This window comes from Brevibacterium atlanticum, from assembly GCF_011617245.1.
GTDB classification, from domain to species: Bacteria; Actinomycetota; Actinomycetes; order Actinomycetales; family Brevibacteriaceae; genus Brevibacterium; species Brevibacterium atlanticum.
In genome coordinates this window covers 3221605-3336947 of sequence record NZ_CP050152.1, presented here as the reverse complement: position 1 = coordinate 3336947, position 115343 = coordinate 3221605, and the positions used below count along the sequence as shown (strand labels likewise).

Below are 115343 nucleotides of genomic sequence, written 5' to 3'. Positions count from 1 at the left end.
ATTCCCGTCAGGTGGGTCGCTGGCGGTTCGGGAATGCCATCACCGAGGTGGCGCCGGGTTCGCGTGGAGCCGTCACCGAGGTGGCGCCGCAGGGTGCTGCCTCAGAACTACCTGACGGCGGCTCAGCAACCTCGCGCCAGGTTGCTGAGCCGCCGTCAGGTAGTAGTTTGGGTGCGGTCTCAGGTGAGGAGGAGCGCCCCGCCGAGGCCGATGATCCCGACGATGATCGTTACCGCGGCGGCCAAGGCGAGGGGGCGGGCGCCGAGGTTCTTCAGCGCCCGCCACTGCACGCCGCGGCCGAGGGCGAACATGGCCATAGCCAGGCACACGGTCTGGATCCAGCCGAGTCCCGTCACCGCGAACTCCGGGATCAGGCCGAAGGTGCGCAGCGCGGCCATGGCGAGGAAGCCGAGAACGAACAGCGGCACGATCGGCGGCCGTGGAGTCTTCGCAGATGCCGTGGCGGTGCGGGCCGGACCCGATCCGGTGCCAGCTGAATCGGCAGCGCCCGTTCCGACACCAGCCGAGCCGGCCGCACCCGACCCCGCGCCATCTGAGCCTGTCGAATCCGACCGGGCACTCCCCTCGGCGGCGGGACCCGACCATGCACCCGCCTCGGCGAGGGTGGACTGTGCATGCGTGTGCGCCTTGGCCTCGCTGCGGCGCACCGCATAGCTGAACACGGCGACGGTGGGGGCGAGCATGATGACGCGGGCGAGCTTGACGAGGACGGCGACCTCGAGGCCGGCGGGCCCGATGATGCCGCCGATCGCAACGACCTGGGCCACCTCGTGGGTCGACGCCCCGCCCCACGTGCCAGCGGTGGCCGGTGCGAGTCCGAAGGCGGTCGCCAGGGAGGGGATGATCGCGATCATCAGGGTGCCGAACAGGACGACGAGACCGATCGCTGCGGCCACATCCTCCTTCTTCGAGCGCAGGGTCGACTCGACACCGGCGACAGCCGCGGCGCCGCAGATGCCGAACCCGCAGCCGATGAGCACTGCGAGGTCACGATCGACCCGGAACGGCCGCGCGAGAGCCAGCGCGGAGCAGATTCCTGCGGCGACGATGACGGCGGCCAGCACGAGGACGAGCCAGCCGAGGTCGAGGATGTCACCGAGCACGACCTGCGCGCCGAGGGCGACGATGCCCACGCGCAGCAGCGGTTTCGCCGCGAAGTTGAGGCCGGGCAGAACCGTCTCGGGCAGGTTGGGTGCGAGGTTGCCCAGAGCGATGCCGAGCACGATCGCCACGAGGAGAGGGGAGAGGACCGGCAGCAGCATGGAGATCGGCCAGGCGATCGCCGTCGCGAGAGCCGCGACGGCGAGTCCGGGGAGGAGAGAGGTGATGCGGTGCATGACCCCAGTCTGGCAACGGCGGGAACCCTGCGGTAGACGGCAATTCCGCGCCGACCCATACTCATCTGATATGCCATGATGGGCATATGCATGACCTCACGGACATGAAGGAGTGGCCCGAACTGCAGGCGCTCGGGCTGCTCGTGGCCCTCAGCGGCAATGCGCGCTCGATCGGCCAGGCCGCGGCGAAGCTCGACCTCGCCCAGCCGAACGCCTCGCGCAGCCTGCGCAATCTCGAGCGTGACCTCAAGGTGCCGCTGCTCAGACGCTCGCCGCGCGGCACCGAACTCACCGTCGAAGGTCAGGCCGTCGCTGAATGGGCGTCGACGGTCATCGAAGCCTATGACACCCTCAACGCCGGCGTCCGCGCGATCCAGGACGCCCGCGCCGGCACCGTCAAGGTCAGCGCCTCGCTCACGGTCGCCGAATACCTCATGCCCCGCCACCTCACGACCTTCCGCGCCGCCCACCCGGAGATCGGCATCGGCCTGTCCGTGGAGAACTCCGCCACCGTCATCGACCGGGTGCGCCGGCAGAGCTGCGACCTCGGGCTCATCGAATCCGTGTCCGTGCCCTCCGACCTCACCGCCGAGGTGGTCGGTCGTGACCGACTCATGATCGCCTGTGCCCCGAGCTTCGCCGAGGCATGGTCGAAGCCCATCACCGCCGAGGCGCTCGCCGAGGTTCCGCTCTTAGTCAGGGAGATCGGCTCGGGCACTCGGGAAGCCATCGACTCCGCCCTCTCAAGAGCCGGGGGAGTCCGCGTGGCCGGGGAATACGGGTCGAACTCCGCCCTGCGCATCGCCGCGGCCACCGCCGTCGCCCCCGTTGTGCTCTCCGAGCTCGCGCTGCGTGATGACTTCCGGTCCGGGCGACTGCTGCCGCTGCCCGTCGACGACTCCGTCGACCTCTCCCGCGAACTCCACGCCGTCTGGTCACCCGGCCGTCGCCAGACGCCCGGGGCCCGCCTGCTGCTCGAGCACATGGTCCGCAGCCTCGGGTGATGTGGTGTGCAGTGCCGCCCGCAGAATGGAACTCGCCTGCATGTGAGGGCCTGCACCTCTATATTGGGGACCATGACATCGCCTGAGTCCACACCCCGCCGCACTGAACTGGCCCCGGACACCATCGTCGTCGAAACCGGACGGCCGGTCCGCGTCGACGGCGCCTCGGTGAATCCGCCGATCGACCTGTCCTCGACGTTCATCAGCGCCGGCGACATCGAGAACTCTCCCTATGGGTACGCCCGCTTCGACACTCCCGCATGGACGCCGTTCGAAGAGGCGCTGGGACAGCTCGAACATGCGGCGCTGCCGGGGCTGGTCTTCGGCTCCGGCCTGGCGGCGATCTCTGCGGTCAGCAGCCTCGTCCCGGCCGGTGGCACCCTCGTCATCCCGAAGCACAGCTATCAGGGGGCGCTCGCCTCGGCAGAGCAGATCGCGCAGCGGCAGGGCTTCGACCTCGTCACCGTCGACATCGCCGACACCGAGGCTGTCATCGCCGCCCTCGACGGTGCGGCCGCCTCGGCGGGGGATGACGCATCCGTGTCCGGGCCGGGGATGCTGTGGATCGAATCGCCGACCAACCCGATGCTCGAGGTCGCCGACGTTCCCGCGCTGATCACGGCCGGACAGGACCGCGGCTTCCTCGTCTCCGTGGACAACACCTTCGCCACCCCGCTGCTGCAGACCCCGCTCGACCTCGGCGCCGACATCGTCGTCCACTCGGTGACGAAGTACCTCGCCGGACATTCCGACGTCGTGCTCGGGGCGGTGCTGACCAGCGACGACGAGCTGCGGGAGGCGCTGCACACCGAGCGCTCGATGCGCGGCGGAATCGCCGGTCCCTTCGAGGTCTGGCTCGCCCTGCGCGGGCTGCGCACGCTGGCCGTGCGCCTCGACCGCGCCCAGTCCAACGCACAGGCGATCGCCGAACGCCTCGCCGCCCACCCCGCCGTCGTCGAGACCCGTTACCCGGGCCTGCCGAACGACCCCGGCCATGCCCGCGCAAGCGCGCAGATGAAGGGCTTCGGTGCGATCATCGCCTTCACCGTCGACACGGCGGAGAGGGCCACCGCCATCGCCGAGGCGGTCCGACTGTGGACCCCGGCGACCTCCCTGGGCGGGGTGGAATCCCTCATCGAACGCCGACGTCGGCACGCCGCCGAACCGGAGACGGTGCCCGAGGGGCTCATCCGACTGAGCGTCGGGATCGAGAACCTCGACGACCTGTGGGCCGACCTCGAGGCGGCGCTGGGCTGATGGAGCACCCTCCGGGCCGGCGGGACGATGGCGATCAGGCGGGCGACCAGGGCCAGCCGGGCGGCCACGTGCGTTCGGACGGCCACGAGGTTCCGGGCGGCCACGTGCGTTCGGACGACCCGAGCTACGTGCTCGACCGGCCGAGCGCGGAGGACGTCGAGGAGCTCTTCGCCATCGACTCCGACCCGCGAGTGTGGACGCATCTGCCCAGCGGACGGATGACGGGCAGGGGTGAGGCGAAGGCGATCCTCGCGCGACTGACTCAGCAATGGGAACTCGACGGCCTCGGGCCGTGGATGGTGCGCGACGTTGCCGGCGGTGACCTCCTCGGCCATTGCGGCTGCTCGCTGCGCGGGGTGCCCGAACCCGGTGCGTCCCGGAGCGTGCCGGGCGCGTTCTGGAATCTCGGCTACCGGTTCCGCCCCGAGGCACAGGGGAGGGGACTGGCGACCGCGGTCTCCCGCGACGCCATCGACGACGCCGCCCTCATCGACGCCGAGCTACCGGTCGTGGCGTATCTGCTCGAGCACAACACCGCCTCGGCGCAGGTCGCCCGCAAGCTCGGCTTCGATCTCGTCCATCGGGCACCGGATGCCGGCAACCCGGACCCTGCGGCCATCCGACTCGTCTTCGCCGACCGCGAACTCACTTCCGTTCAGCTGGACGCGACCCTGCGCTGAGGCCGGCGCGGCATGCCTCCCGGAGGGGAGACCGGCGCGGGTGTCGTGACCCTGTCTCTCCGATTCGCAAGAATAGGTCGGTCCGGCGTCCAGGCGTGTGACGCAGATCAACTTAACGTACGTTAAAGTGGCGGTGGAAGCACGTGCGCCCGTGGGGTGCATGGAAGCAGAAGTGCCAACAGCCGCCCGCATCGACCACTCACACGGCCGCCGGGCTGCCACGTAAGGAGTCGCATTGTCCGACAGCGTTCTCGTCAGCGTCAGTGGTGGCGTCACCACGATTTCCATCAACCGGCCGGAGAGTCTCAACGCCCTCACGCAGGAGTCGGTGCTGGCCATCGGCGACGCCGTGAGAGAGGCGGAGGCGAACACTCAGGCCATCGTCCTCACCGGCAACGACCGCGCATTCAGCTCCGGGGCCGATCTGCAGGGCGGAGTCGCCGAGAGGCAGGGGATCGAACTCGACCAGGCGAATGCGATCATCCGCAGCCTCATCGACGCCTCCGTGCCCACGATCGCAGCGGTCTCCGGACCGGCCGCCGGCATCGGCTGTTCATTCGCCCTGGCCTGCGACTACCTCGTCATGAGCGAGAAATCCTATCTCATGCTCCCCTTCACGAAGATCGGCCTCATGCCCGACGGCGGTGCCACGGCACTCGTCGCCGCCTCGGCGGGTCGGCACCGTGCCCTGCGCCTGGCTCTGACCGGGGAGAAGCTGCCCGCCGCCGACGCCTTCGACTGGGGACTGGCCAGCGAAGTCGTGCCCGCCGGCGAACACCTCACCCGCGCGTCCGAGCTCGCTGCGGCGTGGGCCAAGGGAGCACCCCAGGCGATGGCCGCGGCCAAGGCCGCGATCAACGATGCCACCCTCACCGAACTCGACGGCGCCTTCTCTCGCGAGGTCGAGGGACAGGCACGGCTGCGAGCCTCGCAGGACTTCGTCGAGGGCGTCGCCGCCTTCCTCGAGAAGCGCACCCCGACGTTCACCGGCGAGTGATCCCCGCCCCCGCCTCGGCGAGTCATGGGGTCCGGCGCGGCCGGAGTGGAACCCCGCCCCGCCTCGGCGAAATCCCGCCCCCGCCCCGCCTCGGCGTCGGGTCTCTGATTGATAACACCTGCCCCACCGGATGTGATCGGCATCACTGGAGCCGATAGTCTGACGGCAATACCCACCCGTTGCAGGCGAACCCAGCGGTTTTCCTGCGGCTCAGCACGAACGAAGGAGTCTCATGCTCACTGGCATTCCATCCACCCTCGGCGACAGCTACCAACTCAACACCACCACCCTCATCAGGCATGCGGCCACGGTCTTCGGCCAGTCCGAAGTCGTCTACCGCCGCTCCGACGGCTCGTGGGGCCGATCGAACTACGCCGAGGAATTCAAGCGCATGGCCCAACTGGCGCACGGCCTCGACGAACTCGGCGTCGGCGCCGGCTCCATGGTCGGCGTCATCGACTGGAACTCCCGCCGCCACCTCGAGCTCTACTTCTCCGTCCCCGGCGTCGCCGCGACCATGCTCCAGCTCAACCTGCGCCTCGCGCCCGAAGACCTCGCCTACGTCGTCAGCCATTCGAAGTCCGACTGGATCTTCGTCGACGAATCGCTGCTCCACGTCGCCGAGGCACTCGCTCCGAAGCTCGACGTCAAAGGCTGGGTCGTCATGACCGACAAGCCCGCGTCCGAGATCGAGACGAGCCTGAACAACGTCGTCTTCTACGAGGACCTCATCGCCGACAAGCCCGAGACCTACGACTGGCCCGTCGTCGACGAGAAGACCGCCGCCTACGCCGGCTACACCACCGGCACCACCGGCCGACCGAAGGGCGTGTACTACTCGCACCGCTCGATCTACCTGCACACCATGGGCGGGCTCGCGGCACTCCACGCCGACTTCGACGACTGCGTCATGCCGATCACCCCGATGTTCCACGTCCTGTCCTGGGGCTTCCCGCAGAACGCCGTGGCCGCTGGTGCCAAGCTCGTACTGCCGGGCAAGTTCGCGGCCGAGGAATTCGGCGCGATCGGCCAGGCCTTCATCGAAGAGGGCGTCACCCTGGCCAACGGTGCACCGGCGATCTTCGCCCCGATGCTCGCGATGATGAAGAACATGCCGCAGCCGCCCGACCTCAGCGGAGTCCGCCTCGTGTCCGGATCCTCGGAGCCCCCGCTGTCGATGATGCGCGGGTTCAAGGAGATCACCGGCGCCGAGGTGATCCACGGTTACGGTGCCACCGAGACGACCCCGTTGGCCACGACGAACTGGAAGCTCAAGCCCGGCATGGACCTGGACGAGGAGGAGCGCTGGGACCTCAAGCGCTCGCAGGGCCTGCCGATCATCGGCGTCGACCTCAAGATCGTCGATCCCACCGGTGAGGAGCTGCCGCGCGATGGGAAGTCGATGGGCGAGATCCTCATGCGCGGACCCTGGATCACCGAGTCGTACTACCAGCTGCCGGACAACTCCGAGCGGTTCCTCGACGGCTGGTGGCGCTCGGGCGACGTCGGCGTCATCGACGAGAACGGCTACCTCAAGATCACCGACCGCCTCAAGGACGTCATCAAGTCCGGCGGCGAGTGGATCTCCTCGATCGACATGGAGAACGGCATCCTCGACAATCCGAACGTCAAGGAAGCCGCCGTCATCGGCGTCCCCGACGCGAAGTGGGATGAGCGCCCCGTGGCCTACGTCGTGGCGAATGACGGCGCCGAGGTGACCCGTGAGGACATCATCGAAACGCTTGGTGAGCGGTTCGCGAAGTGGCAGATGCCCGATGAGGTCAACGTCGTCGACGAACTCCCCCGCACCTCGGTGGGCAAGCTGGACAAGAAGCTGCTGCGCAAGGAGTGGGACGAGAAGTGAGCTGAGTTGATTCCTGCCTCGCTGGGCAGGGCAGGGCTGGGTTGCAACAAGCCCGTTATCCGGGCGATTCAGCCGAAACCACGGTGGAGCGCCGAGACAACGCTGTGTGCACAGTAGTCTCGGCGCTCCACCGTTGTCTCGAGGTTCATCAATGTTTGGGATCAGTGGTTTTCGTGTTCAAGGGCCTGGGTGATGGCCCATTTGATCTGCTCGAAGATCTTGGGTCTGAAGAGGTCGCCGAACGTGAGGTTGAAAACCTTGAACCCGGCATTGACGAGGTTCATATTGCGCTGGTGATTCTGGCGTGCGGCCGCGTTGGGGCCATCGGGATGCATGTAATACTTGCCGACCCCATGGACTTCCACGACGACGAGGGCCTTCTCATGGCGAAAGTCGTTCCGGCCGATGAATGCTCCTGTCGAGGAGTAGGCAGTGACCTGGGGCGTCATTCCGGTGATGCCGTGTCGGTGGAACTTGACCGCGCAGTACGCCTCCGCTCCTGATTCGTGGAGTTCACTTGCGAGCTCGAGTGCGAGGAGGGCGCGCTTCCGGCCGCGACGACCCGGAGCGAGCCTCGGCAGGAGTGACTCCCTGTTGATGTGGCGTTCTCTCAGCCCCTCCGAGATCAGGGGCACCGATACTTCGAGTGGGTGATCGAGAGCAATGTCAGCAAGAGTCCTGTCCAGCGTGGTCACTGGATAGCCGAGGGTGTGGTCGACATCGTCCTCAGCAAGGTCGCGAGCGTAGAACAAGAGGTCCGAGTATGCACGAGAGTAGGCAGGGCGGGTGACCTCCACCCTTTCCGTTCCGACCTCAACGGGGTCGAGACCATGCAGCAGGGCGGCTGACATGTGCGAAAAGGCGTCTTCGGGCAGTAAAGAGTCCCGCCGAGTGGCGATGCTCATGCGCAGCTTCTCTGCATCGTCTCTGATGTCGCCGCGGAATGTGGGAAATGTGATGCCAGGCTCTCTGAGCAAGTGGCGAATGGTGTCGACGTGAGAGTTCGGGCAGTTCGACTTGATGATGTAGTGGCCCTTGCGCACCTTCTTGAGGCAGCATTTCAAGGCCTCTGCAAGGTCAGCACGAGGCATATCGAGTTCGCTGAGTTCGACCCGCGTCACGGTCCGGAACATGAACCAAGTGTGGCGCAATGGATCATCAAATGCAACCAAATAGCATCAAATACTATTCTACGTCAGCAAAATATCAACTTTGTAGTCTGCGCGCTTAAGGTGAGTACCCGGTTGTTTCAAGCCCTTGGCCCGGGTGGTTCAGCCGAAACCACGGTGGAGCGCCGAGACCACTGTGTGTGCAGCGGTGTCTCGGCGCTGCACCGTTGTCTCGAGGAAGAGCAGGTGAAATGCTCAGGGGTGGTGGAGCAGGTAGGTCCCGCCCTTGAGGCACGTGTCGACGACCCAGCCGTCGCCGACGAGGCCCGTCAGCGAGGTCCGCAGCGCCATGCGCCAGCGGCCGGCCAGCTCCGCATCCTGACCGCGCAGGTCCTCGATGTCGAAGGGGAAGTCGAGCGAGACGACCTCGGTCTCCTTCGGGACTTCGCTGAGCAGGGGCTCGCCGTCATCATCGGCGCGCAGGCAGGAGAAGGCGGAACCGGCATCGGCGACCGAGGCCCGTGCCGGACGGTCGAGCGGCCAGGACACCATCATCCGATCGCTGGCCTGCCCGGAGTTCACCCCGTCGCGCATCTGACCGTAGAAGTCCTCGAGGTACTCGACCATCCCGACGCCGAGGCGCTGGAAGTTGAAGTAGGCGTTGCGGGCGACCAGCGGATCGAAGGTCCAGGTCATCTCCGTGATGCCGAGGTTGAGGCACCAGAGGCGCTGGTGCAGCTTCATCGCCGATCCGGCTCCGCGGCCGATGACCTGGTGGCGCACGCCGGCGATGTGCGAGTGCATGACGGTGCCCAAGGGCCGGCCGAAGAAGCCGATGGTCACGCCGATCATCTCTTCCGGGTCGTCGACGCTGTAGGCGGCGGAGACGTAGTTGCCCGCGTGGGCGAAGGCGATGATGAGGCTGGGTTCGAACACGGTCGAGCCGGTCTCGTCGACGCTCCAGACCTCATCGAGCAGCAGAGAGGCCCGGGCCGCCTCCTCGGCGGTGTGGATCTCGCGCACCTCGATGCCTGCGGTCTCGGCCGCGGCGGCGAATTCGTCCTCGGCCAGGGCGATGATCTCCGAGTCCACTGTTCGCAGTCCTGCATTCGCGCTCATGGTGTAATTGTGCCACCGACCCGGCTCCGTGGCCGGGTGCGGACGGCAACGATTCGACCACGGTCGACGGGAGACAGTGCCGATCATGGGGCGGACACACCTCAGCCGCCAAAGGTATCCGAGACCGTCGTCTCGGGCAGGTATAACCTGGATGCATGAGCTCTTCTGTCGCTGTCATCGGGGTCGGAACCATCGGCCGCTCGTTCGCCTTCCTCTTCGCGCGCAGCGGGTACACGGTGCAGGTCTTCGACCCTCGTGATGACCTCGCCGAGGTGGTCGCCGGCCTCCAGGCCGATGTCACGGCAGCCGCGTCGTCCCAGAATGAGTCGGCCACGCAGATCGGACGCATCGAGGCTGCCGATTCCGTTGCGACGGCCGTCGCCGGGGCGTCATTCGTGCAGGAATCCGGGCCGGAGGATCCGGACGCGAAGCCGGCGCTGTTCGCCCAGATCGCCGAGGCGGCTCCGGCCGATGCCGTGTTCGCGACGTCCTCGTCGACGATCCCGGCCTCGTTCATCGCCGAGCACCTCGACGCGGCTGCCGCGGCGCGGGTGATCGTCGGACACCCGTTCAATCCGCCGCATCTCATGCCGCTCGTCGAGGTGGTGCCGGCACCGGCGACCTCGTCTGCGGCCATCGACGCGGCGGTCTCGTTCTACCGCAGCTGCGGGCGCGAGCCGGTGGTGCTGAAGCAGGAGATCCGCGGATTCGTCGGCAACCGACTGCAGAATGCGCTGATGAAGGAGGCCATTGCGCTCGTGCAGAACGGCGTTGTCACTGCCGAGGGGCTCGACACGGTGATGAAGAATTCGCTGGGTCTGCGGTGGTCGGCCGTCGGCCAGTTCGAAGGCATGCACTTCGGCGGTGGACCGGCCGGCATCCGCGGGTTCATGGACCACATCGGTCCGGCCTTCGCCGCGATCGAGGATCTGCCCGTCGATGTCGACCCATCAGCGATGGGGGAGGTCTTCGAGCAGGTCGAGGAGGCCTACGGGCCGACCCCGACCCCGCAGGCCGCCGAGGTCCGTGATCGGATCCAGCGCGCGGTGCTCGAAGCCCGCGGCCACGACGTCTGAGGCTCAGGCGACCCGAATATAGGTCACTATCGGATACTTCTCGGGCTCAGAAATGTCCGTTTGCGACCCACGTTCGCCGACGGCCTGAGCCTCAGACCGCTGCTTGGTAGAAGTACGTCGTCCGTTCGGCGATGAGTCCCTCGGTGTCGAAGAGGAAGAAGTCGGCGAAGCCCACCGAGGTCTCCGACCCGTCCTTGAGACGACCGCTGAACACGCCTCGGCTGGAAGCGCGATCGCCTTCGACGAGGATCTCCTGGAGCGAGTGCGCACCGGATTCGATGATGCGCTCGCCGTGGTAGAAGTCGGTGATCTGCTGCCCGATCATCGTCGGGTAGCCAGGGCGGTCATAGCTGGCATCGGCGGCGAACAGCGCCGAGGTGGCATCGGCATCTCCGGCGTCGACGGTGGTGTAGTAGCGCTTCACGAGTTCAGTCACACTGGCCATAGGCTCACCGTAGCAGTCGTCACTGCTGTGTGAGTGCCTCTGAGTCGGGTTTCCGGTGCCGTGTGCGCACCTCGGCAACGGACCCGTGGTGCAGTCGGACCACCTGATCCGCGGAGTGGGCCTGTTCCTCGTCATGGGTGGCGAGGACGATCGTCGTCCCTTCGGAACGCACTCCCTCGATCGCTCGCCCGATGAGCGCGACGGCCTGGGAATCGACGCCGGCCAACGGCTCGTCGAGGAGAAGCAGGGGCGCTTCCTGGGCCAATCCTTGAGCGACGAGCGTGCGCTGCCGCTGCCCACCGGAGAGTCCGCCGAGGCGTCGGTCGGCAAGATCGGAGATGCTCAGCCGCTCGAGGCAGTCGTCGACGATCCCCCGATCTCTCCGGCTGAGGCGGCCGAAGAGGCCCGTGGCCCTCCAGCGGCCCATCTCGACCGTCTGCCTGACGGTGATCGGCAGATGGTCCGGAGCACTGCTGTGCTGGGTGACGAAGGCGATCTCGGCAGGGCGGCCCGTGATGGTCCCGGCGCTCGGGCGCAGCAGTCCTGCCAGCGCCATGAGCACTGTGGACTTGCCGGAGCCGTTGTGGCCGACGAGAGCGGTGATCGCTTCTGCCGGAATGTGCAGGTCGATGGCACCGACGGCGAGATGCCCTCCGTAGTGGCAGGTCACGCCCGTGACGTCGACAGCGAGCGGCGAAGTGTTCATTCGATAATGATAACGACTATCATCACAGGAATGGAATTCCTCCTCGAGCCATTCGGCGCCTCCTTCGTCCTCCGCGCGCTCATCGCCGGCGTTCTCGCGGCCGTTCTCTGCGGCTGCATCGGCACGTGGGTGGTGCTGCGCGGACTCGCATTCTTCGGGGATGCGATGTCCCACGGCATGCTCCCGGGGGTGGCGATCGCAGCCCTGCTCGGGGGGCATCTGATGATCGGTGCAGCGGTCAGTGCCCTGGTCATGGCCGCCGGCATCACCTGGGTTGCGCGCGAGTCGAAGTTGTCGCAGGACGTGAGCATCGGACTGCTGTTCGTCGGCATGCTCGCATTCGGCGTCGTCATCGTCTCCCATTCGCAGTCCTTCGCTGTCGACCTCACCGCCTTTCTGTTCGGGGATGTGCTCGGCGTCCGCTGGGTCGATCTCGTGATCCTCGGTGCGGCGACGTGCCTCGGGGTGCTGGCCTGCATTCTGCTGCGACGCCCCTTCCTCGCGCTGGCCTTCGATGAGCGCAAGGCGGCCACTCTGGGTATGCGGCCCGGTTGCGCGCATGCGGCGATGCTCATCCTCACGGCGCTGGCGGTGGTCGCGTCCTTCCAGGTCGTCGGCACACTGCTCGTCTTCGGTCTGCTCATCGGTCCGCCTGCCACGGCCTTCCTTCTGTTCAGGCGGGTGGGGGTGATGATGGTCGCCGCGGCCGTCCTCGGTGCGGTCGCGACCTTTGCGGGGTTGGTGGTCAGTTGGCATTCGGGGACCTCGGCCGGGGCGACGATCGCGCTGATCGCCGTCGGGGCGTTCTTTCTCGTTCTCGTCGCGAAGCGGCTTCGTGGTGCGCTAGTATCTCATTGGTAATGAGAATAAATATCAATAGAAAGTGGCTATGAAGAACCTGCCGACTCCCGCCGCCGCATCGATCGTCGCGGCCGCCGCACTGCTCGTCGGATGTCAGAATGCCTCCCCGCCGACAGACGGATCCGACACCGGCTCCGCGACCCCGCACGGCTATGTCGAAGGAGCCGAGGAGGCGAGCGAACCGCAGCTGCGCCTGAGCGTCAGCGATTCGGAGTCAGGGGCCGTGAGGATCCTCGATCTGCTCAGCGAGGAGACCGTGCTCGAGGTGCCCGCCTCCGCGAACACCTCACTCGCGGGCGCGGATGACCGCTACCTCTACCTCGCCGACCAGGAGGCCGGAACCGTGACGCCCGTCGACACGGGAGTCTGGACCGTCGACCACGGCGACCATAAGCACTACTATCGCGCCGAACCGACAGCGCTCGACGCGGTCACCGGAGCCGATCCCGCCCATATCGTCTCGGCCGGCACGGGGGTCGCCCTCTTCTTCGACGGGGAGGGGCGCGCGAAGCTGCTCGACCGCGGTGGGCTCGGCGATGGGAAGACCGAGCAGCTCGGCACCATCCGGCCAGGTCCCCACCACGGTGTCGCGGTGCCCTTCGAAGACCACCTGATCTCCACCGTTCCCGGCGAATCGTCGGAGGATCTGCCGTCCTCACTCGCCGTCTACGACGAGAAGGGCGCTGCCTCGCCCGTCGATGAGGACTGCGCGGAGATCCACGGCGCCGGGGTCACCAGAGAGGGTCCCGCCTTCGCCTGCGCCGAGGGACTGATGACATTCGACGAGGAGCTCAGCGCAGAGCTCGTGCCCTACCCTGATGAGGCCGACGGTTCCCGAGCGTGGTCGGTGGAGGTCGGCCGCGACCTCGCCGCCGCGCCTCTCGATGACCATGGAATCGGCCTGTTCGATGCGAAGTCCGGTGGCTGGACGTATGCCGACACCGGCGCCGAGGTGGTCGCCGCCTCGGTGGCCGGCGACGACTCCGCGGTGGTCGCCCTCGACGCCGACGGCACCGCATATTCGATCGATCCGGAGTCGGGAGAGGCGGAGAAGAAGAACCTCATCGACGTGCCGAATGCGCCTGCCGAGGGGCATGGTGCCGGTCCCGACGTCGTCGTCGACCGTGAGCGCACGTATGTCAGCGACCCGAGTTCCGGTGCCGTCCTCGAGCTCGACCAAGCTGACGGACTGCGCGAGGCGCGCAGCTTCGACGTCGGCGGAACCCCGGCCGCGCTCGCGGTCACCGGTCGATGAGCGGCCGGAGAGCGAGGCGCGGGAGCGCGTACCGCGGATACCTGCGTGGTCCGCGGGGATCCGGAGCGCACGCTCGGCCGATCGCTGCGACGCTCGTCCTCGGCCTCACTGCCGCGCTCTCGGCCTGCTCGACCGGGCAGGAGACCCCGCGCATCGTCGTGACGACGAACATCCTCGGCGATGTCGTGCGCAATGTCGTCGGTGAATCCGCCGAGGTGACGGTGCTGATGAAACCCAATGCCGATCCCCATTCCTTCGGGATCTCGGCGAAGGAAGCCGGGCAGATGGAGTCGGCGGATCTCATCGTGTCCAACGGCCTCGGGCTCGAGGAGGGACTGAACTCCAACCTCGACAATGCCCGCAGCGAGGGCGTCGAGGTGCTCGAGGTCGGCGAGCACGTCGATCCGCTCGACTACCGCAGCGGGGAGAACTCAGGCCAGGCGGATCCGCACTTCTGGACCGACCCGCAACGCATGCTCACCGCCGTCGATGCCATCGAGGACACCCTGGCAGAACAGGTCGAGAGTGACATCGCCGCGCAGGTCGCCGATTCCGCAGACACGTACCGGGACCAGCTGAGAGACCTCGATGCCGAGATCGCGGACATGACCGCGGCGATTCCGTCAGACCGTCGCAGGCTCGTGACCAACCACCACGTATTCGGCTATTTCGCCGATCGCTTCGACTTCGACGTCATCGGCGCGGTCCTGCCCAGCGGCACGACGCTGGCCTCACCCTCGGCGGCCGACCTCGAGGAGCTCGCCCGAACGATCGAGGAAGCAGGCGTGCCGACGATCTTCGCCGACTCCTCCCAACCGCAGAAGCTCGCCGAGGCGCTCTCCGGAGAGGTCGATACCGACGTCGAGGTGGTGGCTCTGTATTCGGAGTCGCTGACCGGGGCCGACGGTGACGCCGCGACCTACATCGACATGCAGAAAGCCAACGCCGAGGCCATCGCCGCGGGGCTGGCACCCGAAAGTTGAAATCCACAACAGAGAAGAAGAGAGAACAGAGGAAATGAGAACACCAATGATGAGGCCACACCGCACTGTCATCGGCTCCGCATCTGCGGCCCTCGCCGCGACCCTGCTGCTGGCCGGATGCGGCACCGGCGGGGAAGAGACCGACGACCTCAACCGGGCCGGTCACGACGAACACAGCGGTGAAAAAGCCGGGGCAGAGGACGCCGAGGAACTCGATGCGCCGGCCCCGCGCCTGGTGACCACCTATGACGGTGGAATCATGACGCTCGACGCGACGACACTCGAGGTCATCGACGATACGAAGCTCGAAGGCTTCAACAGGGTCAACCCCGTCGGCGACTCACGCCATGTGATGGTCTCAGTGGCCGAAGGATTCCGGCTCTTCGACGCCGGGGTCTGGACCGAGGAACACGGCGACCACACGCACAGCTACGCCGCAGCGCCTGCTCTGACCGACACTGTCTACGAGACCGACACTCCCGGGCACGTCGTCCGACACGGTGGGACGACAGTCCTCTTCGGCGACGGGGACGGCAAGATCCAGACCTTCGACACCGACGCCTTCGCCGAGGGCGCACCGGACCCGCAGGTCATCGAGGCCGAGGAACCGCACCACGGGGTCGCGGTCAGACTCGAGGACGGATCGACCCTGCACACCATCGGCACGGAAGAGGAACGCTCCGGGGCGAAGGTCGTCGACGCCGAAGGAAAGGAGACCGCCCGCAGCGAGGACTGCCCCGGCATCCACGGTGAGGCGGCGGCCCAGAACGAGGCCATCGCTCTCGGCTGTGAGGACGGAATACTGCTGTACAAGGACGGAGAATTCAGCAAAGTCGATGCGAAGGATGACTACGGGCGCATCGGCAACCAGCAGGGCAGCGACGAGTCTCCGGTCGTGCTCGGCGACTACAAGGTCGACGAGGACGCCGAACTCGAACGTCCTGAGCGCATCAGCCTCACCGACACCGAGGCGGGCACGATGAAGCTCGTCGACCTCGGCGCTTCGTACAGCTTCCGCTCGCTGGGTCGCGGTCCCGATGGTGAGGCCCTCGTCCTCGGCACGGATGGGAAGCTGCGGGTCATCGATCCGAAGTCCGGAGACATCGACGAGGAATACCCCGTCATCGACGATTGGAAGGAACCGGTCGACTGGCAGCAGGCCCGGCCGACCCTGTTCGTGCAGGGGGAGAAGGCGTACGTGTCCGATCCGGAGAAGTCGGAGATCCACATCGTCGACCTCGGCACCGGGAAGGTGGAGAAGACCGCCGAACTGCCGCATGCCACCGACGAGGTCACCGGCGTCACCGGGTGAGTCGGCCCGGCGCCCGCTGACAAGATGCTCAACAACTCACCCGGGAGGTGAGATGAGCATTGCCGACGCCGGGAATCGGTCATAGGTTTGATGGTGACCGAGGCACAACCCCGAATCGAAACGAGGACAGCCATGACCACCACCGCGTACCGTGTGACCAACCCGGCGACCGGCGAAGTCGCCGAAGAGTTCGCCACCGCCACCGATTCCGAGATCCTCGCCGCCCTCGATCGTTCGGCGACGACCTTCACCGAGTGGAGCCGGACCACCGTGGCCGAACGGGCGACGATCCTCGCCCGCGTCGCGGAGATCTACTCCGAACGCGCCGAAGAGCTCGCCGAGGTCATCCAGCTCGAAATGGGCAAAGCCGTGCCCGAAGGCAAGGGCGAGGTCGGCCTGTGCAGCCTCATCTACAAGTACTTCGCCGACAACGCCGAGGCGTTCATGGCCGATGAACCCCTGCGCGGACCCAAGGACGCCACCGCCATGATCCGCCGCAAGCCCGTCGGCTCGCTGCTGGGCATCATGCCGTGGAACTTCCCCTACTACCAGGTCGCGCGCTTCGCCGCACCGAACCTGGCACTGGGCAACACGATCCTGCTCAAGCACGCCCCGCAGTGCCCCCGCTCGGCCCAGATCATGGAGGAGATCTTCATCGAGGCCGGCTTGCCCGAGGGTGCGTACATCAACATCTACGCGAGCAACGAGCAGGTCGCCGACCTCATCCTGCCCGATCCGCGCAACCACGGCGTCTCGCTGACCGGCTCCGAACGGGCAGGTGCGGCCGTGGCCGCCGAGGCCGGCAAGAACCTCAAGAAGGTCGTCCTCGAGCTCGGCGGTTCCGACCCCTACATCCTCCTCGACTCCGCCGACGTCAAGGAGTCCGCGAAGACGTTCTTCAACACCCGCATGGGCAACACCGGCCAGGCCTGCAACTCGCCCAAGCGGATGATCGTCATGGACGACCTCTACGACGACTTCGTCTCCTCCATCACCGAGGAGGCCAAGAAGCGCACCCCTGCGACGCCGGGTGAGGAGGGTTCCCGCCTGTCCCCACTGTCCTCGGTGGCCGCGGCCGACCGCTTCATCGAACAGGTCCAGGACACCGTCAGCCAGGGCGCGACCCTGCTGGCGGGCGGCAAGAAGTACGACGGAGGCGGCGCCTACGTCGAACCCGTCGTGCTCACCGGAGTCGAGAAGGGCATGCGCGGGTATTACGAGGAGCTCTTCGGTCCCGCTGTCATCGTCTACAAGGTCGGCAGCGAAGAGGAAGCCGTCGAACTGGCCAATGACACCCCGTTCGGTCTCGGTGCCGCCGTGTTCTCCGGTGACGTCGAACGGGCCGAACGCGTCGGCTCGCAGATCGATTCGGGCATGGTGTTCCTCAACGCTCCCGAGGGAACGCGCGAGTTCCTGCCCTTCGGCGGAGTCAAGCGCTCCGGGGTCGGCCGTGAGCTCGGACCGCTGGCGATGGACGAGTTCGTCAACAAGCAGCTCGTGTACAAGCAGGACTGACACGGCCGCCTCGGCGATGAAGGTCGACCACCTCCTCGTCGGCTGATACCTGTGATGAGCGCCCGCACCCACCTCGGTGTGGGCGTTCGTCATGTCTGTGCCCTGAATTCTCGGCGCTCGCCCACGCGGTGGCCGCATATCTCAGTTCGGACGCAGTCTGACGCGAGCACCTCGGCACGGGTGTGCAGTGTGATAGCGTCCAAGACTGGCCGCACCCGGAGATTCCGTCCGGGTGGATCGCCCCATTCCGATGAAGCAGAAGTCCGTGTATGCGGAGGACGCCGCCGCGTCCGAAGAAGGAGCAGACAGATGACAGCGACAGTGGACAGTTCCACCGGAGAGCAGAAGTCAGGGGGGAAGATCTCACTGCCGCCGGTGAATTGGCGGGTGTTCATCGCCGCGGCGGTCGGCACCCTGGCCATCACCCTGTGGGCCTTCTTCGCCCCGACCAACGCCGAGACCGTCCTCGGCGCCGTGGTCGGCTGGACCTCCGATTGGTTCGGCTGGTTCTACGTCCTCCTCGTCGCGATCGTCCTCGTCTTCGTCATCTACCTCGCGGCCTCCCGCTACGGCTCGACGAAGCTCGGGCCCGAGCACTCGAAGCCCGAATACGGACTCCTCGCGTGGGCGTCGATGCTCTTCGCCGCCGGCATCAGCACCGACCTCATGTTCTTCGCGGTCGCCGAACCCGTCACCCAGTACCTCACCCCGCCGAGCACCGAACCCGAAACGGTCGATGCCGCACGAGAAGCCACAGTGTGGACCCTCTTCCACTACGGACTGAGCGGCTGGGGACTCTACGCCCTCATGGGTATCGCCCTGGCCTACTTCGCCTACCGGATGAACATGCCCCTGGCGATCCGGTCCGCGCTCGCCCCGATCTTCGGCAAGCGGGTACAGGGCACCCTCGGTGACACCGTCGACTTCGCCGCCCTGCTCGGTACGATCTTCGGCGTGGCCACCTCGTTGGGCATCGGCGTGGTCATGGTCAACGTCGGACTCAACCAGGTCTTCGGCCTGCCCGTCGGCACCGCTGCGCAGATCGGGATCGTCGTCGTCGGCGTCGGTGTGGCCACACTCTCCGCGGTCTCCGGTGTCGACAAGGGCATCAAGTTCCTCTCCATCCTCAACGTCTTCCTCGCGATCGCGCTGAGCATCTGGGTGCTCGTGGCAGGCAACACGAAGTTCCTGCTCAACGCCTTCGTCCTCAACGTCGCCGACTTCGTCCGCCTCTTCCCGGACATGGTCGGTCAGACCTTCGCCTTCGAGGACACCGGAACATGGATGACCGACTGGACCCTGTTCTTCTGGGCCTGGTGGATCGCCTGGGCATCGTTCGTCGGCCTCTTCCTCGCACGCATCTCGCGGGGTCGGACCATCCGCCAGTTCGTCATCGGCACGCTGACGATCCCGTTCATCTACATCTTCATGTGGATCTCGATCTACGGGAACTCGGCGCTCGACATCATCCGCAGCGGGAACAAGAAGTTCGGCGAGGACACGATCCTCTTCCCGGAAGGCGGCTTCTACCAGCTGCTCTCTCACTACCCGGCATTCGTCATCGTTGCCGCAGTTGCCACGCTGACCGCACTGCTCTTCTACGTCACCTCGGCAGACTCCGCTGCCTTGGTGATGGCGAATTTGTCCTCGCATCTGCCGAGCCCGCAGCACGACGGACGGGCCGGTCTGCGGATCTTCTGGGCGTTGCTGACCGGTGCCCTGACGATCGCGATGCTCATCGTCGGCGGCATCGGCGCACTGCAGAACGCGACGGTGATCATGGGGCTGCCGTTCGCCTTCGTCGTCATCCTCGTGATGATCGGCCTCTACCGAGCGCTGCGGATCGAAGCCCATCGCGTCGACATCATCGACCAGAGCCTGCCCGCCTCTCTGGCACGCCGCTCCGCCTCCGGCCAAGGGCACGAGTCCTGGCAGCGTCAGCTCGGCCGGGTGCTGTCGTTCCCGAACAAGTCCAAGGCCGAAGGCTTCGTCGAGAAGACTCTTGTCCCCACTCTCGGCGAGGTCGCCGCGGAACTCGAGGACCGAGGAATCTCCGCCCGCTGCGGTCGCGTCGATTCCGAGGGGCAGTTCGTCGACGACGGAGAGCTCATCGAACTCGAAGTCGACGGCGAGGGACAGTTCCCGTTCCGGTACCAGGTGTGGCCGCGGAAGGTCAGCGTCCCGTCCTTCGGCGGCCACGTGCCCCGCGGCACCGAGGACTACTATCGGATGGAGGTCTACCTCGACGGCGGTGTCGGCCAGGGCTACGACATCATGGGCTACACGAAGGACCAGCTCATCAACGACGTGCTCGACAAGTACGAACGCCACGTCGGATTCCTGCAGATGCAGGAGAACATCGCCCACGGTGAGGACTGATGGGCGAAGAACCGGATTCGAGTGAGCCCGGCGGGGTGGTCGTCGGCGACGACGGGCTGGCGCGGACACCGTGGGCCTACGGCGACCCAGCGCTGCTGAGCTACTACGACTGCGAATGGGGCATGCCCATCCACGATGAGGCAGGACTGTTCGAGCGGATGAGCCTCGAAGGGTTCCAGGCGGGACTGTCGTGGCTGACGATCCTGAAGAAACGCGATCGCTTCCGTGAGGTCTTCGCCGGCTTCGATCCTGAGGCCGTCGCCCGGTTCGGAGAACCGGAGATCGAGGCACTGCTGGCAGACGCCGGCATCATCCGGCACCGCGGCAAGATCGAAGCGTGCATCAACAACGCCGCCCGCGTGATCGAACTGCGCGAAGACGGCGGACTCGACGAGTTCCTCTGGTCGTTCCAGCCGGATGAGACTCCGCGTCCGCGCACCCTCGCCGAGATTCCGACCACCGGCCCCGAATCCGTGGCGCTGTCGAAGGCGTTGAAGAAGAGAGGGTTCCGGTTCGTCGGACCCACCACGATGTATGCGCTCATGGAGGCGATCGGCATGGTCGACACGCATCTGCTCGATTCCCACCGCCGAGGTGCTTCCGGGGTGTGGTCGGCATGAACGACATCCACGTCTCCGCCCTCGTCCTCCTCCACCCCGAACGGCCCGAACTGCTCATGGTCCGCAAGGCGGGAACCACATCGTTCATGCTTCCCGGAGGCAAACCCGAGCCAGGGGAGAGCGCCGAGGAGACGGTGATTCGCGAGATCGCCGAGGAACTCGGTCTGCGGCTCGACAGGCAGCGGCTGACATCCCTGGGTCGGTTCTCTGCCGCTGCCGCGAACGAGGCCGACCATCGGGTGATCGGCGATGTGTTCTGCTACGAGGGCCTGCCCGCTGAACTCGATGTCGACGACACGGCGCATCTGGCCGAGATCGCCGAGGTCGGCTGGTTCCCGATCGATCCGCTCCCGGCCGATGACGAGAACCGTCAGTTCGCGCCGCTGACCCGCAACGAGGTGATCCCCGCGCTCCAGGCAGGCTGGACCCTTACAGAGTGATGCAGGCCCGCCTCGGCGAGCTTCGAGTCTCTGGCCTCAGTCGCCTCGGCGTTGGAAGGCGAGTTCGATGACGAACAGATGGAGCGCGTGTGCCAGGGCCATGGCCGCGGTGACGAAGCTGAGGACGATGTCGGCGGCACCGACATCGGTCAATGACGGACGATGCTGCTGGATCTGGCCGCATGAGGCAGGCTCAGTCCTGCTGGCCCCGCGAATAGGCGATGAGGGCTCGGTAGAGGTCGAGCGGAGCGCAGCTGGCGCCCTTCGCCAGGGACTTCATGAGCTTGCGGTAGGTCTGATAGTCCATGGCGGTCGGGTTGTCCGTAGGCACGAGACCGTGGTCGTGCAGTACGGACAGCGACCGGGTGTCCATGATGGAGAACTTCTTCGGATTGACCACGGTCAGCAGCGTGCTGGCCAGTGGAACGCCCACCCCGGGCAGAATCTGCAGCAGGGACATCCGCAGGTGATTGGGTGTGTCGTCGTCGAGCGCGACACCGGTGACGAAGTCGATGTCCGCAGAATCGATGGACTCCAGCCGCGGCAGAACGCCGACGGCCTTCCACTCGGCGACCTTGAGGAAGTGCTTGCGCTTATACGACTCCCGAGTCTGCACCTTCGGTCCGATCGAGGAGAAGAGGTCCGCTTCGACGTCGCTGAGGACGTAGAGGGGTTCGTACTTGAGGACGAACGCCGTATCGATGGCGCCGCTGGGGGCGGTGCGGTTCAGTTTCGCAGAGTTCATGAGCCGATGGTAAACGGACAGTCTGGCCTGCAGATGAACACTGCCTTGCTCGCAGGCGCGGAACCGACGGGTACGCCAGCCGGGTCGGTCGCAATGTCGTAACCTCGGGATATGAGCCCCGAACCACACGATCAACGGACTTACACGCCTGCGCTGCTGGGGCTGGTCTGGACGGGGATGTTCGGTTTCTCCGCCTTCTTCTTCAGCTACTCGACGATGGTCTCCATCGCCGCGGCGGGCGGGCTCTCGGCCGTCACCGGCGGTTCCGTGCTCACGACGATGATGCTCGGAGTCATCGCCGCCCAACCGTTCGCCCCTTGGGCCGGCCGTGCTTTGGGGTTCAAGGGTGCCCTGCTCCTCGCCATCGTCCTGCAGTTCCTCGGTCAGCTCCTCGGGCTCTTCGTCACTCCCGTTCTGCTCGGACTCGTTCTCGCGGGTCTGTCCGGAGGTGTCGGATTCGGACTCTTCGTGGTCCTGGCCAATGCGGCGGTGCCCGGGACCACCATGCCCGGACGCATCGGCAAAGCACTTGGATTCTTCGGCGGAATCACCTCCTTGGCCTCGGCGGTCGGAGCTCCGCTGGGACTGTGGCTGGTCGAGACGATCCCTCTCTGGACCTTCCGTGTCATCGTCTGTGCCTGCCTTCTGCTCGCCGTCCCCACGGTCATCAGATTCGTACCCGGACGGCAGCCTCGGCGACGGAAAGACAAAGACGGCGCAACCGACGGCGAGGTCGACATCCGCTCGGGACGCAACGAGCGACGGACGCTGAGGTGGGCAGGTCGCAGGGCCGGGGAGGCGCTCGGACTCGTCCTCATGCTCTCGCCGTTCCTCGTCGGCATGATCGTCTTCGGGCTCATCATCGGATTCGGGCCCGGTCAGGACGTCGCCGGTGCGGCCCTGTTCATCGCGACCATGCAGGTCTCGGCGGTGATCGGACGGTTCGTGGCCGGGGCCATCGCCGACCGCCTCCCGCCGTTTGCGCTCAATGTCCTCGGTCTCGCACTGGCCGCGATCGGCCTGGTCTGCGCCGTCGTCCTCTACGGCGGATCGCTGTTCGCGGCGATGATCATCATCGGTCTGGGGCTGGGCACCATGCAGTCGGCGAGCCTCGTGATGGCCTTCGCCACGGTCAGCACGCCCAGCCGCGCCAGCGTCGCCTGGAACATGAACTTCGACGTCGGACTCGCCGTCGCCGGCGTGCTCGGCGGACTCGGCTTCACCTATCTCGGGTCGTCGTCGACGTTCTTACTCTGCGCTCTGCTCCTGCTGTTGGCCGGTGCGGTGTCGTGGATCGCGCGGACCCTGCAGGGTCGACGGGGATACGCGAACTGATCTGGGCTCCGTGGATGGCGACGAGGGCCGGCCGGGCATGGGACGAGGGCCTGCCGGCAGGGACGAGGGCCGGCCGGGCAGGGATCGTAGCCGGCAGACCCCCTGGAGGGAAATGTTTGGTCACTCCACCGTGATTTCGTCGCCGAAAACGCCGGGGATCGCCCAGGAAATCCTGCGGACCATACTTGTGAAGCTCGTGCAGTCGGCGGGTCGAGGGTTCCTTAGACCTGTGAGTGCTCGCTCGGTGCCGAAGCGCGGCGCTCTTCGGCGACCTTGGCCCGATGTGCCTCACGCAGCGCACGGTGTTCGGGGTTGCGGCGCACACGCAGGTAGAACAGACCGAGGACCGCGAACCACACCGGAGTCGCGAGCTCGGCGGCCATGGTGTCCGGTTGGGTGGTCAGCGCCCACAGCACGAACACGAAGAAGGCGAGGACGACGAAGGGCATGAACGCTCCGCCGGGCATCTTGAATGTGCTGCGCTGGTGGTCCTGGGGACGGCGGCGACGGTAGATGATGTAGCTGAGCAGGATGATCGTCCAGACGAACATGAAGCACAGCGAGGACACGGTGGTCACGAGTGTGAAGGCTGTCGAGACGCTGCCCTCGGCGTAGAGGAGGACGACGCCGGCGAGGAGGAACATGCAGGAGAACAGCAGCGCGTTCTGCGGCACCCGGCGGCTCGAGAGCCGGGAGAAGGCCTTCGGAGCGTCGCCCTGGAGCGAGAGTCCGTAGACCATTCGGGAGGTCGAGTAGATACCGGAGTTCGCGCTCGAGGTCGCCGAGGTGAGGACGACGAAGTTGACCACACCGGCCGCCCCGGCGAGACCGGCGAGGGCGAACATCGCGACGAAGGGGGACTCGTCTGCGCTGAAGCTGTCCCAGGGGCGCACCGAGATGAGGATGATGAGTGCGCCGACGTAGAAGAGCAGGATGCGAACCGGGATGGAGTTCACGGCCTTGGGCAGGGTGGTGTGCGGGTTCTTCGTCTCGGCTGCGGCGGTGCCGACGAGCTCGATGCCGACGAAGGCGAAGATGGCGATCTGGAAGCCGGCGACGAAGCCCATGAAGCCGTTGGGGAAGAAGCCGCCGTGGTCCCACAGGTGGGCGAAGGAGGCGCGGTCTCCGCCGTGTTCGAACCCGGTGAGGATGAAGACGAGGCCGACGATGATGAGGGCGAGGATCGCGACGATCTTGACCATGGCGAACCAGAATTCCGTCTCACCGAAGGACTTCACGGTGGGCAGGTTGAGGCCGACGAGGACGAGGATGCAGATGATCGCGGGGATCCACAGGGGCAGCTGCGGCCACCAGAAGGCGACGTAGTGGGCGATCGCGACGACGTCGGCGACACCGGTGACGACCCAGCAGAACCAGTAGGTCCAGCCGGTGAAGAAGGCGGCCCACGGTCCGAGCAGATCACCGGCGAAGTCGCTGAAGTTCTTGTATTCCAGGTTCGACAGGAGCAGTTCGCCCATCGCTCGCATGACGAAGAAGAGCATGAAGCCGATGACGAGGTAGACGAGGAGGACCGAGGGGCCCGCGACCGAGATCGTCTTTCCCGAACCCATGAACAGGCCGGTTCCGATCGCACCTCCGATCGCGATGAGCTGGATATGGCGATTCGACAGTGCGCGTTTGAGCTCGGTGGGGTTCTGGGAAGTCACAGTGGTGTTCTGCTCCTTGACGGTGGTCGGCTGACACGGGAGGGCCGAAACGATGGGGCGATCGTCGGAGACGAGATCGGCCTCACATCGAACAGGTCCGTCGGTCAGCATACACATGACTGTGACGCGGGACTCACAGGGGGTTCTCACGGCGTCGGCGAGTAGAGCTCATCGGTTGAGTCAAGTGTCGAGATCGGCGAGCAGGCCGACGGCTGCGCGCGTGTAGTCATCGATCCAGCGGTCGTGGATGCGTTTGATCGGCAGGGGAGCGAGAGCCAGCTGGCGGGTCCTGCCGATCTTGCGGCCGGTGAGGAGCTCGGCGCCTTCGAGGACGCGGATGTGTTGGAGGACCGTGGTGCGATCGAGGCCTGGGAACGCTTCGCAGACCTCGCCAGTCGAGAGCGGGCCCGTGCGGACGAGGTCGAGGATGCGACGGCGCGTGTGATTCGCCAAGGCTTTGAATACGGCATCGTCGCGCTCATCCGAATTCGGTATGAGCGGACCTGTTCCTTCCCGATCAGACATGTGGTAAAAATATCACATGAATGATGAGGCGAACGCCGAGGGTAAACCCCTCGAGGAGTTGTCCTTCACAGTGACTGGGTACGTGTCGAAGACGCCGCATGAGACCTATGAGGCCGTCGCCGATCCGGCGCAGCTCTCGCGCTACTTCGCCACCGGCGGTGCGCGCGGTCGACTGGAAGCAGGCGCCGAGGTGAGCTGGGACTTCGCGGACTTCCCAGGTCGTTTCCCGGTCGAAGTCGTTGAGACTGTGCAGGATGAGAAGATCGTCATCCGATGGGAGGGATCTGATCAGTCGGTCGAGCCGAGCACGACGACGACCTTCGAGTTCACGTCTGTCGATGACGGCACTCGCACTCTCGTGACGATCACCGAGAAGTCGTGGAAGCTCACCGAGGGCGGGGCGCAGGGAGCCTTCGGCAACTGCATGGGCTGGACCGGAATGCTCTCAGCACTCAAGGTCTGGATCGAGCACGGCATCAACCTCCGCGAGGGCTACTACAAGTAGACGCCGCCGGCAGCAGTCAGTGAGTCGCCTTCTTCTGCCCCGGTTCCAGCCCGTGAGAGTTCTTGATGAAGAACGCTCCGATGATGCCGAGGACGCCGACGCTGGCGGCGACGAAGAACGCGACGTTTGCACCATGGATCAGTCCGGCCACTCCATAGGTCTGCGGATCCCGTGCAGCTGAGACCATGACCGTCACCAGCGCCGCGGTGCCCACCGAGGCGGCGATCTGTCGCATCGTGTTGTTCAGTGCTGTGCCGTGGGGGATGAGGTGCGAGGGCAGCTGGTTCAGCGCCGCCGTGGTCACCGGCATCATCACCATGGCCACACCGAACATGCGGACGGTGTTGACCGCGGCGAGGTAGAAGAATGAGGTGTCCGGCTCCAGACGGGCGAACATGAAGGTCGTTCCCGTCAGCAGCGTGAAGCCGACGACGGCCAGCCACTTCGCACCGATCGCATCGAAGACTCGTCCGGTCACCGGCGACATCAGGCCCATGACCGCAGCACCAGGCAGCAGAGCCAGCCCGGATTCCATCGCGGAGAAGGTGTTCATGTTCTGCATATACAGCGGCAGGACCATCATGCCGCCGACCATGACGATGAACACGCACATGCCCAGCACGGTGTTGAGAGTGAACATCCGGTAGCGGAGGATGCGGAACTCGAGGATCGGCTGCTCGAGTTTGAATTGGCGCAGGATGAAGAACGTCAGCGATACTGCACCGACGACGAGAGGGATGAGCACCTCGGCGCTCACCCATCCGGCGTCGCCGGCGGTGCCGAAGCCGAAGAGCAGACCGCCGAAGCCGAGGGTGGAGAGAACGATCGAGAGCATGTCGAGGGGCGGATAGGTCCGCTCGGTGACGTTCTTGAGCAGGAAGTAGGCGATGGCGAGGTCGATGATCGCGATCGGCAGCATCATGTAGAACAGGACCTGCCACGGCAGGTGGTCGACGATCCAGCCCGAGAGGCTCGGCCCGATCGCCGGGGCGAACGCGATGACGAGGCCGAAGGTGCCCATCGCCGATCCGCGCTTCTCGACGGGGAAGATCGCGAACAGGATCGTCTGCATCAGCGGCATGATGATGCCGCCGGCCGAGGCCTGGATGACGCGGCCGATGAGCATCACGGGATAGACCGGTGCGATCGCACAGACAAGCGTGCCGATGATGAACAGGCCCATCGCCGTGAAGAACAGGCCCCGGGTGGTGAATTTCTGGATGAGGAACGCGGTCACCGGGATCATGATGCCGTTGACGAGCATGAAGCTCGTCGTCACCCACTGGGCGGCCCCAGAGGTGATGTCGAAATAGCTCATGAAGTGCGGCAGCGCGGTATTGAGCAGCGTCTGGTTGAGGATGATGACGAACGCCCCGGAAACGAGCACAGCGAGGACGAGATTCCGGTTGATCGGGGCGCCCTCTGTCGATTCCTGCTGGCTTGTGTCTCCGTTCGTCAATGCCATCCCTTCACCCGTGCGTCTGCTGAGGATCGTTGCTCAGCGGCGATCCGCCCCGCGGGCAGCGCGCTGCCGCAGCACACCGTTGCGCCGAGAACTTCGATTCCCTAGTTATATAACTTCATCATGCAGTTTAACGCACGCACCCCAGCCAGGTCGCTCCGGGAGGCTGTGATTTCATCAACCTGACCATGTGCAGACACCGGTCGTACAGACGGCGGTTGCACATACTGGTGTCGATCAGTCGACCGGTGAGACGCGGGTGAGGTTGCCGTCGGGGTCGGCGACGACGAAGGTGCGCCCGAAGACGGCGTCGTGCGGTTCGTCGATGACGGTAACGCCCTTCGCTGTCCACTCGTCGTAGACGGCATCGACCGCCTCGGCGGATCCGGGCACCATCAGCCCGACCTCGGACGTCCGCGCCGTTGCCGCGGCCACGGACTCCGCACCTCCGCTCCAGAGGGCGAACAGGACACCCTGTGCCACTGTGAATGGGACATATCGCGGTGTGACCATGTCGGGTTCCATGTCGAACAGATCGCGATAGAACGCGGTCGATGCTTCGACATCGGTGACGTAGATGAGGAAGAGATTCGGCGTGGGCATGATGTTCTCCTTTGTTGGATTCGTGGTCCTTCTTGTGGTGCTCTCCTAGACTGACAGCAATAAGTGACAGTTCATGTCACCTTTGGATGAGCGATCGGAAAGAAGTGCCGATGAGTGCCGAACCCGCGATGGGCAGACCGCAACGGCTGCTCTCGATCATCGTCACGCTGCAGGGGCATCGCCAGACGACAGCGGTCGAGCTGGCAGAACGCTTCGGTGTCTCGAGGCGGACGATTCTGCGCGACATCGTCGCCCTCGCCGAGGCGGACGTGCCCGTCGTCGCCGACCGCGGTCGGTACGGTGGGATCTCCCTCATGCCCGGTGCCGAGATCGACGTCAACCGCCTGACGAACAGTGAAGCGGACGTCCTCGCTCTGCTGGGTGTCGATGGGGAGAGGGCGCGGCAGCTCGGACTCGAGGACAGCGCCTACAGCGCCCGGGACAAGCTCTCCTCGCGACGGACCTGGCCGCCTCGGCGAGGGGAGGAGCCGTCTCTGCCGCTGTCCGAGGTCATCGTGGTCGACGGTTCGGACTGGTTTGCCCCGGACGAAACCGTCGACTTCTCGGACTTCCTCATCGATCTGCGGCGCGGCAGTCGTCTGCGCATCGACTATCGGTCGAGTGGGCAGACTCGATCAAAGTCATTCGTGGTCGATCCCTATGGTCTCTATTCCCGCGCCGGTCGCTGGTATCTCATCGCCGACGTCGATGACGAGCCGCGGATGTTCGCGATGGTGCGACTGCGTGGGTGGCATGTGCTCGCTGAGCCGCGGAGGCTGCGCCCGGACGTGACGCTGTCGTCGGTGGCTGAGGACCTGGCGCACCGGCTCGAGCGGCGGAATGACGTGGTCGTCACAGCACGACTCGACGCTCAGTCGGAAGACCTGGCGCGACGGATCCTCGGCAGTCGCCTGCTCACTGTCTCACCAGCCGAGGGAACCGACTCCGTCGTCATCACGGTCGGCTACGAAGAGCTCGGCGGAGTCCGGCAGCTCGTGCAGTTCACCGATCACATCGAGATCATCGCGCCGACAGAGGCGCGGGCGCTGGTGCGTGAGCTCGCGCAGAACCTGCTTGATCGGCACTAGGACGGAAGTCAAGACCGATTGCGGAATCCTCAGACCAGCCGGGTTTCCGGGGAGCGGGTCTTCGACGGGTCTGTCTCGGGCAGATCGCCGAGGACGTCATCGATGCGGGCGAGTACCTCGCTGTCGAGTCTGACCCCGGCGGCTTCGGCGTTCGAAGCGATCTGCTCGGGCCGTGAGGCACCGACGAGGGCGGTGGCGACGTTGTCGTTGGCGAGCACCCAGGCGACGGCGAGCTGCGCCATCGTCAGTCCGAGATCGGCAGCGATGGGCTCGAGACCGGTGATCGCGGTGAGCATATCGTCGTAGAGGTAGCGGTTCTTGATGGAGTCGGCACCGCCCTTCTCATCGGTCGCCCGTGATCCTGCCGGCACCGGTTGGCCGAGCTTGTACTTTCCGGTCAGTGCGCCCTGGGCGATCGGGGACCAGACGATCTGGGAGATCCCCAGTTCCTTCGACGTGGGCACGACCCGGGACTCGATGACTCGCCAGAGCATGTTGTACTGCGGCTGATTCGAGATCAGCTGGATGCCGAGGTCCTTCGCCAGGTGATGGGCGCCACGGAGCTGGTCGGCGTTCCATTCGCTGACCCCGATATAGAGAGCCTTGCCGGCGCGGACGATGTCCGCGAACGCCTGCATCGTCTCTTCGAGCGGAGTCTCGTAGTCGTACCGGTGCGCCTGGTAGAGGTCGACATAGTCGGTGCCCAGTCGCTTGAGCGAGCCGTTGATCGACTCCATCATGTGCTTGCGTGACAGACCGGTGTCGTTGTGACCCTTCGGTCCGGTGGGGAAGTAGACCTTGGTGAAGATCTCGAGCGACTCACGCCGCTGACCTTTCAACGCATCGCCGAGGACCTGTTCGGCCACAGTGTTTGCGTAGACATCGGCGGTGTCGAAGGTCGAGATGCCGGCGTCGAGTGCGGCGTGGACGCACTTCGTCGCCGTGTCGTTCTCCACCTGCGAACCGTGCGTGAGCCAGTTTCCGTAGGTGATTTCGGAGATCTTCATGCCGCTGTTTCCCAGATACCTGTGCTCCATGTCCCCAGCCTACGACCGCAGGTCAAGGGTCGTCTGAGAATCTCCGCACCCGTCGACGCGACCCTGCCGGATCAGGACGTGACCAGACTGTTTAGAAGCGCTTCGCGAGCTCCGGGGCTCCTGAATTCAGAATTAGTTCTGAATTACCATGTGAATATGACTGGTTCTGATTCGACACTGACATTTCAGTCTTCCGCGCTGAGTCGATCGTCTTCGGAAGTCTTTGAGGCTGCGTCTGACCGGCCTGTGCGAGTGACGAGACGCAACGGGGAACCGCTGGTGCTCATGACCGAAGCTGAGAATTCAGATCGCGATGCGTTGCTTGAGCTCGCGGCGCAGCTCATTGACTCTTCGAGCCAGATTGAAAGATCGCTGGCGGAAAATATGGCAGATCGTTTCCCGTGGATGCTTGCACTCAGTGCTGAAGACCGGGACCGATGTGCCGTCGATATCGTCTCCGCGGCAAGGGCCTCTTTCTCCACTCATCAGGCTCATCTGGCCATTGCGGAGATCAACTCATGGCGTGAGACGGCGGCGGCGGTGGCTGCGGGCCTGGGGACTCGCAGTCTCGACTGGCTGGCCGAAGAAGAAGCTGTCGAACGCCCCTGACCGATGGCTCGCCGGGAATAACTATCCACTGCGGGGCGAACTCGAATTCGTTGTGAGGGGTGGCGAGCGATTCACCCGGTGGCAACACAAGCCCACTCTCAAAGGGAGTGCGAGGATTTGGTTCTTCGTGGTGGGGAAGACGGTATTTCTTGAAGATGTACATACGCATCATCCCAATGAGACGAAGTAGATGTGATTTGTTGTCCGCTGACCAATGCTACGGAGCGGCCACCTCGGCGATGTGATCGCGCAGGGCCTGAGAGAAGGCCTCCGTATTTCCGCCGCGCAGGTGGTCGGTCAGTGCCACATGCTCGGTGATGATCTCTTCCCATCGGGCCAGCAGCCGGTCACCGGCGGTGAAGAGGATGAAGCGGTGCCGGTCGGACAGCTGCCCGTAGAGTTCGATGAGCACCGAATTGCCGCTGGATTCGACGAAGCCGCGATGGAACTCCAGCGTCAGGTCGATGAAGGTCGCGATATCTCCGGCGTCGAAGGCCTGGCGCTGCTTCTCGATGAGACCGTCGAGCCGGTCGGCCAACTGCCGACGCAGGGCCTCCGGAGCACGGTCGACGCCGGTGGTCTCGAGGACGAAGCGGGCATCGGCGAGTTCGACGATCGTCCGCTCGTCCACGCCTTGGACCAAGGCGCCGCGCTTGGGATAGATGGCGATCCACCCCTCGTCCTGCAGCCGCGCCAGCGCCACGCGGACCGGTGTCCGGCTGACCTCGAGTTCGGCCGCCAGCGCCGCCTCGCCGAGCATGGTCCCCGGCACATGTGTCCCGTTGAGGATCTGCCGGCGGATCTGCTGGTAGGCGTGCTCGGCCGCGCTGGTGCCGCCTTCGCGTGTGCTCATGTCCTCATTCTCCCTGGCGCGGTCGCCGAGGTTCCATTCGACGGTCGCACGGTGTCATGAGGGGACGTGCTCAGTTCGATGGTGATGATGGCTCCTCGACGGCCGCCTCGGCGAGGGTGGATCTCCGGCGGCCGGGCCAGGTCATGAGCGGGACGGCGCGGATCGCGAAGGCGAGGGTGATGAGCAGGACGAACGTGGCCATGAGGTTGATCCAGAGGAATCCGCCGGCCTCGAGCACGGTGCCGGCCATGGCCGCCATGAGCGCCCCGCCGAGGTTCATCGCCGAATCCGACGCCCCCTGCAGCGGCACCTTCGCATGGGCCGGTACCGAGGCGGTCAGCAGTGCCGATCCGCCGATGAGGAACATCGACCAGCCCACCCCGAGCAGGGACAGCGCAGCGCTCAGCAGCACCAGCGACGAGGTCGGGGCGAGGGCGTCGATGACGCCGAGGGTGATCGTGGCGGCGAAGATGATCGCGCCGCCGGCGATGACGATCCCTGCACCCCACCGGTCGGCCATCCACCCGAAGACGGGGGAGAGGGCGTACATGCCGGCGATGTGGATGCTCACGACGATGCCGATCGCGCCGAGGCTGAACTCCTGATGGTCCATGTGCACCGGGGTCATGACCATGACGTTGGTCATCATCATCTGCCCGGTGATGATCGTGATCATCGCGAACAGCGGCACCGGCCGCGCGAGCGCGAACCGCAGCGCCTGGCCGAGTCTCATCTGGGCCGGTGGTGATGCCGTTCCGGTCGGGGCGGGGGAGGGGCGGTGATCGGTCGCCGAGGTGGCCGCCTCGTTGACGTCGGACGTGACCGTCGGCTCGGCGTCGAGGTCCGAATCCTTGGGCGGCTGCTCCGTGCCGGCGGTGATCGACCGCGACAGGGTCGAGGCGAACAGCGTGGCCAGGGCGAACGCGGCCATCGAGATGAGGTAGGGCCCGGCCAGGCCGTTCATGCCCAGTGCCTTGCCGAGGTGGGCACCGGGGTCGGTGAAGTTCGGTCCGAGAACGGAGCCGACCGTCGTCGCCCACACGACGAGTGACATGGCGCGACCAGCGGCAGCGGGATCGGCAAGATCGACGGCGGCGTAGCGAGCCTGCAGCCCCGAGGCGGTCGACGAACCGCACATCATCATCCCGAGTATGAACACCGGCAGGAGCTGGAAGGCGACGCCGATGAGCACGACCACCGCGCCGAGTGTGCCGACTCCGAAGCCCAAGGTCAGCGCGGTGCGTCGACCGGAGCGTCCGGCGAGCATAGCGAGTGGGTAGGCGATGAGGCCGGCGCCGAGGATGACGCTCATCTGCGCGAGACCGGCCATCGAGGTCTTGCCGGTGATCTCCTCGGCGAGCAGTCCGCCGACGGCATAGCCAGAGGCTGTGCCGGCTCCGGCCAGCAGCTGGGCGGTGATCAGCTTCCCCTGCTCGCGAACGCGACTCGTCATCGATGCCTCGTCTTCCTGTGCCGTGGTGCTCAAGTACCTGCTCAACCTATCTTGGATCCATCTTGGATACAAGATGGTGATGCGTGGAATTGAGTGTCTGTTGCGGTGATGAGGAATTCAGTTGGCCGCCGGGCTTCGCGCGGTGGCTCAGGCGCGGTTCCCTCGCGACGGTTCAGAGCCGTGAGGTGCGCAGACCGATGACCGACTGAGTCGCGCCGACGAGCGCGAGGCCGAGCAGCGGAATGGTCGCGGACCCCGCGGTCTCCAGGCCGAGGCCGAAGGCGAAGGGTCCGAGTGCGGCGAGTGCCACACCGACAGCCGAGGTCACGGCCGAGACGGACGCGGTGTGGGCCGGCGACCGGCCGTATCGGATGATCTGGTCGTAAGAGGCCCCGAGGCACAGGCCTTGGGCGACGCCGAGGAGGACCGTGACGATGAGGGCGGTCTGAGAACCAGCGATGAGCAGGACCGCGAGCCCGATGACAGCGAGCAGAGGAGCCGCCGGGGCCAGGACTCGGGAGGTGCCTCTGCTGAGGAGGGTCGGGGCGATGAGGCCGAAGGGGATCGCAATGACGCTGATGAGGGAGACGAATCCACCGGCGGTCTGCGCGGACATTCCGTCTGCGATGAACACCGTCGGAAGCCATGCCGAGGTGGTGTAGAACATCAGCGAGGTGACTCCGAGGAAGAGCGCGAGGAGCCACACATCACCATCGCCGAGGACGGACTTCGCCCCGTGCCCGCCCCGCGGATCATCGTCGGAGTCGATCGACCCATCGGCGGTGGCTTCGGAGACGTCCGACGGGGAGGTGCGCGAGTAGAGCCACCACAGCACAAGTGCACCGGCAGAGACCACGATCCAGGTGAGCAGCGTGCCGCGCCAGTCGAGTCCGGTCAGCCGCCCGATCGGGATCGTCAGCGCCAGGGCGAGTGCCGGGCCGAGGCTCAGCGACATCGAATAGACGCCGGTGAGGCGAGATCGGACGGCGGGACGTTCGGCGGAGATGATCGAGGGGGCGAGCACCGTGACGATGGCGATCGAGAAGCCGAGGAGCCCGGTGCCGATGAGCAGAGGAGCATCGCCGGGCACCGAGCGGATGATCATTCCGACCACGATCGCGATCAGGGAGAGTCCGACGGTTCGGCTGCGTCCAACACGATTCGCCAGCATCGGGGCCACCGGCGCGGCCGCCAGAGTCAGAGCCAGCGGCACGCTGGTCAGCAGAGAAAGGAAGGTCTCCCCGTGCCCGGTCTCGTCCATCATGCTCGGCACCAGCGGGGACAGCGAGATCGTCGGGATCCGCAGACTCAGACCCACGACCATGATCGCCGCCATGGCGAGGGCGAGGGCCGCGAACGGGCGTGGAGGGCGACCCCGCGGCGATGAGTAATCGGGTGCGTCTGACATCCCTGACAACATTAGACGCGACGTCGCCTGAATCGACGGCCGGCCTCAGACTGAGACGGCGGCTCGTGGAAGGAGGACCGCAGGTTAACGATTGCCTGCCTGGGGTGCGGTGCGCTGTGATGGACTGGTGGAAATCATCGGCCTCATCCTCATCGGCTGCCTCGTCGGCCTGACGACCGTGCTCTTCGGCTTCGGCGGCGGATTCGTCACCGTCCCGATCATCACCCTCGTCGATGCGGATCTCGGATCAGACACGGCACGGGTGGCGGCGGCCACCTCGGCGCTGGTCATGCTCGTCAACGCCATCGTCGCCACAGTCTCGACGAAACGCGAGACTCTCGCCCACCTCAAGGGGCGATGGTGGCTGCTCGGACTGCTCGCCCTCGGCGGTGGGCTCGGGGCGTTCGCCGGGGGATCCGCTCCGGATGCGCTGCTGCAATGGGGATTCGTCCTCTACATCGCCGTCACCGCAGTCGACCTGCTGCTGCGCCCGGGCTTCTTCCGCCCCACCGCCCGCATCAGGGAGGAGACCAGCGAAGGAGGTCGCGGGATCTCGGCGATCTGGGGTGTGCCGATCGGCGGGCTGGCATCGTTCCTCGGCGTTGGTGGCTCGGTGATGACGGTGCCGATGATGCGCCGGTCGGGGGCGACGATGACCGTGGCCACGACCCTGGCCAACCCGCTGACCTTGGTGATCATGAGCCCGGCTGTGCTCGTGACGATCCTCGACCCGGCGGCGATCGACGCCCCGGGCATCGTCGGAGCCCTCGATGTCCATGCGGCACTGGCGCTGCTCATCGGCGGACTGCCGATCATCGTCTTCCTGCGCAGGCGGGTGCCGAAGATCCCTGAGATCCTCCACGCCTGGGGGTATTTCGTGCTGCTCATCGCCGCCGGAGTCGTCGTCGCGGTGGCGTGAGGGGTGGCAGTTCAGTGTCGAGACAACGGTTAAGCGCCGAGACCACTGTGTGTGCACCGTTGTCTCGGCGCTCGACAGTGGTTTCGAGGAAGGGGCTCAGCTCTCCCAGCGGCGTTTGCGCAGAATCGGCGGCAGGCCGAAGTAGATCGGCGGGCGTGCGGAAGCTGCGGGCACTGAGCCGGCAGTATATGCGAAGGCACCAGCCGCGTCATGGCCGGCAGCGGACGTCGAGTCGCTGGCACTGCTGGTGTCCGCGGCAGCGTCTGCACCCAGCGCCCACGCGCTCTCCCAGCTGATGAGCTCGCCGGCATGGCAGACTGGGTCGCCTCCGCTCGTGGGAGGCTCGGCCCACATCCACAGGTTGATCCCGTATTCCATGAGAACGAGCTTGCTGCCTGTCTCCCGCGTCGAGTTCTCCTTGACCAGGTCTGCCCTCACCCTCGCCGAGGCGGCCTCGAGCTCCGTCCACCCGTCCTGCCGGTGTGGCAGAAAGACCCACGTCCCTGCGGGGACGTCGGCGGCGACGAGGTCGTCGGGCGTGGTGATTGTGATGCGGGAGTCGTGAGGTGGGCTCGGTCCGCCGGGGGCCATGCCGGCAGGCGCGGCGGGTCCGCCCGCATTCGATGGTGGGCCGACCGCCGCGAACAGCTCCCCGAAGCACGCGCGGGCCACCTCGGGGGAGGGCGCGACGATGAGCAGGTGGGCCGCCTCGGTGCGCACCTCATCAGGCGAAAGATGAGTGAACGGATTCGCTCGCATCGACCCGAGCACCTGCGGCCAGTGCCCTGGTATCGTCCCGTCGGTCAGGAATCTGTTGGTGCGCGGGCGCTCCCCATCGTGTCGCATCGACAATCCTCCTCGCCGAGGCTGCTCACCGTCTCCCTCCATCATGCACCTTCACAATGGGTCAGGCATGCGCGCCGACGGCCGTCGAGCAGATCCGTAACGAATGGGACACGTTGCCGCCCGAACCCACCCAGAGAGCCGCCGGGCGATCTAGACTGTCCGCAGTGGATCGAGCTGCAGCGGCAACGCCGGCCCGGTCCACGACCACGTTTGAACCACCTCACTCAGCATCGAGCGCACACGTCCGAAAGACCCCACCCATGCCCACTTCCCCGAACAGCGCCCGCAGCTGGACCGGCAGGCTCCAGCCGACTCGCACCACTGACGGCCGGCAGATCATGCCCTTGACCTCTTCCTCACGTCGCGCACTTGGCGCGCTCGCCGCAGTCCTCACTCTCGGCCTCCTCACCGGGTGCGCCGAGGCTGCCGAGCCGACCATCGACACCGCAGCGGCCAGCACCGCCGACCCCAAGCCGAGTCAAGAGGCGCCCGAACCGAGCGACGGGGCCTCCGCGCCGGCGAAGAGCGACGACGGCGACGATGTGGAAGACGAAGGCCAGGCGGGAAGCTCGGCCGCGGGGACCGCCTCGGCGATGTTGGATGAACTCGACGTCAAAGGACGGGCACCGAAGACCGGTTACGACGGTGACCTCTTCAAGTGGCGCTCGGACACCGACCACAACGGCTGCGACACCCGCAATGATGTGCTCCGCCGCGACCTGAAGGACATCACACTCAAGGCCGGCACGCAGGGTTGCATCGTCCTGGCCGGCACGATCGCTGATCCGTATAAGGGCGAGACCTACGACTTCGACCGCAACGCCAACACCGTCGACATCGACCACGTGGTCGCCCGGTCGAACGCCTGGCAGACCGGTGCGGCGAAGTTCGACGAGGAGACGCTCAAGGAATTCGGCAATGATCCCCTCAACCTGCTCGCGGTGAGCTCGAGTCTCAACCGGCAGAAGGGCGACGGCGATGCGGCGACCTGGCTGCCGCCGAACAAGTCCTACCGCTGTGAGTACGTCGCCCGACAGATCGCGGTCAAGCACAAATACGACCTCTGGGTGGTCAAGCCGGAAAAGGCCGCGATGAAACGCGTGCTCGGCGACTGCGAGGACGAGCCCGCCTTCACCGAGGATGTCGACTGGCCGGGACCGGGTGAGGGTGACAACGTGACGACGAAGAGCGATCCGGGGCCGAAGAAATCGTCGGGAACGGACTCGTCGACGTCCGGATCGACAGGCTCGGGTGCCGGGTCAGGATCGGGCTCGTCGAACGACGGCTCGAAGAGGTCGTCGTCCGGATCGGGAGCGGGCTCCGGCTCGACACCGTTCGAGAACTGCACCGCCGCCCGTGAAGCCGGGGCCGCGCCCGTCCACCGCGGTGACCCCGGATACGGGCCTCATCTCGACCGCGACGGTGACGGGATCGCCTGCGAATAGCCGCCTCGGTGCTTGCGAATAGCCACCTCGGCGGGGTGGGTGTGCCGGGTCACAAAATCGGTGGGTAATCTGAGTACAGACCGATGTTCGACCACGGTGCATCTGCCGCGAACACCGACCCTGGTCACCGACGATGAGGAGCCCCACCATGTCCGGATTGGACACCGCCCTGACCCCGTTGCGCTTCCTCGAGCGCTCCCTCGAAGCCCACCCCGATCGCGAGGCGATCGTCGACGGGCCCCGTCGCTTCACCTACCGGGACATGGCCGACACCGTTCAGAACCTTGCCGAAGGGCTGGTCCGCCGCGGCCTGAAAGAGGGCGACACGGTGGCCGTCCTCGCGCCCAACAGCGCCGAGGCGCTCATCGCCCACTACGCGGTCCCGCTGGCCGGCGGGGTGCTCGTCATGCTCAACACCCGCCTGGCCCCACCGGAGGTCGAATACATCCTCGGCCACTGCGAGGCGAAGTTCCTCTTCGGCGACGCCGGCCTGCTGCAGCCCATCGTCGACGCCGACGCCGCGACATCCGTGGAGGCCATCGTCCTCCACCCCGAAGCCGACGGCACGCGCGGTGAACTCGGTACCACGGGCACCGAGGTGGAGCACTATGAGGACTGGGTCGCCTCGGCGCCGGAGACCCCACGGACGTGGGAGGTCGCCGACGAGACCGCGACGATCACGGTCAACTACACCTCGGGGACCACGGGCCGACCCAAGGGTGTGATGTACACGCACCGCGGGGCGTATCTGAACTCTCTCGGCGAGGTCGTCACGCAGGGCTTCGAACCGCTGACCCGCTACCTGTGGACCCTGCCGATGTTCCACTGCAACGGCTGGTGCACGACCTGGGCGCTGACCGCGGTATCCGGCACGCACGTCTGCCTGCGGGCCGTGCGCGGAACCGACGCATGGGCGCTCATCGACACCGAATCGATCACCCGCATGGCCGGCGCCCCGGTCGTGCTCAACACCATCGCCGGCGCCAAGGAAGCCCACGACATGGGCGGCGAACTGTCGATCACGACGGCCGGCGCCCCGCCGTCGCCGACGACGATCGCCCTGCTCGAACAGCTCGGCATCCAGATCATCCACGTCTACGGACTCACCGAGACCTACGGCCCCTACTCCTCATGCGAACCGCAGCCCGAATGGTCGGAGCTGCCGGTCGAGGAGCGTGCAGCCCTGAAGTCACGCCAAGGGATCGGCATGATCAGCGCCGAACGCGTCCGCGTCGTCGAACTGCGTGACGACGCCGAACTCAATGACGTGCCCGCCGACGGGGAGACGATGGGAGAGATCGTCATGCGCGGCAACAACGTCATGAAGGGCTATCTCAATTCGCCCGAGGATACCGAGGTGGCCTTCCGCGGCGGATGGTTCCACTCCGGTGACCTCGCGGTCATGCACCCCGACGGCTACGTGCAGATCCTCGACCGGGCGAAGGACATCGTCATCTCCGGCGGCGAGAACATCTCGACCATCGAGGTCGAGCAGGCGATCGTCGCCCACGAATCAGTCGCCGAGGCGGCCGTCGTCGGCATGCCCGACGAGAAGTGGGGTCAGCGACCGTTGGCCTACGTGGTGCTCAAGGACGGCGCCGAGGTGACTGCCGACGAGCTCATCGCCTTCGTCAAGACCCGCATCGCCGGGTACAAGGCCCCGGGCGGAGTCGAATTCGTCGACGCACTGCCGACGACCTCGACGGGCAAGATCCGCAAGAACGCCCTGCGGGAGATGGCGGCCGGCTGAGGGGATCTGGGGCGGCTGACAGTGCGTCAAGGGAACCGGCGGGGAACCGCCGGTTCCCGTCCCGTCAGCCGTCCTGCTTCGGCAGCGGCACATTCTGCAGACGGAGCTGACCGCGCGAGAGCTGTTTGCCCGTCGCCGAATCGGCGATGATGACCTCCCACAGCTGCTGCGTCCGACCCTGATAAAGAGCCGTGGCCTCAACAGCGACCCTGGCGCCCTGGCTGGGACGGAGGAAGTCCGTGGCGTTGTGGACGCCGACGGCGAACTCACCACGATCGGCGACCGCTGCGCTCGCCCCGATGCTGCCCGCGCTCTCGACGAGGGTGGTGTACACGCCGCCGTGGACGACGCCCCACGGGGTGTGGTGCTTCTCATCGAGGTCGGCATATCCTCGCACCGAGGTGGCCGTGACCTCCTCGACGACCAGTCCGGCGGCCGCGACGAATCGGCTCGCGCTCTCCAGCGAGACGTCAGGTGTGGGAGTTGAATCGGTGGTCATCGGTGTTCCTCCTGCAGTGCTGAATGAGCTGACTGGATGGTGATCGGACTGTCTATCTGGGCAACGGTCCGGCCACGATCTCCCGGATTCCCTCGACCGCCGAGGTGACTGCGAAGTCGGGGAACCGAGTCGTGAACTTCTCGGTGTCGAAGATGTTGTCCCCGCGGTACCGGGGGAGCAGCTCACCCACCTCGGCGAGGGCGGGAACGAACCGCCCGCCGAGGCGGAAGACCGCATTCGGCAGCACCGTGTAGCTGATCCGCCGGTCGAGGACGGTCGCGGCGATGCCGATCATCTCGGAATAGCTCGGCCTCGATCGGTCGATCGGCAGGTGCCAGGTCTGGTCGAAGGCATCGTCGGTGTTGCCGATGAGTGCCATCGCCTGCGAGGCATCGGGAGTCCAGATGAGTGAGCGACGCGTCGAGGCGCTGATCGGGACGAAGGGCCGTTTGCCGTCCCGGATCCGGTTGAAGACGAGCGAATTCGACAGGCTCTTCGTCGACCCGGGCCCATAGAACTCCGGGGCCCGGCAGATCACGGCGTTGACCCGGCCTGATTCCATCGCCTCGAGCAGCATCGTCGCGATCTGCGCACGGACGCGTCCCTTGCGGCCGTTGGGGACGAAGAGCGTCGACTCGGTCTGCGGCTCGGGCGTCCCCGGATACATGTAGGTGTTGTCGAAGAACACGAGCTTGACCCCGTGTTCGGCGCACGCGTCGATCGTGTTGGCCATCATCGTCGGGAACTTCGCCTCCCACAGGGCGGAGTCCATGGGCAATCCGACCGTGAGGAAGGCGATGTTGCTGCCGGCAACGGCTCGGCTCGTCGCCGCGGCGTCGGTGAGGTCGGCGGAGACGAGTTCGTCGTCGGGATGAACGGCCTTCGGATGCCGACTGACCAGACGGATGTCGCTTGTGAAGTTCCGTCGCAGCTCACGGGCGAGCTTATCGGCGATCGGTCCGCCGGATCCGAGAATCGTCTGCATGCGTCCTCCTGCCGTCCGTTGACACTCGCGCAGATCATTGACACCCGCGCAATGCATTGACACCCGCGCCGCCGTGGCCTAGCTTCGCAGGTGCAGACCCGACTCTACCAAGGCAGGAGAAGCCGATGGTCGATGTGCTCTTCGTCGTCACTGCCGCAACCGGCTGGACTCTCAAGGACGGGTCCGTCCACCCCACCGGCTACTGGGCCGAGGAGTTGGCCGAACCGCACCGCCTCTTCACCGAGGCCGGGTGGTCGATCACCGTTGCCACCCCCGGAGGGGTGCCGCCGACCCTCGACGAGCTCAGCCTCGGTGTGGCCGGCGGCCTGCCGAAGAAGCGAGCGGAGATCCGCCGCTACCTCGAATCGATCAGCGATGTGCTCGACCATCCCCGCACCCTCGCCGAGGTGGATGAGGCGGACTTCGATCTCGTGTTCTATCCCGGTGGTCACGGTCCGATGGAGGACCTCGCCCACGACGAGGTCTCCGGGAATCTGCTGCGCCGCAGGCTCGAGTCCGGGAAGCCGCTCGGGCTGCTCTGCCATGCCCCGGCCGCGATCCTGGCTGCGACGAACCCGGATGGCACGAGTGCCTTCGCCGGGCGGACGATGACCGGGCTGTCGAATGCCGAGGAGCGGCTCAACCCGTTCGCATGGAAGGCGAAATGGCTGCTCCAGGACGCAATGATCGAGGCCGGGGTCGACTACGACAAAGGCAAGATCCCGCTGCGCCCGCATGTCGTCGTCGACGGCGCGCTCTATTCGGGGCAGAACCCGCAGACCGCCGAGGCGCTGGCAACGAGGATCATCGCCGACCTCGAGGGCTGAGGCCCGCGAACTTGGGCCCCGCAACTGAGACCTCGGGGAGTGAACTCTCGGACAGTGCGCCGAGCCGATCACGCCCGATCCGTACGTCCGATCGTGACCGAAGCAGAGCCTAAGAGAACACGGAGATCCCGAAAGCCGCGAACACAACAAGATGCGCGGCCCCGTGCACGGCCGTGCCCCGCTTCGCCGCGAACGTCGCCACCGAGAGCAGCAGCATGAGACCGAGCAGCAGAAGATTCACCGGAGATTCGGCGAGCACGACGGGCTGATCGGTCAGCAGCCCGATGACGAGGACAGTCGGGATCGTCAGCCCCACCGTCGACACCTGCGCCCCATGGCAGAGGTTGCTCACCCGTTGAATCTCCCCGGCCCATGCCGCCCTGATCGAGGTGATCGACTCAGGCAGGAAGACGATCATCGCGATGACGATCCCCGACAGTGCCACCGGCGCGCCGAGGCGACCCAACCCGTCATCGAGCAACGTGGCCATGTCGTGGGAGAGGAGGACGATCGGCGTCACGGTGGCGATGAGCAGCGCCAGCCGAGTGACGATCTCGACCCGATGGGTCGACAGGATGTCCCGGATGCCCGGTGACGCATCAACGTCGGGAGCCGCCTCAACTTCGCGTGGCGCATCAACGCCGGGAGCCGCCTCGGTGATGGAACCCGTGTCCACGGCGGGAGCGGCCGCCTCGGCGATGGTGCGTGTCAATCGGGGATCGACCTCGACGAAATCGGCGGCTTGGGCACCCATCTGCTGGGTGAGGAAGAAGGTGTAGATGCCGATGGTCAACACGATGATCGGGATCTCCTGCCACGGCAGGTAGCTGCCGTCTGAGCCGATGACGGCGGGCAGCGCGAACGCGAGCGCGGCGAGGACGATGATCATCGACAGATACGTCGAGACACCGGTGCGGTTGTGCATGAGGTCCCCGTGTCGGAGCCCGCCGATGAGCAGGCACAGCCCGACTACGGCGCCGAGGATGATCATCGTCACCGCCATCACCGAATCGCGGGCGATCGTCGCATGGTCGCCGGGGCCGAGCAGGACCGCGGCGATGAGGACGACCTCGATGAGCACGATCGACAGAGTGAGGACGAGTGACCCATAGGGATCGCCGAGGCGGCCGGCCAGGTGCTCTGCCTCGTGGACGACGCCGAACGCGCAGACGAGGATGACCGCGACGATGACGATGAGTGCGGTGACCAGCAGAGGAGCCGGGACCGGCGGTTCGAGGAGGTGGCCTGCTGAGAGGAGTGCGACGTAGGCGCCCCAGCCGAGGAGGAGTCTGATGATCGCGGTGGGAGTGATGATGCTGCGCAGTGCGGCGGTCATGACGGTCTGATCCAGTTCTCTGAGGCCGTCCTCATCGCGGTGGGAAGCGAACGGGACGTCCCGCTCGTCACTGTGGTTTCAGGATATCGAACCTGGACAAGAAAGCAACGAAGCGGGCCGCCGCCGCACTACTGAGAACGATGTCCTCAACGCTCCTTGCTGCCATCTGCCCTATAGTGCAGGTGGGGTCTGCGGCGGACTCCACCTGCACAGCACATCAGTGCCTCGCGTCGAGAAAGTGGAGATGACATGCCTGAAGTGATCATTGTCGGTGCCGGATCATCAGGGCTGATGCTCGCCGCCGAGCTGGCCCTGGCGGGAGTCGGCAGCACGGTTTTCGAACGACGCCCGAATCAGGAGGTGACCGGGGCGCGTTCGCTCGCACTGCAGGCGCGGACACTTGAGCTCTTCGACCAGCGCGGTATCGTCGATCGCTTTCTCTCTGCCGGCCAGATCGATCAGGCGCTGGAGTTCGGCCGCGCACGCTTGGGAATCATCGACTTTCCCTCTCGACATCCGTACTGTCTGCGGCTGAGTCAACAGCGCACCGAACTCATCATGTCGGAGTGGGTCGCAGAGTTCGGGACGAGAATCGAATACGGCGTCGAAGTGACCGGATTCGACCAGGACCGCGGCGGAGTCGATGTCCGGTTGTCGGACGGTCGAGAGCTGCGGGCCGACTACATCATCGGGTGCGACGGAAGCCGCAGCCTGATCCGGCGGTCCGCGGGGATCGAGTTCCCCGGCTGCGATCCGACGATGAGCAGTCTCATTGCTGAGGTCGAGCTGGCGGAGGAGCCCGAATGGGGCGTCCACGAACACGAGTTCGGTACTCAGGCCTTCAGCCTGCTCGCCGATGGGCGGGCGAGCCTCGTGGTGTCCGAGAGACACCCGCAGGAGAATGTCGACCCTACTCTGGAGGACCTGCGCTCTGCGCTGATCGATGTGTGGGGAACTGACTTCGGCGCGCGCGGCCCGGGCACGATCTCACGATTCACGGACATGGCGCGTCAGGCCTCGGTCTATCGTTCCTCGCGGGTGCTGCTGGCCGGTGATTCTGCACATGTCCACTCGCCGGTCGGCGGCCACGGGATCAACACCGGGGTCCAAGACGCTGTCAACCTGGGGTGGAAGCTCGCCCAGGTGGTCAAGGGAACGTCGCCGGAGAGCCTGCTCAACACGTATCACTCTGAGCGTCACCCAGTCGGTGCGCAGGTCATCCACCTCGACCTGGCGGTGATGGCGTTGATGCGCCTGGACGACCGCTCCGTCGCCCTGAACGATGTCGTCACCGGCTGGCTCCGCATGGACGGGCCACGTAGATCGCTGGCCGGCACGCTGTCTGGTCTCGACACCCGTTACGGGGCCCAAGCCGATATCGCCGCAGCAGATGTGCACCCGCTCGTGGGGCGTCGCATTCCGAATCTGGATCTCCACACCTCGAAGGGAATTCTTCGCACTTACACGCTTCTGCACGGCGGTCGTCCTGTGCTGCTCAACCTCGGCGCACCGCGTGACATCGACATCACAGACTGGGGCGACCGAGTCGATCGGGTCGACGCTCGCTATTACGGCGGGTGGGACCTGCCGATGGTCGGTGAGGTGTCAGAACCGACTGCGGTGCTCATCCGCCCGGACGGCTACGTGGCCTGGGTCGGCGATTCCGGATCAGAGGGTCTGAACGAGGCGATTCGCTTCTGGTTCGGTTCCTGAGGGATCACGGCCTTCGGAGAGGCGCTGCAGTGGTGTCCGTGTCCCTGACGCTGAAGGGGACCCCGGACTGCAGCCCGCGCCAGCCGCACGTCATCGCCTCACCCAACAGGCTCAGACCGATGCTCAGCGTCACGGGTCGGACTGCCTCCTCGGCGCCGATGGCCTGGGCGCCGAAGTGCAGACAGGCGCTGGCTGCCAGGCTGAGCGCCCAGACGATGAGCGTCCTCACGGTGTACCGCTGATGAAGGGTTCCGTCCTTCTCGAAGAGCACGGTTGAGGCCCCGCGCAGCATGCCGAAGCCGATGCCGACGGCAACAGAGACGGCGAGGAAGATGATGTTCGCCGCAGTCCAGTGGTCGAAACCCCATAGATCCTTGATCGAGATGGCCAGCAGGATGAGCGGCGGCACGGCGAGATCCTTCGCGTCCACGGGCTCCCCGCGGAAGCGGCGAACGATGACGAACACGATGATGGCGATGACTGCGATGGCGATGAGTGCCGGATGCATGAGAAGCCTCCTTCAGCTTTGTAGCATGAACGTGCTAAAACGATAACACGATATGGCGCGACTATGCTATAAAGGACCTATGCCGAAGATCGTCGATCCCGTCCAGCGCCGTGAGGCCATCGCTGATGCCCTCTTCGCGATCGTCCTCAAGCAGGGCTTCGCCAAGGTCTCGCTGCGCGCGATCGCCGAGGAGGCCGGTCTGGCGATCGGCTCGATCCGGCACTACTTCACCACGGCTGAAGGCATTGTGCGCTTTGCGCTCGACACGCTCGTCGCGCGGGTCGGCGCTCGCCTCGAGGATCGCCTTGCTTCGCTGCTGCCGCGGCTCGATGCCGGCTCGCTCAGCGGAGATGCGGCCAAGGAGGCGACCGTCGATCTCCTGGCTGAGCTGCTGCCGCTCGATGAGGTGAGGCGACAGGAGTCAGTCGTGTGGTTGGCGTTTGAGGAGACCGCCCGGACGGATCCTGCGCTCACTGATGTCTTCGAGACCTCGGTCCGCGGTTCGCGGAAGCTGATGGCTCGAACGCTTGAGAGCATGTCGCGCCGAAAAGTACTACGGCGCGATCTCGACCTTGATCTTGAGGTCGATGCTCTGGCGGCGCTCGTCGATGGACTCACTCTTCGTTCGACTTTGCACCCCGAGGTACTTCCACCTGGGCGTGCCCGCGAAGTGCTCTCCACTCACCTGGAGGGGCTGCGGGGGTAGGGTTCCGTGGCCTCCGGCTGATCGTCCCCGTTCAGTTCACCGCCGGCGCGCGATGATGAGGCCGTCCCAGCCCTTGATGCCGACGGTCTGCAGCGCAGTGGCATCGAGGTCAGGGTTCTCAGAGATCATTCGCGTCACCGTCTGCACGCCGGACACGCGCGGATCATCCGAGTTCTCATCGGTGACCGCGCCGTTGCGCACGACGTTGTCGATGATGATCACCGCGCCGGGTTCGGTGAGCGACAGTGCCGCCTCGAGATACCTCGGATTGTTCGGTTTGTCGGCGTCGATGAACACGAGATCAAACGGCTCGGTGCCGGCGTCGATGAGGGCCCGAGCGGATTCTGCGGCAGGTCCGATATGGATCTCCACCCGGTCGTCCACCCCAGCACGGTCGAGGTTCGCACGCGCCGCCTCGGCGTTCTGTGGTTCGAGTTCGAAGGTGACGACGCGACCGTCGTCGCCGACGGCGCGGGCGAACCAGACCGTCGAATACCCGGCAAGAGTGCCGAACTCGAGGATCCTCTTCGCTCCTGCGACCTGGGCGATGAGGGCCAGGAACGCACCTTGGTTGGCGGCCACCTCGGCGTTGGGCATCGTCGTGTCCGCTCCAGACTCACGAGCCGCGATGAGCACGGCATCCTCCGGGGTGAGGTGCGCGATGAAGTAGTCATCGACCTCACGCCAAGCGGCGGTCGAGTCGTAGCGGTTGACCGAGGTCGCGTGTTCCTCGTTCATCGTCATAAAGAGATCGGCCGCTCAGGGCGTGCGCCGGAGCGAAGTCGGTCGACGTAGGTTTCTCCGTCTTCGGTTCGCGCGGACCACGAGCCGAATGCGGCTTTGACAGCGCTTAGGTCGGAACAGGTTTCACGCTTGCGCCCGTATACTTCGGTGACAGCATCCTGGATCAGTGCGGAGATCGAGCGTCCTGTTCGCTCCGCCTCAGCGTCGAGGAGCTGTCGCTCTGCTCTCGTAAGAGAGATCCGGGTCCGCGCCATGATGCAATTATCCACCATGGTGCGGACCCGTGCAGAGTGCTGGCTTCGATTGGGCCGTCGGTTCCGATTCCGCCGAGGCGGCTGTGGCTCAGGCGTCGGCCGCGACCGATTGTGCGCCCGAGCTCCGCTTGCGGCCCTTGCCCTGCTTTCCGGCGAAGAGGAACTGGTCGATGCTGAACCGGCCCGGGCCCGTGGCGGCGATGAGCAGGACACCGGCGGCCAGCGCAGCGACGAGCTCCCAGCCGCCCTGGTCGACGAACGGAGTCGGAGTGAGGTGGACGATCACGAGGGCACCGATGACGTTTGCGGCCAGAAGCACGCCGACCACCGGGGTCAGTGCGCCGAGGATGAGCAGTGCTCCGCCGATGAGTTCGACGAAGGTGGCGAAGGGCGCGGCGATCTCGGGCAGGGGCACTCCCATCTGCGCGAACGAGTCGGCAGTTCCGGCGACGGTCCATTCGTTGAACTTCTGCCAGCCGTGGGCGATGAAGATGACGCCGAGGATGATTCTGGCGATGGCGGTGATGATGTCGCGGGCGATGGTCGGAAATCCGGTCGTTGCATACATGCTGAACTCCAGGGTTGGTTGAAAGTGCAACCAACGCTATGGGGTGAACATGGCAGGACACTGAATGCGCATCTGCCCGCGATGGGGTAACGGCCCACCGCATCAGAACCCGTAGGCGGCTTCCTTCTCCTCACGGATGGCGGCGTAGGTCTGCGTCAGTACGATCGTGTCCTCGACGAGGCGGTCGAGGCGGGCGATGACATCCTCGCTGACGATCTGGCCCCGGTGCAGGTCGCGCTCCTCGACGAACACGTACGGAGAGACGACCTGCGCCTTCATGTACGTCAGGATCGGCAGGAGGTGCTGCTGCGGGATGAGGTAGTGCTTCGCCGATCCTGCCGTGGCAACCGCGGCCACGACCTTGTCGCGGAAAGCACCCACCGGCAGCAGGTCGAAGACGTTCTTCAGACTCGCGGGGATCGAGGCCTGGAAGATCGGCGTGCCGATGATGATCGCATCGGCGTCCATGAGAGCCGCGGTCACCCGCCCGGTGTCACCGGAGTATTCGGTGAAGTTCCGACCGTCGGCGAAGACCATGTCCGCCTCGGCGAGGTCGATGAGCGTGACCTCGATGTCGGGATCCTGCGCCATCACCGCCTGCGCGACGTAGTCCATTACGGTCCGCGTCTTCGTGCCGACGTTCGAGCCGGAGAGAACGACGATCTTCATCAGGCGGCGACCTCGGTGGCGGTGTACTTCTTCACGGCCGGAATGATCTCCGATCCGATGGTCTCGATCTGCTTCATCACCCGGTCATACGGCATCCCGCCGAAGTCGATCTGGCCGAGGTAGCGCTGATGACCGAAGACCTCGTGCTGGTGAAGGATCTTCTCGACGATCTGCTGCGGGCTGCCGATGTTGACGATGCTCGCCGGATCGACGCTCTGGGCGAAGAGCTGCTTGGGCATGCCCTGCCCGTTCGTGCGCTTCATCCCCTCATTGATGTGCGGGTAGAGCCCGCGCAGCGCCTCCTGCGAGGTCGGCGCCGTGTAGAGGAACCCGGCCGTGGCGATCGGCAGGGCGGCAGGATCGAAGCCGGCGTGGCGTGCCGCCTGACGGTAGGCGTCGACGGTGGGTTTGAACGACGAGGTGGTCCCGCCGAGGTGGGCCATCACCATGGGAACGCCCGCCAGTCCTGCTTTGACCGCGCTCGCCGGCGCGCCGCCGACCGCGCGCCAGATCGGCAGCGGGCTCTGCTCGGGGCGGGGGAGGACCTCGGCGTTGTTGAGCGGGGCGCGGAACTGGCCCGACCACGACACCGATTCCTCACGGCGGATCTTCATCAGCAGGTCGAACTTCTCCTCGAAGAGCTCCTCGTAATCGCGCAGATCGTAACCGAGGAGTTCGAACAACCCGATCCGCGAAGCGCGACCGGCGACGAGTTCGGCCCGGCCTCCGGAGAGGTGGTCGAGCGTCGCGAAGTTCTCGAACACGCGCACCGGATCCGAGGTGCTCAGGATCGTCGAGGTGCTGCCGATGCGGATCGTCGAGGTCGCCTGGGCGATCGCGCCGAGGATGACCGCGTGCGCCTGCGAGGCGAAGAACTCCTGATGGCTCTCGCCGACGCTGAAGAAGTCGAAGCCGGCCTCCTCGGCCGCCTTGGCGTAGCCGACGAATTCGCGGATGCGCTCGCCCGCACTCACCCGGGAGCCGTCGGCGGGATTCGGCAGATGATCGCCGAGGCTGTACATCCCGAACTGCAGCCCCTGAGTAGGGTCGAAGCCGACGGGATCCAGGGTGGTCGTGTTCTCGCTCAAGGTCTCTCCCATGCGTTTGAGACCGTCCCGCAGGGCCGATCTCGATTGATCATTTGCCCTATCAACTGATACGTGCGGAAATCTATTCCTCACCCCGCCGAAGTGGTGCACAGGTCCTCGCCGAGGCGGCTCAGCCGAGTCCTTCGAAGCTGCCCGCCGAGGTGGTCAGTCGTTCTCTTCTGCCGCGGTCCGTTCGGCGATGCTGTGGTCGTAGAGCTTCTTCATCAGCGCGTGCAGTGTCCGCTGCTCGTCCTCGTCGAGGACGTCGTCGAAGAGGGCGGACTGCTGGTGCAGCTGGGAGGGGAACGCGCGTTCGAGGGTCTCAAGCCCCGCCTCGGTGAGGGAGATGTGCTTGGTCTTCCATGTCTGCTCGCGGGCGATGAGCCCTTCGCGTTCGAGGCGGGCGAGCATCCGGGAGATGCCGCCGCCGCTGACGGTGAGCCCCTTGGCGAGGTCGGTCTGGGTGACGGGCTGGAAGTTGCGGATGTGAGCGAGGGCCTCGAATTGGGCGACGGTGAGGCCGAACTGGCGCAGGTGATCGTTCGAGAGCTGGTTGCTGTTCTGGACGAAGCGGACCATCCGCAGCCAGATGAGCGTGCTCAGCGACAGATCCTCCACCGCGCCTTCTCCTGTCGACTTCGTTTTCGCGTTTCGTCCTCACACTACCCGGGTCGGGGCGCAGCGAGGCGTTGCTCACCCGTACCGGGGGCGCAGCTGGGCGGTGAGCTGAGCGCTTAGGAGGGCGAAATGGTCCACTCAGGACCGGGTCGGCCCGACCATTTCGCCCACCCAAGGCCTCGAGATGCGACCACTTTGCCCACCCAAGAGTGCGTCTCGCGAGGTGCTGGCGCCCAAAGCGCAACGTGGGAGAATTGGGGCTGACGACGCGGCCAGCCACACCGGCCGCGGCGCTCGACGCAACGCACGATCCGCAGGACTGACATGGGAAGAGGTAATGCAGGTGAGTGAGACGAACACCGGCCTCCTCGGCGCCGGACGCAAGGCGGCGGTCATCATCGCCTCCACCTCGGCGGCCAGGGGAGAGGCTCCGGACACGACCGGCCCGATCCTCGTCGAATGGCTGCGCGGCCGCGGCTACGCAACCCCGGATGCCATCGTCGTCCGCGACGGCGAACCCGTCGGCGACGCACTCAGACAACTCCTCGTCGACACCCCTGAGGGAGACCGCCCACGCATCATCGTCACCAGCGGCGGCACCGGACTCGCCCCCGATGACAGGACGCCCGAGTTCACCGCCGAACTCCTCGAGCGCCAGTCCCCGGGCCTCGTCTACGCAATGTGGCGCAAGGGGCTCGAATCGACCACCTCGGCGGTGATGAGCCGCGGAGTCGCCGGCGTGCGCGGCCGTTCCTTCGTCATCAACTTCCCCGGCTCGAAGGGCGGGGTCAAGGACGGAATCACCGTCATCGACGACCTCCTCGAGCACATCCAGACCTCGGTCGAGGACACCACCGACCACGGACCCCGGGTCTGATCCGATGGCACAGCGCAAGGCCGTCCGCGCGCGGGTCCACAGATTCGACGCCACCGGTGAGATCTCCGCGGGCCCGGATTCCCTGGCCGGGGAGGAGCCGCTGGAGATCAACCTCGACGGCGAGCAGTTCTCCGTGACCATGCGCACCCCCGGCAGCGACGTCGAGCTCGTCGCCGGGTACCTCCTTTCCGAGGCGGTCGTGACCTCGATGGACGACATCGTCGAGATCGACTTCTCCGCCGGGCTCGCCCCCGACGGGTCCCGTAACTACAACGTCGCGAAGGTGCGGCTGCGGCCCGGAACCTGGAGCGCCGAGGCGGCTCCCGCCCGATCCGTCTACACCTCGTCCTCGTGTGGGATCTGTGGGACGGCGGCTATCGACGCGGTGACGAAGACGTCCGCCTACCCGCTCATCCCCGCCGCCTGCCACGTCGACGAAGACGGGGAGTACGAGTTCCCACCCATGCTCTCGGCCGCTCGCACCGGTGAGCTGCCCGACCGTCTGCGTTCCCAGCAGGCCGTCTTCGACAAGACCGGGGGAGTCCATGCCGCGGCTCTCTTTGCCGTCGGCGATGACCCGAGCGCCGAACCCGAGCTGCTCGTCTGCCGTGAGGACGTCGGTCGCCACAATGCGGTGGACAAGGTCATCGGCTGGGCCATGGCCAACAAGGGCCTGCCGCTCAGTCGCACCGTCCTGCAGGTCTCGGCCAGAGCCTCGTTCGAGCTCGTGCAGAAGTCCGCGATGGCCGGGATCCCGATGATGTCGGCGGTCAGCGCCCCCTCGTCGATGGCTGTCGAGCACGGCCGCAGCGTCGGCGTCACCGTGATCGGCTTCAACCGCCGTGGCCGGTTCAACGCCTACTCGTACCCCGAACGCGTGGCGTAGCGCCGGCGCTCGAGCTCACAGAGACGTGAGGATGCTCTTGAGCCTGCTCGCGGTCTCCTCGAGCTCTCGGGCCTGGTCGATCAGCCTCGCGTGCTCGCGCTCGAGCGTGGCCACGGTATCGGCGCTCGCGGCTCCATTCATGCACGGCAGGAGCTCACGGATCACCTCGGTCCCGAGGCCGGCATCGATGAGTCGTCTGTAGAGCAGTACCCGCTCCACATCATCGGCCCGGTAGCGGCGTTGGCCGCCGGAGGTTCGAATCGGGGCAAGGAGGCCCTGTTCCTCGTAGTAACGCAGGGCACGCGGGGTGCAGCCGGCCTGTCGCGCCGTCTCTCCGATGGAGAGGAGGGGCAGACGCGTTACCGGATGTGAATTCTGTGACATTCGCCTCACTCGCTTGAAGTTGACGCTGACGTCAGATTTTAGCATCGAATCACCCGCCGCACCTGGTGGGCGAACGAACGCCCGTTGCAATCAGTCGTCAGGAAGAGACTGCGCGGGCAGAGTTCGACCTCGCGGAGATCAGAAAGAGGAAAGCAGACATGAACATCGACAAGAGCATTGCCGTCGTCACAGGAGCCAACCGCGGTCTGGGTCGGCAGTTCGCCGCCCAGCTGCTCGAGCGAGGCGCATCGAAGGTCTACGCGGCCGCACGTCGACCGGAGGCCGTCGACCTGCCGGGAGTCGAGGCGATCCGTTTGGACGTCACGGACCAGGATCAGGTCGACGTTGTCGCCCGCAGGGTGGGCGAAGCGGACATCATCGTCAACAATGCCGGCTTTTCGTCCTTCGCCCGACTCGTGGACGGAGACATCGGCGACATCCGCCAGGAGATCGAAGTCAACTACTTCGGTGCCCTGCGCATGGTCAGAGCGTTCGCGCCGATCATGCGGAAACGCGGCCACGGCGGCTTCCTCAACGTCTCATCCGTCATGGCATGGCTGGGCTACGAGCATTCGAATTCCTACGGGGCATCCAAGGCCGCCAACTGGGCGATGTCGAATGGACTGCGAGAGGAGCTGGCCGGAACAGGGATCCAGATCAGCTCCCTCTTCCTCGGAAGCACCGACACCGACATGATGGCAGGCATCGATGTCCCGAAGAATCGCCCCGAGGAACTTGTCGCCACCGCCCTCGATCAGTTCGAAAGCGGGGTGAACGAGATCATCGCCGATGACGCCGCCGCAACGCTCAAGGCGGGACTGTCGGATGATCGCGGCCGGTTCACCACCTCCTCGTATCCCGAGCACGTGGCGTAGCCTGGAAGGGCAGGCCCGGGTGTGACCGACCATGAGCCAGGAAAGGCCGAACCGATGACACCACGACCATCGCTGACCCTCGATGAAGCCCGCACCGAATGGGACATCGACCGCACCTTCCTCGACTCATGCTCCTACGGTCCGCCGCCTCGGCGCGGGTGGGACGCCCTCCAGTCGTCCCTCGACGAATACCGGCGCGGAGCCCGACCGTGGCAGGGCTGGACCGGATCAGTCCAGACCTCCCGCGAACGCTTCGCCGAGCTCGTCGGCGTCCCCGCCGACTGGGTGGCCACCGGTGCCGCCGTGTCCCAGCTGCTCGCCCCCATCGCCGCCGCGCTGCCCGACGGCGCCGAGGTCCTCGTCCCCGACATCGAGTTCACCTCCGGGGTCTACCCCTTCGCCGTCCACGCCCACCGCAGCGTGCATGTGCGCACTGCGCCGCTCGAATCCCTCGCCGAGGCGGTCGACGACTCGACAGCGCTCGTGTCCTTCTCCGCCGCGCAGTCCGCGACAGGTGAGGTCGCGGACATCCCCACGGTCGTCGATCGCGCCGCCGAGGTGGGAGCGCTCACCGTCCTCGACGGCACCCAGGCCGCCGGCTGGCTGCCCCTCGACGGGGCCGGCGTCGACTTCCTCGCCGTCGCCGGATACAAATGGCTCTGCGCTCCACGAGGCACCGCACTGTTGACGATGCGACCGTTGACCAGCACATTCACCCCCGAGGCTGTGCGCGAGAGACAGGCAGAGTTCGCCTCCCGACTCACCCCGCTCGCGGCCGGATGGTTCGCCGCCGGAGGTGCCGCGAGCTACGGCATGCCCCTACAGCTCGCCGACTCCGCCCGAGCCTTCGACATCTCTCCTGCATGGCATTCGTGGGTGGGAATGGCTCCGGCTCTCGAACTCCTCCTCGGCATCGGCGTCGACGCGATCCATGACCACAACATCGGCCTGGCCAACGCCTTCCGCACAGGCCTGGGACTGGACGAATCGGACTCGGCGATCGTCTCCGTCGAGGTGCCGGAGGCAGGGTTGGCGCGACTCGACGAGGCCGGCGTCCAGTTCTCCGTCGCCGACGGGCGAGCACGCTTCGGCTTCCACCTCTACAACGATGACGACGACGTCGCGGCGGCCCTCGACGCCCTCCGCGGGAGGCTGTGAAGCGAGCTGTCCTCGACGCCGTCACTCCACCTCGGCGTCACTGCTCCTCGAGCACCTCGGCGCCGCTTTCCACGCCATCGGCATCGACCTCCCCGTCGCCCTCAGCGCTGTCCTCGCCGTCTCCGGCGGCCGTGTGGGTGTGCATGCGCATGCCTTCGGCGTTGAAGATGCTCAGCACCTGCGCAGACTGACCACCTGCGGCGGAGATGCTGTGCGGAACGCGCGTGTCGAACTCGGCGGCCTCACCGCGAGTGAGGATGAGGTCCTGATCACCGAGGCGGAGCCGGACCTTCCCCGAGAGCACATAGAACCATTCGAAACCGTCATGGATCCGCGGCTCCGGAGCCGCGGCGACCGGCGGATAGACGATCTTGAACGTCTCGACAGGCGAACCCTCCGGGGCGAGCGGGGTGATGACCATCCCGTTCCTGCGCACCGAGCGACGCCGGACCCGGGGATCCGGCGGGTTCGGCGTGACGAGGTCGTCGAGTCCGACGCCGAGGTGCCGAGTGAGCGGGATGAGCAGTTCGAGGCTCGCCTGCCGTTTGCCCGACTCAAGGCGCGACAGGGTGCTCGTCGACATCTCGACACGTGAGGCCAGCTGGTCGAGGGTCCACCCCTTGCTGGTGCGCAGAGCGCGCAGGCGCGGCCCGATCTGCTTGAGCTCGTCGGTCATGTCCGTCCCTCCGTCGTCCCTTCGCCCCGAATCCGAACGCCGAATGCGGCCGCCAGCCGTTCGGCGAATGCGCGTCCGCTGCGTCGAACGCCGAATCCCGCACCGGCCGAGGCAATGTCTTGCTGATTCTGCAAGAGAATTTGCAATAGCGCAAGTTCTGCGGTGAACTTGGAGGCATGAACGACAACGAGCACGTCAGCCCTACAGGCCACGAATCCTCACCCGAGGAGTACTGGGAGGGCGAATACTCCGGCAGCGAAGCGCGCTGGTCGGGCGAGGTCAACGGCACCATGGCCGAGGTCGTCTCCGAACTGCCCGCCGGGCCGGGGCGCTCGGCCCTCGACCTCGGATGCGGCGAGGGCGGCGACGCCGTGTGGCTGGCCTGTCAAGGATGGCGGGTGACCGCGATCGATATCTCCGCAACCGCCACCGGACGCGGTGCCGAACTCGCCCGGACGGCCGGCGTCAGCGAAGCGATCACCTGGGTCACTCGCGATCTGGCGACCTGGGAGACGACGGAGACCTTCGACCTCGTCACCGCCTCGTTCTTCCACTCCACGGTCGAACTGCCCAGGGAGCAGATCCTTCGCCGGGCGGCCGGACAGATTCGTTCCGGCGGTCACCTGCTCCTCGTCACCCACGTCTTTGAGGGACCGGATGACATCCCCGAGTGGTCGCTGCGCTACCACGGCACCGACGACCCGAACGACCCCGAGCTGCAGAACCACTTCAGCGTGCTCAAGACCCCGAGCGAGGAAGTGGCTGCGCTCGACCTCGACGATGCCGACTGGACTCTTGAGAAGCAGGAGATTCGCCTCCGCGAAGCGACCGGCCCCGACGGTATGGAAACGGCAACCGTCAAAGACGGAGTCATCCTGCTGCGACGCAACTGACCCGACAACCGGCCCGTCCATACCCTGACCCGGTCGCGCCCGCACCTGACCCGACAGCGGGGCCACCCAGGCCCGGCCCCGTCCATACGCTGACCTCTCCCACTTGCGCGCCCTCCGGCCAGCTACGATGCAGATCTGGAGCCCGTGGCCGCGGGTGCTGAGCCAGTGGCCGCGAACGCAGGCAGCGCAATCACGCGCAGAACGACAGCAGAGCGCGGAACGACAGTGGGGGAGCAGCGGATGGCCGGCACCGAGCAGAAAGCTCCGGGAATCGGACTGATCACCGTCCTCCTCGGCGCGGTCGCCGCCGGACCGATCCTGCTCTACGGCCTCAGCGCCACCAGTGACTCGATCATCGCCGACCTCGGCATCTCCGAGGGCCACTTCGGCCTGCTCGCGACCGCCTGCTTCGGTGCTGCGGCCATCGGCAACGTCACGATGGGCAGGCTGGCCGACCGGCACTCCGACCTGGCCCTCATGGCCTTCATCTTCATCCTCAGCACGCTCGCCCTTCTCCTGGTCGCCGTGCCCGACGGATTCGGGATGCTGCTTCTCGCCGCGATCCTGGCCGGGATCGCCCAGTCCTTCCCCAACGGCGTGACCAACCGGATCCTCCTCGAACGCGTCCCCACCGCCAAACGGATCGGCTGGGTCGGCGTCAAACAGTCCGGTGTCCAGGTCAGCCAGCTCGTCGCGAGCCTGGCCTTCCCCGTCCTAGCGATCGGCCTCGGCTGGCGCGGCGCGGCCCTGGCCGTGGCGATCATCCCCATCATCCTGCTCGTCATGACCTGGAGATCCCTGCGCACCACCCCGCTGCTTCCCGCCACGACCACCAACACCCCCGCCGAGGCGGCCGAGCCGACCGCGGACGCTGAGCCCGTATCCGGGACGGCCGACATCGCCGAGGCGGCCGAACCGACCGCGAACGCTGAGTCCGAATCGGGCCCAGCCGACACCACCCCCGCGCCGGCAGTGCGGGCAAAGCACCCGGGCGTGGTCTGGGCTCTGGCGGCCTTCGGGCTGCTCAACGGCATCGGCGTGCAGGCGACGAACGTGTACATGCCGCTGTTCGCCGTGCGCGAGCTCGACTTCTCCCTCGTCCTCGGCGGCGCGACCGCCGCCCTGTCCGGAATCGTCGGCGTCATCGCCCGAGTCAGTTGGGCCAGGCGCATGGCCAAGGGTGTCTCGGGTCCGCACCTGCTGCTCACGCTCGCCTTCATCGCCCTGGCCGGTGCCGCGCTGTTCTTCACAGCCGGGGCGACCGGATGGGCGGTGCTCATGTGGTTCGCAGTGGCCCTGCACGGGATCTCCGCGCTCGGGGTCTCGGTGGTGCTCATGTCTGCACTGATGCGAGTCATCCCCGCGTCATCGATGGTCTCGGCCAGCGGCATGGTCACCGCCGGAATGTTCTTCGGCTTCGCACTCGGGCCGCTCGGCATGGGACTGCTCGTCGGCTCGGCGGGCGGCTTCTTGCTCGGATGGATCGTCGTCGGAGTCGTCTATCTGCTGTGTGCGCTGCTCGCCCTCGCGCTCATCCGCCACCGCACCCGAAGCTGATGAAGACCGCAGTACGCGACGAGTAGGCTGTCAGCGCGCCCGCAGGCGGACAGAAAGGCGCCCCGCAGGCGGACAGAGATATGACGGCCGCTGATCCCGCACGGGTGATCGGCGTGCTGGCCAAGCTGATGAGCGAGTGTTAGCTTGGCCGCATGAAGGCCACACGACTGACTCAGATCACGACAATCTGCACGCTCAGCGCCGGACTCGCCCTGGCGGGGTGCTCGAGCTCCGGAGGCGACAGCTCCTCCGACTCCCCGGCGCCGGATGTAACGCAGAGTGAGAGCCAGGAGTCCGGCGACAGCGGCGCCGCGGACAGTTCGGAGAACGCTGACGACTCCTCCTCGGCCTCGACGACACCCGAAGACGCCGACCTGAGCACGACGAAGCCGTCCACCTCCGCCGAGGACGCGGTGAAGACCGCCGAAGACAAGGTCAAGGCGAAGGACGGGATCCTCCATACAATCGAGCTCGACTTCGACAGCGACGACGGCAAGTGGGAGTACGACATCAAGATCATGGACGGCGACACCGACCACAAGGTCGTCATCGATGCCGATTCAGGCAAAGTCATCCGCGACGAGTCCGAAAGCAGCGATGACTCCGAGAAGTCCATCGACCTGAAGTCCCCGATGACCTATGACGAGGCCTTCGAACTCGCGAAGAAGAAGGCCTCGGGCACCCTGGCCGGGTGGAAGCTCGAATACGACGACGGCCAGCGCGAATACCAGTTCGACTTCGACGACAACGGCGACGAGGTCGAGGTCACCGTCGACGTGGAATCGAAGAACGTCACGACCGACGACTGACGAGCTGACCGTCCTCGGGCGACCCGACCGCGCACTGACGGACGGCCCGCCCCTGACGGCCAGCCCGTCCGCCGGGCCTGCGCTATAATAGAATGCATGTCCGAATATGAGACTCCGGCGCAGGATTCCGAGACTCCGGCGTGGATCACCCGCTATCGGAACTTCAAGACGCTGTGCTCCTTCGTCTGCGGGGAGTACATCCGCTTCTACCTCACCACCGGCTGCGACCAGATCACCTACACGCATTCGCAGATCACCGAGGGTCTGCCGAACTACTCGTGCCGCCTGACCTCCGTCGACGGGGCGGTGCTTCTGCTGTCGCTCGACGACTGGCTGGAGCGTCTCGACGAGGTGCAGCTGCTCGTGCGGAACTGGTTGGGCGAACACTCCGACCTCAAGGGGTGCAAGCCGGAGAAGTCGCATTATCAGGGCGACCGCTACTGGTTCACGCGGTGGCAGGACGCCAATCCGTGGTGAGGGTCCTGGTGAGGGCCCGGTGGGCGGACCGCCGAGCTCGGTCAGCGAATCGCAGCATCGACACCGGCCGGGGCGGCCACAGTAGAATCGGAGCATGCGCAATCGAGTGATCGTCATCGTCTTAGCCGCCCTGGCGGTGCTCGGACTGGTCGCCGGCATGCTCGGCGGCACGCCCACCTGACTGGCTGGTCAGGGACTCGGCTGGCCTCCGTTGACGTTGAGTGTCTCACCGAGGACGTAGCTCGACTCCGCCGAGGTGAGGAAGACATAAGCGGGCGCCAGCTCCGTCGGCTGTCCTGCCCGACCCAGCGGAGTATTCTTGCCGAAATGCGGAAGAGCCTCCTTCGGCTGGCCGTCGGAGACCTGCAGAGGAGTCCAGATCGGTCCGGGGGCCACGCCATTCACACGGATGCCTTTCGGCGCCAGTTGTGTGGCCAAGCCCTTGGTGAAATTGTTGATCGCCGCTTTCGTCGATGCGTAATCGATGAGATGTGACGAGGGGGAATAGGCCTGTATGGAGGTCGTGTTGACGATCGTCGATCCGGGTTCGAGGTAGTCGAGTGCGGCCTGGCAGATCCGAAACATCGCATGGATATTCGTCTGGTAGGTCTCCTCCCATTGCTCATCCGTCAGCTCTGCGATGTCGTCGACGGCAATCTGTCGACCGGCGTTGTTGACCACGGCGTCGAGGCCCCCGAGTCCCTCGGCGGCTCTGCGGGGGAGATCGCGGCACCAGTCCCGATCGGACAGATTCCCTGGCAGAGGGAGGGCTGTGCGGCCTTCAGCGCGGATGAGTTCGCAGATGTGCTGTGCGTCTTCCTCCTCTGCCGGAAGATAGGACAGTGCAACGTCGGCGCCCTCTCTGGCGAAGGCGATGGCCACGGCGGCGCCGATCCCGGAGTCGGATCCGGTGATGAGAGCCCGGCGTCCGCGGAGTCTGCCTGTGCCGGTGTAGCTGTCTTCGCCTCGGTCGGTGCCGGGGATGAGTTCGGCATCAAGGCCCGGCTCTGGCTGATCCTGCTTCGGGGGTGTGATGTCGGGAAATCGCGTGGTGGGATCTTGGAAGGTCAGCTGGTCGCTCATCGTCCTCCTCCTTTGTCACGGATGGTCTCTGTGCGTCCGGTGTCGCAGACGGGGCCTGAGTCAGGACTTCTGCTTCGTGCGCCGACTGCTCTCCTTCTCGAGAGCAGCGATGAGTTCCTTCTTCGTCATCGACGAGCGGCCCTGGACACCGAGCCTCTTCGCCTGTTCGTAGAGGTGGCCTGTTGTGGCCTCGGCGTTGACTCCGCCTGCCGTTGTGCGGTCTGTGTTCTTGCCTCCGGCGCTCTGTGCATCCGATGGCCCGGAGGAGTCCTTCGCCTCCCATCTGTCCCCGACCTTCTCGAAACTGTGTTTGAGAGCGTCATAGGCCACCTGGTGGGCTCGCCGCTCATCACCGTATTCGTCGACGGCCGAATCATAGGCTTTCGAAAAGGTGCGCTGTGCCTTACTGCTCGACCTCTTCAAGGTTGCGGGCAATTCGGCTGCTTTGGGCTTTCCCGTCTTCGTCGTCTTCGGCATGGTGGATTCGAATCCTCTCGTGTCGGGGTCCGGCCAGGATAGTGCAGCAGCGGCGACTGCGTAAGGGGGTGCGGGTGATCCTGCACCCCTATCGCCTGCACTCGGTGCCGAGTACCGTGAGCGGCAGATGTGCACAGCGGTGCACGACCGAGTGCAGGGGAGGTGCCCGGTGGCTCGCCACGAGCAGAAGGTCATGGTCGAGGGGCATCGGGTGTCCTTGGCCAATCTCGACAAGGTCCTCTATCCGGAGACCGAGACGACCAAGGGAGAGGTCCTCGACTACTGCGCGCAGATCGCGCCGTACCTCATCCGTCATACGAAGAATCGGATCGCCACTCGCAAACGGTGGGTCGACGGTGTCGGCACTCCCGCTGAACCCGGCGCGGCGTTCTTCGAGAAGAACCTCCCGGATTCCGCACCGTCGTGGATTCGCTCCCGAGCGATCCGACACTCCACGGGCACCAAACGCTATCCCCTGGTCAACGATGCAGCGACACTGACCTATCTCACCCAGATGGCCGCGCTCGAGATCCATGTGCCCCAGTGGACGGTGCGGCCGGGCGCGAAGGATCCCGGCACGATCTACTCAGAGACCAGGCACCCTGACCGGATGGTCTTCGACCTCGATCCGGGCCCAGGCCGTGGTCTCGCCGACTGCATCGAGGTCGCCCAACTCGTCCGCGAACGGCTCAAGGACATGGACCTGGAATCGTACCCGGTGACCAGCGGCGCGAAAGGCGTCCATCTCTACTCCCCGTTGGACGGTGCGGCGAATTCGCAGCACATCTCCGATGTCGCCCATGAGCTTGCCCGCAGTCTGGAAGCCGACCACGGAAACCTCATCGTCGCTGCAATGAAGAAGACCCTGCGGGAGAACAGGGTGCTCATCGACTGGTCGCAGAATTCTGCGGCAAAGACTACGGTGACCCCGTATTCGCTCCGCGGACGCTTCACCCCGTTGGTCGCAGCCCCGCGCAGCTGGGACGAATTCGACGATCCGGCAGCCGTCGAGCAGCTGCGATTCGCCGAAGTGCTCGACCGGATGGACGACACCGGCGACCTTCTCGAACCGCTGGCCGAGGCCGTCGACCGCGTCACCGCCGAGTGAGCGAACCGGGCCGGATAGCTCGTTCCTCGCTGCGGTGACCGGCAGTGAGATCCCCGGCATGCTCGGCGCACGCCCACTTGAGTCGTCGTCTCAGCCCTCCCAAGCGTTGTCGGTGAAGAAGCCGTCGATCCAGCCGGGCAGGCGGTGCCCGTCCTTAGCGGTTTCAAGCGTGTAGGGGGCGACGTGGAAGCCGGCCTTGTCGAACGCGTGCATGTCCTTCTTCGGCAGCTTCGTACTGGGGCCGACCCATTCGATGCCGGCGTCCTTGATCTCGTCGAGGGACTCCTCGGGCATGGTCGCCCCGGTGAGGTAGAGCGAGGTGTACCCGCGTTCGGCGATCGTCTTCGCCGCGTCGAAGTCGAAGGACTGGACGATGAGTGAGTCGGCCAGTCCGCGCTCGTCGAATTCGTCGAGCACCTGATCGACCTCCGCCGAGGTGGCCCCGGGCTTGATCTCGGGCACGAGGACGACATCGCCGCCCATTTCGTCGAGGAGTTCGTCGAGGGTGACGGTGGCGGCGTCCTCTCCTCCGGCCGGGTGCTTGATGGTGGCTGCGTCCCATTCTTCGCGGCTGAGATCCCGGATGGGCCCGCTGACGCCATTGAGCGTGCGGTCGGCGGTGTCATCGTGGATGAGCACCGGGGTGCCGTCGTCGAGGAACTGGATGTCCATCTCGGGCAGGAATCCGTCCTTCGCCGAGGCAGTGAATCCTTCCATGGATTCCTCGGGGTAGACGTTGGCGCCGCCTCGGTGGGAGATCGTGGTGGGGAATGTCAGGTCGGTGACTTTGTCGGGTGCGGTGAAGTCGCTGGGGGAGCCGAGTCCTGGAGCGCCGTCTCCAGCTGAGCCGAGGCTCGCGGCTGTTGCGGGAGCGATGCCGGCACCGAAGGTGGCCGATACCGCGAGTGCTGCGGTGGCGATGATCGTGAGTGGACGGGTGGGCGTGGATTTCGCATTCTGTGTTCTCACGCCAGCGACGCTAGGAGCGGCAGGCGACCGTGCGGCGAAGACGCCGTGAACGTCATCGGCAGGTCAGGAGAACGTGTGAAGAACGCGCGATTGGGGTATGGGAAGTGCCAGCAGTGCTGAGCGACGTCAGTCGAACAGGTGTTGCTCGGGCAACGGTCACACTAGATGACCGGGTACAGGGCTGCTCGTCGTGCACCGCCGGCTTTTGTCGAACGCATTAGCGTTCCCACTATGGGATGGGGTGCTCGCCCTTCGGCAGCGGGATCCCGAGGAGGAGGCTGTTGATCGAGAGTACATGAGAATAGATCGTCTTCGGCGCAACATCCGGATGTTTCTTGATCTCAGGATTGTCCGAGTTGAACATTGTCAATTGATTGACTATGGGAGCGACGATTTCAGTGCTGTAGGCGTACTGCGGCGATCGTGCTGATGTGACGATGACAGAATCAGGCGGAACGGTGAGTTCACCACCTGCGGCCTGTCGAATCAGACTCTCGAACACCTCTTGCTTGGTCTGGGGGAATACGCCGCCAGTCGTGAAATGATAGTCATTCTCGTTCTCCACATACCATTTGTCAGACAGAATGGGGTCGACCGCCACGAATTTCCACCCACCGGTGAGGCCGTGGAAGAGGGCTCCAGTTCCGCCCTTAGACGCACCGAAGAACACTACATTGGAATCGTCCAAACCGCAGTTGGAGATTGTAGTCCTTACGAGCCGTTGGATTCGAGCACTGTTGTCAGGCGAGAAACTTGTATTCAGGTAGAAGGCGCCCTTGACTCCGCCGATGTCCGCGATGCGCAGTATGGCGGTGTTCCGTGGAACATACTTCATCAGAGTGGCGAATGAAGGGCGAAAATAGCGGATCAGTCGTGGCTTCGAATTGATGGGCGACATGATAACTACGAGTCGCTCCACGACTCCTGAGGCTGGTTGCTCGAGTACGTGGACGATGCCCTGCTCGGAAACGGCGAATGTTCCGTCCTTGACTGCTGGCCAGTGATGCACAATTCGATCGTGTCGGACGAAACGGCTTTCGTTGTGCGTGTTGTAGTAGAGCGAGTAGCCGAGGTTGGTGAGTTTGAGCAGAAGTTTCTTCGTCGCCTGGTTCCTCAGCGAGAGCTTCATCATGTCAGTCTCTGGGTCGTTTGCCGTGGTCGTGTCGACTCGGAAATAGCGCGGCAAGCCGCCATTCGCACTCACCATCGAAGCGATATTGTCGGGATCTGTCTCGAGCGTCAGCCACAGAATATTGTTATTCACCGCTGTCCTTCCTGATGGTGTTTCCCATCAGAGACAGCATGTGCAGCCAGCCTTCTCCAAAATTGGGATGCGCCGGGAAACATGACAAGTTCGTCGAACTGAGCATCACCGAAGATGCGACGGTATTCGCGGTGATACATATCGTCCAGGAGTACGTCCTTTGTTTTGATCGGTTCTTTCGAGCGGGACACGAGTGACTTCAGCCGCACCCAACGGGACAACGGTTCTTCCGCTGTCTGGTGACGTGTAGTGCCTTTGCGAATGCGAGCTTCAGCCTCGGCAGAAGTCATAACCATCTCGAAGTCGTTTCGCGTGATCACCGAGATTGACAAACCCAGCTGTCGGATGTGGTCCATGGCGGACTTGTTCGAGTTCACTGAGCGTGCAACAAGCAGAGTGACGTCTCTGTCGCCGCGTTCAGCAGCTTCACCCACTGATCTGAGGAATTCTTCTGTCTTCTTTCCGTTATCGAGACGCCCTCCCCAGAATATGATGCTCGGGCGTTCACGAGTCTCGATCAGATTGACGTCAGAGGCATCGTCACGGATGAACCAATTTATGGTTCTGCTCGTTGCATTTCCGTCGTCGTGAGGGCAGAACTTCTTTTGTGCGCTCCGGTAGTGCTTAGTCGGAACATAGTCGTCGGAAATCAAACCGTTGACGGTTGCCACGAGTTCGTCGGCAGTAGCGACGATTGGCCCAGGGAGCTCACTCTTGTCCAGGAGGAGCCCGCGTTCATCCGCGTAGTGACCATAGTCGTAAAGGTAGTGGACGATCGGTCTGCCGGTCGCCAGGAAGTCAAAGAAGATGCTTGAGTAGTCCGAAATGAGCAGATCGGTGATGCCGAGCAGCTCATTCGTGACTATGTGCGAAGGGGGCACGATGACGTTGCCGTAATCGACATTCTTGATATGACGGAGCATGATGTGGTGGGCCTGGAAGATCACGTTCGCGTCGAGCTTCATCAGGCTGGTGATGTCCTTCTCGAGCTGTTCAGCGTCGAAACGTGCTGATCCCTTGTTGCCGCGCCACGTAGGGGCATACAGGATTGTCTTTTTGGCGGGATCGAGGCCGAGTTGGTCTCTGATCCCTTCCCCATCGTCTTTCGAGAGATTGAGAGTCAGATCCTGTCGCGGGTAGCCGACTTCGGCCATAGAGCCGGAATATACTCCACGGAGCGAGAACCTCGAAAGCTCAGTCTCAGTCATATCTGGGCACGGGGTCAGCACATGAGTGGCCTGGAGGAGGTTGTAAACGCTCCCGGCAGCTCCGAGAGGTGAAGACTGGGTTCTGCCGAGTGCTTTGTACGCGATTCCATGCCAAGTGTTGAGGTACTTCTGCTCAGGCTTGCGAACGAAATAGTCGGGCAGGAGCGAGTTGCCGATCACGAACCCTGCCAATGCAAGGAAGTACTGATAGGCGTCGGTATTTCGGGTGACGAAAGTGACCCGGGGATCGTCTTCGAAGTCATCGGGAATTAGATCGAACGAACGTACTGACCAGACGTGGTGATAGTCGCGAAACTCAGGCTCGTGGTACAGGCGGATGAATAAGGCGTACGGAGAGTCCATCATTCGCGCACCGGACATGCTCTCGTAGAAGATCACTTTGAAGTCGCTGGGGACGGTGTCGCAGTAATCCGCCTGTCGTGTCTTGAGCTCTTCAGCATCGATCAGCTTCGTTGTCCAGAAGTCATTGTCGGTCGCCGTTTTGCAGTGGCGCAAGAGGTGCTTTGATGTCCTGCGTGTCGTATGGCGTGCCACGTTCCAACTCCCGATCGATCATATTGGGTTGTCCGATGTCCATCTCAATTCTCGCTGACGCGGAAGTGACAGCGAGTGGTGTACCGGACCCGAGCGTCGCTGCGGACTTCACCTTGTCTCAGCGTTAGACTGCCCATTGATCAAAGTTCACCACGACGGTGGGTGCTGTTCCTTCAGCATTCATCCTATGGTCATATTCAGCGAATCGGAGCAACGTGCGCATAGGACCACATGCAAAGCAACTTCTGTTGAAGGCCCTGCCATCGGCTACTTCTGCCTATCTGCGCCGGGAGCGCGTGCGCTGGGCCAAACAGCTTCGGGAGAATCGGCGTTCGCTTTCCAGCGCTGTGAAGTCGAGGGCATTCGTCAAGTCGTTGACCTCTCCAGTGCGAGAGAAGACCGTTGTATGGGAGTCGTTTTCCGGCAACGGCGCCTTGTGCAACCCCGAGGCTCTGTTTCGACAGATGATCGAGGACCCGCAATACTGTGAATTTCGTCATACCTGGGTGTTGTCGGAACGAGCTTGGAACTCCCCCTTCCGCAGTGAGTTCGCAGACCACCCCCGTGTTGGTTTCGTCAAATATAGGACGACGACCTATTTCGAGCAGCTAGAGAACAGCCACTACCTTTTCAACAATGCAACATTTCCCGCTGAGTTCATCAAACGCCCTGACCAGGTGTACGTGAATCTGTGGCATGGCACTCCGCTGAAGAAGATGGGATACGACATCGAACGCGGAGCCGATGGGGCCAGAAACGTTCTGCGCAACTTCATGTCGGCTGATTACCTGATCTCTCAGAACTCGTTCATGACCAACGAGATGTATTTGGGCGCCTACAAACTGACCAACGTCTATGAAGGTGCGATCGTCGAGGAAGGGTATCCGCGGACTGACACTATGTTCGCCGCTGACGCGGGCAAAGCGGCCGACAGAGTACTTCGGCATCGCGGCATTGAGACGGCGGGTAAGAAAGTACTGCTCTATGCTCCGACTTGGCGTGGAGAGTCGTTCTACAACCCGGATGCTGATGCTAACCGGCTCAAGGGCACGTTGCGCGCATTGCGTGAAGATCCCGCTTTCGAAGACTGGGTCGTGCTCCTCAAAGCACATCAGGTGATCTTTGACCAACTGGTGGACGATCCAGAGTTCGAAGATTTCCTGGTGCCTAACGACCTACCCGCGAACGAAGCTTTGGCTCTCGCTGACGTGCTGGTCACTGACTATTCGAGTATCTTCATCGACTACTTGGCAACGGGCCGGCCGATCGCCTTCCACATCCCGGATTCCGATAATTATTCGAGCGATCGCGGACTCTACCTTGGTCCAGAGGAACTGCCCGGGCCGACCTCACGTGATGACGTTGAGCTGGTCGAGAATGTTAAAGCGTTGATCGACGATAACCAGATAGAAGCTGCATTTCCGCACGAGCGTCAGCGTTACGCAGCGCTGGCTTCGAAACTCACGACCCGTGATGACGGTGAAGCAGGCAAACGGGTTCTTGACATCGTCTTCAACGGAAATGAACACGCCTACAACGTCAAACGTGGGTTCGACGACGGCCGGAAGAAGGTCGTCATATACCTCGGCGGAATGATCACGAACGGCATCACCTCCTCCGCCCTGAACCTTCTGCACAGCATTGACAGCAACCGATTTGATGTTACTGCGTTCTTCTACCGTTCCGGGCAGCGGGATCGAAAAGAGAATGCTGCGATGATCCCGGGGCACGTACGTCAAGTGATCAGAGACTCAAGCATCCTCCAGTTGCCGTTGCTCGGGAGTATGAACGACCTTGAGAATACTGATGTCGAAGATCTGCCTGAGGACGACGCCGATGCAACAATTTGGGATTGGGAGTGGAGGCGAATCTTCGGCCAGGCGCAATTCGATGCAGCTGTTGATTTCAGCGGCTATTCCTCATATTGGACTCGTATTGTCGCGCATGCCACCGCGCCCCGCAAGGTGATCTGGCTTCACAACGACCTGGCTGCAGATGCCGAACGCGAGGTGAACGGGGTTCGACCACATTTCAGGAATCTAACTGGTGTTTTCAAGCTCTACCGCGAGTTCGACGCGCTCGTTTCCGTATCGCCCGATCTCGATTCGATCAATCGGGAGAACCTCGGCCGATACGCGCCTCAACAAAAGTTCACCAACGCCCGCAACACCATCGACGTCGAGCGGATCCGCTCAGGCAGCGGAGGGTCGCTGGAGAGCAACCCGGAGGCCGGTGTTCATTCTCTCGAGAATTTGGCAGAAGCTGTCAAGGCGCTGGGACACTACTATTCCTTTGACGACATCATCACTGAAGCATCCCGACAGCGCAGCCTTTCACGTGTATCAGGCGACAACGCAGGGATCACTTTCGTCACCGTCGGAAGACTGTCGCCCGAGAAGAATCATGCTCGCCTGATTCGTGCGTTTGCGCAAATCTCTGCTGAGCAAACTGACACAAATCTGGTGATCATCGGGGAAGGTCCGCTCGAGCGCGAACTTAAGCAATTGGCCGTCTCGTTGGGAGTCGCGGCGAGGGTGCAGTTCACTGGGCGACTACGGAACCCTTACTCGGTGATGTCTGCATGTGATTGTTTCGTCATGTCGAGCGACTACGAAGGTCAGCCGATCGTCATACTCGAAGCACGGGTTCTCGGTCTTCCGATTGTAACGACGCGCTTTGGATCAGTGTCGAGTGCGATGGAAGACAGCGGTGGCCTCATCGTTGATACTGACGAGACTGCCCTTGCAGCCGGTATGCAGAAGTTCATCGACGGGAAGCTCCAAGCTCGTGCTTTCGACGGAGATGATTACAATCGTGCGGTCATGAACGAGTTCATTGATGTGGTCTTCGCCAGAAATGGAAGATTGCCTAACGAGCTAAGTCCTCACATCCACTTCTTGACGCGGAAGACGACGTAGAGGACGATTCCGAGCCCGAGCATGAGTCCCAATGCCATCGGGTAGCCGAAGGCCCAATGGAGTTCGGGCATGTCGTCGAAGTTCATGCCGTAGATGGCTCCGACGAGCGTGGGTGCGAAGAGGATCGCCGCCCACCCGGAGATCTTCTTCATGTCTTCGTTCTGCCGCTGCGCCACGAGAGTCGAGTTGACGTTGAGGATCTGGGACAGGGCCTCGCGCAGTTCTCCAGCCTCGGCGAGGACGCGGGTGAGGTGGTCGGTGACGTCGTCGAGATAGGCACGCAGCTCGTCGGGAATCGCGTACTTAGCTGCGCCATTACCCAAAGCCTGCGTCAGACGGTTGAGGTGCGTGGAATTGTGGAGGACGTCGATGACCTCCTGGCTGAGCAGATAGATGCGTTCGGCCGCTGCCGTGTCGCCGCTGAAAACCTGGCGCTCGATTCCGTCCTTATCGATCTGCAGTCCGTCGAGGACCGGGAAATAGCCGTCGACCGCCGTGTCGAGGAAACGGTAGATGAGCGCCTCGGGTCCGAGAGACAGCAGTTCCCGGTCCTTCGTCCACCCGCGCTTCTCATTCGTGAAGTACTCCCGAATACCGTCGATGCTGCCCGGAATGGGCGTGCCGTCGATGAACCGGTCATCCTGACAGATGATGACGAGCACATCATCCTTCATCAGCAGGTGGAACTCGCTGAACTCGACTTCCTCCTCCGCATCGATGTAGACGGCCGACTTGAGGACGACGAAGAGCACTTCACCGTAGCGTTCGACCTTGGCCCGCTGATTCGCATGGTAGAGATCGTCGACGAGCACTGGGTGGAGATCCCACGCCGAGGCGATCTCGGCCAGAAGCTCGGGTGTGGAGCCGGGGACGATGACCTGGGTGATCGTTCCTGAACCAGCTGGAGCAGTGCTGCCGGAGCCATGCGCTTCCAAAGCGTCCGCGAAGGAGTCGGAGACGATGAGTTCCTGCGGCTCGCTGTCGACGATACGACGACTGAACAGAGACACCGCTTCGGGGGCGGGCGTCTGCGTGCCGGCCGTTGGACGCTTCCGCAGTGACGATCGTTCGAACCGGTGTCGGCTGACAGGTGGCATAGTGCTCTCCTTGCTGGATCATCCCCAAAACTAGCCGATCGCAGCCGCATGCGTCGATTGCCGGTCGATAGGCTGTTCACCTGGAGTGGAGGGCGAGTTCAGAGGGAGCACAGACAGGCATGCACAATAGATGCCATGACCTTTCATCCGGCAGATCTGCCGCACACCGCGGTCCGTGGTGCCAACTTCGCGCAGTCGGTAGTCAAGCTCGTGGCGCAGAGGCTTCGGGAACGTGTCCGCGAATCGCGACTGCCGGAGGAGTTCTCTCCCCAGGATGATGACGACTTCGTCGCAGCCGGCTATTTCGCCGGTGACCTCACCTCGGTCTATCAGCTGGAGCAGTGGCTGTGGCCTTTCAAGCAGCTCGAAGCACGGCTCAAGGACGCCGGCTACGGAGACCAGCCCTTCGGCATCATGGTCCGCAACGCCCCTGTGGCGGAGTATCTCAAAGGCTTCACCTCGTTCCCGGTGCGGTTCTCACGTCTGACCAACGGTCTCGACAAGTTCATGCAGTCCCCGAGCCTCCGTGCGGTGTTCTACGTCAACCAGGGGACGAGCAACTTCCAGGCGTTGCGCTATCCGGAGCCGGCACACGTCCACCTCAGCCACGGTGAGAGCGAGAAGATCTCGATGATCTCGAACCAGCTCAAGGGGTACGACTATGTCTTCACCGCCGGCCAGGCCGCCAGGGAACGGATCGAACAGACACTCTACGGAATGAGCGACGATCGGATGTTCGATGTCGGACGTCCCCAATTGGATCGTCCACGCTCCGTCCCTCGGGAGTGGACCGAATTCAAGACGGCTCACCCTGACGGGAAAGCGGTGTTCTATGCGCCGACGTGGGAAGGCGACTCCCCATCGATGGCCTACGGGACGATCGCCTATAACGGCGAAGCCATCGTCACCTCGCTGCTCGAAGCCGGCTATCGAGTGATCTTCCGCCCTCATCCGCGTACCGGAGTCATGAGCCATGACTTCGAGAAAGCGTTGGAGGACGTGGCGGAGATCGTCGAATCCGATCCGCGCGGGTTCCTCGACAAGAGCCCGGATGTGTCATGGCAGCTCGACGAGGCCGACCTCGCGGTGGTCGAGATGACCTCGGTCGCCTTCGACTGGCTGGCCTCCGGGAAACCTCTGGTGATGGTCAAACCGCATGAACCAGAGGCGGAAGTACTCGAAGGGGGACTTCTCGACCGCTGTCCGTCGGTGGATCCGGACGGCCGGGACAGCGTCGTCGACCTCGTCGCCGAGGCCGTCTCCCGCAGTGGGGCGGTTCCCGCATTGGCGAAGTTCTACCTCGGTGATACCGCGGCGGGGGAACAGACCGCGCGCTTTATCGACGCGAGCGAACGCGTCATCGCGCTGCGTTCCGAACAACACGGACGCAAACACGGCGAGTGAACCATATGACATTTTCTTAACCTGAAGTTACAGAATGGTAAACTAACGCCGGACCAATTCTGCGGCCCACGGCGTGGGCTACGATCACTGGACGGAATCAGCAATGCGACGAGTCATCACTTACGGCACCTTCGACCTGCTTCATTACGGGCACATTCGGCTGCTCCAGCGGTGCAAGGAACAGGGCGACTACTTGGTGGTCGCGCTGTCGAGTGATGAGTTCAACGCGGGCAAGGGCAAGAAGTCGTACTTCTCGTATGAAGAGCGCAAGCACATGCTCGAGGCCATCCGGTACGTCGATCTCGTCATTCCTGAAGACAACTGGGAGCAGAAGTCGACCGACGTCGACAAGTACCACATCGACACGTTCGTCATGGGCGATGACTGGGAAGGCGAGTTCGACTTCCTCAAAGACAAGTGCGAGGTCGTCTACCTCCCCCGCACCCCGGAGATCTCGACGACTCGAATCAAGAGCGAGCTGGGTAAGTCCTGACCGAAGGGGCGCGGACTTCGCGCTATCGTGGCTGGAGACCAACCATGGACCAGAGAGGAACGGACGTGCCCGAAAAGTCTCCGGCGAAACATCCGACGCTGTCGGAGCTTCGGGCCAAAGCGCAGCCGGTAGAAGTCCGCAGTCGGAAGAACGCGGAGCACTGGACCGCTCAGCTCTACCTCCGGCACATCTCGATCTACTTCACGATGCTGCTCGTTCGAACCAGGATCAGCGCCAACGGAGTCACCGGCCTGATGATCCTGGCTGGTTGGTGCATCGCCGGAAGCCTGCTGATCCCCGGAATCTGGGGCGCAGTCCTTGCCGTGTTCTTCTCCCAAGTGCAGATGTACATCGACTGCTGCGATGGTGAAGTCGCCCGGTGGCGAGGCACGAGCGGAGCCAAAGGCGTCTTCCTGGACAAGGTCGGCCACTACACGACAGAGGGCCTTGTCGCGGTTGCCCTCGGGGTACGGGCCGTGGGGGAGTGGAACAACCTCGTCGATGACCCGGCCGGTTCGTACCCGCTTCTGCTCGCCGGCACTGTCTTAGCCGCTCTGGTCCTGCTCAACAAGGCACTCAACGACATGGTCCATGTCTCCCGCGCGTTCAACGGACTCGACAAGCTCGCCGACTCCAAGGAAGCCACTGCGGTCAACCCGGGTCTCGTGGCCACTCTCAAACGCATCGCTCGCTTCGTGCCCTTCCACCGGATCTTCCATTCGGTGGAGATGTCTCTGATGGCGCTGCTCTCGAGCATCGTGACGGCGATCGCCGTGACGGCAGGGGCCGAACCGCTGTTCGGAGAACGGTGGCTCGTGCTCATCATGGCGCCCTTGTGCCTGCTGTCGGTCATCGGACATTTCCTGTCGATCATGGCATCGAAGAGGCTGTCATGAGCGAAGAATCGAGAATCCTCTCTCAGCGATTCGAAGAGAACCGTCGGTACACGTTCGGCGTGGTCGTGCTGAGCCAGGGAAAGCGTCTCGACGACCTCAACCGCGGATTCGCGTCCCTTCTCGCACAGAAGGGCGTCGACCTCGACATCGTCTGCGTCGGCAACGGCTGGGATCCGGATGGCATCCCGGACCAGGTCAAGAAGCTCGGTCTGCCGGAGAACCTCGGCATCCCGGCCGGACGCAACGCCGGAGTCCCGCATGTTACAGGCGAGTTCCTGTTCTTCCTCGATGACGATGCGTGGCTGCCCGATGACACCTCGCTCATGCGTATGGCACAGCTGATGCGCACCAAACCGCGAATCGGTCTGATCCAGCCTCGAGTCGAAGAACCCGGAGGACCGGAGGCGCCGAAACGATGGATCCCCCGACTCAAGAAGGGGACGGCGGATCACTCGTCGAACGTGTTCTCGGTCTGGGAAGGCGCAGTCTGTATGCAGCGTCGAGCCTTCGACGAATGCGGCGGTTGGCCCGCACCCTTCTGGTACGCCCACGAAGGCATCGAACTCGCCTGGCGAGTCTGGGACGCCGGGTACATCGTCTGGTACATGGGTGACCTCGCGGTGGCACACCCGGTGATCGATCCCCGACGGCACGACGAATATTTCTACATGAACGCCAGGAACCGTGTCTGGTTGGCCCGACGGAACCTGCACTGGCCGTTCAGCTGGGCATACGTCGGTTCATGGACCCTGATGCAGTGCATCAAGTGGGCGAACAAGCCGCACCAGCTCAAGGCCTGGATGGAGGGGTGGCGAGCCGGCTGGCGGCTCGACCCCTGGGGCAAAGACGAAGACCGCCGAAAACTGTCCGGACGAGGCGTGCTGCGAATGTCTCGGCACGGGCGACCTCCGATCGTGTGAACACGGGCTTTCTGCGCCCAGTACGCGAACCAACGCACCGAGAACTGACAGGGACCGCGGTCGGGTCCGACCTCACCGACTGAGAAACCGAGTGGAGCCGCTACATGTCGTCATCAGCGCACGTTGCTGAAAACTCTCCCCACGCGAACAGCGCACTTCAGCCGACCGGTTTCCGCTCCGATATCCAGGGGCTGCGTGCACTGGCCGTGGGGATCGTGCTGCTGTACCACCTGTGGCCGACCACATTCGACGGCGGATTCGTCGGTGTCGACATCTTCTTCGTCATCTCCGGCTTCCTCATCACCAGCCACCTCATCAAGAAGCCGCCCCGCAGTTGGGGAGACATCGCGAGCTTCTGGGCGCGCCGCATCAAGAGGCTGCTTCCCGCTTCGCTGCTCGTCCTCTTCGTCGTCGGCGTCGCCACCTTCGTCATCGCACCGCAGTCGATCTGGGCGGATACCGGCCGGCAGATCGTCTCCGCGGCGCTGTACGTCGTCAACTGGGACTTCGCGATCTCGAGCGTCGACTATCTGGCGGCTGACAACGCGCCGTCTCCGGTGCAGCACTTCTGGTCGCTCTCGGTCGAAGAGCAGTTCTACTTCGTCTGGCCGATGATCATCGGCCTGGCGTTCCTCCTCGGCGCGAGATTCGGCAGATCCAAGCGAATCGTCGGTTTCACCGTGCTCGGAATCTTCCTCGCATCGTTCGTCTTCTCCGCCTGGTACACGTTCGCGGAACCGGCAATGGCGTACTTCATCACTCCCACGCGGATGTGGGAACTGGCGTCCGGTGGTCTCATCGCGGTCTTCGTGACCTACGTCCGACCCGTACGCCTGCCGTTCAGCTCACTGCTCGGATGGATCGGTCTGGCCGGCATCGTCGTCGGCACATTCGTCATCCGCTCCGATATGCCGTTCCCCGGCTTCGTCGCGCTCGTGCCGGTGGTGTCGACGGCACTCGTCATCCTCGCTGACTCTCGTGGGTCCAGTTCCGTGCTGCCTCTGCTCTCGCTGCGACCGATCCGCTTCCTCGGCGACATCTCCTACTCCGTCTACCTCTGGCATTGGCCGCTCATCGTTCTCGTGCCGTACCTGTCGGTGAAACTGGGCGGGTCGGAAACCCTCGGACTCACCTCGAAGATCGTCATCATCATCGTCTCGATCCTCGCAGCGTGGGCATCGACGACCTGGGTGGAGAACCGATTCCGCAAGACCGCGGTCCTCAGCGGCTCAGCGAAGGCGTTCGGCTTCGCGGTCATCGCGATGGCCATCGTCAGCGCCCTCGGAGTGAGCCAGGTGACCATCGCGAACCGGATCGTCGAACAGAACGAGGACAGCCTCCAGTCGAAACTGGCCGATCCGGACTCCTGTCTCGGCGCCGGGATCCTCCTGCCCGATGCGAAAGACAATCCGAACTGCGAGAACATGGACACCTTGCAGATGGAACCCGCGGCGGCGAAGAAGGACAAATCGAAGGCGTACGCCGACGGGTGCTGGGCGAGTGCACCCTACGCGAGCAAACCCGAATGCACCTACGGCGACGGTTCGAAGCACATTGCCCTCGTCGGCAACTCCCACGCCGGACATTGGCTGCCGACCTTGGAGAAACTGGCAGACAAGAACGACTGGACCATCACGACGTTCCTCGCCTCGAACTGCAGCATCTCGACCCTGCCTCAGGATCTGTCGACTCCGGACGAGACCAAGGGCTGTCAGGACTACGCGAACTGGGTGGTCGACCGCACCACCGAGGGCGGATTCGATGCAGTGATCACGTCCGAACGCCAATCCACACCGCTGCAGGGCATGAACTGGGACGAAACGGAGCAGAAGGCTCCCGAGGGGCACCGGTCCATCCTGCAGAGTTGGGTCGATGCGAAGCTCGACGTCCTCGTGGTCAGGGACACTCCCTACCCGGGAGGCGAAGACATCAACGTGCCCGACTGCGTCGCCAAGCACGAGGATGGCCTCGACGCGTGCTCGGGAACCCCCGAGTCCTGGCATTGGATGGATCCCCTGGCCGCCTCGGCGAGGACAATGGATTCGAAGCGGATCTCCGTGATGTACCCGCAGGACTGGTTCTGCCCGGACGGCACCTGTCAACCCGTCATCGGCGGAGTCATCACCTACTTCGACACTGCTCACATCACCGCTACCTATGCGCAGACCCTGGCGCCGCAATTCGACGCGAACCTGCGCCGGTCGGGGCTGCAGACCTTCGACTGACAGATCAGGACCGTCGGTTCAACGAACTGACAGCGAAGTCCGATACTGTGTGACCCTGATCGGTCCCGACCACCGACTGTTCACTGAACCCTCTGCAAAGGACGACACGAGTGACCACTGGACGCAACTCAGCAGATCGATACATCAGCAAGGGACGCGAGCTGATCAAACCCGTGGTCCACGGAGTCGCTCGACGGGCACTTCCCGTGGTGGAAAGGGCCTCCGGCACGAAATACGTGCGCGAACGTGCCGCCGGAGGCAAAGGCAGCAAGAAGTCGGGCGCCGCGGCGCAGAAGAACGCAGCCGCCACCGCCCGGGCATATCGGAAGCTCGCCGTCGGGCTCAGAGGCGGATCCGCCGAAGACATCGACGGCTGGAACGTCGCGCCCTCGTCGCAGGAGGTCGCTTCCAAGGAACGGCAGCTGACACGGCTGAAGGCGCATTCGAAACTGTCCGAGTCCCTGGCCAAGGGAGAGTCCTTCGGCCCCTCGACCGTCGAGGCGGCGCGAGCACTCATCGCCGCCGGCTTCCAGTCCGAAGTCGTGTCCATCGGACTCAACCTGTGCGCTCAGCCCCACCACGAGGAGGTCGGCAGAGCACTCCTGGGAATGGCGTACCAGCGTTCCTCGGAGCCTGCCGTGGCGTGGGCGGAATTCGCGCAGGTCGATGACCGGGATCTCATCGTCGCGACCGCCGAAGAGTACTACCCGACTGCCATCGACTCTCTCGGGCCCGAGGCTCTGCCTCTCCTTGAACAATCGAACGAGTCCGGGGAGACTCAGTGGTGGAGTGCGAAAGCCGTGTTGCGCACCGCGGAGTCTGCCTTCTGCATCGACGCCTTCGACCATGTCCGCACCCTCGTCGATTCTCGCCTGAAGCAGGACGACCTCGACGAGGCGGTACGCTACGAACTCACCCGCATGCTCGACTGGCTGCCCGGCGGCAAACATCTCGAACCGCTTCCCACGACACCAGGCACACGCAATTTCGGTGTGCTCAGCTACGATCAGCCGGGCATCCGCTCCCGCAACATCGGCGACTACATTCAGACGATCGCCTCGATCGGTCACCTCCTTCGCTATGAGAACCTCAGGTTCTCCGGCGACGAAGGGCTGACTGCACTCTTCACGAAGCTCCGGGAATCGGTCAAAGACGAACGGAAATACCCGGGCCCCGAAGCCGAGCTCAACCTCGTCGAGGTCTACCGCGACGGCAACGTCTACCAGGAGATCCCCGAAGACACCTGGTACATCGCCTTCGGCTGGTACATGCATGACATCTTCGGAAAATCATTCAACATTCCGTTCCATCCGAACCTCCGTCCGATCCTGCTGTCGGTCTTCGTCCGCTATCCGGAGATGCTCACCCCTGAGGCCATCGCCTACCTGAAGAAGTACGGCCCCGTCGGCTGCCGTGATTGGCAGTCAGTGGCGGTACTCCGCGCGGTCGGCGTCCCCGCGTTCTTCTCCGGATGCCTGACGACGACCGTCGATACGCTCTTCCCCGCACCGTCGGCCGACCATCGGAAGGGAACCCTGCGAGTCGATTGGACGAAGGGCGGCCAGGGACCGTCGAAGAAGCAGACGGTCACTGCCATTCGGGACAAGTCGTTCCCGGAGAACCTCGAACTGGCCCGGAACTGGGTCGCCGACTATGCCTACAAGTACAAGCAGGTCCTCACGTCACGCCTGCACGCCAACCTTCCCGCACGTTCTGTGGGCGCGGACGTCGAGTTCGAACCCAAGAACAAGTCCGATTCTCGTTTCGGCGGGCTGATCGGCATCAACGAAGCCGAATTCGACGCGATTCGCAACGGAATCCTCGATAAGCTCTCCGTGCTGCTTCCCCTCATCGCCACGGGAGCATCAGAAGACGAGATCTACGGCAAATGGGTCGAGATCACGGCAGACGATATGGCTGCCGCCGACGACTACCTGGCGACCGCGCAGCTGCCTGAAGCAGACAGCGGCGCAGTTGCAGCGGCGGTCGGAGCAGGCGAGAAGCCGGCGCCGGAGAACAACGTCACGGACATCGTCATGACCGTCGACAAGGGCGAACTGGGCCTGGTCGCGTCTGCGATCAACGCCATGGATGATCACACATCGACGCGCTATCGAGTGTGGCTGCCGGCGGGTGCCCTCGACCCGACTCAGGTCGACGACATCGCGTCACACCTGACCAATGGCACGATCCGCGTTCTCCCACCGGTGACGTTCCCCGGTGTTACGAACGGCAACGATCTGGTGCAGGCTCTGCTGCCGGAACTGTTCCCGAACCATGAGCGACTCGTCGTCATTCCCGCCGCGGCGGAGGTCAGGACCGACATCGCCGAGCTCGCGGCCACCGACCTCGGCGAGGCGCTCATCGCGGCGAAGCACGATGTGAGGAAGAACCGATCCAGCGGGCTCACTCTGATGCGGCGGACGGCCAGCTCATTCGGTGACGACCACGTCGGTGCGCTCAAGTACGTCTTCGCCAGCCATGCGGGGATGAACGACGACTTCGCTCCCTTCGACCCACAGATCGCTGTGGTCAATCCGAGCGCGCTTCGCGAAGAAGGCGTCACCCAAAGCGTCATCGGTCTGCTGTCCGAGGTCACCATCAGCTTTGTCGATGCCCTGCAGACGGTGGTCCGTGGACGCTATGCGGACCTCGACGGCGACTGGAACGTCCGTGCGCAATGGGAGACCTCGACGGAACCCAAGATCGTCAACTGGCGCGGCCAGACCCGCCACTACGGTCACATGGCGCCCAGTCGGTGAAGAGCTCCCGTCGCCGACCCTCCCGCCCATGAACTGAAGAAAGGCCTCAGCAGTGAGCCTGAATGCTCGACCCAGCCGCGAGTACCACGGCAGTCATCCCTCCTCGGTCGAGACTGCTCGTCCTCTCGGCACCGACGCTGTGCACGTCTATAACGTCCTCTGGGGGATTCCCGCATCCATGGGCGGGATGACGACGGCCGCCCTCCGGCGGATTCGCAGCTTTCAGAAGTACGGGCGTGCACTGTCGCAGACCATCCTGACGTTCGATCCGCGGATGGACACTGACGCGATCAGGGCACAACTGATCGCTCAGGGAAAGATCAGCGACGATGTCGAACTGGTGAACATCTGGCCGGAACTGCGTGCCAGAACCGAATCGGGCTTGGCCGCGCTCATAGGCGAATCGCTGAGAGCGCCGGTGCCGCCGGAGGTCGGCGAGGTCGAGAACATCACCGCTTTCTACGATGTCTTCCGCAGCCCGCGAACTGGAGCCGTCATCCGACGCAACTACCGGCGGGCGGACGGAAGTCTGCTGCTCGCCGACATCGACGATCCGACGCTCGGCCGACGGTTTGTCCTGCATTCGCCGGACGGACGACCGATGACGGAATGGCGACGACCCCGAGACTTCTACAATGCCTGGGTCTCGGCAGTGGTGACGAAGGAGCCGGCCGTCGTCATCGTCGATGAGAAGAAGGTCAGCGAGTTCATCCACGAGATCTCGGATCGGGCATTCCCCCTCATTCTGTTCCTCCATGGGACTCACCTTCGCCACCCGTGGAACGGGAATCACGGTCAGATCCTGGCCCGCAGGCTGGACACGATACGCAACCTCGACCGCTTCGACATCGTCGGGGTGCAGACCGAACAGCAGGCCGAGGCAATCAGAGCCTTGGGATTCCCCGAGGTGAACATCCGACTGCTGACGGGAGAGTTGCCCGAATCGGCAATGCTATCGGGGGCGCCGCGTCAGCTCCCACTGAACTCGGCGGTGATGATCGCCAACCTCATCAAGCTCAAACGCATCGACCATCCGATCCGTGCAGTGGCCGAATTGCGGGACCGCGGAATCGACGTCTCCTTGACCGTCCTCGGAGAGGGCGGTGACCGACAGAGGCTCGAGAATCTCATCGACGCACTCGACCTCGGTGATCGGGTCGAACTGCCCGGCTATGTCACCGATGTGTCTGATCGCCTGCAGTCAGCCTCGTTCTCGATGCTCACGAGCACGAGTGAGGGTCTGCCGCTGTCGATGATGGAGTCCATGGGCGCCGGATGCATCCCCATCGTCTACGACATCACCTACGGCCCACGGGACCTGATCGACCACGGCCACAATGGCTTCATCACACCGTGGAGCGACATCGACGCGTTGGCTGACCAGATCGAAGCATTCCTCTCCCTGGGCGCAGAACACGTCAATGACATGCGCAAGGAAGCGCGGAAGACCGTCGAACGCTACCTTCCTGAGGCTGCGTACGGGCGCTGGAAGGATGTGTTGCAGGAGGTCGAGATGGCGCACCAGCCTGAGATCCGCGGCACGCAATCGGCACCACCCATCGAAGCCAAGAAGCTCACATGTGAGGTGATCCCTCAGGGCTGTCGCATCGAGATCGAACTTGAGAGGATCCAGCCGGAGATCGCCGAGAGCCTGGAGCTGGTCATTGCGGGCCGGAAACTCAGCACCTTCTTCATCACCAGCAGTGTACAGACTTCAACACGCAGAATCGGCCACAGGCACTTTCTCACTTTCGACGTGGATTACGCAGGATTCTCGGAATCTCCGGAGGAGACCTTCGATGTGTACCTGCGCAGAGGCCATGACCTGTGGACTCAGAAGCGGAGAGTGCAGGCCCCGAGAAGGTTCCGGGCCGTGAAGACCGGGCGCCGGGAATGGTATTCGACGAAGCATGGAAACCTCTCGGTTCGCCCACGGTCGTAGAGCCGAGGAGGTGGGAGCCGAGATTTCAGTCGTCGCTGGACTCGGCGTTGGTGCTCTCTGAGTGGAACTTTCTCAGTTCGACGGTGCGATCGGAGATGAGACCGGAGACGGCAGCGGTGAACAGTGCCGTGGACGTCCCTTTCTCTCCTTCGCCGAAGTAGTGTCGCCGGAGGTCCTGCCTGGCAGCGGCAGCCGTGTCGTCGGAGAACATCTCCAGCAGCATCGATTCCACTCCACCCACTGTCGTCTCGTCGATGATCGGGGTGGCTCGACTGATGGGGGCTTCGGCATTGAGCTTCGCTGTGTCGGTGCGGCGGTCCGTCAGTGCCAAGGGCTTGTGCGGTTCAAGGTACAGGTAGTCGAGGCCGACGCTGGAGATGTCGGTGACAAGCAGGTCGACCTCGTCGAACATGGCGAGGATGTCTCCCTGCATGAGCACCTGATGCTGCTGTGTCGGGTCGCCGATGGCTTCGTTCGCCTGGTCGATGAGTGCGAGGATACGCGTGTTCGCCTCGGTCATGGCGGGGTCGCTTGAGGCTTCGACGCGGGGATGAGGCTTATAGACGAGTCGAGCGTTCGGGACTCTCAACGCAGCTTCGACGATCTGGGGACCGTAGACGTCGACCGAGGTGTAATTGTTCGACTCGTTCTCGCCTTCCCACGTCGGCGCGTACATGATCGTCCGTGCCGACGAAGGTTCGAGCTCCGCCGGCCTGTCGATGTCCAGCTGCGGACGACCGACCTTGACCAGCGCCGATTCGTCGAAGTCAATGAGTGCTCTGCGGTGTCGTTCGATCGCAGCATCGCCGGCGACGAACACCTTGTCGTAGGCCTTGGCCTGATTGGACACCATGCTCAGCTTGTCCGACTCACCATGATTGATGTGGACGTGAACCATGGGAGAGTAGGCCAGTGACTGGAAGTTCGTCACACCGTTGTTCACATAGAGCGCAAGCTTGAAATCGTTGGCATGGTAGAAGGTGTGGAGAGGGTCGAAACGGCGCTTGAAGACCACGGGCAGATGAGTGGAGTCCAGAGCCTTCAGCAGTGCCGATCCTTTGCGCAGGACGAGTACGACCCGGTGCTTCTTGTGAAGTTCCTCGAGCACGGGGAGCCACTGGTCGAGCTGATAGAACTTGGAGCTGCGATCACCGAAGTAGACGACCACATCACCATTGGCATAGCTGCCATCGAACTCGTCCTCGAGCCGGTTCCAGCGCTCGGTACCTCGAATCCACTTGCTCGTGTTCTTCCAAGCGCGCGACTGCACAGCGCTTCGGGCGATCGTTCTTACGGGGTTCTTCACGGCTCGAACTCCTCTTGGTCTTGTGGTCTCAGAAGCAACAGGGGAACTCGAGCGAGTAGCTTCGGTTCCTGCGACAGGATATCTTCTCGACTTCGACGTTGGTCACAGCATAGAGGGCTTCTCAGTGCCCGCTGGAGCACCATGCGGATTTTCCGGGACTCCGTCGAGAACTGCTAGGCTACCCACGTTAACCGAAGGTAAATAAGTAGCGTCGGCGGTGTCTGGACGGCGTCTGGTAAGGGGAGTATGTGGTAGATGAGCTGACAATTGAAGGAATCTCGTGGGAACGTGTGATTCTGTCATTTGTCGTCAGGTTTCCCGGCGATGCTCCCGATTCATTCTTCTTGACGCCCAATTCTCGACCGTATGAGGTCGAACTCCCCGTCCGGGCGGAGTCGCTGGACGAGGGTCGTTATCGACTGAGTATCAATGTCACACAGTTCAACCGCCGAGCGCAGGTCCCCAATGGAACCTACTATGTTATTGCGCGACGTGGTGAAGAGAACTATCCGGCATCGTACCCTCTCGAACGGGCCGAAGAACTTGGCGACGCTTCTCGAGCTTTCGTCTACAATAAGAATTTCTCCGCATACACCGTCACTTTCGGAGTCTCGGATGACGAGAGTGCCCCGTACTTCCTGATGCGTGCATATTCCTTCGGACGTTCAGGAGCGAAGCCGTCTTCTACAGTTGCGAAGTTGAAGTCGAAAGCCAGAAAGAAATGGAAGTCGGCGAAACGCAAGGCACTCCGGGGTGTTTTCGCCGTCTCATCCTTCAGGAGACCCTCCGACGGGAGCAACATTTTGTTCGCGTCTGAAGCTCGCCCGAACATGCAGGGCAACCTGAAGGCGGTTCATGACCGTATGCTTGAGCGTGGGCTCGACTCCGAATTCAAATTCGGATACTCGTTCCGTACCGGACGGACGAGCAGTCGCCAAAGCGCGTTCGCTCTGGCGTGGGAAATGGGCAAGGCGAATACCATCCTGATCGATGACTACTTTGCAATCCTGAAAGACCTTGGAAACCGCGACGAGCAGAAGATCATTCAGCTCTGGCATGCCGGGAGCGGGTTCAAATCCGTTGGATACAGCCGCTTCGGACAATACGGGTCACCGAATCTACGCAACGCTCACCGACTGTACTCGTATGCGATCTGCGGTTCTCAGCACCTGCGAGACGTCTATAGCGAAGCCTTCGGCATTGAGCGCGAAGCGGTTATCGCCACTGGTCTTCCGCGGATCGACGGATTCTTGCGGGAAGGACGTGCAGAAGAGGTACTCGGCGACTTCGAGGGACAGTTCCCCGATTCGCAGGGCAAGCGCAAGATCCTCTTCGCACCTACATTCCGAGGTCGCGGTTCTGGGGACGCACACTATGACTACGAGCAGATTGATTTCCGTGAACTCTACGATGCCTGCGGTTCGGACACTGTCATCTTGTTCCGGCAGCATCACTTTGTGCCAGACCCGGCACCTATTCCTTCTGAGTTCGCAGACCGTCTGATCGACGTTGCGTCCTATCCGGATACGAACGATTTGATGTTGATTTCCGACGTTCTCATCACTGACTACTCTTCCGTCATCTACGAATATGCGTTGCTGGAGCGGCCGATGCTCTTCTTCGCCTACGACTTGGATACTTATTCTGCAACTCGGGGAATGCACAAGGACTATCGGGAAGCGGCTCCCGGGAATATTGCGACGACATTCGACCAGCTTGTCGAACTCATCCGAATGCCTGACCTGAGCAACGAGAAGACGAAGGAGTTCGTCAAAGAGAACTTCGACTATGTGGATACGCACAACTCGGACCGAGTCATCGATTCGTTGATTCTCAGCGAGCCTGTGACCGGATTCGAGTCGGCGGACTTGGAGGCTGAGGATCAGATCTCTGAACGTGTGGGCGAGGAGGACCCCGGAACTCCCGGCCAAGAGGACCAACTGAACGAACCGAGCGACAGCGGTCCCGACAGCGACTACAAGGCTGAGGAAGAAGACGAGGAGAACCAATGGCAAACATCGCAGTAGTCTTCGCGGGCGGTGTGGGTGCAAGAATGGCCCACAGCTCGCGACCGAAGCAGTTCCTCGAGATCCACGGTCGCCCGGTTATTGTCCACACTCTCGATGTGTTCGAGCAACACCCGGACATCGACGCGATAGCTGTGGCTATCCTTCCTCAGTATCGAGAGCATCTTGAGCGGCTCGTCAAGCGATACGAACTGACCAAGGTAAAATGGATCGTCGACGGCGGATCCACAGGACAAGAATCGCGACATAACGCGCTCAAGGTCGTTGCCGAGTCAAACGATCCGGACAGCATTGTGCTCATCCATGATGGTGTTCGACCGCTCATCGATGCCGATCTGGTGTCGCGCAACATCGATACCGCTCGTGAGTTCGGTTCGGCGGTGACATGCACGAAGATGACGGAGACCGTCGTCGTCGAAGAGGGCGAAGGGATCAAAGAGGTCATTCCACGCGACCCGCTGTGGACTGCTCAGGCTCCGCAGACATTCCCGCTCAAGAACGTCCTCGCGGCGTACGATCGTGCGGTCGCCGAAGGTGAGAACGATTCCATCGACACCTGCACGCTCATGAACGGATTCGGATATGACGTCCAACGTGTCGAGGGGCCGCGCACGAACATCAAGATTACGACGGCCTCGGACTATTACGTCTGCCGGACTTTCCTCACACTCATCGAAGACCGCGAGGCTTTCGGTGGTGAGTGAATACACTGCGGTGAAAACCATCGGCGAACACACTGACGTCGTACTCTTCGATTCTCCGGTATTCGACGAGGACGTGCGTCGCATTGCCTCGGAAGATCTTCCGTGGGAACGTTACCGCGGTTCAAAGATCCTCGTCACCGGGGCTGCGGGGATGATCCCCATGTACATCGTGGGCGCGTTGCTCTCCGCCAACGAAATGCACGATCTCGGTCTACACGTCTCCGGTATGGTGAGGAGCCCCGAAAGGGCCCGCGCGCGTTTCGGCAGCGCCCTTGAACGATCTGATTTCAGCCTTGTCGAAGGCGATGTCATCGACGGCAAGGAATTTGATCAACGATACTCGTTCGTGTTCCACGGCGCCTCACCGGCGCGTCCAAGCTTGCACAAGAGCTCTCCGGTTACGACGCTCAAGGCGAACACCCTCGGCACAATCAACTTGCTCGACTCGCTTGTAGCGGCGGGAGGCGACTCTTTCGTGCTCCTGTCATCGTCCGAGGTCTATGGGGCCGTCTCGGATACTGAGCTCATCAAGGAAGATGACCAGGGTGCCCTGCAGCACTTCGCCCCTCGTGCCAGCTATTCCGAGGGAAAGAGGATCGCTGAAACGGCGTTGGCTGCCTATGCTGACGAATTCTCTATCCGTACGCTCAGTCTTCGCTTCGGTCACATCTACGGTCCGGGAATGGCGTTGGACGACGGACGCGTTCAGGCCGATTTCCTCGCCGATGTGGTGATGGACCGGAACATCCGGATGATGAGCGCGGGTGCTGCTACACGCACGTACACTTATGTCTCCGACGCCGTGTTGGGGTTGTTCTATGCTCATCTGAAGGGACAGGAGCAGGTCTACAACGTCGCCGATCCCGTCGGCAACGTCAGTATTCGCTCTCTTGCCGAGACATTCGCCTCCGCGCGTCCGAGCAAACGGCTCGAGCTTGAGTTCGCCAATCCCGAGGACAGCCGTTCTTTCTCCCCGGTTGCATCGCTCGGCCTCGACTCCAGCAGACTTGCTGCTGTCGGGTGGGAAGCGCACATCAGCTTAGCCGAAGGTGTATCGCGTACAGTCCGATCCTATGAAGACGGCCCGCTCATCAACCCCTGAACGACGTCTGACTTGACCTGTCCTACTATGGACAATTGAATATCGGCACCGACGGCACCTGCCGCGACGACGAGGAGTCCTGAACCATCATGAACCCCCTTCGCATTCTGCTCCTGACCAATAGAGACTCGGACAACGTCGGTGACCAGATCATCGAAGCCACAGTGATTTCCATCATCAAGGGAGTGATGAAGAACCTAGGCTTCGCCGCTGACGACTTCACCATCTCCAGCCGCGCGGCAGGAATCATTTCCAAGAAGTACATGAAGACGAAGAATCCCGAGTTGCTTGCGGCGGCACGCGAAGAGCTCTCGAAGGCTGATCTCCTCATCTTCGGCGGCGCACCGCTGTTCAACTATGCCTATCAGAACTTCTACCTGCGGACGATCACCACCCTTGAACTCGCCCAGGAATACGGAGTTCCTGTGCTCTTCTCGAGCATCGGAGTGGAGAAGTTCGATCCGAACAATAAAAAGAGCCTTGCCTTGAAGAAGGCTCTCGGGCTTCCTGTGGTCAAGCAGATCACCACTCGCGACGACATCGATTCGCTGCGGCGCTACGCAGAAGGAACGGATGTTCCAGTTGCACATGTCGCTGACCCGGCAGTTCTCGCCGATATCGTCTATCGCAAGAAGCCAGAGAAGCCGGCAGCACCCAAGCCCCCACCATCGATTCCCCTGCGGGCAAAGCGCAAGCTCAAGCGCATTGTAAAGAGGATCCTTTCACCGGGCACGGAAACGAATTCCGGCCCGTCGAAGCGCACGGCTTCGTCGCAGAATGGGGCAACGGCAGCGCAATCGTCATCCTCGGGAAGAACCGGTCCCAGTGTCTCGTCTTCTTCATCGACTCCGACTCCTGTGAAGAAGACCATCGGGCTCGTCGTCACACGGGCTGGGATCTTCGCCGATAACGGAATCGACTTCACTGAGGACGACCAGCGACGATTCTGGCTTGATACCATCGCTGTCCTTACAGAGCGCGGCTACGACTACCGCCTCTTCACAACGGGACACTTTTCGGACGAAGTTTTCCTCGATACGCTGATCAAGGAACACGGGGTGCCGGCGAACAAGGCGGCAGTCGCAGTGAATTCGCCCGATGAGCTCATTCGCGAACTTCGTGGTTGTGCTGGGGTGATCGCCTACAGGCTTCACGCTTCGATCACCTCGTTTGCTCTGGGCATCCCTTCAGTCGGACTCTCTTGGAACTTCAAAGTCCCGTATTTCTACGAATCGGTGGGGTACGGCGAACGCGCACTCAGCCACGACCACTGGACGGCCGCCGAAGTCGTCCCGGTTCTCGAGAAGGCGATGAGTGAGGGCGTGAAGAAAGACGAGGAGTTCCTCACGAGCGTGTATGACACGCTCTTCTCCGGCATCAGAGATGTCTTTGCTCCCGAAAGTACGGCCAAACCCTTTACTTTGGACGAGCTCTGGGACGGAATGCCGCGACAGTTGGCAACAGGTCCGAAGGGCTACAGAGACAAGGTCAATCGCAAACTGCGGAGGACATACGAGAACTATCAGAAGCTCTCGGACAAGGATCAGAAACTAACAGAAGGAAAGCAGAACGAACCGGCGCTGGAGCAGAAGCCAACAGCGGCCCCCGTTCCTCAGAACGAGGGAGAAGAGTCGGGGACAGTGACAGAAGTTCTGCTCTTGACCAATCGAGATTCAGACAACATCGGCGATCAGATCATCGAGGCATCGGTCATCAGCCTGCTCAAGGCGGCTGCTAAGAACCTCGGTATCGGTACAGGCTCGCTCAAGATCAGAAGCAGAGCGGCCAGCATCATCAGCCGCAAATACATGAGCACTCGGGACGAAGCACTTCTCGAACCTGCACGGCGGGCGATATCTCGCGCCGATGTCATCGTCTTCGGCGGTGCTCCGCTCTTCAACTACAAGTATCAGAGCTTCTATTTGCGCACCATCCGGACTCTTGAACTCGCCCAGGAATACGGAGTTCCGGTACTCTTCTCGAGCATCGGAGTCGAACCATATTCCGATTCCGATTCGCGATCGCAGCAACTCAGGGAGGCTCTCAACCTTCCTGTCGTTCGGCAGATCACTACCCGTGATGACCTTGACTCGGTCAAGAAGTATGTTGCCGGTTCTGACATCCCGACGTCACTGGTCGCCGATCCTGCCGTTTTCGCTGATACGGTGTTCGCCAATGTTCAGGGCACTGTTCGACGAGATCCCGCCTTCTCCGGAAAGCGTATAGGATTGGTAGTGACACGGGCGGGGATCTTTGCCGACAATGGCATCGATTTTCCAGAAGCTGAACAGCGCAAGTTCTGGCTTTCCGTGATCGCCGACCTAGAGGCGCGCGGTGACGACTATCGACTATTCACCACTGGGCACTTTTCTGACGAGATCTTCCTAGATTCTCTCGTCAGACATCACGGAGTCCCCGCGAAGAAGGCCGCCGTCACCTTGAACTCACCGGAAGAGCTGGTTGAGCAGCTGCGCGCATGCGACGGCGTGATCGCCTATCGACTCCATGCGAGTATCACCTCCTTCGCATTGGGTATCCCCTCTATCGGCCTGTCCTGGAATTTCAAGGTGCCCGACTTTTACCGATCAATGGGCTACCCCGAACGTGCTCTTCCCGCGTCTGAATGGCGCTCTGAAACCGTCATTGAGTCACTCGACCGTGCGATGGACGAAGGCGTCACCAAGGACCCAGATACTCTCATGTCTGTCTATACCACGCTCTTCTCAGGGCTGAAGGGCATTATTGCTCCCGACAGCAGTGCCACCGCGTATTCGCTAGTTGAGCTGCGCAGCAATATTCCCCAATACGCGGGAACGACTCGCCGACAGTACCGGGAGAAGATGAGTCGAAAGCTCCGTCGATCCTACGGCTACTATCAGGAACGCATGAGCATGGACGTCTCCAAGCTTCCTCAAGTCGGTTCGGGCGGATCCAAACGTGGACGACTCAATCGCAGGTTGAAAGCTACACGGAGCGGGCGAGACCGGAAGTAGCTGTGCTGATGATGCGAATGCAGGTATCTAGAGCTCTGAACTCGCAAAGTCGAGTGAGTTTCCTGCTGCGTCAGTGAGCACCAAGCGTGCATCCGCCCTTCTTCGTCATGGAACGGGGCGCGACCACTGAAGCTGAACTGGTCGAATGGACGATGAGTTGCGCGGATTTCGTCGTCGAATCGGGGGCCGGGCGTACTTCGGCGGATCCTAGATCGCGAACCTGGCCGGCGAGGACTATGACTTCCGAACGTCCTACTCGGTAGCGGTCGATCGCACGGGTCTGCCCACGGTCAGTCGCGTCAATGTGCTCTTTGGCCGGGCCGATGTCCAGGCTGGGTCGTCAACGTGGGTTTCGAGGTTGTCGCGTTCGACGTCGTAGCCGCAAACTGCCAACGACACATTCGCCGCACCCTGACTCGCCTCGTGGATTCTGCGGATCGAATGATCGACTCGTTTGAGAGCCGACAAGGTCGCCACAACGATACCTGCATGTTCGTCTCGGGGCCGAGCATCGTCGGAGGTGCATGCCTCGGCGAGCAGGCTACCGGGGACGATGCGAGTGTTCGCTACTTCAAGCGAGCTAGCGCGGAGATGGTCGCGCTGCTGTCGAGTTTGCTGTGCTACGAGATCGAATTTCGACAGGTTCTTGATGGTGTTTCGGCGCGATTTGAGCATGGGACTGTACGGCCCGTCTGCAGATGTTTCGAGGTGGGTGACTCTTTGGCAAGGTCATTTCTCGCCTTCTTGAGAGACCGTGGGGAACCGAATGCTGAGGCTCCCGAATCTTGTTGGGTACAACTCCAAATGTCCCAACCGATGAGGCTCGACGTCGTCGGCTCCCTTGATGCGGAGTCTGCAAGGATGGCCAGCGACTCTGAGATCGACCCAGAAATCGATGTGACCATGATCGACTGCCGCGAAGTCATCCGCGTGTGCCGTGGTGACGACGTGGGTCTCGCCGTTGATCTGCTCAAGTCGGGCAGGCAATCGACCGAATCGTCCGCCCTTTCGTTCAGTCCATGTCAGCAGAGCCCAGTCCGGACTGTACAGAGCGTCTCCAATGAGAATGACCTGGAGAGATAACACTCTGCCTGTGACGCTGATACTTGACAGGCGCGCATTCCCGTCGATTTCGGCCGGACGTTGCTTGTTCGCCACTGCACGAGTCAGAGCCGCACCCCACAGTTGGGTGATCTTTTCCGGAGAGAAGTCACTGACGCGCCGAATCGCGGCCTGCCTCATCTGCATCAGTTTCTGATCGTCCATGGTATGGATGTCTTTGATTCGGCGGGCCATGGCATCGATATCACCGTCGGGCACGAGGAACCCGTCAACGCCATCGGTGATGATGTCTGCGGGACCGTACTTGATGTTGTAGGAGATGGGAATGCACCCGGCAGCCATGCTCTCCAGAAGGACCAACGGTTGGCCCTCGTATTCGCTGGTGAGCAGTGTGAACGATGCCTTCTCGAACTTCTGCTTGGCACGCGGGTCGAACCCCCTGAGCGCAATGGCGCCGTTGGTGTCCAAATCCTCGACGAGCGCCTCCAATGACTCCTGCGCTTCATCCGCTACTCCGTAGATATCGAGGGTAGCGTCCGTGCCCGACTGTCTCGCTCTGTGCACAGCGGTGATGGCGTGGTCGATGCGTTTGAGGAACGTGGTCCGCGCAAGCATCACGCCCGTGCCCGGTGTCCGTGGCTTGATGCGGCGCATCGGTGTCGCAGCGGTCATGTTCGGAAGAACGGCCGCATTGTCCACGACAAAGTTCAGATCGGTGAGGTCAGAGTGCTGTGACTGAGTGAGTACGGCAAAGAGATCGAAGCGATCGACATTCTTCAGCGCGGGCGTATACGTCCATCCCAGCCTCTCGGAGCGCTTGGTCGGGTCAGCGGAATGCTTACTGTGGATAGTCTGCACCAGGACGACGTTCTCCCTCTGGTACTTGTGCAGATACCGAGCCAGCGGCGGGCCGTCGTTGATGATGATCGCCTGCTCCGAGCCGATGAGCCAGTCGAACCATGCGAAATAGAGTTCGTGCTGCTCGTTCCATTGGGCGATAGCTCGACCGCGAGCGTCGAAGATAGCGACACTCTTCGCCTCGTTTTCGCTGCCGAGGCGGTAGCTGAAGAACCGTGAGCCGTCTTCTCGAAACCGATCGGAACGCAAGGTCTTCCCCGAATCGTCCAGTTCCTTGATCTCTGGCTTTCCGTCGAAGTCGGGAAGCGTGGCGGGATCGATGGTGATTGACTCCGTCGAGTGAGACGCGATCTGCGCCAAGTCGTGTGGGGAGGCTCGCCTCAGGTCGGCCCACACACTGCGAATAGTGACCTTCTTGCCGATCCTCCCTTCGCCACGCAGCCGAGCGGTCAGAGCCTCCGGGTCATCATTCCGTGGGGAGAGCGTCAGGATCTCGACGTGCCGACCGTCGAGTTCTGCGAATGCATCAGCTCTCTGCAGACACACACCGGTTCTGCCGCCGAACGTCTTCGGGATTCCGCCGATGAGTCCGTAGACAGTCGCCTCGGGCAGGTACTTCTTACGCCGTGAGAACATCGTTCCTCCACATCGTGCCCGGGCCGTTGCCCGCGGTCCTACAGAAGTTGATCGATGACTCGCGCTGCCGCGTGTCCGTCATCATTGGGGGCGTACTGTTTCGCAAACGATCGCAGTCGTTCTCTGTCCTCTTCCGTCACCGAGGATGCTCTGTCGATTTCGGCGAACAGCGCTGCCGATGTTTTGGCCACCGGTCCAGGCAGCTCCGTTTCGTAGTCGAGATAGAAACCGCGCAGGTTGTCCCGGTAGTTCTCGAGATCATAGGCAAAGAAGATGATGGGACGCTCGAGGACCGAATAGTCGAAGAACGACGAGGAGTAGTCGGTGACCAGCATGTCGCTGACCAGGAAGAGCTCATTGATGTCGGGGAATCCGCTGACATCGATGATGTGGGCCTTCAGCTCCTCCGGTATTTCGAGCTTCGTATTGATGAGGAAGTGGGTGCGAACGAGGAGGGTGACGTCGTCGCCGAATCGTTCCACGAAGTCCTGCGGATCGAAGGGCCACTGGAATGCGAAGCGGCCTCGGGTTGTGGGCCGGTCATCGCGGAAGGTCGGCGCATAGAGTACGACGGTGCGCTCTCGGGGTATTGAGAGACGCCTGCGGACGCCGGCCCTGATGTCAACCGTGTCCGGACCTCTCAAGATATCGTTTCTCGGGTACCCCAGCTCATAGACCTCGCCAGTGTATCCATAGGACGATCGCATTGCCTTTGTGGCGTAGGGCGACGGAGACACCAAGGCATTCCACTGTGCCGATGCTTCTTTGACACGGTCGACATACCCGGGATCGCGGCCGTAGAAATTGTCCTGGTCGAGGAACATCCGCTTCAGCGGTGTCCCATGCCAGGTCTGGATGTACACGCCCTGATCCCTGCGGTGAATGTAGTTGGGGAAGTTGTGGTTGTTGATCCAGTACTTCGCCGTCGCGAGATGCCAGAAGAAGGCGGGGGAGTGACGCTTGACCACCGTTGTGTGCTGGTCGGTCACGGGAAGTCGCTTATGGTAGATCCACACCTTTCGTCGGGTGTCGCCCTGTCGGATGAGTTCCTCGTGGATTGCCCGAGGACTGTCGGCGTACTGCTTCCCCTGCCCGGCCTCGAAGACGATCGTCTGCTCATCGAGCGGAGCCAGACGCATCAGCTTGTAGAGTCGCTTCATCACCGGCAGGTAGTACCTGTTTCTCCGCGCGACCCGGTAGACCGACTGTGCCGTTTCGCTTTGGAGCCGATCGGCCATGGTGACGGTAGGTTTCGTCGAGTTCTGAATCGCTTCGAAGATGCGCTCTCGGCTGGAGGTGTCTCTGTGAGCCAAGAACCTGTCGGCGCGCCTGCGGAAATCGGGAGCCATTGCCCCACCAGACTCATACGCACTCTCGACCGCGTCGAGGACCCGAGCCTCTTCGGCGACAACAGGTCCGGGGAATTCTGCCACCGGGTCCGCATGCGGTTGGGCGAAGCGGTGGTCGTCGAATTGGTAATAGACGACGGGTTTGTGAAGGAATGCGAAGTCGAATGCGACGCTCGAATAGTCGGTGACGAGCATAGAGCTCTGTTTGAGCAACAGCTGGACGTCGATCTCGCCTTGGACGACGACTCGGATGCCGAGGCCATCGAAGTGCGAACTGAATTGCTGCATGTTCGGGTGCAGACAGAAGATCGGTGTGAGATCGTACTTTTCGACCAGGGCGCGCAATCGGTCACCGGTGAGCAGGGACTTCCATCTCTGAAAATAGTCGGACTCGACGAAACGCTCTGGGTCCTGCAGCCACGGACGCCAGGTCGGCATGATCATCAGCTGGCCGGGATTGACGTCGACGTCGTCTGCCAATAGTGCATCGAACCGGGCAAAGCCGGTCACTGCGACCTGCTCAGGGGCATAGCCGAAGTCCTTGACGAAGAATTCCTTCTCTCGTTCGGAGCAGACGGTGATGAGATCGACGTCGAACCCACGAACGTATCGTCCGTAGTTGGGCACCATCCACTTGGCGGCGGTGACTCCGTGCTGCAGAAAGACCTTATCGGCCCGCAGCGCTCTCTCGAATTGTGGCTCCCTCGTCGGGTAGAGGAAGTCGGGGTGGTGGGTCCCGATGATCTTGTCTGCGGCAAGCGCCACTTGGATATGGTCATGTGAACGGAAGTCGATGACGTTGTCGTAGCCGTCGAGATTGACTCGTTCGGGGGAGTCCGGCTCGATGACATAGTAGGCATCGACTTCGGGATGTTCATCTCTCATGTATCGGAAGAACTGGAGCCCGTTGTCCTGCGCCTTATACGGTAGTTCGCCGATCAGCCAGACGGGTTTGCGATCAGACGACTTCGGAGGATTCCAGGACCGCCGGTTTGCCACCAGGCGATGCATATAGTCAAAGGCAGAGGCGTTGAAAGTCTCGAGGTGGAGTGACGGATACTTCGCCTTGAACGTGTAGTACGGAATGATGGAAACGGTCTTGTCGCCGGAGGATACTGTGCTGCCGGTGGTGCCGAAGCGGACCAGATAACGGCTCTTCCCGATTCGGGCGCGCTTGGGCTCATCGCCGAGGACCGGGTCGAGGTCGAGGTACAGGTCGGCATTGTCGTCGCTGATCTCGTCGACGAGGTCGTTGAAGTCGAGAGCTGCGGAGAACCTGTAGTAGTTGAGTCCAAAGCGTCGTTCCGACAGCTCGTCATTGGGAGCGAGTTCGACGTCGGCAGCGGCACGGAATCCCGAGGTTCGGCCCACCACGACGAGTGTTGCGTCTGAGTATTCGGTTCCCCGTGCGATGACCCGGCCCTCGATTTCAAGCCTGCCGTCACGGATCGTCAGCCCCTCATTCCGAACGTCGGCAAAGGGGCGGTGAGGACGATCCACCTCGATGGCGATGTGACCATTGCGGTTGACCAGCGGATAGCAATCGCGGTAACCGACTCGGCGGTAGGCGAGATTCTCAGTGCGAGTGCTTGTGGCTCGTCCGAGCCGGACCAAAGCGACAGTCGTGCCGTCGTATGAGGCCTCGAGCGCGGAACTCGGCATCTCGTCCATGTCGAAGTCGGCATATTCGACGTAGAGCCGCAGGACGAATCCGGCGGTCTCATCACCATCGGCACTTGGCGGTGGAGGCGAAGTCCAGTCGGACAGGTTCTCAATGAGTGAATCGAGGTCGATGGTCGCCGTTCGAACGGCCGCGCCACCGCTATCGTTGGCGTCGGAGTCCACCTCCTCTAGCGAGCCGATGCGGTGCAGATCCTCGTCATGCTCCACCCACAGTCCGCTCGGGACGACGGGTGAGGCTGGTGTGAGGTCGATGTGGAGCAGGTTCTGGGCCTGAACGAGGTCGAGCGAAGCCAGTCCGGCAGAGTTCACCGGTCCGGAGGCGGGAGTTCGTGCTGAGGTACGCGTCGCCTTCTTCAATGTCCGTCTGGCTGTCCCCAGAACTCTGATCGCCGAGCGGGCGAAGAGGTTCCTCAACTCCACTGTGGATTCCTCCAAAACATCGTTGTCGGGTATGTCCCACGCGGTTCCAGTCTAGGTCCACATCGTCCCATCCGGCAGGAGGCGATGCCGAATACATTCGACCGAAATGGAAGAGCTCTGAGTTTCGTCCACGGTGGCCCGAGCCATCGGCAGAGGCTAGGGTGTGCATCGAGGGCAACGACGTCTCTCAACCGACGACCAATGGTGGCGTGCACATGAGTAAGCGATTTCTGATGCGTCTGGGCAAGACTCCGTTCGAGGTCTTCGACGGTTTCGATACGCTCGATCGCAATACCATCGGGCGAAACAACGGCAACCTGATCTTCGGCATGGCCGCTCACAAACTGTTCTCGACAGCAGACACCGTCGTCGACGCGAATCGCTACAAGATCAACGGCGCGATGGCGCCGAAGGTCAATGACGAGTACGACGGTTTCATTCTGCCGCTTGCCAACGCCTTCCGACCGGGGTTCGAGGCAGAGCTGGCTCGCACCGCCGACTTCATCGAAAAACTGACAATCCCTTTCCTGATGCTCTCCGGCGGAGCTCAGCTGCCGCTCGACGGCGACCCCGCCGCGCTGAAGAAGATCGAACCGACAGTCAGACGATTCGCCAAGGCGGTTTTGGAGAAATCCAGCGCGCTGACAGTGCGGGGAGAGCTGACCGCGGAGTACCTCAAGTCCCTCGGGTTCAAAGACGTCATCGTGGTCGGGTGTCCCTCCATGACGATGAACGGTCGCGGGCATCGGGTGGACAAACCCGACGCGCTGCCGTCGGGATCGCCGATCGCCTACAATCTGCAGACGAACAATCCCTTCGGCAGCGAACTCGTCCAAGACGCAGAGTTGAACTACGACTCCACGTATATGCCACAGGATCTCGCCACGCTGGAGTTCATGCTGTGGGGCACTGACCCCTACCAGGGGCATGATCGAAGTCTGCCGCTGGACCGGAGCCATCCTCAGTTCACGGCGAAGAAGGCCCAGTTCCAGCTGGATGCTCCAGAGTGGATGCGCAGGATGGGTGAGCTGAGCTTCTCGTTCGGACCCCGCATCCACGGAAACGTCGCAGGCATTCTCGCCGGCACTCCCGGAATCGTCCTCGCTCATGACGGTCGGACGCTCGAACTGTCGAGATACCACGGTGTCCCGGCCATCGACCTGACCGTGGAGGAAGCACCGCTGACGGTCGCCGAACTCTACGAGAAGGCCGACTTCTCCGAATTCAACCGCGGCCAGCCTGAAAGATTCGACCGACTGGCTGACTTCATCCACGCCAACGGTTTCTCGCACATCTACGAACCCGGCCAGGAAGACGCCCTGGCCGACTACGGTCGCCGACTCGGCGCCACTGAGTTCCCCGAACCGCAGACGAGTCTGTGGCAGGATCGTCCACCTGAGTTCGTCCGTATGGCCGCAGTGCTGCAGCAGCGCTACCTTGCCCTCAAGAAGACCCAGAAAGGGCTGAAATCCGGGACCGGGTCAGGTGGGTCTGCCGAGCTCGAGAAGCATGTACGTGACCTTGAGAAACGACTGTCGAGGACCGAAGCCGCTCTGAAGAGGTCACAGGCGTCCGCGGCAGAAGTCCGCGCCACGGCGAATCGGACCGACCGGAGGCTCAACAAACTTTTGGGAATTCCACTCAGCGTGAAGAATATGATCGGTCGGCGTCGCCAAAGGTGAGGTTACAAGTGGTCTGCAACGTCATGGATCGATCGCATGCGGGCCTTCGTCGTTTTCAAACCTTGACGGTACCGGGAAACGATCGTCGAAGAAGCGAGCCACGAGTCGATCGACCTTCTCCTCAGAGCCCTCCGGCAGGTCGGTCTCATTGAGGCAGAAGACATCCAGATCGGTACGTCGGGCGACTCTGAGCAGCCGCAGCTCGAGGTCCTCCTGGGCGAGATCGACGAACTGATACCCGATGCGTCCTTCCACGGACTTGCCTCTGGCAAATGCATCGAAGTGGTGCAGGGACGACGGAATCGATACATCTTCCGGTGCACGGAAGGGCGACGCCGCGACAGTGGCGAACAGATCGGGCTCTTCGGATTCCATCGCCTCGAGAACCTGCCGCAGCTGTGGGTGAGGGGTGTGTTTGAACCGGTGAGTGATGGTGTGACCGTACTTCTCGAGAACGTAGTCCCTCCCTCGCTTCGCCGCTGAGATGATGGGGAGATCGCGGGGAGTCCAACTGCCGATATCGACGGGCACTGTCGAGGGAAAGTGTCGGGTCAGTCCGTTCGCGGTGAAGAACAGCTCCGGGTCGGTCGGGCGGAGAAAGAAGCAGTCGTCATTGAGGTAGAGGTAGTGGTCGGCCAGTCCCGGGATGTGATGCAGCTGCGATTCGATGGCGTGCGAATTGAAGACGGGTAGCACGCTGGGGTCGGAGAAGATGTCGCGATGGTCGACCACGGTGATCTTCGGATCGTCGGTGTTCAGCCACGATGGAATCTGCCCGTCCGTGACGATGAAGATCCGACGTACCCACGATGCATAGTATTCGAGCGAACGCAGAGAGAAGCGCAACTCATCGCGTGAAGTGAACCGAGAGTTGGAGACGGAGCTCGGCGCGTTTGTTCTCAGATCAGCGTCGTCCCGGGCAGCCTGCATCCGCGCGCGCCATTCGGGATCGGAGCCGTCCACCCAGGTGTAGACGGCGTCGACCGGTTCGCTGAGCACCCGAAGATGAGGCGCCGGCAGACTGAGCCGACCGTCATTGTTGACGGCAGCATGCCAGACCGTCGGTTCGATGTAGTCGACGGTGAGAGAGTGATCATTCTGGCGTCGAACCAGAGTCCCCGGCAGGTGGTTGGCACCGTCGGCTCGCGGCGAATCATCGCCCACCTTCTTCCACAGTTCGACTGTGATGGTCAGCGCCGAGGTGGTGAGCTCTCTGCCGTTGACGGCGCGGAGGCGGCGCAGACATGTCACGCTGCCGAGCCTGGCCGGGCGTTCGCGAGCAGTTCGTCGGCTCAGCCTCGCGCCTCGGACATTGCGGAACCGGACCGACCAGGACTCGCTCGCGTCAGTCACAGCGTTGCCCCCGCTTGGAAGACCGCGCAAGGCAGCCACGACTGCATCGGTGTTCTTCGCGTCGACGACCAGAGTCGGGCGGAAATGGCTCAGCCGTGGGAGCTCTGCGAATTCGACGCCGGCATCTGCCAATGCCGATCGCACTGCCGAAAGCGCCTGAACCTGTTCGTCTCGAGCGTCGAAGGTCGACGGCTTTGTCGAGGAGATGCTCGGGGTCGAACGACGACGTCTGAGAGAAGCTGGTTTCTGCCAGGACTGTTCACCATGACGCGTCCGAGAGAACCAAGCCTTACGTTCAGGAGTCAACCTGTCGGCGAGGAACGAACGCACCGACGACGGTGAGTACCACATTCTGGTAACGCCTCCCTGCGTTATACCGGAATCAGGGGATGGGCGGCAGTGATAAGGGGATGCCGCCAAGGTTCGTTGAGTGTGACTCTATCGTCCCCGCTCGATAAATGGGTATCAACTTGCTGATGAACCTCACGATTGCTGTCTGCGAAATGCTCTTCGTCGGCACACCCGAGCATCACAATAAACTACTCAAAACCCTAGTAAGTCTTGCTAAAATCGCAACTAATGTGCAGACTGTTTGGGTGGTCACGACGAGCGAAAGCGCTGAGAGCGCACCGAAGTCGCTGGTCACCCGTGTCCGCATCGCCATCAGAGACGCGGGAGTCAACCACAGCGAAGTCGCCCGGCGCATCGGCCTCGACGCGAGCAAACTGTCGAAATCCCTCGCTGGAACACGAAAATTCCGGGTCGAGGAGATCTCTCACATCGCCGAACTCACCGGGGTCACCACGGATTGGCTGACGACCGGGCGAACGGCACGGCCGCCTCGGCGAACAATGGTCGCCGACGTTCCTCCTACTCTCAGCGAATCACCTGCCAACGATTCCGCAGATGATCTCGCGGGTGATGCGCGCATGGGGCAAGCCGCTGGGGGAGCGGCCCTCGGGCCGGCCTCCGAACTGGACTGGATGTCGAAGGGCACTCGCAATCGGCTGAAGATCATCGCTGCAGCCTGGCGGCTCTATGCCGATCTCGGCATCGACAAGGTCCGCACTGAATACGTCGCAGATGCGGCCGGGGTGAGCGCCTCGGCGGTGAACTACCACTTCCGGACGAAAGACCAGCTGCTGCAGGCGGCCCTGCGCCACTCCCTCGATGTCATCGCCGAGACTCGCCACCTCAACGATTCCGCCGACCCCATCGGCGTGCTCCGCCACTTCGCACGCATCCATGCCGGAGTTGACCCGAAGATCCGGAGAGTGTGGTCGATCTGGCTCCAGTGCTGGGCCCGTGCAGCCACCGACGAAAGCGCCCGCGAGAACCTCACCTCCGTCTACGGCGAGTGGATGGATATGATCACCACGGTCATTGACGGCGGTCAGAGATCCGGAACGATCAGGACCGGTGACACCGCGCTCATGGTCAAATCCCTGTCGATCTTCATCGACGGCCTGGGCGTGGCCCGCACCACCGAACACATGCCCATCACGGACGACGAGGCGCTGGCCATGCTTGAGAACTATCTGAACGCTCACATCCTCAACAGCGACGCGTTCACCGACGACACCCGAACCCCGAAGTCAGACCGGGCCGCCGCAGTCGGCCGGCCCGAACCGACGTCCTAGGAAGAAGGCACATGAACACACCGAACCGAAGACAAGCGCTGGGAGCCGGACTCGCGGTATCCGCGGTCGCCGGACTCAGCGCGTGCGGGGGAGGGACCGTCGGTGCCGCCGACGCCGGTGACCCCGTCAAGGGCGGAACCCTGCGGGTGGGAGTGACCGGCGGAAACTCCGCCGACACCGTCGACGCCCACATCCCCGTCAACAGCGGCGACATCGCCCGCACCGTCAACCTCTACAACTGCCTGCTGTCGCGGACTGACGACTACAAGATCCAGCCCGAACTCGCCGAGTCCTTCGAACGCAACCACGACGCCACCGTTTGGACGGCAACCCTGCGCGAAGGCGTGAAGTTCTCCGACGGACGCGACATCACCCCCGACGACGTGGTGTTCAGCTTCGAGCGGATCAACGACCCGGACGATCCGAAGACCGCCGCGGCGAGCTTCACCATGCTCGACAAGGTCGTCGCCACCGGGGACCGCACGGTCGAGTTCCGGCTCTCCGAACCCAACGGCATCCTTGATGACTCGGTTTCCGAATACACCACCGGCATCGTCCCGGCCGACTACGATCCGAAGAACCCGGTGTGCTCCGGTCCGTTCTCCCTCGTCTCGCACACCCCCGGCCAGTCGACGGTGATCAAACGCAACGACTACTACTGGCGGACCGAAGGCAACTACCTCGACAAGGTTGAGATCCTCAACTTCAACGACACCGACGCGCTCATCAACGCCCTCCTGTCGACCCAGGTCGACGCGATCGCGCAGATCCCGCTGGCCCTCGTCGAAGTCATCGACGCCGATGAGCGGATGAGCATCCTCAACTCCGAGACGGGGATGTGGCTGCCGTTCACGATGCGTGTGGACAAGAAGCCCTTCGACGACGTGCGGGTCCGACAGGCCTTCCGCCTCGTCGTCGACCGTGAGCAGATGATCGAACAGGTCCTCTCCGGCTTCGGCACACTCGGCAACGACATGTTCGCACCGCTCGACCCGAACTATCCCGGCTTCCCCCAGCGCAACCGCGACGTCGACAAAGCCAAGAAGCTCCTCGCCGAGGCGGGCTACCCGGATGGCCTCGACGTCGAACTGGTCACCGCGCCCATTCAATCCGGCGTCGTCGAATCCGCCCAGGTCTTCGCCCAGCAGGCAGCCGATGCCGGCATCCGGGTGAAGATCCGCAAGGTGGACGCTACGACCTTCTTCGGCGACGAATACCTCAAATGGGACTTCGCCCAGGACTTCTGGAACACCCGTGACTTCCTCGCCCAATGCGTGTCCTGCGTGATGGAGGAATCGCCGTTCAACGAAACCCATTGGAACGACGAAGAGTTCACCAAGCTCGTGAAGAAGGCGCGAGCGATGTCCGATGCGAAGGCCCGGCGCAATCTCGAACACGAAGCGCAGAAGATGCTCTACGACGAAGGCGGCTACATCATCTGGGGCTTCGCCAACCAGGTCGATGCCTTCCAGAAGTACGTCGGCGGCCTCGTCCCCAATGCGACAGGACGGCCGTTGAGCGGTTGGAGATTCGACCGCGTATGGATCGGAGAGGTGTGACATGTTCGGAAAAGTGATCGGCAAGCGGCTAGTCTTCTCCGCCTTCATCCTCATCGCCGTGTCCCTCCTCGTCTTCGGCGCCACCCTGCTGCTGCCCGGCGACGCGGCCCGGGCCATCCTCGGCCAGCAGGCCACTCCCGAACGCATTGCGGCGCTGAACGAGCAGCTGGGACTCAACGGTCCCGCCTGGCTGCGCTACTTCCATTGGCTGGGAGGACTCTTCGTCGGTGACTTCGGCACCTCCTCGGCGTCCGGGGGACCTGTCTCCCAACTCCTCGCCGACCGGATCGGAGCCTCCTTCGTCCTCATGGGCCTGGCAGCGATCATCTCCGTGCCGCTGGGCATCGGCCTCGGCGTCTACCAGGCCCTGCATCGCGGCAAGCGTCGCGACCAGGCCATGACCGGGATCAGCCTCGTGCTTGCGGCCATGCCCGAGTTCGTCATCGGCATCGGCCTCATCGCGATCTTCGCCACCTCGGTGTTCCAGATCCTGCCCGCCGTGACCCTCGCCCCACCGGGAGAACCCGTGTGGAACCGACCCGAACAGCTCATCCTGCCGACCCTGACCCTCATCCTCGTCGTCACCCCCTACATCGTGCGGATGATGCGGGCGACGATGATCGAGGTCCTCGACTCCGGCTTCGTCGAGATGGCTCGGCTCAAAGGCGTGCCCGAGACCCGGGTGATCATGCGCCACGCCGTCCCGCACGCACTCGGCCCGGTCGCACAGGTCGTCGCGATCCAGCTGGCCTGGCTGGCCGGCGGCGTGGTCGTCGTCGAGTTCCTCTTCCGCTACCCGGGACTCGGACAAGCACTCATCGACGCGGTGACCTACCGAGACGTGCAGGTCGTCCAGGCGATCTCCATGCTCGTCGCCGCTGTCTACGTCGTGGTGAACCTGGCTGCCGATGTCGTCGGCATCCTCACCAACCCGAAACTGAGGAGCGCAGCATGAGCACCGATGCCAACAGCCTCGACGACCTCAAATCCGCGGCCACCGACGCCGCCGAGGTTCCCAAGGAGTCCCAGACCACCTACGTTCCCTTCTACAAGCGGGTGCTCGCGCAGAAGCAGGGCAAGATCGGTCTGACGATCACCCTCATCATCGTCATCCTCGCCCTGTGCGGGCCGCTGCTGCTGCCGTGGGCGACGGGCAACACCGCCACCCAGTTCGTCACGAAGCCCTTCAGCTCCTACGGACTGTTCGGGTCGGACAACCTCGGCCGTGATGTGTTCTCCCGCTTCCTCGCCGGCGGGCTGACCCTCATCGTCTACGGTGTCCTCGCCACCGTCCTCGGCATGGTCGTCGGTGCGATCGTCGGCATGCTCGCCGCCTACGTCGGCGGTCGGTTCGACGCCGTCATCATGCGCCTCAACGACGTCATCCTCGCCGTCCCGCAGCTCGTGTTCGCGCTGTTGGCGATCACGGTGCTCGGCCCGCAGGGGTGGGTGCTCGTGACCGTCATCGGGCTCACCCACGCACCGCGCATCGCCCGTGTGGCGAGGTCGGCGACACTGGGGGTGATCACCGAGGACTACATCAAAGCCGCGGAGATGTACGCGATGCCGCGGTGGAAGGTGCTCTTCCGTGAGCTTCTGCCCAATATCACCGGACCCTTGAGCGTGGAGGCCGGGCTGCGTTTGACCTATTCGATCGGCTACATCGCCTCACTGTCCTTCCTCGGACTCGGCCTGCAGCCGCCGGCCGCCGACTGGGGCCTGATGATCAACGAGAACCGCATCGCCCTGTCCATCCAACCCTGGGGTGTGCTGCTGCCGGTCATCGCGATCGCGCTGCTGACCATCGGCACCAACCTGCTCGCGGACTCCTTCGCCCGAGCCACCGCATCGACATCAGTGGAGGCCTGATGAGCACGAAGACGCAGACCGTTCGCCACGACGATGCGAACGAACCGAACGAGAAGATCGTCCTGCGGGTGTCCGACCTGCGGGTGCTCACGAACGCCGGTGACGAGATCCTCCACGGCGTGGACTTCGCCCTGTCCCGCGGAGAGATCCTCGGGCTCGTCGGCGAGTCCGGTTCCGGCAAGACCACGGCGGGCCTGGCCTGCATGGGCCATTTCCGGGAAGGCCTGAAATTCGGGTCCGGTTCCGTGAGTATCTGGCCGCGCGGTGAGGCCACCCATGTGGAGGTCGGTGACCTCGACGAGGTGGCCGTGCGTGAGCTGCGCGGCTCCCGGATCGCCTACATCCCCCAGGACCCTGCGCTCTCGCTCAACCCGACTATGCGCGTCGGTGAGCAGATCCGTGAGGTCCTCGACATCCACGGGTTCGGGAACTCTGAGAAGGAGCGGACCGACCGGGTCTCCGAGGTGCTCGTCGACGTCGGTCTGCCCGGTGACAAGGCGTATCAGAAACGGTGGCCGCATCAGCTCTCCGGCGGTCAGCAGCAGCGCATCGGCATCGCCATGGCGTTTGCCATGTTCCCCGACGTGCTCATCCTCGACGAACCGACCACCGGCCTCGACGTCTCCACGCAGTCAGTCGTGCTCGACACGATCCGACAGATGACGGTGGCCAACAACGTCGCCGGCCTCTACATCACCCACGACCTCGCGGTGATCAAGGACCTCTCCGACCGGGTGGCCGTGATGCTGCGCGGCAACCTCGTCGAAGAAGGACCGGTAGCGTCAGTTCTCGAGGACCCGCAGCACGAATACACGCAGATGCTCATGGCCGCGGTGCCCGACCTCGCCGGCCGCAAGGCCATCGGAGACGGCGCCGCCGAGGAGAAGAAGCCTTCGGAGGAGGACGGAGAGACGCACATTCTCGTCTCGACAGGGGAGCCCGGCTCGGAGAAGTCGGGCGGTTCCGGATCAGACGGTGAGGTACGGGACGGTGCGGCCACCTCGGCGGGGGAGCCTGGTGCCTCCGCGGGGGAGCGGGACGGCCGAGTCGCCTCGGCGAATGCGCCCCTGCTCGAGGTCACGGATGTGGCGCTTGCCTACGGGAAGGCGCAGATCCTCGACGGGATCAACCTCGTCCTCGAGCCGGGGGAGTGCACGATGCTGCTCGGCGAATCGGGGTCGGGTAAGACGACGCTCTCGCAATGCGTGGCCGGGCTCAATGACGACTATTCGGGGTCGGTACGGCTGCGGGGCACGGAACTGGCACGGTCGACGCGCAAGCGCACGAACGAGCAGCGGGTCGGCATCCAGTACGTGTTCCAGTCGCCGTTCTCCTCGCTCAATCCGCGCCGGTCGATCGGACAGTCGCTGACGGTGCCGCTGGAGATGAGCGGGGAGGGCACGGCCGCGAGTCGGAAGGCCGCCGTCGAGGAGGCACTCGATTCGGTGCGGCTGGGGCGGTCGTTCTATCACCGGCGTCCCGGTGACCTCTCCGGCGGTGAGCGGCAGAGGGCGGCGATCGCCCGAGCTCTGGTCAACGCACCGTCGGTGATGGTCTGCGATGAGATCACCTCGGCATTGGACGTCAGTGTGCAGGCCTCGATCGTGGGGCTGCTGCGCACGCTGCGGGCCGAGCGGCAGCTGGCGATGCTCTTCGTCACGCACAACATCGCGTTGTCGAGGCACATTGCGGACAACCTCGCCGTGCTCAACAAGGGCAAGATCGTCGACTACGGACCGACCGCCTCGGTGTTGGAGAACCCGACGCACGAGTACACGCGGGCACTGATTGCGGACGTGCCGAAGTTCTGAGGGGCGTGTCACCGTCTGCGGTAGGCCCTGACCGCACCTGCCAGGTCACCCGAGAGCTCCTGCCGGTTGAGTCCGGTGAGCCGGCCGATCGCCCGGATCAGACCGTCGGACCCGCGGTAGCCGACCGCTCGCGCGGCGGCGGCGACGCTCGACCCCGCGCGGATCCGGCGCAGTGCCAAGTTGAGTCTCCTCCGCGTCCGCCACTGGACGAACGACAGTCCGAGATCGTCCTTGACGATCCGTTCGACATGGCGTGTGCTCATCGACTGTCGCGCTGCGACGGTGCTCAGCGGCACCAGCAGCGTCATGGGATCGTCGATGATCGCTCTCACCGCGCGATGCTGAGGCTCGGGAATGGGAAAATCATCGGCGGCGAACGCACCCAGCTCCGCGTCGAGGGCTCGCCTGAGAGGTAGGCGTTCGGCCTCGCTGCTCGGGGATGAGGCGAGGATATGCAGCGCTGTGTCGCGCAGGGTGGGTGAGTGGCGGATGTGCAGGAACCCCTCGGGCGGCTCTGTCTGCGGTGACAGTCGGGGGCCGAGCATAATGGAGTCCGCTTTGGCCGCGACCGAGTGGTCGATGCCTGCTCCCAGCCACAGGCTCGCCCCGGTGGAGAGGCTGAGATGCGTTGTTTCGAACCCCTGTCCGCGCAGATGTGCGTCCACGGCACCGCTGATGACATGGATGAGCAACGGGTACGAATGACTGTGCCTATCATGCCCTGCGAAGTGCACCGGCCGTTCTGTCTCGGTGTCGGTGCGTCGGCGCAGAACGTGTCGTGCTGGTCGTGTGATGATGTCGCCTTTGTCGTAGATGAATCGAGGAGTTTGGTTAGGCTGGGCTATGTTCCCTGATTCTAGTTCCACTCACCTGACAGAGGTAGCCGATGTCCTTGCTCCGCCGAATCTGCGCGCTCTTTCTGGGTGCAGGTCTCCTGCTCGTCAGTGCCTGTGCGAGCCCCACGAATACATCTGATGAGGGCGCCTCGGCGAATGAAGCCGAGACGCGTGTGGTCGAAACCAAGCAGGGGGAGGTTGAGGTTCCTGCCGACCCGCAGAGGGTGGTTGTGCTCAACTACGCCCTCGCCGGGTACCTCTATGACCTTGATGTGCCGGTCGTCGCCACGACGCCCGAGGTGACGGAAACCGACGGGGAATTCTCGCAATTCTGGTCCGAAAAGGCCAAGGCGCAGGGGACCGAGTTCCTGCCGTGGAGCAATGACGGGTTCGACCTCGAGTCCATCATCGCCGCCGATCCGGACCTCATCATCGCCGGAGGGATCGGGTTCCCGCTCAAGCATGCGACCGATGCCTACGACAGGCTTCAGGAGGTGGCGCCGACCGTCGTCGTGTCGGGGGATAAGCAGACATGGCAGGACCAATTCTCGTTCATCGCCTCCGACGTGCTCGGCCGGGAGGATGCCTATGAGAAGTTCGAATCAGCCTACGAGGATCGAATCGCCGAGGTGAAGGACGCCATCACGGTCCCCGAGGGAGAGATCTCCATCCTCACGCTCGAGAGCAAGGACACTCCCTACATCCTCATCGAGGGCAAGAGCCTGTCGGCTGCGCTCGAACCGCTCGGGTTCAGAACGGCCCCGCTGTTCGAAGAGAGCGACATCGAACCCTACACCGCGGGCGGGGACATGTTCGGACCCTCGCTCGAGGTGCTGCCCGACATACTCCGCTCAGAGACAGTCTTCGTCGTCGGCTTCAACAACGCGGACATCGGCGTCGACGACCTCAAGGGCGAAACTCCGTACGATCGAGTCCCGGCGTTCAAGTCCGGTCAGGTACACGACCTCCCGTCCTGGTCCATGCGCGGCGACTACGACAAGGCGATGGCCCTGCTCGACACTGTCGAGGACATGTTCTCCGCGACGCAGTAACGACGAAGCCGATCAGCGATCTGTCGACGGCGGATCGCTCGACATATCCTGGTCATCGGCGTTCTCATCTTCCTCACGGTTCTCATCATCAGAGGTTTCGTCGGAGCGACCGAAATCGTCGGTGTCCACCCCGTCGAGATATTCCGACGAAGGTGCGGCACCGGCACTGTGGTCGAGATTCTCCGCAGCCTTGCGCATGCTGTCGGCGGTGTTGTCCTCAGTGCTGTCTTCGGTCGACATTCTGGTCACCTTTCGCTGGAGAGCGCGGATGGGTGATCAGTCTACGCGGGGCCCCAGCCGAGCGGCACCCCTTTCGAGTCGCCTGAAACAGTGTCAGCATGGGTGCATGCGTCTGTTGGAGAAGGGATGATCGTGATGAGCAATCCAGACGAAGATGAGAAGGAACCGACACAGGTCCCCGAGGAAGCGAAAGATGATGTTGCGGAAAAGCCCGGCACGGATTCCGCATCGAAGCAGCACGAGGATGATCTGGTCGATGAATGGGAGGAAGAATCGTTCCCCGCGAGTGATCCGCCAGCTCACTACTGACTCCCGCGATCGCAGGGCCCGGCACCATACAGGTGCCGGGCCCTGCGCCGCCGCGTGGGCTCGTCCTAGGCGGGCTGTGAGTCCTCGGGGCGGCACCGCAGCTGCCAGAGGATTGACGGACAGGACGCGAGCTCTTCGAGTGCGGCCAGTGTCTCCACCATCATGTGGTGAACTCCCTGACACTCAGCGCCACCGGGCGGGTCACGGCAACCGTCATCCCTCGATCTTCAACGACACCGGTCGGCAGTCTCAGGAGTACCTTGCAATGCTGAGCGGCGGCCAAGGTCTCGGCAATCTCACAGTAGACGAAAGCAACCTCATTGGTGACCTCGTCGAGCCTGTAGTGCAGGGCGGCGACCACCTCATCGGCGAGACGGAGCTCGAAGACGGCTGCTTCCCTGTCATCGACGAGCGAATATTCGCCCTCGCTCGTCCAGATCGCCCGGTCGGAGAATCGACCGGGGTCAAGAGGTGTTTCGCCGCCATCGCCAAGAGTCATGAACATACCGATCCCGCAGAAAGGAGAGGGCCGACTTCTTGACCTGTTCAAACTATACGTACAGTGCTGTGGCACGGCAATAGGTCGATGCTCGGTGTGCTCGCGAATGAGAATCTGATGCACCGCAGGGAGCGTCTTTCGTGATGCGGTCTCTGGACGGTCGGAAGTTCAGTCCATAGTGTCGAAACACCAATCGGGGCATCCGCAAGAAAGAAGGCACCATGACTCTCATGGACACCGGCGGCACGGACGTCGTCGACATGCTCACCACCGATCACAGGGAGATGCTCGAGCTGCTTCGTCGGATCGAGGGGACCGAGGACCTGGACGAGCGACGCGACATCGCCGATACTGTCATCGCCGAAGTGATGCGGCATTCGGTGGCCGAAGAGATGATTGTCTACCCGTCCATCGAAGAGCACGTTCCGGGCGGGAAGGACGAGGGCGAACACGACAAAGAAGAGCACGAAGAGCTTGTTCGAGTCATGAAGGAACTCGAGGACCTCGACGTCACCGAGGGCGCTTTTCTCGAAAAGGTCATCGAGTTCGAACAGCTGCTTGACCATCACGCTCGGGACGAAGAGGACGAGCAGTTCCCGAAGCTCAGGGAACACGTTCCGCAAGACCAACTCATCGATATGGGTAAGCGGGTCGTTTCAGCGAAGAAAGTGGCTCCGACTCGGCCCCATCCCCACGCTCCGCACTCGGAGCTCTTCCACAAGAGTGTCGGCCCCGGAGTCGGAATGGTCGATCGTCTGCGCGATAAGCTCACCGGACGCGAATCCTGACGCTCGGCGGTCACGAGGGGCCGCGGGACTTGGCGGTTCGACGATGTACCAGTTGACGTACGAATCGTCGATGCGATGGATCCCTTCGGCAACCTCGGCGACGGACATATCAGCGGTCTGCGAAGCGTCGACGTTTGAGGACGAGGGCGCTGACGATCATCACGACCGCCAGCCCGAAATGCAGCCAGTTGTCCGGGGTGTTGAGGGGGACGAAGTTCGCCCCGGACTCCGCGTTGATGAAGAGGCTGTAGAGCCACAGAGCGGCATAGACGATTCCGCCCCACAGCAGGTAGCGGAAGCACCCGGCGGGGGAGCGGCGGACGAGCGCTCCGACGATGCCGAACAGCAGGTGGACGATGTTGTGCAGGATCGAGACTTGGAACAGGCCCAACTGCAGCGCGGTCGAGTGGTGGCCGGCGAATCGCATCGACATGTAATTCGACGTCGCTCCCGGGATGAACCCGAGAACACCGGCCGCCAGGAAGAGCACGGTGACAATGAGAGCGGCCCACTGGACGGGCCGACCGCGCTCAGCGGGAACGTCGCGCACGGCGGGCTCATCGGTGGACATAGCGCCTCCTCGATTGACGAACCGATCAGATTGCGCTTCCACGCTAAGGCTCCATGTCGAACCCCTCAACAGGGAGGGGTGACTCACAGACAGCCGACGCGGACATCTCGCTCGAAGCCGCGACCGTCGCGCTGCCAGCTCAGTGAGGAATGCGTTTCGTCTACGCGTTCATCGTGAGTACGAGTTTGCCTGTGGTCCGATTGGTCTCGCCTACTCGGTGTGCTTCTGCCGCCTCCGTGAGAGGGAACGTCCCGGCTATTGTGGCACGCAGCGCACCGTCGTCGACGAGGCCTGAGACGATTTCCAGCGTGTTGCGCGAGGAGTCCACGAGCATTCGGAGAGCTCGAACGCCGAGCTGATCTGCTTCGCGAAGGAGATCGTCGGAGCCGACAGGGATGAGCGACACGAGAGAGCCGCCCTTGCGAAGTGTGTGCAGGGAACGCATCGCCGTGTCACCGCCGATCGTGTCGAGCACCGCGTCGACGTCACGCGCTCGCTCGGCGAAGTCCTCCGTGCGGTAGTCGATGACCTCATCGGCGCCGAGCTCGCGCAGGAAGCCGTGTTTTTCCGCGCTCGCGGTTCCGATCACGTATGCGCCCCGCGCCTTCGCGATCTGCACAGCTATGTGCCCGACGCCGCCTGCGGCCGCGTGGATCAGCACACGCTGTCCCGACTGCAGGTCAGCGTTGTCGACGAGCGCCTGCCACGCGGTCAGAGAGACGAGGGGGAGCGCCCCCGCCTGCACGTGGTCGACCGTGAGGGGCTTCGTTGCGAAGAATCTGGCGGGGGCGGCAACGTACTCGGCGTGAGAGCCGAGGCCGAACGGATACGACAACATGCCGAACACCTCGTCTCCGGGTTTGAACGTCGCGACGCCGATGCCGACGGCTTCTACCACACCGGAGACATCCCAGCCGAGCACCAATGGCAGCTTGTCGATGAAGCCGTGGCCCGAACGGTGCTTCCAATCGGTGGGGTTGAGACCCGCTGCCTGAACTCGGACGAGGATTTCGTTGGGGCGGGGCTTCGGACGCGGCAGCTCGGTGATTTCCAGAACGTCGGCGCTGCCGAAAGTCTGCTGGCTGACGGCGCTCATCGTCGTTTCGGTGTTCATGGCTCCATTGTGTCACTGCAGGGTGGGTCCTGCAGGGCCCGGCGGTCAGTCAGTGAAAGGCGTGGTCGGCTCGGGCTGGTTGAGGGAAGCGACAATGTCACCGGCAAGCGTACGGAGTTTGATGTTGCGATGCGATGAAGCCTCCTTGAGGATGGCGACAGCTTCCCCCTGGCTGCACGCCGCCTGGGCCATCGTGATCCCGACGGCGATGTCGATGACGGTGCGTGATTCCATTGCCCGCTGTCGGTGTTCGGCCGCCTCGGCGAAGCGAGCGCTCCGGACTGCCACGCGGAGCGACCTCTCCACCAGCTTTCCGAGCCTGTGCACGGCCGAGAGCGTCTGCTCCCCGAAACGGTAAGGCTGCCTAGAGTAGAAGCTCATGATCGCGTCCGCGGTATCGTCGATGTCGAGCGGGACCACCACCATGCTTCGCAGGCCGTGGAGCACAGCGATCTCTACGTAGCTTCGCCAGCACTTCTCGTCCTCAGCATCATCGATGCGGATGAGCGAGCGGGTCTTCTGCGCCTCTGCACGTGGTCCCGAGTCGACGTCGGTGAGGATCTCGTCGAATCGTTTCGCTGCCTCGTTGCTGACGCCGACGATGGTGGCGCGTCTGTTTCTGATCAGAGTGATTCCGCATGAGACCGGTGAATCGCGTCCGATCTCCGCGGCAGCCAGGGCGGCGAGTTCTTCTGCAGGGCCGCCGAGCTCGTGTTGGGAGGCCAGAAGCTCGAGGAGGAGTTCTGCGGCCGATTGGCGGTGAGGGTCGGACGCATCAACAGTTTCTTTCAACGTCTGCGGTTCAATTTGGGACCGCTGGTGTGGATGATCCGCGTGGGAAACGGTGGGTGAAGGGGAAGGCGATACACAATTCAGGGGTCCTCACATCTGGAGGCCGCCTGCTTGACCTTGCAACATCATACGCAAGGCTGGTGCCGCTCCCAAAATCGACTTTTCGGAGCCTGCTCGAACGATGATGGCGTGGCACTCGTCGACGGCTGTACTCTCACCGAAAACACCGGCAGACACCCTCCTGGATAGACGTGCCGACCTGATTTGTCAAGGTTGTTTACAGTGGCCCTGTGGCAATGCCAGGCTGAACTCATCGCGCAGAGCGCGGCGGGATCTTACGAGGTTCCGCCGGTACACGGTTGCTGAGGAGGAACAAGCTATGAACCACAGTCACTTGCGCACGATCTACGAAAGCGGAGGCCCCTACGCCACGGTCTATCTTGAGGGTCGCACTCCTTCAGCCGATGCCGACACACAGCTCCGTTTGCGCTGGTCGGAACTGCGCGACCATCTGTCCGAAAGCGGGGCTGGGGAGCCGCTTCTCGAGTCCATTGAAGGGGGCATCCTCGTCGATGAGCCCACCGAGGTGCACGCAGACGGTCGGATCATCGTTGCGAACTCGGGGGGAGTTCTGCTGGACGAACACTGGGACGCAGCGCTGGGAGAAGGCGACGCTGCACACTATGGAGACGTGCCTGAACTCGGTGCTTACCTCCGCCAGGAGTCCAGACGGTTCGACGTCGTCCTCGTCATCGCCGGGCAGGATGGTGCGGTTGTCCGCGAACTGAGCGTGACCCCGGACCGCGAACGCAGCGAGAGCGCCCCGGTTCACGTGACCGGCGACAATGACGAAGACATCAACAAGCCGCGGCGAGGCGCGTACTCACACAACCAGATCCGGCGCCGTGTCGACGAGATCATCAAAGATCATGCGCGCAGTGTCGCCGACTTCGTTGATCGACTGATCACGGATCACGCACCAGACGCGGTCGTTGTGGCTGGAGAGGTCCAGGGCAGAACGGCAGTCAAGGCCGAACTGTCTGTGAAGGCCGAAGAACTGCTCCACGAGATAGCGGAAGGCGGCGACGACGATGAGGGCGCTGAAGAGGCGATCGATGTGGCGGTGCGAACGCTCGTCACGAGCCTCGCCCAGGAGCGCGAGGCCGCGAACTCGGAGCGACTGGCCGAGAGCAAGGCACACGACCGTGCGGTCGAAGGTCGCACGGAGGTGGAGAAGGCAGTCGGGCGTGGAGCCGTGGCAACCCTGCTGCTCGACGACGCCGAGGCAACCGAGGGAGAGGCCGCCATCGTGGCCCAGGCAATCCTGTCCTCGGCAGAGATCGGACTCAGCCATGATCCGATGGCTGACGGCATCGGCGCGATCCTCCGGTACGACGTCGCTTCTGCATTGGCGGGTTGATTCATGCATTCGACCAAATCGGCATCAGCAGGGAGCGGGTGACGATGTCAACGAAGATGGAATCGCAGGCGATACCATCGTTGACATCGGCTCGGTCAAGAGCTGACTGCCGGCAGAGAGGCTGAACATGGACACGACCACGACCGAGGAATGGGCGCAGCGCCTGTTCGACGCCTTCGACTCGCGTACGCCGCTGGAACCGCTCACCGCGACTCATCCGGACCTCTCGGTCGCCGAGGCCTACGCCATCGCCGAGGCGATCCGCCGACTGCGCACCGCGCGAGGTGAAATGGTGGCGGGCTGGAAGATCGGCTTCACTAATCGCACGATCTGGGACGACTACGGCGTGCATGCCCCGATCTGGGGTCCGATGTTCAACTCGACCACCGGCCCGGCAAGCGCAGGGGAGTGGGACGTCGGCAGGCTTCACGAACCACAGATCGAGGCCGAGATCGCCTTCCGATTCGCCCGCACGCCGGAACCCGGACTCGAAGAGAATGAGCTGCTGGGCTGCATCGACGCCGTCAGCCACTCACTCGAATTCGTCCAGTCCCCGTTCCCCGGGTGGAAGTTCGCTCCGGTCGATACAATGGCCGCCGCCGGCCTCCACGGCGGCTTCGCGCACGGACCCTGGCATGCGATCGAAGCGGACAACCGCGACGACTGGCTGCAGGCGCTGAGCGACTTCACGATCACCATCCGCAGCGACACCGGCATCATCGACTCCGGCGTCGCGGCGAACGTCCTCGGCGGACCGCTGTCCGCGCTGCGCCATTTCGTCGACGAGGCGGCTCGGCAGACCCCGGAGTGCATCATCCGTCCTGGTGACGCCGTCACCACTGGTACCGTGCCGAAGGCATTCCCCGTCACACCGGGTGAACATTGGTCGACCGAAGTCGAAGGACTGCCGCTCGAAGGGCTCTCGGTCCGCTGCGTGTAGTGGTCAGTGTGATTGGGCGACGACGTCGACGATATGCTCGGCGATCGCCATCGACGAGGTGGCTCCGGGCGACGGGGCATTGCGGATGAGCGTGGCGCGGCCCTGCTGCTCGATGACGAAGTCATCGACGAGTCCCCCGTCGGCATCCATCGCCTGAGCGCGGATGCCGCGAGGGATCGGCTTCGACGCTGCGCCTTCGAGGGACGGCACGTATTCGGCCGCGCCGGCGAGGAACTTCTTCCGAGAGACCACTGCCGAGAACTCGCGGACCGCGGCTTTGAGGTTCCCGGCAGCGAACTTCCAGAACGCAGGGTCGGCGGCGACGGCGAGGCTGTCCTTGATGCCGATGGTCCGTCCCGAGTAGTTCTCCCGGCCGAACGAGAGGAAGGCATTCGGGCCGACGAGCATCTCTCCATCGACACGCTTCGTCAGATGCACTCCAAGGAACGGATACGCAGGATCGGGCACCGGGTAGACCAGCCCGTTGAGGATGGTGCGATGCTCGGGTGCCAACTGCGAATACTGACCGAAGAACGGCACGATCGTCGGATGCGCCGCCCCGCCTGCCATCTGTGCGACCCGATCGGACTGAAGCCCGGCGCACGCGATGACGAAGTCGAAGGATTCGACGCGGCGGGTGTGGTTGCCGCGTGCCCTGGCGCTTCGTCCCCCAGGGCTTCTTCCACCGGCACCACGCACGGAGGTGATCGTGCACCCGTGAGGTTCCACGCTCATGTCCACGACCTCCGAGTTGAGGCGGATCGTGCCGCCGGCGGCTTCGACCTCCTCGGCGAAGGAATGGGCGATCGCCGCATAATCGGTGATCGCCGTGTGCGGCGAGTGCAGGGCCAGACGCCCGACCGAATTCGGCTCGATTTCGCGGATCCGGTCCGGGCCGATGAGCTCGACATCCGGCACACCGTTGGCCACGGCGCGCTCGAAGATGCCGCGCAGTCGCACTTCCTCTTCCTGATTGAGAGCGACGACGAGCTTTCCGCACTCCTCGAAGGGGAGCTGATGGGACCGCGCGTAATCGTGGAGCAGATCAACGCCGCGACGGCACAGCCGCGCCTTCAAGCTCCCCGGTTCGTAGTAGAGGCCCGCGTGCACGACTCCGGAGTTGTGCCCGGACTGATGAGCCGCCACGCGATCGGACTTTTCAAAGACCGTGACCGAGGAATCGGGGAACCTCCGGGTGATCTCTCGGGCGACGGCGGTGCCGTTGATCCCGGCCCCGATCACGGCGAACGCATGACCGTTGTGCGGGCTGGGCTCTGTCATCCCCGCCTTTCCCCGTCGTCCTCGTCATCATCGGACGTGTCGCCCGTCGATCGTTCCCCGCTGCCCTCGTCGGCAGCGGTCCTGTCGCCCTCGGTGTGCTCGTCGTCCTCTGACTCGGTTTCCTCAGCCTCGTCGTTCGTGCCGAAATCGGTGGTGTCCACCTTGTCGAGGAACTCATTCGACGGAGCACTGCCGGCCGCCTTGTCGAGGTTCTCGGTGGACTTGCGGATGTTGTCTTCGGTCGACATGATGCCGCCTTTCGCCGTCGAGTGCGGATGGGTCATCAGTCTACGCGGAGGAGCCTCGCGCATCAGTAACCGCCTAGAGATAATATCTCATAGGATAATAAATTGTGTAGACTCGAATTCTGACAGCCGGCCCCGGCAGTCTGGAAGGACACACCGATGAACAGACAGACGAGCAACCGACCGAGCCGCGAACACTCCACGACACCCGGCGACGAGATCATCCGGGAGACGCGCACCCCGCGCCGCACTCTCGTGCTCGGCGCGACCGGCTACATCGGCGGCCGCCTCGTGCCCCGCCTGCTGCAGGCCGGCCACGAGGTCCGAGTCGGAGTGCGTCGACCCGAGAAGCTCAAGCAGGTGCCGTGGGCAGCCGACACCGACGTGCGCACCGTCGACCTCGATGACGGGCACGGTCTGAGCGAGAGCCTCCGCGGCATCGACACGGTCTACTACCTCGTGCACTCCATGGGATCCGGAGGCGACTTCGAAGAACACGAAGCCGAGGCCGCCACACGCTTCGCCGAGGCGGCCGCCTCCGCCGGTGTCGCCCGCATCGTCTACCTCGGCGGACTCCACCCCGAAGACCGAGAACTCTCCAAGCACATGCGCTCCCGCGCGAACGTCGGCCGCATCCTCCTCGACTCCGAAGTCGACGCGATCGTCTTCAACGCCGGCATCATCATCGGCTCCGGATCGGCATCGTTCGAGATGATCCGCCACCTCGCCACGACCCTGAGGTGGATGCCGGCACCGAACTGGGTGTCCAACCGCGTCGAACCCCTGTCGGTGCGCGATGCCCTCTACTATCTTGTCGCCGCCGCCGACGTGGACGAGACGATCAACCGCTCCTTCGACATCGGTTCGCGTCAGATCCTCACCTATGCGCAGGTGATGCGGACCTTCGCCGAGGTGGCAGGACTCAAACCCCGCCACGTCATCGCCCTGCCGCTCCCCGCCCCGACGCTGTCAGGCATCTGGGTCGGCCTGGTCACCCCGCTGCCGTTCAGCCTCACCCTCCCGCTCGTCCAGTCCCTGCAGGAGGACGCCGTGGCATCGGACCACGACGTCGACGCGGTCATCCCACCGCCCGAGTCCGGGCTCATCGGATTCGCCGACGCCGTCCGACTCGCCCTACGCCGCGAAGTCGAAGGGGCCGTGGACACGAACTGGGACGCCGACGCCGGAGAGCTCGACGAGGCGGCCCTCCCGCTGCCCAACGATCCGCAGTGGGCGGGCCGACGCATCTACTGCGATGAACGCTCGACGACGATCACCGGTGTCACGGCCGCCGAGGTATGGCCGGTGATCGAGGGGATCGGCGGGTCGAACGGATGGTACTCATGGCCGCTGGCCTGGAAGATCCGCGGCATCTGGGACAAAGCCGTCGGGGGAGCCGGCCTCAACCGCGGTCGACGCCTGCCCGACACCCTGCGCATCGGCGACCCCGTCGACTGGTGGAGAGTCGAGGAGCTGGAACCGAACTCGCGACTGCTGCTCCGGGCCGAGATGAAGGTCTCCGGCTACGCCTGGCTCGAATTCGA

General features: G+C 63.6%; 102 protein-coding genes (1 of these 102 running past the window's edge). 57 read left to right on the top strand and 45 right to left on the bottom strand.

Features of this window, described 5'->3' with window-relative positions; all coding sequences use genetic code 11:
- Window positions 1-179: 179 nt before the first annotated feature.
- Window positions 180-1358, bottom strand: a complete 1179-nt coding sequence (locus GUY23_RS14875; RefSeq protein ID WP_166973570.1) for a YeiH family protein — start codon at window positions 1356-1358, stop codon at window positions 180-182.
- Window positions 1359-1444: 86 nt separating this feature from the next.
- Here GUY23_RS14875 and GUY23_RS14870 point away from each other — a divergent pair, with 86 nt between their 5' ends.
- The 5 genes from GUY23_RS14870 to GUY23_RS14850 all read left to right on the top strand — a co-directional run bounded on the left by GUY23_RS14870 (window position 1445) and on the right by GUY23_RS14850 (window position 7160).
- Complete coding sequence (locus GUY23_RS14870) at window positions 1445-2362, top strand: LysR substrate-binding domain-containing protein (RefSeq protein WP_166973567.1); 918 nt, start codon at window positions 1445-1447, stop codon at window positions 2360-2362.
- 72 nt (window positions 2363-2434) lie between these two features.
- Complete coding sequence (locus GUY23_RS14865; RefSeq protein ID WP_166973564.1) at window positions 2435-3619, top strand: trans-sulfuration enzyme family protein; 1185 nt, start codon at window positions 2435-2437, stop codon at window positions 3617-3619.
- A complete protein-coding gene (locus GUY23_RS14860) occupies window positions 3619-4299 on the top strand; it encodes a GNAT family N-acetyltransferase (RefSeq protein WP_166973562.1) in 681 nt (226 codons plus the stop codon). The genes GUY23_RS14865 and GUY23_RS14860 overlap by 1 nt, the downstream gene beginning before the upstream one ends.
- A gap of 235 nt (window positions 4300-4534) precedes the next feature.
- The gene (locus GUY23_RS14855; protein WP_166973559.1) at window positions 4535-5296 is read left to right on the top strand and encodes an enoyl-CoA hydratase-related protein; all 762 of its coding nucleotides are present in this window, start codon (window positions 4535-4537) and stop codon (window positions 5294-5296) included.
- Between the two features lie 232 nt (window positions 5297-5528).
- Complete coding sequence (locus tag GUY23_RS14850; protein WP_166973557.1) at window positions 5529-7160, top strand: long-chain-fatty-acid--CoA ligase; 1632 nt, start codon at window positions 5529-5531, stop codon at window positions 7158-7160.
- A 161-nt stretch (window positions 7161-7321) separates the two neighbouring features.
- On the opposite strand, the gene GUY23_RS14845 is transcribed toward GUY23_RS14850, so the two are convergent.
- Entirely contained in the window at window positions 7322-8293 is a 972-nt protein-coding gene (locus GUY23_RS14845) for a hypothetical protein (RefSeq protein ID WP_166973554.1), read from the bottom strand.
- A 231-nt stretch (window positions 8294-8524) separates the two neighbouring features.
- Window positions 8525-9388, bottom strand: a complete 864-nt coding sequence (locus GUY23_RS14840; protein ID WP_166973552.1) for a hypothetical protein — start codon at window positions 9386-9388, stop codon at window positions 8525-8527.
- Between the two features lie 155 nt (window positions 9389-9543).
- On the opposite strand from GUY23_RS14840, the gene GUY23_RS14835 reads away from it, so the two are divergent.
- A complete protein-coding gene (locus tag GUY23_RS14835; RefSeq protein WP_166973549.1) occupies window positions 9544-10464 on the top strand; it encodes a 3-hydroxyacyl-CoA dehydrogenase NAD-binding domain-containing protein in 921 nt (306 codons plus the stop codon).
- Between the two features lie 91 nt (window positions 10465-10555).
- Here the strand turns inward: GUY23_RS14835 and GUY23_RS14830 are convergent, their stop codons facing one another.
- The gene (locus tag GUY23_RS14830; RefSeq protein ID WP_166973547.1) at window positions 10556-10909 is read right to left on the bottom strand and encodes a nuclear transport factor 2 family protein; all 354 of its coding nucleotides are present in this window, start codon (window positions 10907-10909) and stop codon (window positions 10556-10558) included.
- A 19-nt stretch (window positions 10910-10928) separates the two neighbouring features.
- Entirely contained in the window at window positions 10929-11615 is a 687-nt protein-coding gene (aztA, locus tag GUY23_RS14825) for a zinc ABC transporter ATP-binding protein AztA (RefSeq protein ID WP_166973545.1), read from the bottom strand.
- Between the two features lie 30 nt (window positions 11616-11645).
- On the opposite strand from aztA, the gene aztB reads away from it, so the two are divergent.
- The 8 genes from aztB to GUY23_RS14785 all read left to right on the top strand — a co-directional run bounded on the left by aztB (window position 11646) and on the right by GUY23_RS14785 (window position 20980).
- Entirely contained in the window at window positions 11646-12476 is an 831-nt protein-coding gene (aztB, locus tag GUY23_RS14820; protein ID WP_166973542.1) for a zinc ABC transporter permease AztB, read from the top strand.
- A 28-nt stretch (window positions 12477-12504) separates the two neighbouring features.
- A complete protein-coding gene (locus GUY23_RS14815; protein WP_166973540.1) occupies window positions 12505-13731 on the top strand; it encodes a YncE family protein in 1227 nt (408 codons plus the stop codon).
- A complete protein-coding gene (aztC, locus tag GUY23_RS14810; protein WP_166973538.1) occupies window positions 13728-14714 on the top strand; it encodes a zinc ABC transporter substrate-binding protein AztC in 987 nt (328 codons plus the stop codon). The genes GUY23_RS14815 and aztC overlap by 4 nt, the downstream gene beginning before the upstream one ends.
- A 46-nt stretch (window positions 14715-14760) precedes the next feature.
- Entirely contained in the window at window positions 14761-16026 is a 1266-nt protein-coding gene (gene aztD, locus GUY23_RS14805; protein WP_228282406.1) for a zinc metallochaperone AztD, read from the top strand.
- Window positions 16027-16158: 132 nt separating this feature from the next.
- Window positions 16159-17541 carry an NAD-dependent succinate-semialdehyde dehydrogenase gene (locus GUY23_RS14800; RefSeq protein WP_166973536.1) on the top strand — a complete coding sequence of 461 codons (1383 nt, stop codon included), beginning with the start codon at window positions 16159-16161 and terminating at the stop codon, window positions 17539-17541.
- Between the two features lie 309 nt (window positions 17542-17850).
- A complete protein-coding gene (gene betT / locus GUY23_RS14795) occupies window positions 17851-19920 on the top strand; it encodes a choline BCCT transporter BetT (RefSeq protein ID WP_166973534.1) in 2070 nt (689 codons plus the stop codon).
- Window positions 19920-20540, top strand: a complete 621-nt coding sequence (locus GUY23_RS14790; RefSeq protein ID WP_166973532.1) for a DNA-3-methyladenine glycosylase I — start codon at window positions 19920-19922, stop codon at window positions 20538-20540. Before betT ends, GUY23_RS14790 begins: the two co-directional genes overlap by 1 nt.
- Complete coding sequence (locus GUY23_RS14785; protein ID WP_166973530.1) at window positions 20537-20980, top strand: NUDIX hydrolase; 444 nt, start codon at window positions 20537-20539, stop codon at window positions 20978-20980. The genes GUY23_RS14790 and GUY23_RS14785 overlap by 4 nt, the downstream gene beginning before the upstream one ends.
- 193 nt (window positions 20981-21173) lie before the next feature.
- Here GUY23_RS14785 and GUY23_RS14780 read toward each other — a convergent pair whose 3' ends face one another.
- Window positions 21174-21725, bottom strand: coding sequence for a hypothetical protein (locus GUY23_RS14780; protein WP_166973528.1), 552 nt, complete (start codon window positions 21723-21725; stop codon window positions 21174-21176).
- A 111-nt stretch (window positions 21726-21836) separates the two neighbouring features.
- Here GUY23_RS14780 and GUY23_RS14775 point away from each other — a divergent pair, with 111 nt between their 5' ends.
- Window positions 21837-23060 carry an MFS transporter gene (locus GUY23_RS14775; protein WP_166973526.1) on the top strand — a complete coding sequence of 408 codons (1224 nt, stop codon included), beginning with the start codon at window positions 21837-21839 and terminating at the stop codon, window positions 23058-23060.
- 221 nt (window positions 23061-23281) lie between these two features.
- On the opposite strand, the gene cycA is transcribed toward GUY23_RS14775, so the two are convergent.
- Together cycA and GUY23_RS14765 are read right to left on the bottom strand one after the other, a co-directional pair.
- On the bottom strand, window positions 23282-24838 hold the full coding sequence (cycA, locus tag GUY23_RS14770) for a D-serine/D-alanine/glycine transporter (protein WP_166973524.1): 1557 nt from the start codon (window positions 24836-24838) through the stop codon (window positions 23282-23284).
- 69 nt (window positions 24839-24907) lie between these two features.
- A complete protein-coding gene (locus GUY23_RS14765; protein WP_166973521.1) occupies window positions 24908-25252 on the bottom strand; it encodes an ArsR/SmtB family transcription factor in 345 nt (114 codons plus the stop codon).
- Between the two features lie 16 nt (window positions 25253-25268).
- Here GUY23_RS14765 and GUY23_RS14760 point away from each other — a divergent pair, with 16 nt between their 5' ends.
- Window positions 25269-25757, top strand: coding sequence for an SRPBCC domain-containing protein (locus tag GUY23_RS14760; RefSeq protein ID WP_166973519.1), 489 nt, complete (start codon window positions 25269-25271; stop codon window positions 25755-25757).
- Window positions 25758-25773: 16 nt separating this feature from the next.
- Here the strand turns inward: GUY23_RS14760 and GUY23_RS14755 are convergent, their stop codons facing one another.
- On the bottom strand, window positions 25774-27222 hold the full coding sequence (locus GUY23_RS14755; protein WP_166973517.1) for an MDR family MFS transporter: 1449 nt from the start codon (window positions 27220-27222) through the stop codon (window positions 25774-25776).
- Window positions 27223-27456: 234 nt separating this feature from the next.
- Window positions 27457-27822, bottom strand: coding sequence for a VOC family protein (locus GUY23_RS14750; RefSeq protein WP_166973514.1), 366 nt, complete (start codon window positions 27820-27822; stop codon window positions 27457-27459).
- A gap of 110 nt (window positions 27823-27932) precedes the next feature.
- Here GUY23_RS14750 and GUY23_RS14745 point away from each other — a divergent pair, with 110 nt between their 5' ends.
- A complete protein-coding gene (locus tag GUY23_RS14745; protein WP_228282402.1) occupies window positions 27933-28910 on the top strand; it encodes a helix-turn-helix transcriptional regulator in 978 nt (325 codons plus the stop codon).
- Window positions 28911-28939: 29 nt separating this feature from the next.
- On the opposite strand, the gene GUY23_RS14740 is transcribed toward GUY23_RS14745, so the two are convergent.
- Window positions 28940-29947 (bottom strand): aldo/keto reductase family protein, encoded by a 1008-nt coding sequence (locus tag GUY23_RS14740; RefSeq protein ID WP_166973511.1) that lies wholly within the window; start codon window positions 29945-29947, stop codon window positions 28940-28942.
- Between the two features lie 285 nt (window positions 29948-30232).
- On the opposite strand from GUY23_RS14740, the gene GUY23_RS14735 reads away from it, so the two are divergent.
- Window positions 30233-30556: a prevent-host-death protein gene (locus GUY23_RS14735; protein WP_323127125.1), complete on the top strand. Its 324-nt coding sequence runs from the start codon at window positions 30233-30235 to the stop codon at window positions 30554-30556.
- Window positions 30557-30773: 217 nt separating this feature from the next.
- Here GUY23_RS14735 and GUY23_RS14730 read toward each other — a convergent pair whose 3' ends face one another.
- The 3 genes from GUY23_RS14730 to GUY23_RS14720 all read right to left on the bottom strand — a co-directional run bounded on the left by GUY23_RS14730 (window position 30774) and on the right by GUY23_RS14720 (window position 34270).
- Entirely contained in the window at window positions 30774-31409 is a 636-nt protein-coding gene (locus GUY23_RS14730; protein WP_166973506.1) for a GntR family transcriptional regulator, read from the bottom strand.
- A 70-nt stretch (window positions 31410-31479) separates the two neighbouring features.
- The gene (locus tag GUY23_RS14725) at window positions 31480-32862 is read right to left on the bottom strand and encodes an MFS transporter (RefSeq protein ID WP_166973503.1); all 1383 of its coding nucleotides are present in this window, start codon (window positions 32860-32862) and stop codon (window positions 31480-31482) included.
- 172 nt (window positions 32863-33034) lie between these two features.
- Entirely contained in the window at window positions 33035-34270 is a 1236-nt protein-coding gene (locus GUY23_RS14720) for an MFS transporter (protein ID WP_166973500.1), read from the bottom strand.
- Between the two features lie 127 nt (window positions 34271-34397).
- Here GUY23_RS14720 and GUY23_RS14715 point away from each other — a divergent pair, with 127 nt between their 5' ends.
- The gene (locus GUY23_RS14715; protein ID WP_208085371.1) at window positions 34398-35189 is read left to right on the top strand and encodes a sulfite exporter TauE/SafE family protein; all 792 of its coding nucleotides are present in this window, start codon (window positions 34398-34400) and stop codon (window positions 35187-35189) included.
- Between the two features lie 96 nt (window positions 35190-35285).
- Here GUY23_RS14715 and GUY23_RS14710 read toward each other — a convergent pair whose 3' ends face one another.
- A complete protein-coding gene (locus GUY23_RS14710) occupies window positions 35286-36035 on the bottom strand; it encodes a hypothetical protein (RefSeq protein ID WP_228282847.1) in 750 nt (249 codons plus the stop codon).
- Window positions 36036-36295: 260 nt separating this feature from the next.
- On the opposite strand from GUY23_RS14710, the gene GUY23_RS14705 reads away from it, so the two are divergent.
- Both GUY23_RS14705 and GUY23_RS14700 read left to right on the top strand, forming a co-directional pair.
- Window positions 36296-37480 carry a GmrSD restriction endonuclease domain-containing protein gene (locus GUY23_RS14705; RefSeq protein WP_208085369.1) on the top strand — a complete coding sequence of 395 codons (1185 nt, stop codon included), beginning with the start codon at window positions 36296-36298 and terminating at the stop codon, window positions 37478-37480.
- A gap of 148 nt (window positions 37481-37628) precedes the next feature.
- The gene (locus GUY23_RS14700) at window positions 37629-39230 is read left to right on the top strand and encodes an AMP-binding protein (protein ID WP_208085367.1); all 1602 of its coding nucleotides are present in this window, start codon (window positions 37629-37631) and stop codon (window positions 39228-39230) included.
- A gap of 64 nt (window positions 39231-39294) precedes the next feature.
- Here GUY23_RS14700 and GUY23_RS14695 read toward each other — a convergent pair whose 3' ends face one another.
- Both GUY23_RS14695 and GUY23_RS14690 read right to left on the bottom strand, forming a co-directional pair.
- Entirely contained in the window at window positions 39295-39729 is a 435-nt protein-coding gene (locus GUY23_RS14695; protein ID WP_166973492.1) for a PaaI family thioesterase, read from the bottom strand.
- 52 nt (window positions 39730-39781) lie between these two features.
- Complete coding sequence (locus tag GUY23_RS14690) at window positions 39782-40714, bottom strand: NAD-dependent epimerase/dehydratase family protein (RefSeq protein WP_166973489.1); 933 nt, start codon at window positions 40712-40714, stop codon at window positions 39782-39784.
- A 125-nt stretch (window positions 40715-40839) separates the two neighbouring features.
- Between GUY23_RS14690 and GUY23_RS14685 the strand changes: the two genes are divergently transcribed.
- The gene (locus tag GUY23_RS14685) at window positions 40840-41541 is read left to right on the top strand and encodes a type 1 glutamine amidotransferase domain-containing protein (protein ID WP_166973486.1); all 702 of its coding nucleotides are present in this window, start codon (window positions 40840-40842) and stop codon (window positions 41539-41541) included.
- A 109-nt stretch (window positions 41542-41650) separates the two neighbouring features.
- On the opposite strand, the gene GUY23_RS14680 is transcribed toward GUY23_RS14685, so the two are convergent.
- Window positions 41651-42877, bottom strand: a complete 1227-nt coding sequence (locus tag GUY23_RS14680) for a calcium:proton antiporter (protein ID WP_166973483.1) — start codon at window positions 42875-42877, stop codon at window positions 41651-41653.
- Window positions 42878-43126: 249 nt separating this feature from the next.
- Here GUY23_RS14680 and GUY23_RS14675 point away from each other — a divergent pair, with 249 nt between their 5' ends.
- Window positions 43127-44590, top strand: a complete 1464-nt coding sequence (locus tag GUY23_RS14675) for an FAD-dependent monooxygenase (RefSeq protein ID WP_166973481.1) — start codon at window positions 43127-43129, stop codon at window positions 44588-44590.
- A gap of 4 nt (window positions 44591-44594) precedes the next feature.
- Here the strand turns inward: GUY23_RS14675 and GUY23_RS14670 are convergent, their stop codons facing one another.
- Entirely contained in the window at window positions 44595-45098 is a 504-nt protein-coding gene (locus tag GUY23_RS14670; RefSeq protein ID WP_166973479.1) for a DUF1453 domain-containing protein, read from the bottom strand.
- 79 nt (window positions 45099-45177) lie between these two features.
- Between GUY23_RS14670 and GUY23_RS14665 the strand changes: the two genes are divergently transcribed.
- Window positions 45178-45804, top strand: coding sequence for a TetR/AcrR family transcriptional regulator (locus tag GUY23_RS14665; RefSeq protein ID WP_166973477.1), 627 nt, complete (start codon window positions 45178-45180; stop codon window positions 45802-45804).
- Window positions 45805-45840: 36 nt separating this feature from the next.
- Here the strand turns inward: GUY23_RS14665 and GUY23_RS14660 are convergent, their stop codons facing one another.
- The 5 genes from GUY23_RS14660 to GUY23_RS14640 all read right to left on the bottom strand — a co-directional run bounded on the left by GUY23_RS14660 (window position 45841) and on the right by GUY23_RS14640 (window position 49745).
- Complete coding sequence (locus GUY23_RS14660; protein WP_228282400.1) at window positions 45841-46548, bottom strand: O-methyltransferase; 708 nt, start codon at window positions 46546-46548, stop codon at window positions 45841-45843.
- A 342-nt stretch (window positions 46549-46890) separates the two neighbouring features.
- Complete coding sequence (locus GUY23_RS14655) at window positions 46891-47370, bottom strand: DoxX family protein (protein WP_166973475.1); 480 nt, start codon at window positions 47368-47370, stop codon at window positions 46891-46893.
- A gap of 102 nt (window positions 47371-47472) precedes the next feature.
- Window positions 47473-48039 carry an NADPH-dependent FMN reductase gene (locus GUY23_RS14650; protein WP_166973474.1) on the bottom strand — a complete coding sequence of 189 codons (567 nt, stop codon included), beginning with the start codon at window positions 48037-48039 and terminating at the stop codon, window positions 47473-47475.
- Window positions 48039-49127 carry an LLM class flavin-dependent oxidoreductase gene (locus tag GUY23_RS14645; protein ID WP_228282398.1) on the bottom strand — a complete coding sequence of 363 codons (1089 nt, stop codon included), beginning with the start codon at window positions 49125-49127 and terminating at the stop codon, window positions 48039-48041. The genes GUY23_RS14650 and GUY23_RS14645 overlap by 1 nt, the downstream gene beginning before the upstream one ends.
- 165 nt (window positions 49128-49292) lie before the next feature.
- On the bottom strand, window positions 49293-49745 hold the full coding sequence (locus tag GUY23_RS14640; RefSeq protein ID WP_166973469.1) for a MarR family winged helix-turn-helix transcriptional regulator: 453 nt from the start codon (window positions 49743-49745) through the stop codon (window positions 49293-49295).
- 337 nt (window positions 49746-50082) lie between these two features.
- Here GUY23_RS14640 and GUY23_RS14635 point away from each other — a divergent pair, with 337 nt between their 5' ends.
- Entirely contained in the window at window positions 50083-50622 is a 540-nt protein-coding gene (locus GUY23_RS14635) for a MogA/MoaB family molybdenum cofactor biosynthesis protein (RefSeq protein WP_166973467.1), read from the top strand.
- A gap of 4 nt (window positions 50623-50626) precedes the next feature.
- Window positions 50627-51508, top strand: coding sequence for a formate dehydrogenase accessory sulfurtransferase FdhD (gene fdhD, locus GUY23_RS14630; protein WP_166973464.1), 882 nt, complete (start codon window positions 50627-50629; stop codon window positions 51506-51508).
- A 15-nt stretch (window positions 51509-51523) separates the two neighbouring features.
- On the opposite strand, the gene GUY23_RS14625 is transcribed toward fdhD, so the two are convergent.
- Window positions 51524-51892 (bottom strand): MerR family transcriptional regulator, encoded by a 369-nt coding sequence (locus GUY23_RS14625; RefSeq protein ID WP_166973461.1) that lies wholly within the window; start codon window positions 51890-51892, stop codon window positions 51524-51526.
- A 158-nt stretch (window positions 51893-52050) separates the two neighbouring features.
- On the opposite strand from GUY23_RS14625, the gene GUY23_RS14620 reads away from it, so the two are divergent.
- Both GUY23_RS14620 and GUY23_RS14615 read left to right on the top strand, forming a co-directional pair.
- Window positions 52051-52767 (top strand): SDR family oxidoreductase, encoded by a 717-nt coding sequence (locus GUY23_RS14620; RefSeq protein ID WP_166973458.1) that lies wholly within the window; start codon window positions 52051-52053, stop codon window positions 52765-52767.
- Between the two features lie 54 nt (window positions 52768-52821).
- Complete coding sequence (locus tag GUY23_RS14615) at window positions 52822-53925, top strand: aminotransferase class V-fold PLP-dependent enzyme (RefSeq protein WP_166973455.1); 1104 nt, start codon at window positions 52822-52824, stop codon at window positions 53923-53925.
- 37 nt (window positions 53926-53962) lie between these two features.
- Here GUY23_RS14615 and GUY23_RS14610 read toward each other — a convergent pair whose 3' ends face one another.
- Entirely contained in the window at window positions 53963-54601 is a 639-nt protein-coding gene (locus tag GUY23_RS14610; protein WP_166973452.1) for a helix-turn-helix domain-containing protein, read from the bottom strand.
- 176 nt (window positions 54602-54777) lie between these two features.
- On the opposite strand from GUY23_RS14610, the gene GUY23_RS14605 reads away from it, so the two are divergent.
- From GUY23_RS14605 to GUY23_RS14590, 4 genes are all read left to right on the top strand, one after another.
- Complete coding sequence (locus GUY23_RS14605; protein ID WP_166973450.1) at window positions 54778-55494, top strand: class I SAM-dependent methyltransferase; 717 nt, start codon at window positions 54778-54780, stop codon at window positions 55492-55494.
- A 240-nt stretch (window positions 55495-55734) separates the two neighbouring features.
- Window positions 55735-57051, top strand: a complete 1317-nt coding sequence (locus GUY23_RS14600; protein ID WP_166973448.1) for an MFS transporter — start codon at window positions 55735-55737, stop codon at window positions 57049-57051.
- A gap of 152 nt (window positions 57052-57203) precedes the next feature.
- Complete coding sequence (locus tag GUY23_RS14595) at window positions 57204-57860, top strand: PepSY domain-containing protein (protein WP_166973446.1); 657 nt, start codon at window positions 57204-57206, stop codon at window positions 57858-57860.
- Between the two features lie 96 nt (window positions 57861-57956).
- Window positions 57957-58337, top strand: coding sequence for a hypothetical protein (locus GUY23_RS14590; RefSeq protein ID WP_166973444.1), 381 nt, complete (start codon window positions 57957-57959; stop codon window positions 58335-58337).
- A 189-nt stretch (window positions 58338-58526) separates the two neighbouring features.
- Here GUY23_RS14590 and GUY23_RS14585 read toward each other — a convergent pair whose 3' ends face one another.
- Window positions 58527-59420 carry an SDR family oxidoreductase gene (locus GUY23_RS14585; RefSeq protein WP_166973441.1) on the bottom strand — a complete coding sequence of 298 codons (894 nt, stop codon included), beginning with the start codon at window positions 59418-59420 and terminating at the stop codon, window positions 58527-58529.
- A 60-nt stretch (window positions 59421-59480) separates the two neighbouring features.
- Window positions 59481-59897 carry a ChaB family protein gene (locus tag GUY23_RS14580; protein WP_166973439.1) on the bottom strand — a complete coding sequence of 139 codons (417 nt, stop codon included), beginning with the start codon at window positions 59895-59897 and terminating at the stop codon, window positions 59481-59483.
- 169 nt (window positions 59898-60066) lie between these two features.
- Between GUY23_RS14580 and ligD the strand changes: the two genes are divergently transcribed.
- Entirely contained in the window at window positions 60067-61005 is a 939-nt protein-coding gene (gene ligD, locus GUY23_RS14575) for a non-homologous end-joining DNA ligase (protein ID WP_166973437.1), read from the top strand.
- Between the two features lie 90 nt (window positions 61006-61095).
- Here ligD and GUY23_RS14570 read toward each other — a convergent pair whose 3' ends face one another.
- From GUY23_RS14570 to GUY23_RS14560, 3 genes are all read right to left on the bottom strand, one after another.
- Window positions 61096-61974: a glycerophosphodiester phosphodiesterase gene (locus tag GUY23_RS14570; protein WP_166973434.1), complete on the bottom strand. Its 879-nt coding sequence runs from the start codon at window positions 61972-61974 to the stop codon at window positions 61096-61098.
- Between the two features lie 229 nt (window positions 61975-62203).
- Window positions 62204-63238, bottom strand: a complete 1035-nt coding sequence (locus GUY23_RS14565) for an XcbB/CpsF family capsular polysaccharide biosynthesis protein (RefSeq protein ID WP_166973432.1) — start codon at window positions 63236-63238, stop codon at window positions 62204-62206.
- Window positions 63235-65001, bottom strand: a complete 1767-nt coding sequence (locus GUY23_RS14560; RefSeq protein WP_166973430.1) for a CDP-glycerol glycerophosphotransferase family protein — start codon at window positions 64999-65001, stop codon at window positions 63235-63237. The genes GUY23_RS14565 and GUY23_RS14560 overlap by 4 nt, the downstream gene beginning before the upstream one ends.
- 248 nt (window positions 65002-65249) lie before the next feature.
- On the opposite strand from GUY23_RS14560, the gene GUY23_RS14555 reads away from it, so the two are divergent.
- Window positions 65250-67919 (top strand): glycosyltransferase, encoded by a 2670-nt coding sequence (locus GUY23_RS14555; protein WP_166973428.1) that lies wholly within the window; start codon window positions 65250-65252, stop codon window positions 67917-67919.
- On the opposite strand, the gene GUY23_RS14550 is transcribed toward GUY23_RS14555, so the two are convergent.
- A complete protein-coding gene (locus GUY23_RS14550) occupies window positions 67886-69016 on the bottom strand; it encodes a magnesium and cobalt transport protein CorA (protein WP_166973426.1) in 1131 nt (376 codons plus the stop codon). The two genes, GUY23_RS14555 and GUY23_RS14550, sit on opposite strands and share 34 nt — an antisense overlap.
- Window positions 69017-69151: 135 nt before the next feature.
- Between GUY23_RS14550 and GUY23_RS14545 the strand changes: the two genes are divergently transcribed.
- From GUY23_RS14545 to GUY23_RS14515, 7 genes are all read left to right on the top strand, one after another.
- Window positions 69152-70420, top strand: a complete 1269-nt coding sequence (locus GUY23_RS14545; protein WP_166973424.1) for a CDP-glycerol glycerophosphotransferase family protein — start codon at window positions 69152-69154, stop codon at window positions 70418-70420.
- Between the two features lie 103 nt (window positions 70421-70523).
- Window positions 70524-70913, top strand: a complete 390-nt coding sequence (gene tagD, locus GUY23_RS14540) for a glycerol-3-phosphate cytidylyltransferase (RefSeq protein ID WP_127364802.1) — start codon at window positions 70524-70526, stop codon at window positions 70911-70913.
- Between the two features lie 65 nt (window positions 70914-70978).
- Window positions 70979-71809, top strand: coding sequence for a CDP-alcohol phosphatidyltransferase family protein (locus GUY23_RS14535; RefSeq protein WP_228282396.1), 831 nt, complete (start codon window positions 70979-70981; stop codon window positions 71807-71809).
- The gene (locus GUY23_RS14530) at window positions 71806-72729 is read left to right on the top strand and encodes a glycosyltransferase family 2 protein (RefSeq protein WP_166973420.1); all 924 of its coding nucleotides are present in this window, start codon (window positions 71806-71808) and stop codon (window positions 72727-72729) included. The genes GUY23_RS14535 and GUY23_RS14530 overlap by 4 nt, the downstream gene beginning before the upstream one ends.
- A 104-nt stretch (window positions 72730-72833) precedes the next feature.
- Window positions 72834-74954, top strand: a complete 2121-nt coding sequence (locus tag GUY23_RS14525) for an acyltransferase family protein (RefSeq protein ID WP_166973418.1) — start codon at window positions 72834-72836, stop codon at window positions 74952-74954.
- Between the two features lie 110 nt (window positions 74955-75064).
- Window positions 75065-77716, top strand: a complete 2652-nt coding sequence (locus GUY23_RS14520) for a hypothetical protein (RefSeq protein WP_166973416.1) — start codon at window positions 75065-75067, stop codon at window positions 77714-77716.
- A gap of 52 nt (window positions 77717-77768) precedes the next feature.
- Window positions 77769-79658: a glycosyltransferase gene (locus GUY23_RS14515; protein ID WP_166973414.1), complete on the top strand. Its 1890-nt coding sequence runs from the start codon at window positions 77769-77771 to the stop codon at window positions 79656-79658.
- Window positions 79659-79683: 25 nt separating this feature from the next.
- Here GUY23_RS14515 and GUY23_RS14510 read toward each other — a convergent pair whose 3' ends face one another.
- Window positions 79684-80964 (bottom strand): CDP-glycerol glycerophosphotransferase family protein, encoded by a 1281-nt coding sequence (locus tag GUY23_RS14510; RefSeq protein WP_228282394.1) that lies wholly within the window; start codon window positions 80962-80964, stop codon window positions 79684-79686.
- 248 nt (window positions 80965-81212) lie between these two features.
- Here GUY23_RS14510 and GUY23_RS14505 point away from each other — a divergent pair, with 248 nt between their 5' ends.
- From GUY23_RS14505 to GUY23_RS14490, 4 genes are all read left to right on the top strand, one after another.
- Window positions 81213-82991 (top strand): CDP-glycerol glycerophosphotransferase family protein, encoded by a 1779-nt coding sequence (locus GUY23_RS14505; RefSeq protein WP_166973412.1) that lies wholly within the window; start codon window positions 81213-81215, stop codon window positions 82989-82991.
- A complete protein-coding gene (locus tag GUY23_RS14500) occupies window positions 82973-83695 on the top strand; it encodes an IspD/TarI family cytidylyltransferase (RefSeq protein WP_166973410.1) in 723 nt (240 codons plus the stop codon). The genes GUY23_RS14505 and GUY23_RS14500 overlap by 19 nt, the downstream gene beginning before the upstream one ends.
- A complete protein-coding gene (locus tag GUY23_RS14495) occupies window positions 83688-84797 on the top strand; it encodes an NAD-dependent epimerase/dehydratase family protein (protein WP_166968554.1) in 1110 nt (369 codons plus the stop codon). Before GUY23_RS14500 ends, GUY23_RS14495 begins: the two co-directional genes overlap by 8 nt.
- Before the next feature lie 89 nt (window positions 84798-84886).
- Window positions 84887-87790 carry a polysaccharide pyruvyl transferase family protein gene (locus tag GUY23_RS14490; RefSeq protein WP_166973408.1) on the top strand — a complete coding sequence of 968 codons (2904 nt, stop codon included), beginning with the start codon at window positions 84887-84889 and terminating at the stop codon, window positions 87788-87790.
- 252 nt (window positions 87791-88042) lie between these two features.
- Here the strand turns inward: GUY23_RS14490 and GUY23_RS14485 are convergent, their stop codons facing one another.
- The 3 genes from GUY23_RS14485 to GUY23_RS14475 all read right to left on the bottom strand — a co-directional run bounded on the left by GUY23_RS14485 (window position 88043) and on the right by GUY23_RS14475 (window position 93798).
- Entirely contained in the window at window positions 88043-88465 is a 423-nt protein-coding gene (locus GUY23_RS14485) for a glycosyltransferase family protein (protein ID WP_166973406.1), read from the bottom strand.
- Window positions 88466-88519: 54 nt separating this feature from the next.
- Window positions 88520-90070 carry a glycosyltransferase gene (locus GUY23_RS14480; protein WP_166973404.1) on the bottom strand — a complete coding sequence of 517 codons (1551 nt, stop codon included), beginning with the start codon at window positions 90068-90070 and terminating at the stop codon, window positions 88520-88522.
- Between the two features lie 314 nt (window positions 90071-90384).
- A complete protein-coding gene (locus tag GUY23_RS14475) occupies window positions 90385-93798 on the bottom strand; it encodes a CDP-glycerol glycerophosphotransferase family protein (protein ID WP_228282392.1) in 3414 nt (1137 codons plus the stop codon).
- Between the two features lie 215 nt (window positions 93799-94013).
- Here GUY23_RS14475 and GUY23_RS14470 point away from each other — a divergent pair, with 215 nt between their 5' ends.
- Window positions 94014-95480 (top strand): polysaccharide pyruvyl transferase family protein, encoded by a 1467-nt coding sequence (locus tag GUY23_RS14470; protein ID WP_228282385.1) that lies wholly within the window; start codon window positions 94014-94016, stop codon window positions 95478-95480.
- Between the two features lie 21 nt (window positions 95481-95501).
- Here the strand turns inward: GUY23_RS14470 and GUY23_RS14465 are convergent, their stop codons facing one another.
- Window positions 95502-97253, bottom strand: a complete 1752-nt coding sequence (locus GUY23_RS14465; protein ID WP_166973402.1) for a stealth family protein — start codon at window positions 97251-97253, stop codon at window positions 95502-95504.
- A gap of 176 nt (window positions 97254-97429) precedes the next feature.
- On the opposite strand from GUY23_RS14465, the gene GUY23_RS14460 reads away from it, so the two are divergent.
- Genes GUY23_RS14460 through GUY23_RS14440 form a run of 5 tightly spaced genes read left to right on the top strand, consistent with a single transcriptional unit; the run spans window position 97430 to window position 103712 of the window.
- The gene (locus GUY23_RS14460; protein ID WP_228282383.1) at window positions 97430-98473 is read left to right on the top strand and encodes a TetR family transcriptional regulator C-terminal domain-containing protein; all 1044 of its coding nucleotides are present in this window, start codon (window positions 97430-97432) and stop codon (window positions 98471-98473) included.
- A gap of 11 nt (window positions 98474-98484) precedes the next feature.
- Window positions 98485-100032 (top strand): ABC transporter substrate-binding protein, encoded by a 1548-nt coding sequence (locus GUY23_RS14455; RefSeq protein ID WP_166973400.1) that lies wholly within the window; start codon window positions 98485-98487, stop codon window positions 100030-100032.
- A gap of 1 nt (window position 100033) precedes the next feature.
- Window positions 100034-100987 (top strand): ABC transporter permease, encoded by a 954-nt coding sequence (locus GUY23_RS14450; RefSeq protein ID WP_166973398.1) that lies wholly within the window; start codon window positions 100034-100036, stop codon window positions 100985-100987.
- Window positions 100984-101901: an ABC transporter permease gene (locus GUY23_RS14445; RefSeq protein WP_208085366.1), complete on the top strand. Its 918-nt coding sequence runs from the start codon at window positions 100984-100986 to the stop codon at window positions 101899-101901. The genes GUY23_RS14450 and GUY23_RS14445 overlap by 4 nt, the downstream gene beginning before the upstream one ends.
- A complete protein-coding gene (locus GUY23_RS14440) occupies window positions 101901-103712 on the top strand; it encodes an ABC transporter ATP-binding protein (RefSeq protein ID WP_166973396.1) in 1812 nt (603 codons plus the stop codon). The genes GUY23_RS14445 and GUY23_RS14440 overlap by 1 nt, the downstream gene beginning before the upstream one ends.
- Before the next feature lie 8 nt (window positions 103713-103720).
- On the opposite strand, the gene GUY23_RS14435 is transcribed toward GUY23_RS14440, so the two are convergent.
- Complete coding sequence (locus GUY23_RS14435) at window positions 103721-104404, bottom strand: helix-turn-helix domain-containing protein (protein WP_166973394.1); 684 nt, start codon at window positions 104402-104404, stop codon at window positions 103721-103723.
- A 317-nt stretch (window positions 104405-104721) separates the two neighbouring features.
- Here GUY23_RS14435 and GUY23_RS14430 point away from each other — a divergent pair, with 317 nt between their 5' ends.
- Entirely contained in the window at window positions 104722-105600 is an 879-nt protein-coding gene (locus GUY23_RS14430; RefSeq protein WP_228282382.1) for an ABC transporter substrate-binding protein, read from the top strand.
- Window positions 105601-105612: 12 nt separating this feature from the next.
- On the opposite strand, the gene GUY23_RS14425 is transcribed toward GUY23_RS14430, so the two are convergent.
- Entirely contained in the window at window positions 105613-105840 is a 228-nt protein-coding gene (locus GUY23_RS14425; protein WP_166973390.1) for a hypothetical protein, read from the bottom strand.
- A gap of 135 nt (window positions 105841-105975) precedes the next feature.
- Between GUY23_RS14425 and GUY23_RS14420 the strand changes: the two genes are divergently transcribed.
- Window positions 105976-106149: a hypothetical protein gene (locus tag GUY23_RS14420; protein WP_166968552.1), complete on the top strand. Its 174-nt coding sequence runs from the start codon at window positions 105976-105978 to the stop codon at window positions 106147-106149.
- Between the two features lie 160 nt (window positions 106150-106309).
- On the opposite strand, the gene GUY23_RS14415 is transcribed toward GUY23_RS14420, so the two are convergent.
- Complete coding sequence (locus GUY23_RS14415; protein ID WP_166973388.1) at window positions 106310-106771, bottom strand: hypothetical protein; 462 nt, start codon at window positions 106769-106771, stop codon at window positions 106310-106312.
- 98 nt (window positions 106772-106869) lie between these two features.
- Between GUY23_RS14415 and GUY23_RS14410 the strand changes: the two genes are divergently transcribed.
- Window positions 106870-107436 (top strand): hemerythrin domain-containing protein, encoded by a 567-nt coding sequence (locus GUY23_RS14410; protein ID WP_166973386.1) that lies wholly within the window; start codon window positions 106870-106872, stop codon window positions 107434-107436.
- 109 nt (window positions 107437-107545) lie between these two features.
- Here GUY23_RS14410 and GUY23_RS14405 read toward each other — a convergent pair whose 3' ends face one another.
- The 3 genes from GUY23_RS14405 to GUY23_RS14395 form a co-directional block, all read right to left on the bottom strand.
- A complete protein-coding gene (locus tag GUY23_RS14405; RefSeq protein WP_166973384.1) occupies window positions 107546-108007 on the bottom strand; it encodes a DUF4383 domain-containing protein in 462 nt (153 codons plus the stop codon).
- Window positions 108008-108167: 160 nt separating this feature from the next.
- Window positions 108168-109121 (bottom strand): NADP-dependent oxidoreductase, encoded by a 954-nt coding sequence (locus GUY23_RS14400; RefSeq protein WP_166973383.1) that lies wholly within the window; start codon window positions 109119-109121, stop codon window positions 108168-108170.
- A 45-nt stretch (window positions 109122-109166) separates the two neighbouring features.
- Window positions 109167-109913 carry a GAF and ANTAR domain-containing protein gene (locus GUY23_RS14395; RefSeq protein ID WP_166973381.1) on the bottom strand — a complete coding sequence of 249 codons (747 nt, stop codon included), beginning with the start codon at window positions 109911-109913 and terminating at the stop codon, window positions 109167-109169.
- Between the two features lie 379 nt (window positions 109914-110292).
- Here GUY23_RS14395 and GUY23_RS14390 point away from each other — a divergent pair, with 379 nt between their 5' ends.
- The gene (locus GUY23_RS14390) at window positions 110293-111333 is read left to right on the top strand and encodes a baeRF2 domain-containing protein (RefSeq protein WP_166973379.1); all 1041 of its coding nucleotides are present in this window, start codon (window positions 110293-110295) and stop codon (window positions 111331-111333) included.
- A 127-nt stretch (window positions 111334-111460) separates the two neighbouring features.
- Window positions 111461-112273, top strand: a complete 813-nt coding sequence (locus tag GUY23_RS14385; protein ID WP_166973377.1) for a 2-keto-4-pentenoate hydratase — start codon at window positions 111461-111463, stop codon at window positions 112271-112273.
- A gap of 3 nt (window positions 112274-112276) precedes the next feature.
- On the opposite strand, the gene lhgO is transcribed toward GUY23_RS14385, so the two are convergent.
- Both lhgO and GUY23_RS14375 read right to left on the bottom strand, forming a co-directional pair.
- Window positions 112277-113554, bottom strand: a complete 1278-nt coding sequence (gene lhgO, locus GUY23_RS14380; protein ID WP_166973375.1) for an L-2-hydroxyglutarate oxidase — start codon at window positions 113552-113554, stop codon at window positions 112277-112279.
- A complete protein-coding gene (locus tag GUY23_RS14375) occupies window positions 113551-113802 on the bottom strand; it encodes a hypothetical protein (protein WP_166973373.1) in 252 nt (83 codons plus the stop codon). Before GUY23_RS14375 ends, lhgO begins: the two co-directional genes overlap by 4 nt.
- Window positions 113803-113958: 156 nt before the next feature.
- Here GUY23_RS14375 and GUY23_RS14370 point away from each other — a divergent pair, with 156 nt between their 5' ends.
- Window positions 113959-115343, top strand: partial view of an SDR family oxidoreductase gene (locus GUY23_RS14370; protein ID WP_166973371.1) — the 5' portion only. Its footprint extends 235 nt past the window's final position; the window shows 1385 of its 1620 coding nt (coding positions 1-1385); the start codon lies at window positions 113959-113961; its stop codon lies off the right edge, out of view.

Excerpts from the sequence above, each read along its gene's own strand:
- GUY23_RS14875 (WP_166973570.1), bottom strand. The coding sequence starts at position 1,358 with ATGCACCGCATCACCTCTCTCCTCCCCGGACTCGCCGTCGCGGCTCTC.
- GUY23_RS14870 (WP_166973567.1), top strand. The coding sequence starts at position 1,445 with ATGCATGACCTCACGGACATGAAGGAGTGGCCCGAACTGCAGGCGCTC.
- GUY23_RS14865 (WP_166973564.1), top strand. The coding sequence starts at position 2,435 with ATGACATCGCCTGAGTCCACACCCCGCCGCACTGAACTGGCCCCGGAC.
- GUY23_RS14860 (WP_166973562.1), top strand. The coding sequence starts at position 3,619 with ATGGAGCACCCTCCGGGCCGGCGGGACGATGGCGATCAGGCGGGCGAC.
- GUY23_RS14850 (WP_166973557.1), top strand. The coding sequence starts at position 5,529 with ATGCTCACTGGCATTCCATCCACCCTCGGCGACAGCTACCAACTCAAC.
- GUY23_RS14845 (WP_166973554.1), bottom strand. The coding sequence starts at position 8,293 with ATGTTCCGGACCGTGACGCGGGTCGAACTCAGCGAACTCGATATGCCT.
- GUY23_RS14840 (WP_166973552.1), bottom strand. The coding sequence starts at position 9,388 with ATGAGCGCGAATGCAGGACTGCGAACAGTGGACTCGGAGATCATCGCC.
- GUY23_RS14835 (WP_166973549.1), top strand. The coding sequence starts at position 9,544 with ATGAGCTCTTCTGTCGCTGTCATCGGGGTCGGAACCATCGGCCGCTCG.
- GUY23_RS14830 (WP_166973547.1), bottom strand. The coding sequence starts at position 10,909 with ATGGCCAGTGTGACTGAACTCGTGAAGCGCTACTACACCACCGTCGAC.
- aztA (WP_166973545.1), bottom strand. The coding sequence starts at position 11,615 with ATGAACACTTCGCCGCTCGCTGTCGACGTCACGGGCGTGACCTGCCAC.
- aztB (WP_166973542.1), top strand. The coding sequence starts at position 11,646 with ATGGAATTCCTCCTCGAGCCATTCGGCGCCTCCTTCGTCCTCCGCGCG.
- GUY23_RS14815 (WP_166973540.1), top strand. The coding sequence starts at position 12,505 with ATGAAGAACCTGCCGACTCCCGCCGCCGCATCGATCGTCGCGGCCGCC.
- aztC (WP_166973538.1), top strand. The coding sequence starts at position 13,728 with ATGAGCGGCCGGAGAGCGAGGCGCGGGAGCGCGTACCGCGGATACCTG.
- aztD (WP_228282406.1), top strand. The coding sequence starts at position 14,761 with ATGATGAGGCCACACCGCACTGTCATCGGCTCCGCATCTGCGGCCCTC.
- GUY23_RS14800 (WP_166973536.1), top strand. The coding sequence starts at position 16,159 with ATGACCACCACCGCGTACCGTGTGACCAACCCGGCGACCGGCGAAGTC.
- betT (WP_166973534.1), top strand. The coding sequence starts at position 17,851 with ATGACAGCGACAGTGGACAGTTCCACCGGAGAGCAGAAGTCAGGGGGG.
- GUY23_RS14790 (WP_166973532.1), top strand. The coding sequence starts at position 19,920 with ATGGGCGAAGAACCGGATTCGAGTGAGCCCGGCGGGGTGGTCGTCGGC.
- GUY23_RS14785 (WP_166973530.1), top strand. The coding sequence starts at position 20,537 with ATGAACGACATCCACGTCTCCGCCCTCGTCCTCCTCCACCCCGAACGG.
- GUY23_RS14780 (WP_166973528.1), bottom strand. The coding sequence starts at position 21,725 with ATGAACTCTGCGAAACTGAACCGCACCGCCCCCAGCGGCGCCATCGAT.
- GUY23_RS14775 (WP_166973526.1), top strand. The coding sequence starts at position 21,837 with ATGAGCCCCGAACCACACGATCAACGGACTTACACGCCTGCGCTGCTG.
- cycA (WP_166973524.1), bottom strand. The coding sequence starts at position 24,838 with ATGCTGACCGACGGACCTGTTCGATGTGAGGCCGATCTCGTCTCCGAC.
- GUY23_RS14765 (WP_166973521.1), bottom strand. The coding sequence starts at position 25,252 with ATGTCTGATCGGGAAGGAACAGGTCCGCTCATACCGAATTCGGATGAG.
- GUY23_RS14760 (WP_166973519.1), top strand. The coding sequence starts at position 25,269 with ATGAATGATGAGGCGAACGCCGAGGGTAAACCCCTCGAGGAGTTGTCC.
- GUY23_RS14755 (WP_166973517.1), bottom strand. The coding sequence starts at position 27,222 with ATGGCATTGACGAACGGAGACACAAGCCAGCAGGAATCGACAGAGGGC.
- GUY23_RS14750 (WP_166973514.1), bottom strand. The coding sequence starts at position 27,822 with ATGCCCACGCCGAATCTCTTCCTCATCTACGTCACCGATGTCGAAGCA.
- GUY23_RS14745 (WP_228282402.1), top strand. The coding sequence starts at position 27,933 with ATGAGTGCCGAACCCGCGATGGGCAGACCGCAACGGCTGCTCTCGATC.
- GUY23_RS14740 (WP_166973511.1), bottom strand. The coding sequence starts at position 29,947 with ATGGAGCACAGGTATCTGGGAAACAGCGGCATGAAGATCTCCGAAATC.
- GUY23_RS14735 (WP_323127125.1), top strand. The coding sequence starts at position 30,233 with ATGACCGAAGCTGAGAATTCAGATCGCGATGCGTTGCTTGAGCTCGCG.
- GUY23_RS14730 (WP_166973506.1), bottom strand. The coding sequence starts at position 31,409 with ATGAGCACACGCGAAGGCGGCACCAGCGCGGCCGAGCACGCCTACCAG.
- GUY23_RS14725 (WP_166973503.1), bottom strand. The coding sequence starts at position 32,862 with ATGACGAGTCGCGTTCGCGAGCAGGGGAAGCTGATCACCGCCCAGCTG.
- GUY23_RS14720 (WP_166973500.1), bottom strand. The coding sequence starts at position 34,270 with ATGTCAGACGCACCCGATTACTCATCGCCGCGGGGTCGCCCTCCACGC.
- GUY23_RS14710 (WP_228282847.1), bottom strand. The coding sequence starts at position 36,035 with ATGCGACACGATGGGGAGCGCCCGCGCACCAACAGATTCCTGACCGAC.
- GUY23_RS14705 (WP_208085369.1), top strand. The coding sequence starts at position 36,296 with ATGCCCACTTCCCCGAACAGCGCCCGCAGCTGGACCGGCAGGCTCCAG.
- GUY23_RS14700 (WP_208085367.1), top strand. The coding sequence starts at position 37,629 with ATGTCCGGATTGGACACCGCCCTGACCCCGTTGCGCTTCCTCGAGCGC.
- GUY23_RS14695 (WP_166973492.1), bottom strand. The coding sequence starts at position 39,729 with ATGACCACCGATTCAACTCCCACACCTGACGTCTCGCTGGAGAGCGCG.
- GUY23_RS14690 (WP_166973489.1), bottom strand. The coding sequence starts at position 40,714 with ATGCAGACGATTCTCGGATCCGGCGGACCGATCGCCGATAAGCTCGCC.
- GUY23_RS14685 (WP_166973486.1), top strand. The coding sequence starts at position 40,840 with ATGGTCGATGTGCTCTTCGTCGTCACTGCCGCAACCGGCTGGACTCTC.
- GUY23_RS14680 (WP_166973483.1), bottom strand. The coding sequence starts at position 42,877 with ATGACCGCCGCACTGCGCAGCATCATCACTCCCACCGCGATCATCAGA.
- GUY23_RS14675 (WP_166973481.1), top strand. The coding sequence starts at position 43,127 with ATGCCTGAAGTGATCATTGTCGGTGCCGGATCATCAGGGCTGATGCTC.
- GUY23_RS14670 (WP_166973479.1), bottom strand. The coding sequence starts at position 45,098 with ATGCATCCGGCACTCATCGCCATCGCAGTCATCGCCATCATCGTGTTC.
- GUY23_RS14665 (WP_166973477.1), top strand. The coding sequence starts at position 45,178 with ATGCCGAAGATCGTCGATCCCGTCCAGCGCCGTGAGGCCATCGCTGAT.
- GUY23_RS14660 (WP_228282400.1), bottom strand. The coding sequence starts at position 46,548 with ATGACGATGAACGAGGAACACGCGACCTCGGTCAACCGCTACGACTCG.
- GUY23_RS14655 (WP_166973475.1), bottom strand. The coding sequence starts at position 47,370 with ATGTATGCAACGACCGGATTTCCGACCATCGCCCGCGACATCATCACC.
- GUY23_RS14650 (WP_166973474.1), bottom strand. The coding sequence starts at position 48,039 with ATGAAGATCGTCGTTCTCTCCGGCTCGAACGTCGGCACGAAGACGCGG.
- GUY23_RS14635 (WP_166973467.1), top strand. The coding sequence starts at position 50,083 with ATGCAGGTGAGTGAGACGAACACCGGCCTCCTCGGCGCCGGACGCAAG.
- fdhD (WP_166973464.1), top strand. The coding sequence starts at position 50,627 with ATGGCACAGCGCAAGGCCGTCCGCGCGCGGGTCCACAGATTCGACGCC.
- GUY23_RS14625 (WP_166973461.1), bottom strand. The coding sequence starts at position 51,892 with ATGTCACAGAATTCACATCCGGTAACGCGTCTGCCCCTCCTCTCCATC.
- GUY23_RS14620 (WP_166973458.1), top strand. The coding sequence starts at position 52,051 with ATGAACATCGACAAGAGCATTGCCGTCGTCACAGGAGCCAACCGCGGT.
- GUY23_RS14615 (WP_166973455.1), top strand. The coding sequence starts at position 52,822 with ATGACACCACGACCATCGCTGACCCTCGATGAAGCCCGCACCGAATGG.
- GUY23_RS14610 (WP_166973452.1), bottom strand. The coding sequence starts at position 54,601 with ATGACCGACGAGCTCAAGCAGATCGGGCCGCGCCTGCGCGCTCTGCGC.
- GUY23_RS14605 (WP_166973450.1), top strand. The coding sequence starts at position 54,778 with ATGAACGACAACGAGCACGTCAGCCCTACAGGCCACGAATCCTCACCC.
- GUY23_RS14600 (WP_166973448.1), top strand. The coding sequence starts at position 55,735 with ATGGCCGGCACCGAGCAGAAAGCTCCGGGAATCGGACTGATCACCGTC.
- GUY23_RS14595 (WP_166973446.1), top strand. The coding sequence starts at position 57,204 with ATGAAGGCCACACGACTGACTCAGATCACGACAATCTGCACGCTCAGC.
- GUY23_RS14590 (WP_166973444.1), top strand. The coding sequence starts at position 57,957 with ATGTCCGAATATGAGACTCCGGCGCAGGATTCCGAGACTCCGGCGTGG.
- GUY23_RS14585 (WP_166973441.1), bottom strand. The coding sequence starts at position 59,420 with ATGAGCGACCAGCTGACCTTCCAAGATCCCACCACGCGATTTCCCGAC.
- GUY23_RS14580 (WP_166973439.1), bottom strand. The coding sequence starts at position 59,897 with ATGCCGAAGACGACGAAGACGGGAAAGCCCAAAGCAGCCGAATTGCCC.
- GUY23_RS14550 (WP_166973426.1), bottom strand. The coding sequence starts at position 69,016 with ATGCCACCTGTCAGCCGACACCGGTTCGAACGATCGTCACTGCGGAAG.
- GUY23_RS14545 (WP_166973424.1), top strand. The coding sequence starts at position 69,152 with ATGACCTTTCATCCGGCAGATCTGCCGCACACCGCGGTCCGTGGTGCC.
- tagD (WP_127364802.1), top strand. The coding sequence starts at position 70,524 with ATGCGACGAGTCATCACTTACGGCACCTTCGACCTGCTTCATTACGGG.
- GUY23_RS14530 (WP_166973420.1), top strand. The coding sequence starts at position 71,806 with ATGAGCGAAGAATCGAGAATCCTCTCTCAGCGATTCGAAGAGAACCGT.
- GUY23_RS14525 (WP_166973418.1), top strand. The coding sequence starts at position 72,834 with ATGTCGTCATCAGCGCACGTTGCTGAAAACTCTCCCCACGCGAACAGC.
- GUY23_RS14500 (WP_166973410.1), top strand. The coding sequence starts at position 82,973 with ATGGCAAACATCGCAGTAGTCTTCGCGGGCGGTGTGGGTGCAAGAATG.
- GUY23_RS14490 (WP_166973408.1), top strand. The coding sequence starts at position 84,887 with ATGAACCCCCTTCGCATTCTGCTCCTGACCAATAGAGACTCGGACAAC.
- GUY23_RS14485 (WP_166973406.1), bottom strand. The coding sequence starts at position 88,465 with ATGCTCAAATCGCGCCGAAACACCATCAAGAACCTGTCGAAATTCGAT.
- GUY23_RS14470 (WP_228282385.1), top strand. The coding sequence starts at position 94,014 with ATGAGTAAGCGATTTCTGATGCGTCTGGGCAAGACTCCGTTCGAGGTC.
- GUY23_RS14455 (WP_166973400.1), top strand. The coding sequence starts at position 98,485 with ATGAACACACCGAACCGAAGACAAGCGCTGGGAGCCGGACTCGCGGTA.
- GUY23_RS14450 (WP_166973398.1), top strand. The coding sequence starts at position 100,034 with ATGTTCGGAAAAGTGATCGGCAAGCGGCTAGTCTTCTCCGCCTTCATC.
- GUY23_RS14445 (WP_208085366.1), top strand. The coding sequence starts at position 100,984 with ATGAGCACCGATGCCAACAGCCTCGACGACCTCAAATCCGCGGCCACC.
- GUY23_RS14440 (WP_166973396.1), top strand. The coding sequence starts at position 101,901 with ATGAGCACGAAGACGCAGACCGTTCGCCACGACGATGCGAACGAACCG.
- GUY23_RS14425 (WP_166973390.1), bottom strand. The coding sequence starts at position 105,840 with ATGTCGACCGAAGACAGCACTGAGGACAACACCGCCGACAGCATGCGC.
- GUY23_RS14420 (WP_166968552.1), top strand. The coding sequence starts at position 105,976 with ATGAGCAATCCAGACGAAGATGAGAAGGAACCGACACAGGTCCCCGAG.
- GUY23_RS14410 (WP_166973386.1), top strand. The coding sequence starts at position 106,870 with ATGACTCTCATGGACACCGGCGGCACGGACGTCGTCGACATGCTCACC.
- GUY23_RS14405 (WP_166973384.1), bottom strand. The coding sequence starts at position 108,007 with ATGTCCACCGATGAGCCCGCCGTGCGCGACGTTCCCGCTGAGCGCGGT.
- GUY23_RS14400 (WP_166973383.1), bottom strand. The coding sequence starts at position 109,121 with ATGAACACCGAAACGACGATGAGCGCCGTCAGCCAGCAGACTTTCGGC.
- GUY23_RS14390 (WP_166973379.1), top strand. The coding sequence starts at position 110,293 with ATGAACCACAGTCACTTGCGCACGATCTACGAAAGCGGAGGCCCCTAC.
- GUY23_RS14385 (WP_166973377.1), top strand. The coding sequence starts at position 111,461 with ATGGACACGACCACGACCGAGGAATGGGCGCAGCGCCTGTTCGACGCC.
- lhgO (WP_166973375.1), bottom strand. The coding sequence starts at position 113,554 with ATGACAGAGCCCAGCCCGCACAACGGTCATGCGTTCGCCGTGATCGGG.
- GUY23_RS14375 (WP_166973373.1), bottom strand. The coding sequence starts at position 113,802 with ATGTCGACCGAAGACAACATCCGCAAGTCCACCGAGAACCTCGACAAG.